This is a genomic window from Candidatus Liberibacter americanus str. Sao Paulo (genome assembly GCF_000496595.1).
GTDB classification, from domain to species: domain Bacteria; phylum Pseudomonadota; class Alphaproteobacteria; order Rhizobiales; family Rhizobiaceae; genus Liberibacter; species Liberibacter americanus.
Window position 1 is genome coordinate 288,358 of sequence record NC_022793.1, and the last position, 115,343, is coordinate 403,700.

Genomic DNA, 115,343 nt, shown 5'->3' on the forward strand with positions numbered 1-115,343 from the left:
CGGAGTTACAGGTATTATTATGTCAAAGCTTGATGGGACTGCGAGAGGTGGTGTTTTGGTTTCTATGGCTATAAAACACCAGATACCTGTTTATTTTATAGGTGTTGGAGAAGGAGTGGATGATCTTGAGCCTTTTATATCAAAAGATTTTGCCGAGGCTATTGTAGGGATTTAATTTTATAATAAGGATAAGGAATGACTGATTCTAATCGAAATAAGTTGGTTAATTTTTTACTAGAATTTGGCCCTTTAATAGTATTTTGGATATTTAACTCATATGGAAAAAAAATAATAACATATTTTCCGTTTCTAGAGCGGTTCGGCGATGGAATTTTTCTTGCTACTGTTTTTTTTATAATATCAACAGGAATATCAATGGCATTTTCTTGGTTTTGGTTTGGTGAACTTAAAAGTATTTCGTTAATATCAGGATTATTTGTGATTATTTTAGGTGGATTAACTGTTTGGTTACGCGATGATACATTTATAAAAATAAAACCAACAATTATTTATTCTCTTCTTTCTGCTATCTTGTTTTTTGGTTATGCATTGGGGAAGAATTTTCTTCGTTCATTTTTATCTCAAGTTATACGTTTAGATGATATTGGCTGGAATAAGTTAAATGTTAGATGGGCGTTTTTTTCCTTTTTTTGGCTATTTGTAATGAACTGGTCTGGCGTAATTTTTCTACGGAAACATGGATTATTTTTAAATTAATTGGTTTTTTCCCTATGATCTTATTATTTGGTATAGCCCAAGCAAGCCTTATTAATAAGCATGCTGTTCTTTCTAAAGATGATCGTGGTTAGGAATATTTTATGTGAAATTTGGACTTTTTGATGATTGGTGCCACTTACGTGAATCGAACACGTGACCCCATCATTACGAATGATGTGCTCTACCAACTGAGCTAAAGTGGCATCTGTTATCGCCCATACCTTTAAAAATTAGCAAATTCAAGTGTATTATAGAGTATATTAAATAAATTGTGTCAGATAATATAAAAATAATCGTTTATTGCAGTTATTTTTTGTTTTTTAAACTATCTTTGTATAAATTAATTATTAATAAGTAAGCATTGTATTTTAAAAATTAATTTTTGGATTTTTATAACTAATTATGAAAATCTATGTTTAGTATTATATAAAGTATATAATGATATTAGAAGAATTATTCTCTTAGATCCTTTACTGTTTGTATTAACTTGAAGTATGAAAATGGTTTGTTGTTGTTTTTGAATTGGCTTTTGGCATAGGATTGCTATGAGGTTTTATTACTTTATTATCATCTATATTGTTTTTTTTATGTCGCCTTTTGGTTTGGAAATTTTTGCGCGTGATCGTATTAGGATTGCTGGATCTTCAACAGTATTTCCTTATTCAAAGATTATAGCTGAAAATTTTAGTGAATATTTTCCTTCCTTTAAAACTCCTTTAGTAGAAGCTGGTGGTTCTGGTTCTGGAATAAAAGAGTTTTGTAAAGGTATCGGCGAGGATACTATAGATGTTGTTAATGTTTCACGAAGAATAACTAAATATGAGTTGAATGAATGTAAAAAAAATGGTGTTTTTGATATTCAAGAAATTAAGATTGGTTATGATGGTATAGCTTTAGTAAGCGATACAAATATGCAAAGCATATCTTTAACTATTGAAGATCTTTATAAGGCTTTAGCTGCTAGTTTAGTTGTAAATGGGAAGCTAGTATCAAATCCTTTCCATAAATGGTCTGATATTAGATTTGATTTGCCAGAAGTTCGTATTTTTATTTATATTCCAAGTGAAAAACATGGAACTCGGGAAGTTTTAGAGCAAAAAGTTTTGTATGAGGGTTGCCTCAGGTCCGGTAATTTTATAAAAATGCGAGATGACTTAAAATACAATGGTTTGCAATTAAATATTGCATGTAATTCAGTTCGTAAGGATGGCTTATTAGTTGAGGTTGATGGAGATTATGCAGAAACTTTGGCTCGTATAGAGGCAAATAAGAATGTTTTTGGATTTTTAGGACTATCCTTTTATAAAAATAATTCTGATATTTTGAAAATTACTGCTATTGATGGGATTATTCCTTCCATGCATACAGTATCTGCGGGATTGTATCCGATTATACGACCTCTTTTGTTTTATGTAAAGAAAAATCATCTTAGGAACGTTATTGGCCTTAGGGAGTATATTTACTTTAGTGTATCAGATGAGATGATGAATACTAGTTCTCAACTGATTAGGTATGGTTTGATCCCTATTTCTGAGGGTGAGAGAAAGGCAGTTCGAGATTCTATTGCAATTAATAAAAATGATTAATAAAATTAGACTTTTAAAAGTTGACTTAATAATTATCCGTATTTTTGTGCCAAAAAAGGAAAATTACCCTTGTTGTTTGGTTTTTATATAATATCTTTGGGTCTTTTATCCTATTTTATCGGATGTATGCGTGCTAGGTTTATATCCGCAAATATTGTTAGCCTTCATACTAAGGAGAGTTATTATGGTATTTATGTTTCTCTTTATACCATTATTCCTTGTTTATTGTTTTTTTTTACATGGATTATTGTTTCTCCATATCTGATTAATCATAAGGTCGAACAAAGATTTTCTAATCACACGTTGAACATTACAGAATATGATCGGGATTTATATTATGGTATGGTGCAAAAAATATCAGATGTTTTGCCTAGTCTAGATAATTCTATTAGAGAAAAAATTCAAAAAAAAGATGTTAATATATCTGATTTACTAAATCTTAAAGGTGTTATTTTAGCAAGTAATCCTGAACCATGGATAGTTGAAGCTGCTCTTTATCACGAAAATTTATCGTTTAAAAGCCGTATTTTAATGAATATATTAGTGTTTTTAATAGCATTTATAGGGTTCTTTTATTCTATTAACAGTATTAGTAATCCAAAATTATGTGTTCGTACCAAGATTGAGAAATGCTTGATCTATTCTCTAATGATGTGTGCTTTTTTATCAATCTTGATATCATTCAGTATAATCCTTTCCTTGTTTTTTAACTCATTGAGTTTTTTCTATATAATTCCGGCAAAAGATTTTTTCTTAGGTACAGTTTGGGATCCTCGTTTTGCATCGATCACTTCTCCCGATCTAAAAGGTCAATTTGGGCTAATTCCTTTATTAATAGGAACTTTTTACATTGGATTTATCGCAATGTTATTTTCTGTGCCTATGGGATTATTAATAGCCGTTTACATGGCAGAATATGCATCTAAAAGACTTCGTTCTATTATCAAGCCTATTACTGAGATATTAGTTGGCATTCCAACAATTGTTTACGGTTTTATTGCATTATATTTTATAGGTCCATTTTTGCGAGATATTTCAATATACGTGAATGGATTGATGACAGGTAAATATAGTCACTTTATTGAGTCACAGAGTGTACTGACAGCGGGTTTAGTCATGGGTGTTATGCTAATTCCATATGTTTCATCTTTGTCGGAAGATGTTATTTCATCAGTCCCTCGCTCATTGAGAGATGGCTCTCTTGGGCTAGGAGCTACTCGTTCAGAAACAATGAGATATATTATACTTCCAGCATCATTCCCTGGTATCGCAAGTACTATTTTGATGACAGCATCACGTACTATTGGTGAAACGATGATTGTTATACTTGCTGCTGGCATTGCTTCTAATATTCATCTTAGTCCTTTCGAGCCAATGACAACTATTACTGTTAAAATTATGAATCAGCTTACGGGTGATATAGACTTTACTTCTCCACAGCAATTAGTGGCTTTTGCTCTTGGGTTGACTTTATTTGGTATTACCTTTGTTCTTAATATATGTGCTATGAAAATTATGAAAAAATATCAGAGAAAATACGAATGAAATCGTTTTCTTTTAATAAAAATAGATTGAGATACCGCTATTTTACTGAAAAATTATTTCGGTATTCTTGCATTTCTTCTGTCTTAATTGTTTTTGCTTTTTTAATCATTTTATCATACTCGGTTTTTTCACGAGGGATAGGATCTTTGTGGCAAACATATGTTATAATTCCAATAGAGTTTTCAGAGAAAATTATTGATCCGCAGGGTAAGCGTTTTGAAGATCCTTCTGTTTTGAGCAAGGCAGATTATGGCCTGATTGCCCGTAATGCTTTGGTAAGTAAATTAGGATTGCTTAAATCTAAACAAGAATTGCTTTTGCAGGTTGATGATATGATCTCCAGTGCAGTACGCTTTCGACTACGAAATATCGTTCTTGTTGATCCGTCTTTAGTAGGAAAGACAGTTAAGATGCCTTTGCTTGTTAGTTCTAAGATTGATTCTGCCTTCAAAGGATATATAGATTTTTCCACTCCTGAAACTAATCGAAGAATATCTGACTATCAATTGAAATGGTTTAAACAGCTTGTTCACGAGAATGCATTATCCTCTTATTTTAATTATGGCTTTTTTATTAACGGTAATTCTACTAGAGCTGAAGCTGCTGGTATTGGTGTAGCGATCGTTGGTTCTATATACATGATGTTAATAGTGGTGGGATTATCTTTACCATTGGGAATTGCTTCTGCAATATATTTAGAAGAGTTTGCTCCAAAGAATTTATTTTCTAATTTTATTCAAGTTAATATAAATAATCTAGCATCTGTTCCATCTGTTGTATATGGTTTACTTGGTTCGTCTATGCTTATTAATTTTTTTAAGATGCCTCGCTCAACTCCACTTGTTGGTGGTTTGATTTTGGCTTTGATGACGTTGCCTAATATTGTTATTTCAACTGGATTATCATTGAGAACTGTCCCGTCTTCTATTCGATCTGCTGCGCTTGGATTAGGATCTTCTAAAGTTCAAACCGTTTTCCATCATGTTTTGCCTTTGGCGATGCCAGTTATTTTGACTGGGTCTATAGTTAGCTTAGCACGTGCACTGGGTGAAACAGCTCCTCTTCTTTTTATAGGTATGGTAGCTTTTATTACGGATTATCCTGATAGTATTTTGGATACTGCAACGGCATTACCTGTACAGATTTATTTATGGGCAGATGATGCAGATAAGTCTTTTTTTGAAAGAACATTTGGCTCTATAATGATCCTTTTGCTGTTTTTAGTAATTATTAATATAGCAATGTTATTTCTACGCAATAGGTTTAGGAAACGTTTTTAAAAGGGAATTTGGATATAATATAATGAATAACTTTCATAAAATTATAAGTAAAAATGTATCTGTATGTTACGGTGAAAAGCGTGTACTATTTGATATAAATCTGAAAACTCCTAGTAATTCTGTTATGGCATTGATAGGCCCTTCAGGTTGTGGTAAGTCCACGTTTTTGCGTTGTCTTAATCGTATGAATGAAACTATTGATAATTGTTTTTTTAGTGGAGAGATTATTATTGATGGTGAGAATATTTATTCACCATCTGTTGATGTTGTGAGATTGCGTGCTAGAGTTGGAATGGTATTTCAAAGAGCTAATCCATTTCCAAAGTCAATATATGATAATGTTGCATATGGTCCTCGCATACATGGTTTGGGAAAGAGCAAATCAGATATAGATTGTATTGTAGAGATTAGCCTTAAAAAAGCTGGATTATTTAATGAAGTTAAAGACAGACTTTCCCAAAATGCTTTGCTTCTTTCTGGAGGACAGCAACAGCGTGTTTGTATTGCACGTGCCTTGGCAATTAACCCAGAAGTATTGCTAATGGATGAGCCATGTTCTGCTCTGGATCCTATTGCCACTGCTTCGGTAGAAGAATTGATTCATGAGCTTCGTGATAATCTGACAATTGTGATAGTAACGCATTCTATGCAGCAAGCTGCTCGTGTATCTCAACGTGCTGCTATGTTTCATATGGGATATTTGGTTGAAGAAGATGATACTGATAAGCTGTTTACGGCTCCGAATGATCAGAGAACTCAAGATTATATTATGGGTCGTTTTGGTTGAAGTGATTTTGTGGATTTTATGATTTTTTTGAATTGGATTATAGTTTGATGTCGTGCCATATAATTTCTGCTTATGATGAGGAATTGGAGTTTCTATTTCGGCATATTGTTGAAATGGGTGAACTTTCCAGTAAGATGGTCTCTTCTTCTATTAGTGCTTTTGTAAAAGGAGATTCTATCCTTGCTCAGAAGGTTATTGATAGCGATTCTATGTTGAATCGGTTAGAGAGATATATAGACGATAAAGCTATTTTAATAATAGCTAAGCGTCAACCAATGGCATCTGATTTGCGTGAGATAGTTGGTTCTATTAGAATAGCTACTGATTTGGAGCGTGTTGGTGACTTGGCCAAGAATACTGCTAAACGTGTATTGGCTTTACAAATGTTTGGTGTCCCTAAAAATTTAGTTTCAACTATTGAACCTTTAGCAATGCTATCATTGGAACAGCTTTCTGAAATTATGAATGTATATGTTAGTCGATCTACAGAAAAGGCACGATCTATTTGTGATCGTGATGGTGAATTGGATGCTATGCATACTTCATTATTTCGAGAGTTATTGACATATATGATGGAAGATCCTCGCAATATTACTTTTTGTACGCACCTTCTTTTTTGTTCTAAGAATATGGAACGTATAGGAGATCATGTTACCAATATTGCGGAAACAATACAATATATGGCTACTGGTATACAGCCTTGATGAGTTTTTTTAAGACAAGATACTTCTGAGAAATATTATTGAAATAATTAAAGATAAGCTTTTTTATACTTACAATCCTACCTATCGTTGAATTGCAATAATCAGAGCTGATATAGTCATATAACCTTAGATCAGCAGATCTATAATCTTTGCATTCTTAGAAGTATCTCGTTATATATATTTACTATTTTTATCCCTCTATATTATGAAAAAATAATGTCAAATCACTAATTGTTTCTTTCCATGAAAAAATATTGGATTTTGCAATCTATTCCTTTGTAGTAGTAGAAGAAGTATCTTCATCATCAATAGAATTTGAGCATTCTTTTGGATCATCCTGTTTTTGTGGATTATATGGATTGCCTTTAGAAATTCCTACTAGAGATGGTCTTAAAATACGCTCACCTATAAGATAGCCATCCTGAACTACTTTTATCACAGTGTTTGCAGGAATAGTTTCATTTTGTTCCTCAAACATTGCTTGATGATAGTTTGGATTGAATTTATTGCCTTCAGCTTCGATTTTTTTGATACCATATTTTTCTAAAGTAGACATCATTTCACGCTTAGTCATTTCTATGCCATCAATCAAAGATTTAAGTCCACTATTTGCAATCTTGTCTTTATCTTTAGGCGAAGATTCAAGTGCGCGAGAAAGGTTGTCAGAAACTGACAACATATCACGAGCGAATGCTGCATTTGAATAAGACTGAATATCTTGTATTTCCCTATCAGTCCTACGTCGAAGATTTTCCATTTCTGCGACTACTCGTAGATATTTATCGCGAAATTCTTCTGCTTTCATTTCCGCTTCTTCAAGAGGATTTACAACTTTTTGTTCTTCTACGGGGCTTTCATCTGTATCATAAGGGTTATTGCCTTTTTCAATTTTTTCATCATTCATGAAGATCTCCAGTATTTTATAAATCTATGACACAATTGATATGATGTTGATAATCTAAAAATCAAGTGCAAAACATCATTATAAATCAGCTTAACGTATTTTAAATTCGGAAATTTATCTCGAATTTTCACTATAAAAAGATATTTTTTAGTATCAACCCATTTTACTTTTTATTAAAGTGAATAGAAAAACTATACTAATAAATAGTTTTTCTATCAATGATTAAAATGATTATATATGAATTTGATTTTTTAATAAATATTAGTTTTAATCGTAAGATTTTTTGCTATTATTGAAAATTATAATAGTGTAATATATACTACTAACTGTTACTCTATATAATAAAATATTATAAGTATAACTTATTGTTTAATCATATTTATTTAATTAATTATAATAATTTTATTAGATATATTTGATATATTGTTTACTAATATTTAATAATTGAAATGAAAATTTAGTATGATAATGAATAATATCATTACATTAATATTATTTTAAATCTTCTGTTTTTATTATGGGATAACGCTTTAGAACTGAATATAACATAAACTCCTAAAATAAACACCCAAAAAAAATTTATGTCAAATAATAAAAAAATAGTAGATCCCTTGGATAGATTTCAAAGTAAGATTACGAATAATCGCGTAATTCCTATAGGAGATGACATTGGCATAAAAAACCTTTCTGATGATGATTTTGATCGAAAAATAATAGATCTACACGTTGGATCTATGTTGCGTATTTCTTCTATTTTACCACTATTTGTATTGTTCATAGCTAATGTGGGCACTTGGTTTACTCATAATCCTATGCTTCCTATGTGGGCTCTTTTTACTTTGGTTATTTATGCAGCTAATATGTTCTTAGGTAAAAAAGTGTTGTCTAAGAATATAAAGCCTGGGGAAACCCGTATATGGCGTATGCGACTTCTTGTTGGTCAGATTGCGATAGGCATATGCTGGATGTTACTTACTTTCGTAGAATGCGGAGATTGGACCCCGGAATATCTAACAATATATAAAAGTGCAACTCTTTTGATTGCATTATCAATTAGTGCTTTGTCCAATTTTATGCTTCCATATTCTGTTTTCTTATCATTTCTTCCAGTATTGGTAGCGCTCAGCAGTCAAGCTATTGCTAGTATGCATTTATTGGACATAAGCTTGGCTGCAGTGCTTGGTATTGCTTTATCTGCTTTCACCTATATCACGCATCATTTGTTCAAATCTAATATGCAAATTATTTCTTGCCAAGCCGAAAAAGATGATCTGATAGCTGAATTAGAAATAGCGAAAGCTTTGTCGGATGAGACTAGAAAAAGAGCAGAAGAAGCTAATCTTGCTAAGTCTCGTTTTCTTGCTTCAATGTCTCATGAATTGAGAACTCCTCTTAATGCTATTTTGGGCTTTTCAGAAGTTATGGTCTTGGAGACTATGGGCCCTTTAAATAATAATATTTATAAGGAGTATGTTGGAGATATACATAGTTCTGGACAACATCTTTTAAATCTAATCAATGAAATATTAGATCTTTCGCGTATTGAGGCGGGAAGGTATGAGCTTAGTGAAACTTCTGTATCTCTTATTAATATAGTGAATGAATGTATTGTCATGCTTCAGCTGAGAGCTCAATGTAAAAATATCCAGATATTACAACAGATAGATTCAACGCTTTCATATATATGGGCTGATGAAAAAGGTATGAGACAAGTAGTTCTTAATCTTCTTTCTAATGCGGTGAAATTTACTTATCCTGGAGGTAAAGTTTACGTAAAAGTTAGTTGGACGCCTGAAGGAGGGCAGTATATTTCGATAAGAGATAATGGTCCTGGTATTTCTGAAGGAGAAATTCCAATAGCTTTATCTGCTTTTGGACAAGGATCTATAGCAATTAAAAGCGCTGAACAGGGAGCAGGATTGGGACTTCCAATAGTAAAATCTATTTTGTCAAATCATGGAGGTAAATTTGTCATAAAATCTAAATTAAGTGAAGGAGTTGAGGTAATAGCAGTACTTCCAAAAAATAGAGTTTTGGATATGGTTCCTAGTTTTTCAAATAATAAGCATAATGATCCTCAAAATAAGATTTATGCCTAATTTAATTGAATGTATTTTTCTTGATGTTAATTATCATATTTTGACAAAACTATTTCTCCGTTAAATTAATCGGTAAACTATCATAAATATTGACTTTTATACTTTTATTAGTTCGAAAATATTATTCTTATTATTTTTAGATGTTTTTTAATCAAGCTATTATTTAGTCGTCGTTGATTTATAGTCATTTCTTTTTAGATAACTGCTTTAACAATCATCTCAATATATGTGTTTAGATGTATGTCTTTTTTATTTTTTTATACACTAAGCGTATTTAGTAATTGTATTTTATGTTATAAATAATGTTTTTTGTATGTGTTTTTAGATTATTTCTAATATCATAGTATTGCTTATATCATAATATTGCTTAGATTATTTATTTCATTTTTTGATTACTTTAGGAGCTGACTGTTTAGTATGCTAAAAATACAGAATTTACCAATCATTATTTTTTCGCTAGTTGCGGTGCTTATATTTTCTGTTTTTGGAGGAAGCATACGTTCTGTTGTTGAAGCTAGAGATGCGTCATATGTTGATATCTCTCCAGTCGTTGATCGTGTCGCTTCTTCTGTTGTAACCGTAGTTGTTAAAATAAAAAAGTCCAATAATATAGGAGTTATTGGATCGGCTCAATATCAAAATTTGCCTAGTTTAGTTTTATCTAAGTTTCCTCATATTTCTGATTATATTAGTGGAAAAGATGTAAAAGATGTAATTATTGGTTCTGGTTTTTTTATTAGCACCGATGGTTATGTTGTTACTAACAGCCATGTTGTTAAAAATGGTGCTGATATTGCTGGTATCGATGTAGTTCTTAAAGGAGGTGCAATTCTACCAGCATATTTAGTAGGATATGATCATATTACTGATTTAGCTGTATTGAAGGTAAAGAGTGATGGAAAGTTTAATTCTGTGAAATTTGGCGATACAGATAGTGTACGTATTGGAGAAAGGGTATTTGCTATCGGTAGTCCTTTAGGAATTAGTGAAACTGTAACTTCTGGAATTGTATCAGCTCGTGGTCGTTCTGATTTCCCGACAAATAAGTATGGTGCTAGTTATTTACAAATTGATGCTCCATTAACTATTGGTAATTCTGGTGGCCCTTGCTTTAATAGTAATGGTCTTTTAGTAGGTATTAATTATTATGGTTTTAATGTTTCGGGTATTGGATTTGCCATTTCTACTTCTGTTATCAAGGAGGTTATCCCTTCTTTAATTAAAAATGGTAGGTTTATTCGTGGTTGGTCTGGGATTTCTATTCAGAATTTAACTAAAGATTTAGCTGTTTCTTTTGGTATCCCTGATAAAACAGGCGTTGTTGTTTTTTCTGTTACAAAGGATTCTCCAGCAGATAAAATCGGATTGAAAATAGGTGATGTTATTTGTGAGCTTAATGGAAAGCCAATAAGTAATTTGATGAGTTTTATTAAAAATATAAATCTTTATTTGCCTAAAGATAAAATTGAAATTTCTTTATGTTCAGAAAAAGGAAAGCGTTCCGTTTCTTTGGTATTAGAAGCCTCTCCTAAAGATACATTAGTTTTGGAATCTAAAAGGATGACGGATATTAAAGAATTATTGGGAATAAAAATGAAGGATGTTATCTATGAAGATGGTAGAAAAGTTGTAAGGATTGTTGATGTGAATCTATCTTCAGATGCTTATTTTAAGGGTGCATTGCCTGGTATGTATATTAGTTATATAAATTCTAGCCCGGTATCTTCTACGGATGATGTTAAGCGGCTTATATACGAAGCTAAGTCTAAAAAAAATAAGTCTGTATCAATACTTTTGCAAACTAGTCCAGATAGAGATGATAAATTAAATAATAAGACTTGGATTGATAAAGATGGTTTTATTGATGTAGATATTGATTAATATGTTTGATCAGGTTTAGAAGAATATATATAGTACTGATTATGCTTCCTTTGACTTATTTTTTACGTAATAAAATATTATTTAGCACTATCATTACAACTCATATCTAAAGATTATTTACTTTTTCTTCTGTTTGTGTTCCCTATGTTTATTAGTATAGGAATCATATTTTTACGATATGCGACCTGAATTTTTAAATTAGTCCTTGGTTGTCCTATCCTATATGCGCGTGAATTATATGCTATCCAAGATTCTATGAATTCTCTTGTTATTGACTTTATATTTTGTTTGCGATTAGCTGCTATAGTTCTGATTGCTATTTCTTGCATTACTTGGACAAGTGGCTTTAATTTATTTTTATTCCTATTTATAGAATTCTCAAAAAAGTAAGTTTCACGTGTCATATATATTCTCGTATATTTAAAATTTTGAATAGCTTTCCACTATAAAATATACAGAGATTGTGAAAATAGAGTAAAAAACCTTTAAATATTACAATTATAATTTTTGATAAATTAAATTTGTTTTTTAAATTATTTTGATGATTGTAGTTGAGATCAATATTTTTTTATGTATTTTTTATTAAATTTTATAATTAAAATAATTATTTATATTTTTGGCAATTATTATTCAATATAGATTAAATTAACGTAATAAATGTAATTTTGTTATTTATAAGCAAAATGTAATGTTAGTGTAGGGATTTGCTATTTAATTTTCGTGCATAGGGAATACTATTTATTCTTTGAATTGGTGATAATTTTTCTTGTAAAACTAACTTATCTTTTTTTATTGCTGGGATTGTTGAAGTATATTTTTGAATAGGTGAGTTTTTAGTTTTTATAATTGTATGTTTTATTCTTTTTGATATAGGAGAATAGGATTTTTTGATATTTTTATTTCTTTGTATGTTTTTTTTGTTTTTAAATAAACAAATTAGTTCTAGTGCTTTTTTATCTCTTCCTTGATTAGTAGGCATTCCCATTACGACTGCAATTATTGATTCATCATCAGATTTTAATGAAGTAACTATGTTATATCCTGACTCTTGAGTGTATCCTGTTTTTATTCCATCTATACCATTTATTTTGTTTAACAAGTTATTATGATTTGTTATTATTCTATTTTTATAACGAAACTGTTTTTTTGAAAAATATTTGTAGTATTCAGGTAAATTTCTACGGAGACTTGCTCCTAGTATTGCTTGATCATATGCTGTAGTGACTTGCTCTTTATCATGAAGTCCACTAGAATTTTTATAAATTGTGTTATGCATTCCGAGGGATTTAGCTTTATTAGACATGAGAATTGCAAATTTTCTCTCTGATCCGCTGAAAAATTCTCCGAAAGCTGTAGATACATCATTTGCAGAGCGTGTGACAAGCGCTAGTATACCTTGTTCTACGGTGAAATATGTATTTTCTTTTAAATAAAGCTTTGAAGCTGGTTGCATGGCAGCGTTTTTAGAGACTGGGATTTTAGTACTTAGTTTAATTTTTTTTGATTGCAGATGTTCGAATACTATATATAAGGTCATCATTTTTGTAAGAGATGCAGGATGGTTCTTTTCATTTTGTTTGAAACCATAAACAGTTTTACCATTTTGTATATTAATAACTATACTGGCTTTCGTTGGTTTTGCGTGTAATTTTGTCGTTATTAAGATAATAAGAAATGATATTATAGAAAATATTTTCATTAGGTTTTGTATAAAGATTTTAGCATATAAAATAATATTTTCTAAAAAGTACTTTTTCTCCAATAAATTAACTTCTTTTTGCAACATATGCATTTTCTATTCTTTAATTGAATATAGATTAATGATTATTTTGAAATAGAATTGTTATTAATCTGCACTAAATTTATTTAAGATATGCGTTACAGGTCCTCTGACCTGTAATCAACTTATTTCAGTTATTGTATATTTTTTATATCTATTATAATATGTTGATATTTGCATTTTATATCATATCAGTTCCTATTATTATTAAATTGCGATTTTTAAATAATCTTTACTAATTTATTTAAATATACTTCATCACTTTTAATAGTATATATTATATATTTACTATTAATTATAGTGAAATTGTTACATAATAAAACAACTATTTTTATATATTTATTTTTACATTAATTATAGAAGATAAATAATATTTATTATTTTAAATAAATAATTCTTTCTGTGATAACCTCTTTTATTTTTTTTTTAACCAATTATTAAAAAATTTTCTACATAAAGTTTGTGCGTTCTATAGGGTATGTGGTTAATAAAGGGTAATTCTTTTTTGGATATCAATTATATGCATGATAGTTATTATGCATTAGGTTAATTTGATTTAGAAGGGATGAAATATGTCAAAAGATACGTCTGTGTTGACTGAATTTAAGAAATTTGTTGCTCGTGGTAACGTGATAGATTTATCTGTCGGTATTATAATTGGTAGTTCTTTTGGGCGTGTTGTTCAATCTATTGTAGAAGATATAGTAATGCCGTTAGTTAGTTTAATCATGGGAGGTGGAGCTGATTTTTCTAACTACTTTTTACCCTTGAGTTCGGATATTAAATCTTCTGTTATATCGGAGGCACGTAAGCAGGGTGCTGTATTTGCTTATGGTAATTTTATAACTGTTGTTGTTAATTTTTTCATTTTAGCGGCGGTTATTTTTATTATGATACAATTTGTTAATAAATTGACTAATAAAAAAGATGTTTCTAAAGAAACCGAACTGCAGGTTCTTTCTGATATCCGTAGTTTATTGAGAAAAAGTTGAATTTTTTAAAATCATTTAGCTGTTATATATATGATTTTATATATATCTGCCAATGATTTTGATCTAGATGAATATCTTGACATGTATTATAAGAAAATGGCTTGCTATAATTAGTTTTTTTCAAATAGGTGCATTTAGTCAAGTATCATCTAGGATATTCGTATGGGGTTTATAGAATATTTTATTAAAACAAACAAATTGTTTAATATTATTGATAATTTGTATTTCTAATATATTTATTGTTTAAATTTTATACTACTTTTTTTGTTGAGTTATTTCGTTATGAACCTAATATGATTGTATATGATTGCTATTAAATTTTTTGATATAATAATTTATAATGGATTTTTTTATTTATAAAATAATTTAAAAATCACGCTCTTATGAATTATATTTAGATGTCATCGCAACTAAATTGTAATTATTTTTTTATATCTGTCTTCATCCCTTTCAATTATCTTAACTTATATATGAAACATAGAATTTATGTATGTTCTTAGATAAATATTACTTTAATTTTGCTTTAACTTTCGCACAAGCTTCTACAAATACATATCAAATCTAGATAGGTGTATACCATTGTAATTTCAGTGGAAAAAAAGTGGCTATTATAGATAGATTATTAATTTTTTTAAGAGGTATTTCGTCTTTAGGGCGTACGCGATTAATTATTTTTATTACGACAATTGTTGCTTCTGTTGTTTTAATATTTATTGCTAGATTTTTTGTAGGTGCGCCTATATATGAAAGTATTTATGTGAAGCTAGAAGCGTCAGATGTTAATCGGATATCCATGGCTTTATCAGCGTCTAATATAGATTTTCGTATTTCTGATAATGGTTCTAGTGTTTTGGTTCCGTCTAATTTAGTAAGCAAAGCCCGTGTTCTCCTTGTTTCTCAAGGTTTACCTAGTAGTTCTAGTAATTCTGGTTATGAACTTTTTGATAAGGTTAATTCTTTTGGTTTAACTTCTTTTATGCAAGAAGTGACGCGTGTACGTGCACTTGAAGGAGAAATAGCTCGCACCATTCAAGCTATTTCTGGAATTGTGTCTGCGCGTGTGCATATTGTGATGCCTGATATGAGTGGTTTTAGGCGTATAGGATCCAAACCAACAGCTGCTGTAATGATTAGAGCTATTAATCATTCTGTATATAAATCAGCTGCAGCAATTCGTTCTCTTGTTGCTTCTGCGGTTCAAGGCCTTGATATTAATGATGTAATAGTTCTTGATTCTACAGGTAAATTATTGGTTGCAGATAATGATATAGATAAAAACTCATTTGGTAAGTCATTAGGAATAGTAAAAGCCGTTCAAAATGAAATTGAGATGAATATTAATAAAGCTCTGGGGCCTTTCCTTGGCATAGATAATTTTCGATCTGCAGTGATTGTCGAATTGAATACAGATACGCAGCAAATAAAAGAGACAGTTTATGATCCTGATTCTAGAGTTGAGCGTTCTGTTCGCCTATCTAAAGATATTAAAATATCTGAGAGTATTCAGCAAGATTCATCTGTTACTGTTGAACAAAATATGCCGAATTATGCTGATAAAAGCTCTCAATCGCCTCATTCTAAAGATAATTTTGATAAAAAAGAGGAGCAGAGCAATTATGAGATTAATACAAAGAGCGTTTCTACAACTCATAATAACTATAAATTAGAGCGTTTATCTATAGCGGTAGTGGTTAATAAAGCTCGTCTATTGAGTATGTTAGGAAAATCAGTTGATCAACAGAAAATTGATTCATATTTATCTGAAATAAATCGTATCGTTTCTGCTGCAACTGGAATTAATGCTGCACGTGGAGATACTATAAGAATCACATCCATGGATTTTTTAGAAAATCAACTTTTATATTCAACTACTGCGCCATTACATTTTATGGATATTTTGTCTAGCAATTTTTCGATTATTGTTAATGCGATATTTTTTCTAATAATAATGTTTTGTGTATTATTGTTTGGTATATACGTAGTTCGAATAATGAATAATAGCAATAATGCTATGGGTAAAATAGAACAGGAGAATAACTTAGGTTTTATTGCGCCATCTAACTCTAATTATACTTCTGAAGATTTATTATCAGATGATAGTGTTGAGTTAAATTCAAATGATAAGGAATTCTTATCATATGAGAATAATCTTAGCAAAAATTTAAACAATTACATTAATGAAAAGACTGATCGTCGTCTTTTACATATGGTTGAAATAAATGAAGAACGTTTTGCTAAGATTCTTAGGAAGTGGGCTAGATCTGAAATAGATAGCAGATATAGCAACCCTATTGGTTAACGTTAATTGGAGGATTGCTGCAATATAATAATATATATTATGTATAATTTTGATAAATAATTGTATCATTTTATGATAAAAAATTTTTTTAATACTTTAATAAGTATTTAAAAATATGTAATATAAATGTTTATGAGTTTTTTATTTGTTTTTTATTATATATTATGAATTATATTTTTATATAATTTGATTATTTATAATTTTAAATTGTTTTGTTTTGTTACAAGTGTAATAGATATTTTAATTTATTTAATGAGAAGTGTTATTTTTATTTAGATAAAATATTTGGCCCAAAAGTGTTCTTTTATTAATATTAAAAAACATGCCTTTGAAGGTAATTTGCATCATGAATTTTGATATGCAACAGGTTGATGTTGGGTTGATCAGAGAAGATGAACATAGAACATCTTTTTTACCTCATCTTCCTACACGTAGTGATTTATTAACACGTATGGTTCTTATGGATAGAACGGTTTCTTGGAAAATGAGAATGTATGCTCTTACCGAATATGTAGGAGCAAGTCATTTTTTATTGCTAAGATGGGATCTTTTCCAGGAGCAGAAATTAGATTCTATAGTTAGTTCTGATTGGCCATTTGATTTGGTAAGGTGTATGGCATTTAGTGATAGAGATAAATCTCATAATATTTTGCAGCGTCCAGCAGAATTATTTTGCCCTGTTTTCCATAAGATCCCAGATAATGTAGATTTTCCATCCGACATGGATAACCGTTATTGCTCTCTTACATTTGATGTAGGTCGTATACGTATTGGTTTGATGCTTTTGTTTCCAAAGGGTCGAATTATTTTACAAGATCGATTATGGGAAATTGGTTTGCTAGCAGCTTATCAAGCTAATGTGTTTATGAGCTATTATGTTAGTTTAGGTAAAGATTTTGAATTAACTGGACGTGAAATTGAGTGTTTAACTTGGATTTCAGAAGGAAAAACTAGCGATGAAATAGCAGTTATACTAGGCATATCACGTAATACAGTTAATAACTATATCGCTAGTATTATGCGTAAAACGGCTACAAAAACTAGATCTGGAGCAATAGCTTATGCTGTTCGTAACAATATAGTTTAATTTATTTTATAGGTATTCAATAATCGAATAATTTTGAGGTAATAAATTTGTCCGAAAACACGCTAACAGAAAAAAAAACTTTTAGTTTGCTAGAGCTTTCTGCAAGATTAGATGCAATACGGAACAAAATAAACGCAAAGAATTTTGTTTTATATACTATTAGTTGCGCTCCAGATTTTCCGAGGCGTCAGCAACTGATATGTGAATTGAATGATTATGATTCAGAGAATAGCAATATTCCAAATATTTTAATTGAATCAATTGGCGATGAATTATTATTTCACTTTAATTCAGGATTATTGCCTATAATTTGGAACGGTACACATGAAAAAACTTTCGTCGAACCATCAAAGCAATTTGTTATCAAATTGGAGAAAATTATTTTGCCATTTTCTGGTATTGCTTTTCCTGTTCGTCTTGGGTTCCATAAAAATGGATGTATTGTATTTACATCTGAACATTTAATTCTTGCTAATGAAATTATTATTGAAACACATGGTGCCTGTTATCAAGCTATCATGGATTCTTTAGCTTTATTTAAAAAACGTTCTGCTGCTACTAGAAATTTGACAGAACGTGAAACTTCATGCTTACAATTAGCAGGAGATGGTAATACTAGTGAAGAAATTGCTGAAAGATTAGGATTGTCAATTCATACTGTAAATGCCTACCTTGGCTCTGCAACGGTTAAGCTTGATGCTGTGAATCGTATACAGGCAATAGCTAAGGCGATTCGTCTCGGATATATTTGTTAATGTAATTTGTAACACGGATTGTTCTGATTTTATTAGCGGTTTTTAGTATATATTTTATGTATGAGTTGTGCAACGGCATTATAAAAAACTGGAGGGATAGTGCTATTGATAGGAACCTGTCTGAATAGAGATCGTGCTAAAACGGGATCTTCAAATATTGGAATATTTTCTTTTTGAGCAATTTCTTTGATTTTAGCAGCTATTATATTTTGTCCTTTTGCCAACATTATTGGAGCGTCATTTTCTTTTTGTGCATATCTTAGTGCTAATGCATAATGTGTTGGATTTGTTATTACAAGTGTTGCTCGTGATGTAGCTTCTATCATTTGATGTCTTAGTCGGGAACGTGCTATAGATCTTTGTCTACTTTTAACTAAAGGATTGCCATATGTCTGTTTCATTTCATCTTTTACTTCGTTTTTAGACATCTTTAATTTTGAGTACCATTGATAGTAAGTCCATCCTAAATCTGCTATTGTTATTAAGGTTGTTAATAAGATGATTATGATTAGTATTTTACGTATTGTAAGAAAAATTTGATTTAATATTATTTGAGGATGAGAAGTTAGTGAATCAACCATGTCAAAATAACTATTTTTGATAAAAATTGCAATTAACGTGCCAATAACAACTATTTTTGCGAATGATTTTATAAATGAAATTAAGTTGTTTTTACTGTATATCCTTTTAATACCTTCTAGTGGTGATATCTTTTTTATAGATGGCTTTATGTTATGAAGGTTGGGTTGGTAAACTCCTTGTACAAGATATGATCCAATCCCAAACATAATAAATAATAATAGTCCTGGTAGTACTAGTTTTATTGCAGGAATACTTATATTAACTATAATCAACAACATTTGAGAAGATGACTTAAGTTCAAATTGTATAGATTTTTCTAAAAAATCACGCATACTATGCGTTAATATCTCGATTTCTGGATGAATAAAAAATAACAAATAAATTAAGCAGGCTATTATTGAAGCAAGTAAAGATACCTCCTTTGAGATAGGTAAGTTTCCTTTTTTGCGAGCATCCTCGATTTTTTTTGTAGAAGGGGCTTCTTTTTTATTATCAGTATTATCGTTTTCTGACACGTCAATCTTCTATAGTAGGGGACGGATTAATTGACTTTTCTTCTTTATTAACATCTATAGAAGGCGCAATTTGTATCTTATTTGTTTTTAAAAGTGAGATTGCTTCTTGTACTATTATTCTTCGAGCAAAAGCAATTTCTCGTGGATATATAGGAGATCCTTTAGAAAAATTATTTTCCTCAACTATTCTGCGTTGTCGTATACTAAGGCAGTCTAGTATAATTTTTTTAATTTCTTCTGAAGTCCCATTGATAGCTTTTGAAAGTGTTTCAAGTGAAATATTATTAAATAAAATAGATAAATTATTAGGGGATAATGTAATCAGGTCTTCAAATAAGAATACTTTAGGGCGAACTTTTTCGAATGCTTCTTTGCTAACTGATTCTAGAGAAGTAAGTAAAGTCTCAACCTGAGGCTTTTCAAGTTCATTAATTAGATTAGCTACTTTTTCTGAACCAGATGTATTTTTATTTGATTCTATTTGAGATAGTATTTTTTTTATGCATTTTTCAATCAATTTTTGCATATAAGGGCTGATTTTTTTCATATTTACAGTGCGATTCATAATATCTGCACGTTTTTTATCTGGAAATTCTAATAGAACATTTGCTCCAATTGATGGTGGTATCATGGATATTATATATGCAGTAGTTTGAGGATGTTCTTTGAGTAAAAAATTAGAAATAGCAGTATGATCTACTTCTTTAAAATTATCCCATATAGATTCTTCGTGATTTTGAAGATCAGTTGATCCATTTAATAATTGATCTAGCTCGTTTTTCCCTAAACCCTCTTCTATAATATGTTTAATATTCTTTGCGTTTTCTGTGAGGCCTATTCCTGCTATAAATTGATTTTCAAACTCATCTATTATATATTCTAACTCTTCTGGAGATATTTCGGGCAGCAATTTAGCTGAAGACACTACTTCTTTCAGTTCTAGATGTGTAAAGTATTTCAATAGTTTGCCAGAAACTTTTTTATCCATAGCTAAAAGTATTGCGGTAGCTTTGTCTTTCTGTTTTAGAGACATATTTGAAATTTCTTTATAAAAATTTCTGCAAGATGCTTTATCCTCTTTATCTATCAAGATAAGTACCTTCTCTTTAATTTTTTTGATATATAAATAATTTTTAAGTATTTATTTTAGAACATAACACTGCTAGCTAGAGTGTATAATTTCTACTATTTTAACTCCGAACCGAGTATCGTCATCCATAATAGTTATTTCTCCTTTTGCTATTTTTTGGTTGTTTATGTTAATTTCAACATGCTCACCAATTCTTCTATCAAGTTTTATTATGTCTCCTTTAGATAAATTAACTAGTTCAGCAATTTGCATAGAACAAGATCCTAGTATAACTTGAAAATTAATTGGAATATTCATAATTAGATCAATATTGTCATTAGATTGTTCTAAATTATTCACTTTATTAGTCGATGATTTTTCAAATATATTATTGTTATTATTTGTTGAATCATTTTTTAATATGTTGTTATCCATTGGTATTTTTTTTTCTTTATTAAAGCTATTATCCTCATTGTAAGTTGTATCTATATTCATTAATTATACTTTCTACTTTAAATTTTTAGCTTTCGTTCAAAATTTTGCTTAGATTTTTTTTATCGAAAATTATTCGTTCTTTGATACGTACCGTGTAATTGTTACCAATACGACCTAATTCGCAAGAATAGGTATCTTTCCCATTTATGTTTAGAGTGACATGGTTTTTCTCTCTATTTAATAAAAAGGGGATTATTTGTCCTACTTTTAATTGTAGGATATCTTTGATTTTGACTTGTTTTAATTTTGCACGAGTTTCAACATTTACGTATAAATCATATGCTTTGTTAATCAGCGGATCATTAGTATCTTGTGTTTTATTTATTTCTTCTTTTTTTGTATTAATGTTTTTTATATTAGTTTTTAAAAGTGTTTCTTGAGTTAGTATTAATGTTAATAATGATGTAATTGTTCCTAGTTTGATTTCTATATTTATTGCTGTAACAAATTCATTAGATAATGGGTGCGTATTTTTTTTTAAAACATCAATATCATAAGGTCCACCGAGAGTTTGGTTTGTATTTTGGGATTTTGCTATTAATTGATTCAGAGTTGTGCATATTTTCGTTAAAATTAGTTTTGCTAATTTTTGTTCAATTATTGAAAGAGTACGATTTTGTAATGATTGTGTGATTTCTTGATCTGTATTAAGCAATCTTTCGAGTATTTTAATTATAAAATCATTGCTGCAAGCAACGAAAAAATTATCTGTCCATCCTTTTAGAGATGAATTATAGAATATAAAGTGTTCATTAAAGTAAGATATTATTTGAGAAAATTTGCCTGATTTACAGTCAAGATAAGATGCAGTTATATCTATGTCTATTTCTTCTTTAAAAATTATTGGTAAAAACTCGCTATAAGATTGACCAAAATTTGATGATATACGTTCTATAGTTTTTTTATCCCCTAATTTGCCAGTCAAACGTGCAAGCAATGTAGGAGGGAATGATGGTACTTCTTTGCTTTTAATTTTACCACTACTCATGTTTAAGACGCTTCCTGATCGTAATTATATTGAATAACTTCTTGTTCTATAATTTCTATGGAAGGTCTTTCATACATCGGTAATGACTTTCTTCCATATTCAATAGCTACTTGTGGGACCGCGCCATTTATATAAGCAATGATTGTCTTTTTAACTATGATATATGGTATATGTTGTTTTAATCTTGTTGATTTTATTTGTTCAATAAGAGGATGACATATTAAATAAGATAATATTATACCAAGCATTGTTCCAGTCAGTGATGATGCTATTGCCTCTCCTAAGATTTGAGGTGAATCTGATATATTTCCCATAGCTCTTACAATTCCAAGTATCGCTCCTACGATTCCAATAGCAGGGAATGCTTCACCCATGCTTGCAATTGCATGATATGGTTTTAATTTTTCAGATAGTATCGTATCAATTTCTTCATCCATTAATATTTCAATTTCATGGCTTTGGGCATTTCCGACAATGATTATTCGTATATAATCGCAAATGAAAGTCGTTAATTCATGATTTTCTAAAATTTTTGGTATTAGTGTGAATATAGGTGAGTTATGCGGATCATCTATTTGACGTTCTGTTTCTACTTTTGATTTATTTTTTAAATGATTCATTAATGAATAGAGTATTCTTAGTATATCAAAATAGAATTGTGGCTCATGGGATTTATATCCAAATATTTCTAATATAGCTCTTCCAGAATCCTTCAGGACTCTTACTTGATTTGACATTATAAATCCTCCAAATCCAGCGCCAGCTACAATTATAAATTCAAATGGTTGCATAAGAGCATACGTATTCCCTCCCATTGCTGAGAAGCCTCCTATAATACATCCTATTGTTATGATTAATCCTAAAATTTTATTCATATAGTAATAACTTAATTTATTTTGAAACACATCTATGATGCAGGGAATTATGTAATAATGCTTGTGTGAAGCTATTATCTTAAATTCTATTGACATGATAATGTAACAGTTTTGCACAAGTATTAGATTATAGTGGTTGCTATGAGTTTCATATCAATAAGGAGCAGTAATAAATGCAGTCATCTTTCAATATAGGACTGTCTGCACAAATAGCTTTGGAAAAAAGGCTTGCTACTGTTGCGGATAATATGTCCAATGCCAATACTACGGGATTTCGTACCATTAAAGTGAAATTTTCTGAAGTTATTAATTCTATTAAGAATGATCTTAATCAAAAAGTTTCTTTTGTTGCTAAAGGCAATGAATATCTTTCCAATAAAAACGGATCTATAGTTAATACTGGAGGTGATATGGATTTTGCTTTGGAAGGTGATGCTTGGTTTGCTTTGGAAACTCCTTCAGGAATGATTTTGACTCGAGATGGTCGTTTTAAAATAAGAGATGATGGCACACTCATATCATCAAGCGGGAAATATCCTGTGCTTGATAATTCTGGTTCATCAATTCAGATATCTAAGAAAGATGATTATTTTGATGTAGGAGAAGATGGAGAGGTATCCCAAAATGGGAAGATGGCTGGAGTCATAGGTTTTTACTCTGTAGATTTATCTAAAGGTTTTATACGTCGTGAAAATAGTGGAATATCTCCTAATATTCAGCCTCAGCCTATATTTGATAATGATAATATCACTCTTAAAAGAGGTTACTTAGAAGATTCGAATGCAAATTCCATGTATGAAATGAGTCAATTGATTCATTTAACACAGCAATTTAATTCTATTACCACGCTCATTGATGAAGGTGAAAATTCTTTGTTAGAAGCAATAAAAAATATGACTTAATAATCATAATATTTTATATTAACACCAAAAAAACGATGATATAGACATGTATAATAAGCTTGCGCGATTAGCACAATTGGCTGATGATTATTGTGATAATCTTGTTGTTCATGGTGGTTATGTAAATAGTATCAAGTTAGGATATTATACGGTAACTGGTTTATCAAAATACGTTTGTTTAGGTGATTTTGTAGTTCATCGAGGAAAAAATTTTAATAATTTGGGACAAGTAATACGTATCGATATTGATATCGTATTCGTCTGCCCTATATTGATGGGTTGTCTAATAAGTTTAGGAGATTTAGTTTTTCCTCAAGGCTCTTTTCGGATTTATCCGAGTATGTCTTGGTCTGGACGTATAGTTAATTCATTAGGTCATCCTATTGATGGTCGTTCAGATTTGCAAAAAGGTGATTATGCTATGGAAATCATATCACGAGCTCCATCTGCTATGAATCGCAAGAGGATTGATCAAGGATTTAAGACAGGAATACGTGTTATTGATTTATTCACGCCACTTTGTATGGGACAAAGAATTGGTATTTTTGCTGGTTCTGGTATTGGAAAATCGACATTATTGTCTATGTTTGCAAAATCTGCTTGTTTTAATAGGGTTGTTATATCTTTGGTTGGTGAGCGTGGTCGTGAAGTACGTGAATTTGTAGAAGATAATTTAGGGGATAATTTAGAAAAATCAGTTTTAGTTGTTGCTACTAGTGATGAGAGCCCGATTCTTCGTAAAATGGCTCCTTTAACAGCATTAACGATAGCAGAGTATTTTACTTCGCAAGGTGAAAACGTATTACTTATATTAGATAGTATTACAAGATTTGCGCATGCGGTTCGTGAGATTTCTATGAATGCTGGGGAATTGCCTGTCGCTAGAGGTTATCCTGTTTCAGTATTTGCTGAATTACCAAACCTTTTAGAACGTGCTGGATCTGCTGAAAAAGAAAAAGGAGATATTACGGCAATAGTTTCAATTCTAGTGGATGGAGACAATCATAATGATCCAATAGCTGATTGTATGCGTAGCATTCTTGATGGTCATATTGTTTTAAAACGTTCTTTAGCGGAAGAGGGACGTTATCCTCCTGTTGATCCTTTAGCATCAGTATCTAGACTCGCATCTAAAGCATGGAGTTCTGATGAGCAAAAATTAGTTTTTCATCTCAGGAATATGATTAACCTATTTGAAGAAACTAAAGATATTAGGCTTATGGGAGGATATCGTCCTGGTGTTGATCTTAATCTTGATTCTGCTGTGTGCCAAGTTCCAATTATCTATGATTTTTTAAAACAATTACCGGATGATTATTTATCTGAAGATGTTTTTTTAGAAATATCAAAAAAATTGCAGTTATAAAATTATAATTGAAATAAATATTTCATGTTATTGCTGAATATTATTATTTATTCTTGATTAAATTTATAACATTTGAATGATTTTTTCCGTAACTATTTAATAGTATTTACGTTTATTTTTTTTGTATATTAATACATAAAATTTATTATTTTATTTATGTTATATCTTTAATTTATATTTGATTCTTTTGACCTTTAACTGATACTTGCCTTTTAATATTGTCTTTTTATATGTATTAATGACTTTTGTAAGTAATCAAAATATTTTAAAAATTATTTTTTTAAGTTCCACACAAGATTATAATTATAGATTCTTTCCATATAATGAGGAAGAAAAATGGTTCAGACTATTACATTTTTTGAAGTTGCATCACAGCATGCTAAATGGTTATCAGAGCGTCAAAAAGTCGTTGCTGAGAATATTGCTAATGCTAATACTCCTGGATATCGCTCTAAAGATGTTGATTCCTTTGATCGAGTTTTAAACTCAAATACTGAGATGGCTCGTACTAATGCATTACATTTTAAAGAAGATAATTCTCGAAGTCTTTATAGTAAAACTAGAATTATTCAATCGCCTTTAGATCAATCGATAGGTATCCAGGTATCTGGTAATACAGTTGGATTGACGAATGAATTGTATAAATCTGGACAGATTAAATACTTATATAGTCTAAATAATATCTTAGTAGGAAAATTAAATTCGATGATGATGAGTGTATCAAAGGGATAAGATCATGGATTATTTAATAGCGTCTTCTAAAATTGCAAACTCAGGGTTAACTGCTCAATCAGCACGGATGCAGGTTATATCTGAAAACATTGCGAATTCTCGTTCTACTGGGAATTATAAAGGTGCCGATCCATATCGTCGTAAAACTATTTCTTTTACAGAAGTTATGCAAGATGCTGGTGGGGTTAAAATCAGTAAAATAGGAGTTGATCGATCTTCATTTATTGAAGAATTTGATCCTGGAAATCCTATTGCTGATTCTAGCGGCCTAGTAAAATATCCTAATGTTAACATGTTAGTTGAGACAGCGGATATGCGAGAAGCAAACCGAATGTATATGGCAAATCTACAAGTGATTAAACAAGCGCGTGACATGATTTCTATAACTTTGGATCTTTTAAAGGGTTAATTATGATTGAACGAATTCAAGAAGTTAATGCTCCAGAATATCTAGGAGCTAATTCTGAAATAAAAAATGATTTTATTGAAAATGAATATGTTGAAGAAGAGGTATCGACTATAAAATTTTCTTCTTTATTAGCAGATATGGCTAAAGAAGCGGTTGGAGATATAAAGAGGGCAGAGTCTGCTTCATTTGATGCATTGCAGGGAAAAACATCGATAAGAGAAGCTGCTGATTCCATTCTTCAGGCAGAGAGAACTTTACAAACATCAATAGCTATACGGGATAAAATTATCTCGGCATATTTGGAAATTTCTAAAATGCAAATATAATTTAAGGGGATTATGAAAATGAAGGCTTTTACAATAGCCGCTGCTGGCATGTCTGCACAGCAAACCAATCTTGAAATAATTGCAAATAATATCGCTAATATTAATACTACTGGTTATAAAAGAGCTCGTGCAGAATTTTCTGATTTCCTTTATCAGGCGGAAAAGGCTGAGGGGTCTAATAATAGCAGTTCTAGTCAATCTTTAGTCCCGGAAGGTGTTAATATTGGAAATGGTGTGCAAATTTCATCTGTACGTAATGTATATACTCAGGGAGAATTAACACATACTGGCAATAATTTGGATTTAGCATTAGTGGGGAAAGGTTGGTTTCAAGTTGAGGCTCCTGATAAAACTATTATGTATACCAGAGCAGGTTCTTTTACTACAGATTCAAAAGGACAGTTGATTAATTCTGAAGGAAATATTTTGTTCCCTTCTATTATCATACCTGATGATGCTAGGGATATAAAAATTTCTAGATCTGGTCAAATTACGGCTGTTATTGGGAAAAATGAGGATCCTCAACTTTTAGGGCAGTTGTTAATCTCAAATTTTGTTAATGAAGCAGGTCTACGTAATATTGGTGATAATCTTGTTGCTAAAACTGCACTATCAGGAGAAGCAATAATATCATCTCCTGACGATATTGGTTTTGCTTATATTAAGCAAGGTTATTTAGAATCATCTAACGTCGATGCGGTTAAGGAAATATCTGATATGATATCTGCTCAGCGTGCTTATGAAATGAATTCTAAGGTTATGCAGGCTGCTGATGAGATGTCTTCTTTGGTAAGTAAAGGGCGATAATTAAGTTGGAGATATCAAGTGATACGTTTTTTTATCGTATTATGGTTCAGTTTTTATTTTTTTACAATTTGTTCTACTGTTGTATTATCTGATGGTTTTGGTCGTGTTGTTGTTCCGTCTTCTGTCATCAATATAGGAGAAGTGTTACATGAATCAAAATTAAAGGAATTGGTTTTGAGCAATTCAAATCTTCGAGGGGATTACGCACGTTCCACTAAAGATGTTGTAGGATTTGTAACACGGCGTACTTTATTGCCAGATCGTGTTATTCCAATGTCTGCATTGCAACCTCTATATGTTATTACTCGTGGGTCTAAAGTCCGTATTGTTTTTAGTCAAAAAAACATGACAATATCCACATCTGGGATTGCTCTTTCTGATGCAAGTATAGGAAGTACATTATCTGTAAAAAACATTGATACTGGTGTTATAGTTTCCGGTCAGGTAATGAATGACAGCACGGTTAGTGTTACATTAAAATGATTTTTCGTATATTCTTTTTTATTTTTTATTTCATTATTTGGAGTGAAGCATCAGCAAATGTTGTTTCACGTATAAAGGATATTGTGTCTTTGCAATCAGGTAGAGACAATCAATTAATAGGATATGGTCTTGTTATAGGCCTTCAAGGAACTGGAGATATTTTACGTTCATCCCCTTTTACAGAACAAGCAATTCGTTCTGTATTACAGCACCTTGGCGTATCTACTCAAGGAGGTAAATTAGGGACGAAAAATATAGCTGCAGTTATGGTTACTGCTAATTTACCTCCTTTTGCGAGTGTTGGCAGTCGTATAGACGTATCTATCAATTCATTAGGAAATGCTTCTTCATTGCGAGGTGGAACTCTAGTAATGACGCCTCTTATGGGTGCTGATGGTAATACTTATGCAGTAGCACAAGGATCTGTAATTGTTTCTGGAATATTTGTTAAAGGTCAGTCTGCTTCATTTATTGAAGGAATATCTACGGGTGGTAAGATTTTGAATGGAGCCATTGTTGAAAGGGAAATACCTTTAAAATTTAGAGATTCTGCAAATCTTATTTTGCAATTACTTAATCCAGATTTTTCTACTTCAATTAGAATTGCTGATAAGATTAATTCTTATGCTTTAACTCGTTTTAATAAGTCTATCGCAGAAGCACGTGATTCAAGGAGTGTAAAAGTTTCTAAACCGACAGCTATTGATCTGGCTAGGTTAATGTCTGAGATTGAAATTCTTACTGTTGAAACGGATACTCCTGCTAGGATTATTATAAATGAACGTAGTGGTACTATCGTTATAGGTGAGAATGTCAAAATTTCTAAGGTTGTAGTTAGCTATGGTAATTTAACGGTACAGATAATAGAAGATAAACAAGTAATTCAGCCTAATCAATTATCTGGAGGGAACACTGCTACCCAGATAAATACTGATATTCAAGTGTCTAAAGGTGGAGGATATGCATCTATAATAGATGCACCTGATTTGAATAGTCTTGTATCAGGGATGAATAAACTAGGAATTAAACCCGATGGAATAATAGCAGTTCTACAAGGTATTAAAGCAGCAGGAGCCCTTCAGTCAGAGATTATAATTCAATGATACTTTTGCCATTTATATATTTTTATAAGATAAGAGATCTTTCTTTAATAACTTTTTTCTTAATATTTTTCTTTATGCAAGGTTTTATTTGCAAAATTTATGGAAGCGTCGATCTGCAAGATAAAGAAATTCAGAGATATTGCACTAATATTTCCGATTTAGTCAGAAAGCGCAATTATTTATCGCAGAAAAAAGTATTAGAAGAGCTTAAAAATAGTATAGAAACTCGTGTTTCAGTATTAGAAAGTACTAAAAATGGATATTACATGTGGTTTAGAAAATATGATGATTTTATTTCATCATACAACAAAAACATTTTGGATATTTACAAAAAAATGGATCCAGATTCCGCTGCCATTCAGTTAGAGAAAATAGATCCTGAAATATCTTCTCATATTCTTATGAGACTTAGTACACGTCAGTCAAGTTCAATTATGTCTAAAATGGATCCCAAGTCAGCAGCTATAATTACGAGTATAGTGGCTAATATGTTAAAATTTAAAAAATAGAAAAGATCGACATGATTATTATTTATTATTTTGCTATTTTAGTCAATTTTACTTTGCTATTCGGTTGTCAAGGAAATACTTTTTCTAAATTTTACGGAATTCCCAGTATGAGCCCCATAGGTTCAGATTTAAATAATTATAATCAAAAAATCTTGTCAAATATATATTTTAATAACTATAGACCTATAAAAAAAAGTTATTCTTTATGGAGAGATTCTCAATCTGCTCTTTTCAAGGATTCACGTGCTATTAATGTAGGTGATATTTTAACAGTTAATATAAGGATTGATAATAAGGCTACTTTTGACAATAAGACTGGGCGTAGTCGTAATAATTCTATAGGCAAAAAAATATCAGGAGGATTTTCCTTCTTGGGGGTCAAATCTCCTAGTATGGACGCTGATATAAATTATGATGCAAATAGTGCTTCTGCGGGGAAGGGATCTATTAGTAGAGCGGAAAGATTAGAACTTTTAATAGCTGCTATTGTTGTCAAAATACTAGATAACGGTAATCTTGTTATTAGTGGTTCGCAGGAAGTACGTGTAAATGATGAAATTCGTATTCTCAATGTTACTGGCTTAGTGCGTCCTCAAGATGTTAATGCGCAAAATAGCATTTCGTACGATAAGATTGCTGAAGCACGCATTTCTTATGGTGGGATAGGACGTTCAACAACATTGCAGCAAGCGCCACTTGGACAACGTATAATAGATGAATTTTCACCACTATAGTTTTCGTAATTACCATGTATGTCAGATTGTTATATAATTACTGATATGAATGAAAGTGGATATTATAATAGTTTTATGAAAAATTTCATAGTATTAACAGCAACCGGAATATTATATGGTTGGTTAGGTGGTAATGTAATTTTACTTTTCTCTTCAAATACTGATAAAGATGGTATTATAACATCATTTATTAGGAGAATTTATCGTAACGAGATTAGTGTTAATGATATAAATAAGTGTGATAATTCTTCTTATGGGCCTAATTACCGTATATTTCCCATCCAACCTATCATAACAAATTTAGTTGATGCGCCTAAACATTGGATCAGATTAGAAATTGCATTAATATGCAATGATATACTTGATAAGTCCTTATTAGAATTTATCCAACAGGATATCATAGCTTATATACGTACTGTTTCTATTAAACAAATATCAGGCCCTCAAGGTTTTCGTTATTTGAAAAATGATATTGAAGATCGAATAAGATTGCGATCAAAAAATTTAGTATCAACGGTTATATTAAGGACGTTTATCATTACATGATTAGATGTTTGATATTTATAATTTATTGTTTAGTGCCAGAATCAATTTTTGCACAATCGTCTTTACATGAAGTTTTATCAATTCCTTCTAATATATCGGTTTCCACTTGGATAGTGAGGAATTTCGGACTTTTTACTATTTTATCAATAGTACCAATTCTTATCATAATGGTTACTTGTTTCCCCAGGTTTGTAATTGTTTTCTCAATACTCAGAACAGGGATGGGTATGTCATCTATGCCTCCTAATCTTGTTATAATAAGTCTTTCATTGTTTATGACTTTTTATGTTATGTCTCCAACAATGGATCGTGCTATGGAAATGGGAGTAAAGCCTTTGATGAGTAATAAGATTACTGAAATTGAAGCGATTAAACATATTGCAGAACCATTTTGGATTTTTATGAAAAACAATACTAGGGAAAAAGATTTATCGCTTTTTATGAATATGGCCGCTGGAAATAAAAAAAATAAAGATATTATAAGCAATGATAAGGTTGAATATAGGGTATTAATTCCAGCGTTTATGATTTCCGAGCTCAGACGTAGTTTTGAAATAGGTTTTCTTATTATTTTGCCGTTTTTGATCATTGATATGATTGTTGCTACTATAGTTATGGCAATGGGAATGATGATGTTACCTCCAACTTCAATATCATTACCATTTAAGATTATTTTCTTTGTTTTAATAGACGGATGGAGCATTCTAGTTGAAAATTTAGTACGATCTTTTGTCTAATCTGCATTACGATTTTTAATTTATTTAATATCATTAATCAAAAATAATAGCATGAGATGACTTATAGCTATTATAAAGTTATTTTACTATTTAATCGTAGTTTTTATATTGTCGTTATTATTATTTATTATACGAAAAGATATATAGGACAGATTAATATTCCTAAATAATATCATTTTTGATATACTTTAAAATTGTTGTTTATTATGAAACATGCAAATTTTATGTTTAAATCTGATTTATATCACTTATGTTGAAAATATTTTAATATAATATAAATAAAGCAGATAAAACATCTATTTTAACCATTTTGGGATAGAATCAAGATTTATAAGTTCTTTAAAGCTTTTACGAGGGCGCACAATATGAAATTCATGGCCTTTTACCAAAACTTCTGGAATTAATAATCTGGAATTATAAGTTCCTGATTGCACAGCTCCATATGCTCCAGCTGTATTGATATATAGAAGATCTCTTGGCTTAGGTAGAGGGATAATGCGATCCAAGGCTAGGAAGTCACCGGTCTCGCATATTGGCCCTACTAAATCGGCTTTTACTTGTAAACAACTATCATCTGGCATCACAACAGATTTTATTTCATGATAAGCGCTATAAAGTGTAGGCCTAATTAAATCATTCATAGCTGTGTCTAATATAATAAAAGTTTTATTTTCAGCATTTTTTATAGATATTACCTGTGTTACTAATATACCGGCATTAGCTACTAAAAATCTCCCTGGTTCTAAAATAATTTTACATTTTAGATCATCGAAATATTTTCTAATAAGTTGTGAATAATCATAAGTGGAAGGAGGAGATGGCCTGCTATCGTAATAAGGAACCCCTAATCCTCCTCCAACATCTATATGTTTTATATTATGTCCATCAGAAATTAGTTGCTGTATTAGTTCTCGTAATAATTTAAATGCTTTATCAAAAGCTTCTATTTGATTGATCTGGCTTCCTATATGCATATCAATACCGGACAGCTTTATTCCTGCTAGAGTTTTGGCATAGCGGCAAAGAGAACGTATTTGTGTTAAGGGTATTCCGAACTTATCATCCTTTTTCCCAGTAGATATTTTTTGATGCGTATTAGCATTTACATCAGGATTAACTCGAAAAGAAATTGAAGCTGTTTCCCCTAAGGATACAGCACGTTGACTAATAGTAATTAGCTCTGATTCTGATTCAACATTAAAGCAATATATTCTTGATTTAATAGCTAAATCAATTTCATCAACTGTTTTGCCGACTCCTGAAAAAACAATTTTATCTCCTGGGACGTTTGCGGATAAAGCACGATATAATTCACCCTCAGACACAATATCTAATCCTGCGCCTAAACGTGTTATTGTTTTGATTACTGCCTGATTAGAATTCGCCTTTAAAGCATAGCAAATCATTACATCAATTCCAGCAAAAGCACGGGAGAAAGCATGATAATTATCTTCTATCGCAGCTGTAGAATAGCAGTAGAAAGGTGTTTTAACTGTTTGAGCAATTTTTTTAATAGAAACTCCTTCCGCATGCAGAGTCTCTTCACAATGTTCAAAATAACTCATGAATTAATACAGTTATTTTTTGATGTATTGTTTATTTCAAGATCACCCTTTCGTCCACAACTTTGTAATAAAGCGTTGCTTAATAATAATAGATAGATAAAAATACTCATTTGTGGCTTTATTTTCATTATTATGTTCCATAACGTTAATAACATGATTGAATATCATATGTTTTTACTTTTTCATATATACTGTTGATATGATTACGCCAATATAAAATTTGCTTATTTACTTCTTCAGGAGATGTTCCTCCAAAGCTGTTTCGACTTAACACAGAGTTTTCAACTTGAAGGATATTATAAATATCAGAAGTAAATACAGGACTTATTTCCTGTAGCATTTCTAGGGGAAGTTCTGCAAGTTCACATTTATTGTCTTCTGCTAAAGATACGGCAAGTCCCGTTATATGATGAGCATCTCGAAAAGGCATATCAGTGTTTTTTACTAGCCAATCTGCTAAATCTGTGGCAGTAGAATAGCTTGAAACAGCAGCATTTCGCATGCTATTTTTGTTTACATTTATATCGCCTATCATTGCAGTCATAGCTAAGGTAATTACTTCTAAGGTTTCTATAGAATCGAAAATCATCTCTTTGTCTTCTTGCATATCTTTAGAATACGCTAGTGGCAATCCTTTCATAACTGTTAAGATAGATATTAAAGCTCCGTTTATTCGACCTGTTTTGGCACGTACTAATTCTGCTCCATCAGGATTTCTTTTTTGTGGCATGATTGATGAGCCGGTCGTAAAAGCATCCGACAATCGAATGAAATCAAATTGTGGTGTAGACCAAATAATCATCTCTTCGGCTAATCTTGACATATGCATAGCACAAATGGATGAATTAGATAAACATTCTAATATAAAATCTCTATCTGAGACTGTATCGATAGAGTTTCTAGTTGGTTCTCTAAAACCTAATTCTTTTGCTGTCAAGTGACGATCTATGGGGAAACTAGTTCCAGACAATGCCGCAACTCCTAGAGGGCATTCATTAAGACGCTCAATGGAATCAAGAAATCGAGAAATATCGCGTCCGAACATTTCCACATATGCCATACAATGATGTCCAAAAGTAACAGGTTGTGCTGTTTGTAAATGGGTAAATCCTGGCATTATAGTGTCAAAATGTTCTTCTGCTCTGTCAATGAGAGCTAATAGTAGTTTTATTAAATTATCTGTTATTTTTATAGTTCGTTCTTTAACCCATAGGCGTAAATCTAAGGCTACTTGGTCATTGCGCGAACGTGCTGTATGAAGCTTTCCAGCTGCAGATCCAATTAAAGCACTAAGTCTTGCTTCAATATTCATATGAATATCTTCAAGCTCCCGTGAAAATTCAAATGAACCTTTGATTATTTCTTTATGAATTGTATTCAATCCATCTATTATCTTGATATAGTCTTCTTGGTATATAATCCCTTGTTTAGCCAGCATGGATGCGTGAACTTTAGATCCTAGTATATCTTGTTCAAAAAGTTTTTTGTCAAAATCAATTGAAACATTTATTTTATCCATTATCGAGCTTGGACTAGTAGAAAATCTGCCTCCCCACATTTTGTTAGATTTTTTTTTATTGTTCAATATTTCCTCTCCAGTTTAATATTAGGGGGGGTATAATGTTTATTATTGGTAATACATTAGAAATTACTAATGGTTTTTACTAAATTCCAAATTTTTATTCATAGTATATAGACCACAAATATTACAGCAATCAACAATCATTTTTATTTTAGTCAATAAATGCCTTTTTTTATTAGTATCATAATAAGCTTACGTGATATATATGATGATATATCAGTATTATGATATTACTATTTCATACTAATTGAATTTGACTAAATTATAATGATATTATTTTTATAAAGTTATTAACTATACATCTAAATATTTTTTATTTAGTCATTATTTATAATAGATCTATATTCACAAATTTTTTCAAAATATAGTATAGGAAAATGACTTTATTTTGAAGTGTTAATTGGCATATTATAGTTTATAGTATTGTGACGTCTTTATATTTATATTTTACACTTAAATCTATCTTAATTAAATTATATCGTTTTTAATATTAAATTATATTTAATCATATTTTTTGTACAAATCAAAAATAAATTATATATTTTTTTCAATTTCTGGCAAAATTTCAAAGATATCTCCAACTATGAAATAGTCGGAAATATTAAAGATAGGTGCAAGTTCGTCTTGATTGATTGACACGATAATTTTCGATTCTTTCATTCCTGATATATGCTGTATTGCACCTGATATTCCAGCTGCGATATAAAGTTCTGGAGATATTGTATTGCCTGTTTGTCCTATTTGCCAATCATTAGGAGCAAAACCTGCATCTACTGCATCTCTGGTAGCTCCGATAGCTGCTCCAAGTTTTTTTGCTAAGGGGAAAATAATTGATTGGAAATTTTCTTTTGATCCAAATGCTTTTCCTCCAGATATTACAACTTTTGCGGAAGCAAGATCTATTCCTTCATCTGTAGTTTTTTCTTCTTTAATAAAGCGTACATTTGTGATATTAATATCCATATTTTCTGTAGATATTTTTTTTATATGGGCTGGCAATTTCTTTTGAGGAGAAGGTGGAAAAGCTGTTGTTCTAACCGTTATAATTTGACAAGGATCTGTTGTTTGCACGGTTTGTATCACATTACCTGCGTGTATTAGTCTTTTAAAAATATTGTGAGATACGACCTCAATAATTTCAGATACTTGCATGCAATCTAACATTGCTGCAACTCTTGGCAATACATCTTTTCCTATCGCATTAGATGAAGTCATTATCGTTCTATAATCTTTTGCGATAGATACTATGAAATCACTTAAAATGCTGGCAATTTTATTTCTAAAAATAGCATTTTCTGCGATTAAAACCTTCGTAACTCCATTGATTTTAGATGCTTGTCGTGCAATTCCTTCGATATTTTCTCCAATTACTAGAACGTGTATATCTTGATCAATTTGCTTTGCAGCAGTTATGACTCTTGATGTATGTTCTGATAAATTATCTTGATTATAATCTGCTAGAATAAGTATGGGCATTTTATAGTAGGCCATGTTTATTTTTTAATATTTCAATTAGTTCTAATGCGGAATTCAACCTTATTCCCGATCTTTTGATTTTATTTTCTTCAAAATTGAGAGTTTTTAGATGAGGTTTCAAATCAATCAAAAAATCAGAATCTATTTTTTTTTCAATGATTTTTTTTCGAGATTTCATCATATTTGATAGCGATATATACCTAGGATCATTTAGATTTAGGTCAACTGTTATAACTGCAGGCAAAGTAACTTCTATTGTTTCTATTCCGTATCCCATCTCGCGGATAATAGTTGCGTTATATTTATCAATTTCTATACTAGAAGCGAATGTTGCTTGAGGCCATTTCATCAATGCCGCCAGCATTTGTCCTGTTTGATTTGATTCATAGTCAGTAGTTTTTTTTCCGGTTATAACTATTTTTGGTTTTTCTTGGTTTACTATTTCTCTTAAAAGTTTTGCTACTGATAAGGGTTCTAATATTTCTTTGCTTTCAATAAAAATAGCCCTATCTGCACCCATGGCTAGTGCATTTTTGAGAATTTCTTCTGTTTTGCAAGCTCCTATAGAAACAGCTATTACTTCATCTGCTATTACTTTTTCTTTTAGCCGCAATGCTTCTTCAATAGCAACTTCATCGAAAGGATTTGTCAATGTTTTTAAGTTATCTTTTTCAATTCCGGATCCGTCGACTTTTACGCGTATATTAGCGTTATAGTCTATTACCCCCTTAATGGGTACTAGTACTTTCATTATATGTAGTTTCCACTATGGATAATTGATATTTGCTTGCTAAGTATAAATTTGCTTCGTTTAATTTATAATATCATGTGTTTTTATGGATATTAATTACATATATAAATTGATAGTTAATGGCGATTAATTATATAGTATGTATTAATTTATCGTATTATTGTAGTTAAAATACAATATCAAGTAAAGCCATACTGATTCGATTTATATGATTGTAATAATTTATTATTCAATTTTTTACAGTAATGTATATTAGATTGATAGTTTAATTATGTATTGTGTTTTAATAAAATAATTATTCATTGTAGTTTTAATTATGTATTTATATTATTAAAGCTTGAATGATGATTATGATGTTTTTTATATCAATAAAATTATTATTAGTAATTTTATGCTGGTTAATGGGGTAGCATTATATGTTGAGATACTTTTGCATCATTTATGATATTGTTTTTGATGCTATAGAGCATTTTATGGAAGAAGATGGTTGGGCTATGGCTAGTCATATTTCTCTTTCCACTTTATTATCTATATTCCCATTTATATTTTTTGGTGCGAATTTAGCAGGGTTTCTAGGGGCGCATCAGTTTGTTGCTACTGTTATGGATGTTTTGTTTAGTACTTGGCCTGAAGTGATTGCAAAACCGATTACAGATGAGATTTTGCAAGTATTATCAATGCCCAAGAAAGGTTTATTTACAATTTCAGCATTGGTATCAGCTTACTTTTCTTCTAATGGCATAGAGGCATTGCGTGTCTCGCTTAATAGAGCATATCGTGTTGTTGAATTGAGATCTTGGTATGTGACACGATTGATCAGTCTTGGATATGTTCTGTTATCTGCTTTTATATTGACTATTGTAAGTTTCGTTTTTGTTAATATTCCGTTAGCTTTAGCGTATGTAAAAGAATTTTCTCCTTCATTTGGCAATTTTCTTTTAATAATTTGGAATGGAAGAGTATATGGAACGATTTTTGTTATATTTTTGGGGCTTATCTTTGTACATCTTTTTTTGCCTGCAGGAAATCGTATGATTTACAGTATACTTCCAGGGATAATTTTTACATGGATAAGTTGGCTGGTAGGAGCTTTTTTATTCGCGCATTATATTATTGCTTTTTCTAATTATTCTGCTATTTATGCAGGCCTTGCTTCTATAACTATATTTTTGGTTTTTCTTTATATTTTAGGTGTGATATTTATTTTTGGAGCTGAACTTAATGCTTCTATAATGATAAATTATTGGCGAAAAAATTATGATTATGATGATATTTGAACTGTCTTGTATCAATTTATAACTTGCGATTAAAATAATAGATAAGTTTTTTATTGTATAATACTATCAAGTATTGTTTTCTTATGATTTAGATTATTAACACTTCATTTATGGGGATAACTTTTCCTAAATGTTTTGATTGCAGCTACGTAAGATATAATGGAGAATATAACGCTATATATTATATTCCAAGTTGCAGGGGAAAGACCTAGGATGTTTAAATTTACCTTATTACATGGTACAATTGCTTGATTTTCTATACTTGATGATAGGTCTTCAGCACTTATTTCTTCATTCATGGGTTTTATAATACATGCATTTGCTGCTGATAAAATATTAAGTTCAATTTCGACATGAATAATTCCAAGAACTATATTATATATCATAATTATAGAAACTAGCCCCATTAGTATGCATGTAATCAAATATAGACGATTATTATATGCAGTAAAACTAGCTATTATAGCTATTAAAAGGCAATAAAAATGGAGTGATCTTTCTTGAAGGCAAAGTTTGCATGGTATATATCCCGCTATATGCTGTAACGCTAGTGAGCAAATTAATACAACTGTAAAACCTACTATCAAAATTCTTATGATATGCAAATTTGTTAATTTGGATATTGATGACATAAACATAAAATAGATTTCCCAAAGATATTTGCTTTATAAGTCAAAATTTGCATAGATATTAACATTGTGTCCCAATATGCAATACCTTTATTACTTTTTATAACAATGCTTTATTAGGATAATATTTATAAAAATATGAAAATTATACATATAAGCTTTAATTATGCTTATTATAATGTATTAGTAATTTTATTTTATATAATAAAGTGTTTCAAAATTTGATCATCTCTTTTTTGAACAATTTTTTTCAATGGATTTTCATTTTATGCTTTTAAAGTTGGGTTTATTTCCGACTTGTTTGCAGTGAAGGATTTGGTTGAAACGACCGAGTTGTAACTGGCGTCCTATTTTTTTCTCCAGTCAAGTGAGATATCATACTGGGATGTGCTTAGATTAAATAAATTTTTTCATATTTCTCCTATATCCAAATATGGCTTTTCACTTGTAAAATAAGGTAACATACATTTTGTCTTTCATTGGTTTCTTTATATTAACTTTTTGAAAGGAATCCATAACATTTTATATGTTCCTGATTTTTAAAGGAGTGCTGCAGCTTATTATAAGATGTTTTGATATTTATTTATAATATTTTATTGATTAATACATTACAATATTTATCTATCTACTAAGTTATTAAAGTCTTTAAATATAATATTTATATATTTTTGAATATATTGCAGCATCGTATACAATTTGCTGATTTTTATAATCAGACGATTTTTTAATTATTTTTATACGGCTATTTTATAAGAATTAATTTATTATCAATATTTTATTAGAGTAACTCTGTATTTTTTTATATTTGTGAATATTATTTAAAATATACTTATATATTGTATTAATATATGTGGCTAGTTATTCATAATATTAATGTTTTTTCTTAATTTATATAATATATCTTAGGAGATTTATCTATTTCCCCATCTTGATTGTTAGTATATTATGTAAAATTTATAATTGTAATTAGGGATTGGTATTTAAAAATAATGAACAATACTACTTCAAATTTTTACAGTGAGACTGTCATATCGGTTAAGCATTATACAGATAGATTATTCTATTTTTGTATAACTAGACCAAAGACGTTTCGATTTAGATCAGGTGAATTCGTAATGCTTGGTCTCATGGTTGATGGAAGATATATCAGTCGTGCCTATTCGATGACAAGTCCTTGTTGGGATGATAAATTAGAATTTTTTTCTATAAAAGTGGAAAATGGTCCTCTGACATCCTATCTACAGAATATTAAGTCTGGTGATATTATTTTGTTAAAAAAGAAATCTACAGGCACTCTAGTCTTAGATGCATTGATTCCAGGTAAAAGATTATATTTATTTTCTACAGGAACGGGAATTGCTCCTTTTATGAGTTTGATTCGCGATCCTGAAACGTATGAAAAATTTGATGAAGTTATTATAACTCATACTTGTCGGTATATTTCTGAATTACAATATGGATTAGATGTGGTGGGAGACATTTATAAAAATGAGATTTTAAATCAATTAGTTGGTAAAAAACTTAAACACTATACAACAGTTACTAAAGAAGATTATTTATATAAAGGTCGAATTACTAATCAGATTTTGTCAGGTGAATTCTATAGTAATATTGGTGTGTCTACTTTAGATCCTAACATTGATCGAGCAATGATTTGTGGATCTCCTTCTATGATTGCTGATATGAAGAAAATACTAATAAATCAAAAGTTTATAGAAGGATCTAATAGCAGGCCTGGAACATTTGTTATAGAACGTGCATTTGCAGGATAGATTTTAATGATAAATTCTATATTTTGAGATATGTTTTCTTATATTTTGCTGCTCTTAATATAAAATATGCGAATATTATTGAAGCAATAGATGCTGATATAATGCCTAATTTTGCTTTTTCCTGTAAATCATTATATTGCGGGAAAGAGCATAAGGTCAGGAATAAGCTCATTGTAAAGCCTATTCCACATAGAGCCGATCCTCCATATATTAGATGCCAATTGGAGTTTTTAGGCATTATTCCTACTCCAATTTTCACTGCGATAAATGAAAATAAAAAAATACCCGCCTGCTTCCCAATGAACAGCCCCATCATTATCCCTAATACTACGGGATCAAAAATACTTATATTGGATATTATAGATATAGAAAATCCCGCATTGATAAAAATAAAAGTTGGCAGTATCAGAAGATTCACGAAATATTTTAGTATGTCTTCTAAAAAGTAAAATGATAATTTGTTTTTATCATTACAATTATTAGTTTGATAAGGTAAAACAAGGGAAAATATAAACCCAAAAAATGTTGCATGAACCCCAGATTTAAACATAAAATGCCATAATATTGCTCCAAATAATACATATAATGTCAGGCTAAATATTCTCAATCTATTAAATACAATAAGTAAAAATATTATGGCTATTGCAATGCTAAGGCAAGATACATCAATATTTTTAGTATAAAAAACTGCAGTAATAATTACTGCGAAAAAATCATCTATAATTGCTAGTGCGGTAAAGAATAATTTGAGTGAAGGTGGAAAATTCGACCCAATTAGTGATAATATTCCGAGTGTGAATGCGATGTCTGTTGCTGTGGGGATAGCCCATCCTTTGATAGCAATTTCTGTGTTTCTATTAATAAATATATATATAAGAGCAGGCAAAATTATGCCTCCTATTGCTCCTAGTCCAGGTAAAGATCGTTTTTTCCAGCTTGATAATTCTCCTTCTACGAGTTCATGTTTTATTTCTAATCCAATCATTAAAAAATAAAATGTCATAAATATGTCGTTAATCCAATATTTAACTGTCAAATCATTAATTTTGAATTGTAAAAAATTAAAATAATACTGGGAAGAAAACGATATATTTGCTACCATCAGTGTTGTGATAGCTACAATGATCAATATGATTCCGGGGAGGGTATCTTTTTGCAGTATTTCTTTGGATTTTTTTAGTAGCAAATTTTTTTGATTATAGAGGTGACTCATTCACAATACTTAATATAGAAGTGATATTATTTAGAAAAATCAATCTATCAGCTTATAGGCTATAGAAAAGTTGACTGTTTTTCAATATGATTACAAATACTATTATAGCATGATTAGTTATATATTGTAATAAATATGTAATATAAATCTTATGTTTATTTTTAAATTGCACAATTCGATTGCTTAATATAAAATTGCTATTTTATGCATATTGCAAATTTAGCAATAATGATTTTTTTATGAGGTTGTTTGATCGTTTATATTGCTATTCATTTTGGTAGTGTATTAGATTAGATTGAAAATTGATTTGATAATATTTTGATGTATCTATAATGTTAGGTTTTTCAAAAATATCTTTAAATTGTGTAACGAATGTGGAGTATTTTACATGGCTGTACCTAAACGAAAAACTAGTCCTTCCAAACGAGGCATGCGTCGGTCTGCAGATGCTATAACCCGTCCTTCATATGTGGAGGATAAAAAATCAGGTGAGCTAAGGCGTCCTCATCATGTCGATATGAAGACAGGATATTATCGAGGACGTCAAGTATTTGTTATAAAAGAAGAATAATATATTATTTTATGTTTTAATATTAATGCTTTTATATTTAGTTCGCGTGTATTCCTAGGCTATAACAAAAAGGCGATGTCAATTAGTTTTGATCATACTATGAAATTTTCATTGCCTTATTTTGATTTTTTAAAATTATCGCCTGTCTAAATTTGCTGTGATTATTAAGCATTAAGGTAATAACAATTTTTTTGATGTAAAAATTATGCATAGAAGTTTTCTCTATATAAAGCTGTTTTCTAAGTATATATGATTTAGTAAATAGTTTTGCTAATCAGTGTGTTACTTTTATATGTTTGATCATTAAATAAATTAGTAATGACGATTTTATTTCTTTTTGTATTCTATGTGATGTTTTATTCTATTATTTTTTGTGGTGCTATATTTATAATTTATATTGTAATATAATTAGTGCAGAATATTGTCTTATTTAGCTTTTGTTTCTTTTTAGTTTTTATATAATTTATTATATTCTCACCAATGAGAAGTGGTGTTGATTTAGATATATGTTATTGTTCTGACACAGATACTTTTTATTCCCTATTATTTGATTATTATTATTGGATATTTTATATAATAGCTAGCTATTATTATTAATTGTTATTCTGACTATATCTTATTTAGGAGCTGGTAAGGGTGTTTTTTGATTGGAGGAGGTTTATATCTTTTATTAGCCTTCTTAAGCTACGTGTTATGTCTTTGGCAGTATATACTGCGCTTGTTGGTATTGTTTTGGCGCCAGGACATATTAGTTTATTAAATGGTATTATTAGTATTATAGCTATAGCAATAGGCGCTGGAGCATCTGGCGCTTTGAATATGTTTTACGACGCTGATATAGATCATGTTATGCAGCGTACATCATCTCGTCCTATTCCTATGGGTAAAGTTTTTAAGGGGGAAGCTCTGATATTTGGAGTTGCCTTAGCAATTTTTTCTGTCATGATTATGGGATTTGCAATTAATTGGGTTGCTGCAAAATTAATATTTCTATCTATCTTTGTTTATATTGTGATTTATACAATATATTTAAAGCGTCTTACTCCACAAAATATAGTAATAGGAGGTATAGCTGGAGCTATTCCACCGATGATAGGATGGTCTTCTGTAACTGGTAGTATATCTCTAGAACCCTTTATTATGTTTTTAATCATTTTTTTTTGGACGCCGCCACATTTTTGGTCATTAGCATTGCTATGTAAGGATGATTATGCTGCAGCGAATATTCCAATGTTGCCAAACGTAAAAACAGATAAGATGACTAAAATATATATTCTTATATATACGATTTTAACTGCTATTTTCGGATTATTTCCAACAGTTCTTGGTTTTGCAAGTATTATATACGGTATTATTGCATTTTTTTTAGGTAGTAATTTTATTTTATATGCATTACGTACAGCTTTTTTTTGCAAAGAAGATCAAAGTACAGGATTTATAAAAAAGCTATTCTTATTTTCAATAGTATACCTATTCTCGTTATTTTCTGTTTTGATGTTTGATTGTGTTATAGATGTAAAATCATTAGAAAAATACATTTTTTCATACTATTCTTTTGTATTATGATATCAAAGATAAATACTATGAGTTATCTTTTTTATCTTATATTTTTGCTATAACGTATTATTTTTTAATTATTATAGCAAACAAAAGTGCTGTATTTAACTAGATCCAAAGTTGAAGAATAAACATTATCAAATATTAAATATAATATAAATCATCAACTTTTATAAATTTTTGTTGTAATTTTAATATATTATTTTTATGGATATTAAAGAAAACTATGTGTGTTTTTTATACATAGTATAAATTTATAAATTATACTTCTTTTATTTTGCGCCAAGCAATAAGCTCTGCAATTGATATAATTTTTAATCCATATTTTTTTGCAAAGTTGATAACTTGTTCACCTTTTTTTATAGTGCCATTATCATTAACAAGTTCACAGATTGTCGCTACTGGAGGTAATCCTGCCATTCTACATAAGTCGACAGCTGCTTCTGTGTGTCCAGGACGATTTATTATTCCGCCACTTTGAGATATCAGTGGGAATATATGCCCTGGTCGTAAAAAATCGCAAGAAGAGCTTTGCGGATCAGCTATTTTTTTTATAGTATGTGTTCTATCGGCAGCAGATATGCCTGTTGTAATTCCGCTTTTTGAATCAACAGATACGGTAAATGCAGTTTTATGAACTGATTCATTTTCTGATACCATCGGATTGAAGCCAAGTTTAATTGCGTTTTGAGAAGGCATAGGAACACAAACAATGCCACAGGTATGGCGAATAATGAATGCCATTTTTTCAGGAGTGCAGTGTGTTGCAGCAAGTACTAAATCTGCTTCGTCTTCACGATCCTTTTCATCAGTTACTATGATAATATCGCCTTTTTGAAAACAATTTATTATATCTGAGATATATTGCTCATTAAGTATCATCTTTTATCCCATATCTTTTTTTTCCTGTTTGTCCTCTATCTCTCAGATAGTGATCTGCTAGAATGCATGCTATCATAGATTCTCCTATTGGTACAGCTCGTATACCTACACAGGGATCATGTCTACCTTTAGTTTTTATTGAGACGTTATTTCCATTTTCGTCAACGGAATTTTGTGTTATAGGAATTGAAGAAGTTGGTTTAACTACAAATCTTGCAATTATTGGCTGTCCTGTCGATATTCCTCCTAAAATTCCGCCAGAATGGTTTGATAGGAAAGATGGGTATTTTTTTTCATTGATTATCATACAATCAACATTTGATTCACCTTTCATATCTACAGATTGAAATCCTTCTCCTATTTCTACTCCTTTTACAGCATTAATAGACATTAATAATCCTGCTATATCTTGATCTAATTTACCGTAAATAGGAGCTCCTAATCCTGCTGGTACGTTTTCAGCAACTACTTCAATTATGGCTCCAGCTGATGATTTTTCTTTTCTTATTGAGCCTAGGTATTCTTCCCATATAGGAATAATCTTTTTGTCTGGAGAAAAGAAGAGGTTATTATCTACTTCATCCCAATTCCAATTATTACGATTAATTTTATGTGGTCCAATTTGTATTAATGCTGCACGTATAGAAATTCCAGGTATAATTTTACGTGCTATAGCGCCAGCTGCAACTCGTGCCACTGTTTCCCTTGCTGAAGATCTTCCTCCTCCTCTATGATCACGAATTCCATATTTGATTTTATAGCTATAATCTGCATGTCCTGGTCGGTATTTAGTTGATATGTCTTGATAGTCATTGGGACGATGATCAATGTTATTAACAATGATTGTAATTGGAGTTCCGGTAGTGACTAGAAGTTTTTGCTCATTTTTTTCAATTACTCCAGATAATATTTTTACGGTATCAGGTTCATTTCTTTGCGAAACAAATTGAGACGATCCAGGTTTTCGTTTATTTAAAAAATATTGTATATCATCAAGAAGAAAATTAATATTGGGAGGGCATCCATCTATAGTACATCCTATAGATTCACCGTGACTTTCTCCCCAAGTTGTAACTCGGAAAAGATGCCCAAATGTGTTATATGACAATATTTTCTCCTAGTGTTATTCTTAATATTATCTTAATTTTAAATTTATTTATATGCCTAATAATTTAATACAAACAACTAATTTGTTAATATATTAAATTATAATAAGACAATAATTTTTTGATAAGTTTTATAAAAATATTTTAGCGTTTTTCTTTAAAAAAATTTTGAATAATTTGTTTGCTACGAATCTCGTTTATTCCAGAATATACTTCTGGTTTATGATGGCATGTTGCCAGTTTATAAAATTGTGAACCATGTTCTACCCCTCCACCCTTAGGATTAGGCGATCCATAATAAAGTCTACGGATACGTGCAAAAGATATTGCAGCTGCACACATCGTACATGGTTCTAATGTTACGTATATGTCTACTCCTGGCAATATTTCTTTAGACAATAATTCGCAACTCATGCGAATTACTAATATTTCTGCATGTGCCGTGATATCTTTTAACTCTCGTATTCTATTTCCTGCACGGGCAATAATTTTATTGTTCAGAACGGCGACTGCTCCAACAGGTATTTCTTCTTTTGAAGCAGCATTTAGAGCTTCTTCAATAGCAATGGACATAAAGTTTATTTTTTGAGTCATAATTGCTTCAGATCAATAGCGATTAAGTAAAAAATGCATTATAATACATAATAATGTAAAAGTATGCTAATTCTATCTTAAAATTATTAGCAAGCATATATTTAAAATTATTCATAGGAGATTTAATACTTGAAAAATATTCAAGACGTACAAAAAAAGATTCCATCTGAAAGAGTTTCAAAAGTTATTGCACGTGCTGGTGTTGCTTCTAGGCGTGAAGTAGAACGAATGATTGACAAAAAAAGAGTAAAAGTAAATGGAGTTTATTTGGAAAGATCTGCAGTAAATGTTACGGCTAATGATTATATAGAAGTTGATGATAAGCCTCTGCGGGCAGCAGAGAGGACGCGTTTATGGCTTTACTATAAACCCATAGGATTGGTTACGACTCATTTTGATCCTGCAGGTCGTAATATTGTATTTGATAATTTGCCTTCTAATATGCCACGTGTTGTTTCTATTGGCCGCCTAGATATAAATACAGAAGGGCTTCTGCTTCTGACTAATGATGGCGGATTATCTCGTGTTCTTGAATTGCCTACTACACAATGGTTGCGTGTCTATCGTGTGCGTGCTTATGGGAAAATAGATCAATCTAAGTTTGATGAATTAAAAGAAGGAATAGTAATAAATGGAGTTTGCTATAGAGGCATAAACGTTACTATTGATTCTCAAAAGGGATCCAATATTTGGTGCACAGTTGGTTTACGTGAAGGTAAAAATAGGGAAATTAAAAATGTTTTTGAGTATTTGCATTTGAAAGTAAACCGTTTGATTCGTATTTCTTATGGTCCATTTCAGTTAGGAGAATTATCGGATGGAGATATAAGAGAAGTTTCTAGTAAAGTATTGATTGAACAACTAGGATCTAAGCTTGCAAACGAAGCTAGAGTAAATTTTGATGCGCCTATTTATAATTTTGAGCCCTTAATTATTAAAAATGATGATAAGCTTGTAGAGACTGTAGATAAAACTATCAATATTTCAAAAAAATTAAAAAATAATAATAAAAATGATCAATTTAATAAGAAAACTAAAGTTAATTCTTTAATTAAGCGTAGGAATCGTTCTTCAAATGTATGGATGTCTCCAGGTATTCATGCACCAATTCCATGCGATAGAAAGTTAGATGATAATGGTTTGTTTAAAGATTCTGTAAAATGCAAATCTAATCGTAGAACAAGTAGAAAAGCATTTCGTAATAAGAATAGATCATCTATTCTAGATAAATTTTCTACTGTAAAGAAAAATCGTTATCTTCCATCTGCAAATAAGCCTTTAAATAGTAAAAGTTATTAAAATGCAGATCGTTGGCGGAAAATTTCGAGGACGTTTGCTACATAGTCCTAATAATAGGTCTATTCGTCCTACCAATAGCCGGACAAAAAAAGCCATTTTTGATATTCTTATTCATGTTTATCCTGAAATATTAAATGATGGTCGTGTATTAGATATGTTCGCGGGTACAGGTTCAATTGGATTTGAAGCTTTATCTAGAGGATGTCGACATGTCTTATTTATTGATAATAATATTGATAGTATTAGGTTAATTCGTAGGAATGCTGAGTTATTGGGAGTAGAAAGTAATTGTGATATTTTTTGTATAAATATTTTAAATTTGGGCAAAATTGGAAATATAAAGCCTTTTAGATTTTTATATTTAGATCCTCCATATGGAAAAGGATTAGCTCAAAAAGCATTAAATATTGTATATAACGGTGGATGGTTAGAGTATAACGCTTTGGTTATTGTAGAAGATTATATAGGAAGTAATATATCCTTTAGAGATGATTTTAAACTTTTGCAAAATCGAAGATATGGCGACAGTCAAGTTTATTTTTTCTGTTATAATCCTACGTGATATATTAGAATTTTTTTAAAAATAATTAAATAAAAATATATTACTTATCTTTAGCTTTAACTAAATAGTTATGAAATAAGAAGTTAGCATATTTATATAACTAAATATTTTTTTGAAGTATATTATGTTGATGATATATCCATATTTAATGTTTCTGATAATATCAAATTTATAGTATTTTTTTATCACTTTATGCTATTTTATAGTTTTATTGATAATTTATTATTTATTTTAATTTATATTTTTCTTTGTGATAATAATTTGATTTAGTGATAATTAATTTGAATTTACAAGTGATTTAATATTATTTTTAAATGTAATTATCTCTTTTCCTGCTTATGTCATAAATCTGATTTTGTTATGCATTTTTTTGGTATATTCGTTACATAAATAGTATTTAATTTTTGATTTGAATTTAATTTTTTTTATGTATTATATCGGGTAAGTTATTCCCGTGCTATTCCATCCAATCTTTGACTTGTCGGGACTATTATAAACGTTAATGAAAAATGTTTTGTGGATATGGATTTATGTACAATTGGAATGATGATCTTGATATAGTGAGATTAGCTGTTAAGAATGCTGGTTCTATAGCAATGCGTTATTTCCTTCGATCTCCTAATATCTGTTGGAAGAATGGAGGATCTTCTCCAGTTAGTGATGCTGATATTGCAGTTAATGCTTATCTTGAGTCTTTCTTAAGGCCTTTGCGTCCGTCATATGGTTGGCTTTCTGAGGAAATGGATGATGACTTTGATCGATTGAATTTTAAAACAATTTTTATAGTCGATCCTATTGATGGGACTAGAGGATTTATTCAGGGTAAGAAAGAATGGTGTATAAGTGTTGCAATAGTACATAATGGTCGTCCTGTTATTGGTGTTATATACGCATCAGCTTTAGAAAAGGAATTCGTTGTTTCTATTGGCAATCAATCAACTTGCAATGAGGAAAAAATTTCTATTGCTTTGCCTGAAGAAAAAAAATGTTTAATGATTATGGCTAACGATGTTTTCCTGCAGGGATTGGATACAGTTAGTTTTAAAAAAATTCCTTTTATATCATCTTTGTGTTTAAGATTATGTATGGTGGCGAGTGGTATGATAGATATTTTAATTGTAAATCAAAACGCAAATGACTGGGATCTTGCCGCTGCTGATTTGTTGATTGAAGGTGCTGGTGGAATATTAGTTGGCATAGATGGTAAGTCATTGACTTATAATCGTTCTCAAGTAAGTCATGGGGTTTTATTTGCTTCTTCTAAATATAACTTTAAAAAATTTAAAAATTATTTATCAAGTATATAATAGTAATTATTCAGATATAATTTAATTAATTAAGATAAATATTATTGATGGAAAGGTATGGGTTATGAATAAATCTAATAATGAAAAACAAGTACTATATCTTGTTTTTGGAGGGGAATTAGAGGAAATTTCAAAAAAAGTAATTCGTAATCCTGATGATATAGATTTGGTTGGTATATTCTCCAGCCGTGATAAAGCTTATGATGCTTGGAAGGCTAAGTCTCAGCAGATGGTTGATAATGCGTTGATGCGATATTTCATAATAGATATTCCACTTTCATTTCAGGATTAGATTTAAAAGCTATGAGATATTTTTTATTTTATATCATCATATACAATTTGCAAAACATCATAAAAAATAATAGAACTATATCTTAAGTTATTTCATTTTAAATTATAATTATTTTGGTTGAGATATATTTCAAAAAAGACCTAATTTTGTTTTATGTAGATATAATTTATGCGTAATATTTTTTAGAAATAAAAGATGCTTTCTGCTTACTTAATATTATTTTCGCATTTTTTCTGCTTTTAAAGACATTTCTGCATTAGCATAGGCTTCTCTCCTATCTACACTCCAGTAATATAATCTATCTAAGGGTATACGTTCACCTGATATGGCGCATATAACATATGATCCAGGAAGTATTATTTCAAACTCTCCATCCTTATAATTGAGAACAGCTTTATCCATATTTTCATTAGTTTTATCGTGCATATTAATAAATTTCTTTCTAGTTTATAAATGTTATATGATTTTTATTTTAACGTCCGAATAGTTTTTCTATATCAGATAATTTAAGTTTAATAAAAGTTGGACGTCCATGATTACATTGACTGCTATTAGGATTTTTTTCCATTTGTCTTAATAGTTCATTCATTTCGTTAATTTGCATTTTTCTACCTGAACGAATAGATGTATAGCATGCTATAGTTGCAATTATTTTTTCTATTTTATCAGTTAAGCTATGGATTGTATTATTTGCTATGATTTCACTAAAAATATCTTGAAATAATTGTGATACATCTTTCTTGGGAATAATGAGGGGTATTTCTCTAATAGCAATGGCATTAGGACCAAAACGTTCAACAGCTATTCCTAATCTATTTAGAGTATCTGTATGTCCTATTATAAGGTCGCATTCTACCTCAGATAGGTCTATTATTTCTGGTATCAGCAGTATTTGTGAGGTGATTTTTTCATTATAAAAATCTTGGCGCATTTTTTCAAAAACTAATCTTTCATGTGCCGCGTGTTGATCTACAATGATTAATTCATCATTATTTTGACTAATAATATAGTTTTTTTTTATCTGAGCACATGCCATTCCAAGGTATTGATGTGATGTTTGGATTGGTTTGACATTATTTTCATCAGCAAAATTATTTATATTATTATCCAATAAATCTATAACTGAATTATTTTCATCACTAAATCTAAACTCTTGGTTTTCTGTTGTTATAATTTTAGGCTGAGATATGTAATTATTAAATTTTTCTGTATTTGATTTATGAAAAGATTTGATCATTTTATTAGATAGAACAGAAGAAGTAGCAATTCCATTATTGAAAATTGTTTCTTTGATGCTTTTAATAATAAAATTTCTTACCATGGATGGATTACGAAAACGTACATCAGATTTAGCAGGATGTACATTAACATCTACTTGTTGAGGATCAATTTCTATTAGTAAAACTATTACAGGATAACGTTTTTGTGGAATACTTTCCGCATAAGATGATCTTATAGCTGAAAAAATAAGTTTATCTTGGATAATTCTACCATTAACGAAAACATATATTTGATTAGGCTGACTTCTATTAAAAGTAGGAATTCCTGCATATCCTCGCAGGGCTATATCATGGGATATTTCATTTAATTCGATTGCGTTGTCAAGAAAATCTTTGCCTATAACTTGATATATACGTTCTTCAAAACTGCTAGCATCTATATTATAACGAGTATTTTTGTTAATTGAAAGTGTAAAGCGTATTGGAGAATGAGCAATTGCCATCCGTTTTATTAGGTCGGTTATTAAGTTGTTTTCTACCTGTTCACTTTTTAAAAAATTTAATCTTGCAGGTATTGTAAAAAAAAGATCACGTACTTCTACTATAGTGCCTTTGTTCATTGCTACTGGATTAATATTAGAAATTTTATCTCCATTTACAGTAATCTGTGAACCTATTGTATTTATAGAAGATCTACTCATTAAGGTGAGATGAGCTACAGAACCAATTGAAGGGAGTGCTTCTCCTCTAAAGCCAAATGTTCGAATATTTGAAAAATCATCAAATATTTTTGAAGTACAATGGCGTTGTACTGCCATTTTTAGCTCTTCTGGCGTCATGCCACAACCATTATCAGAAATTTGGAAGAATGATTTTCCTCCGCCATAAGCAGATGTTTCAATGCATGTTGATCCTGCATCGATGGAATTTTCAATTAATTCTTTGATAGCAATATATGGCCTCTCTATAACTTCACCAGCAGCGATTTGATTAACTATTTTTTCGCATAATTTTCTAATTTTCATAATACATTATTTGTGTAATATACATTTATTGATGTTTTAAATGTTATTTTAGTATTTTGTAGAATTTTTCCAAGGGTTAATCAATTAATTATAGTTTATCTCAATTTTTGTTTATATCGCTTATATAGAATTTATTTTTTCATAAAGTATAGGATTTATATAATAAAAACTACAACTTTTTATTATTTTTTTGTCTCAAGATCTATATTTTTTGAATAAATATTTGTGATTTGACAGAATTCTTCTACAGATAAATTTTCAGCTCTTAAAGTTGGTTCTATTCCCGCTTTTAGTAATAAATTTTCTCCTCCTAATACTTTTAAACTTTGTCTTAGTGTTTTTCTTCTTTTACTAAAGGCTTCTTGAGTTACTTTTTTCAGATATTCTAGGTTACAATGAATAGGGGTTTGATTAGGGATGAAGTGAACTAGGCTTGATGTAATTTTAGGTGCAGGGAAAAAAGCCTGAGGAGGGATATCAAACATTATTCTAGATTTTGTCCTCCAATTAGTTAAGACACTTAATCTTCCATAATTATGATCATTTTGTTTAGATATTATTCGTTTTCCTACTTCTTTTTGAAACATAAGGGTCATTGATTCCCAAAAAGGTGGCCATATATGAGAAGTAATCCAATTGAATAATAATCTAGTTCCAATATTATATGGTAGATTTGCAATTATTCGAATAGGCGCTTCCATATTTGCAAATTGTTGTAAATCTATTTGCAAGGCATTGCCGTGTATTATTTCTAATTTATTTTGATATTTTGAAGCAATTTGTTCTAAAGGCGGTAAAAATTGTCGATCTTTTTCTATAACGATGACTTTTTTAGCTCCTAGTTCGAGGATAATTTGAGTTAAATTTCCTGGTCCAGGTCCTATTTCTATGACATTAACTCCACATAACGTACCTGTAGATTCTGCAATTTTCTTTAGTATATTAAAATCAATAAGGAAATTTTGCCCCATCCTTCTATGAGGTATAATATTATGGCTAGCAATAGTATTTTTTAATGGTATTCTTTTATTTTTGATTATCATTATCATTATCAATATCCAGATGTCCAAATTTTGCAGCCATTTGAAGGGCGGAGACGAGACTATCTTCTCGAGCAATTAGGTCTTTTGCTATATCAAAAGCAGTCCCGTGATCTGGTGATGTACGTATAAAAGGCAGTCCGAATGTTATGTTAACCGTTTTATCAAAATCAAGTATCTTCACTGGGATAAGAGCTTGATCATGATACATGCATACAGCAACATCGTAATTTTTTATGGCAGATAAATTAAACATGCTATCAGCTGGTAATGGTCCTAATACCTGCATATTTTCATTCCGCAATTGCTCAATAGCTGGTGATATTATTTTCTGCTCTTCAGATCCAATAGTATCATTTTCTCCTGCATGAGGATTGATACCAGCTATAGCAATTCGAGGGGAATTGATTCTGAAATATTTTTTCAACGCATCATCTACTGTACGACATGTTTCTATGATAAGTTGTTTTGATAAAGATTTACAAACATGTGAAAGCGGTATGTGTATTGTAACTGGGACGGTTCTTAATCTAGGCCCGGCTAACATCATTACTGGTTTACAAGCTATGCCTGTTATTTTTTTTGATATTTCAGATAAAAATTCTGTATGTCCTGGAAATTCGAATTTTTCTTTATATAGAAGATACTTTGATATCGGATTTGTCACCATTGCTATCGCTTGTCTCGATATTGTAAGGTAAGCAGCTTTTTCAATATTGATAATAGTATTGGATCCTGTTTCAGGATTAGGTATTCCTGTTCTGACTTTTAATCCACATGAAGAAGCTATAATTGGGAAGTATTTATCGAAAACCGCAACGGCATTTGCGCAATCTGTTTCATATATTGGAATATCTATATTAAGTTGCTTTGCTCTAAACATTAATATATCTGGATCTCCAATATAAATGAATGGAGGTACAGATAATTTTTTGCGATTAAACCATGCTTTAATGGATATCTCAGGACCAATTCCTGCGGGATCTCCCTGAGTCAGGGCAACAGGCAATTTATTAAAAGATTCTTTCATACATTATATCCATCTATTTATAGAATCTTATATGTGCATTTTTACGTATATTTTTAATATATTCTTCTTCATATTTTTCAATTTTTTTAGATATTTCTTGATAATTAATTTTTTCATTTAAAGCAAATTCGCCGCCTATATCTAGTTCATTGCAAATAGCAATATATTCTACTCCTGATTGTGTCATGTAAACATCAGTTGTATTATTACTTGCTTTTTTTATAAGATCTTGAACCTTAGGATTTAGATTTGTTTCTAAAATACGTTTTCCTTCTCCAACAGATACGTCTACCATCTTAGATGCGAATTCTTCTGCTTTACTACAGTCTTTCGGGAATTTAGCGCGTGAAGCTTCTGCTTCTTTTATTTTTTGTTTGATATAATCAGTATTATCACTTTTTTTATTGGGTATTACAAATGTTACTTCCTTTAAAATATATTCTTTTATTTTTATATCATTATTTATTTTTAGATTATTTGGATTTGTTTGCTTTATAGCACTATTATTAAATCGAAAGTTTCTATTTATAAATTCATTCCAATATATTTGTACTGCAATGTATTCTTTAAAATGTTTTTCTCCAATTCCTTGAGTTTCTAACTTATTTATTAATTCGTTTATTGATAATCCGATATCTTTAGCTTTTTTCTCGAATAAATAATTGATAGCATTTTCATTAAATGCCAAACCATTTTTTTGCATTTCCTGTTTTTTTAAAGTTTCAATTATAAGTTCTTGTGTGGCTATCTTGTTAAGATCTCCGTTTACTTTCTCCATATTTAGAAAATTTATGCGTTTTGAAATATCACCATTGGTAATGGCATCTTCGTTAACTGTCATGTATATTTTTCTGGAAATAGCCCATGATTTATGTGTGACTGTAAATATTGTCGATGCAATTAATAATACAATTAATTTTGAAATTTTTTTATTTTTAATATTTATTTTATATATCATTTCAATGTCTTATCTCCAATTTTTATATATCATTTTTTCGAAACTAATTTAGTCTTATAAAAGTAATATTTTATAGATTAAAAACATATAATTGAATATGCATTTAATATTAAATGTTATTGATACCTCCTATAGTTCTCAATGATAAATCTGCTCTAATTCTATAATCTTGCATTGTTTTTGAATTGTTTTCATAGACAATATTAAATGTAGTACAGTCATTATGATAAGATAATCCGATAGAATGTCCAATTATCTTCCCTGAATCTTTCGTATTCCATCCTAATGATGCCTTTGTAGAAAAGTTGTCATTTATTTTTAATTTCATTTCTGATTTAATAATGCTGATAGGATCATTAATCGTCAAATTCGAGTTTTTTGGCATATATGAGTGGTTTATATTCCATTCTAATGCATCAGATATGTAATTAATATTTACGTCACTACGACGCAATGTGAAATCTTCTCTATTAATTAAAGCTTGGGTAGATAACATTAAATTAGAAGGTGTAGATAAACTTATTGCTCCAACATAGTCAGATTTATTATCTTCCAGTCCTGAGTTTATTGCCACTCCAATATCATCTTTAAACGCAAAAGAGTTTTTCCCCGCTAGGTGTATTGACTGTCCTATTAAAGCGTTAATTATTAAGGAATTATTCTTTAAGTTTCCCACGTATCTAATTCCTATGTTAGTGCGAGTTCCTCCTTCAATGCGGTCGAAACCGGAGAATTTATTTCTGCTGAATATAGATGCAGAATTTAACACCAGACTTTTTGAATCTTCATTAGGGATATCTTGCATATTTATTTCATCGTTACTTAAATATAATTGAGTTATTCCTTCAAAAATATGCCTTGACTTATCTGTGATAGCGACAACTGGATACCTTGCTTCTAATCCTGTTGTAAACATGCCACGTGCTATCAATTCATTATTTCTTGTCATGTTTTTATCCAATGAAAGATAATGTATATCTCCTCTTAAACTTATTAGAGGTATGAACATTGTTCCAAGTGGCCCTATAAGTTTTTGTTTCCATTCTGTTTCTAATGTTAATCTGTTGTTTAAATAGCTATAACTAGTAGGTGATGTTTTTTTATCTATAATATATTTATCTTTTTTAGATAATGCAGTAATATTACCAGTAAGAGATAGCTCTCCCCCAACTAAAGACTTCGGTTCTAAATATTTGTAATCTATTGAAGGCAGTATATAATATTTATGAATATATGGCGATTTTTCGTCATTATGTGATAAACTTATACCTATATTGTTTTTTCTCCCAATACCATTGATATAGATTTCGTTATCTTGTTTTGTCTTATTTAATATTTCTAAATTTTTGTCAAAATAGTTGATATTAGCTTGTAGATTACTATTCCATCCTAAAATCCATTGAGGCGTTAATTGGAATTCTGCTATTGATGATATGTTTGCTTCATCATATTTTTTATCCTGCATTTTAGGATAAAACCAATACATATAAGATGCATTCAATATATGTTTCCCGATCGCAAAGCGTTTTCTAAGCTCCAGTTCACTTAGAATTCCCATATTGCTCTGAGGACTAAGTGTAAAAGTAGCATCAGAACTTTTGGATATGACTATATGATAGGGGATTGAAACAATAAATATTTTATCTGATGGACTGTATGATAATCTTGGGATAAGAAATCCTGTTTTGCGTTTTACTGTTTCATCTGGAATCTCAATAAAAGGAAGATATGCGACTGGTATAGATAAAAATTCTAGGTATGCTTTTTCCATACGTATATTGTGTTCTTTTTTATTGAGTATAGTTTTCTTGGATTTTATTATCCAGAATGGATGGAAACTTGTTTTTGTATCACAACTAGAACATGCAGTATAAGTTCCTTGATTAAAAATTGTTATAATTCCATCTATTAATTTCGCACTTTTAGCAGAAATATAGGTTTTATCTGGAGTGTCGATTGTTATTTCTTTGATGATTCCATTTTTAAAATCATCAGTTATATCAAGGTTTTTTACATATATTTGATATTTATTAGAATCAATTAGTTTAATGTTTCCACTAGCTATAATTCTCTTAGTATTGTGATTAAATGTTACTTTATCAGCAGATATATGATATCTATCGTATTCTATTTTCACATTTCCTATGGCAATTGTAGTATTCATTGAAGGATTATGAATTATTTTTTCGGAAGATATTAATACATTAGAATAATTGTTATTTGATTTAATTTCTTTTTGTTTGGATATATCTTCTTTTTTTTTTGCGAATATTTCAACAAAAGATAGAAATACTATTATAACTGATAAACCTATATAATGGTATTTCATGTCAACCATCCTCTTTTCTAAGAAGCGTTAATATACTTAGAGATATTGTAGAAATTATAGGAATTGATGCCGATGCTGTAGGAATTAGAATTCCGTTTTTGCCGAATGATTTCATAATTATTAATGTAGTATAAAGCATAAAACCAGAAATTATCCCATATATCATGGTAATTGTAAGTTTACCTGAACGGTTAAACTCTAAAGAAACAGATGCTGCTATTAACGTCATTGCAATAAGCATAATAGGTGTTGTTATTAGAAAATAGAATTTTGTTTCTGATAGATTACTATTAAAAGTATTTGTTTTATCAGCATATATGATATTTTTTATATCATCATATAAGGAAACTGATTGTAATTTCCCATTAAATTGATCAAAAACGTCTATTTTGCTGAAGTAATTAATTATTACCGAATCCATATATAAAGGATTAGATCCATGCTTGTAATTATTGACATTTTTTAATGTAATCATTTTATGATCGATAGTAGCATATTCAGCATTCTGCCTAATTATTGAATAATCTTCCTTATTAATAGTAATGACTACAACATTTGATAAAATCTTTTCTTTTTCAGATATATTATCTGCGCTTATGAAGATTTCTTTTTGTTTATCTTTTATATGTGCCCAAGGAATAGTTACGTGTTTTTTTTCTTCTGCCCATTTTTTTACAATTGATCTTCCTACTTTTTCTCCATAAACTGCTAGTGGATTGATAATTAATACCATGCACATTCCTAATATAAAAGATCCTATTAAAAAAGGGCTAAGAAATTGCCATATAGAAATTCCCATAGCACGCGTAATAACAGTTTCATTTTTTCTATTGATATTAAAAAAAGTTATCATATTGATAATCAATATAATGAAAGGAATAGTTTGTTGTATGATCAATGGTATGCGTGTTAATACTAGCAATACACATTCATAGGAACTATATCCAGGAAGCCAATCCATTTGGCTCTTCATTTCATCCAGATCTATAACGAAAAGCAATATGATAATGCTTGATAGAAAATATACGGTAATTTTCATATAGTATTTGAAAAAATAACGCCATAAAATGCCTAATAGCATCATATTATCTCCATATTGAGATTTCTTTTACTATATTTTTGTATGTTTTTTTATCATCATACATAGTACTACTATGAATGTACAAGCGAAGAACGAATATAATATTGGAATATAAGAATAGTTATTTGCAATATTTGATGATATATATACGCTAGCCCAAAAAAATCCAAAAGATAGTAAAAATGATATAAATATAGGATGTAATCTTGATCTATTACGCAGAGATCCACTTCTTTCTGTAGCTAATATCGTAATCATTCCAAATATTATAGGATATAACCAATTTGTTAGCCTTTGATGTAGCTCTGATCTATACTCATTTTTATCATCAGCATTATGATCCCAAAGAAATGAAAGACTTTGTTCTTTTGCTTTAGGATTTACTATAGGGATGGTTTTTATTGTCTCCATATCTGTACTATAGTAATCAAATTTAGTTATTGATATATCTTTTGATTTTCGGTTCCTTTTATGTATCTCTCCTTTCTGTAATATTAGTGATTTATTTTCTAGATCTATTAGTCCTTTTTGAGCATAGTATATCTTATCTATCATACTATCGCGTGAATCAGCTATGAAAATTCCTTGCACTGTGTTGTCAGGGTAACGCTTGGCTATTTCTATGTAAAGATTACTATTAATATGATTTAATGTATTTTCTTCAATGCGAGAAAATATAAGGTTAAATTGCGCTTGTGCGAGTATATTATTTATAGCTAATCTGCATTTTGGTTCTATAGTATTGCTTGATATGAATAATAGTATGCTCAAAAAAGCAGCAATAAATAGCACAGGTCTAATTAATATAACACGTGAAGTTCCTGTATTATCAATGATTAATAGTTCCGAATTATTATTCATATCTGTAAGGATTTGAGTTGCTGCTGTTATAAAACAAAAAGGAACTACTATTGGTATAATAGTCGGTAAAATCATATATGATATTTTTAATAATATTATTATTGATTGTGTATTATTTGCAATAATATTGATATGATCCAATATTTGTACAGTCCATCCAATGAATATAATAAATAATGACGATATTATTAAATATCTAGATATGCGACGGTATATGTAAAATTCAAATAATTTCATAATATTATTGTAAGTATGTATTATTTTCTTTATTAGTTAATATGTGTATTAAAAAAAATAATGGTAAGTATTGTAGATGTTCTCATATAAAATTATAATCGGAAATAGTTTATATAATACTTAATTGTATATATAAGCCGATATATTTTAACTAAATTTTTTTTAAAATTTATATTTATTTGTTTAATTATCGCAATTATTTACAGATAGAAAAGGAAAGTTAAATATCATGGAAGTAAAATTGGCATTTACGGATATTCCCTCTACTGAAAGTGGAGGATTAGCGATTCTTTTAAAAACTAATTCATCCGATGCAGCAGGACTTTCATATTCTAATTTTAGAACTGTTGTTAAGCGTGCTGCAACTGTTAAGAATTTTACAGGAGAATACAGATCAAGTTTAAATATTCTTACTCCTGAGGATTGTTCGAGAGATCGATTGGTAGTTTTGGGGATAGGTGATCCAGATGGGGACAAGGACTTTTCTTGGTTAAAAGAAGGTGGCAATGCAGTATCTCTTTTAGAAGAAGAGAAAAATGTTGAAATATTTGTCGATTTACCCATGTATTCTATAACAGAAAAGCAAATCAGAGATTTTGCTCTAGGCTTCATGTTGAAAGCCTATTCTTTTGATAAGTATAAGACTACTAAAAAGAAGAGCGACTCTTCAGTTAAACGAACTGGCATAACTTCTGTCACCATTATAACAAAAATTGCTAATAGGACTAAGCATATTTTGCAAGATATTAACGCTATTGTTAATGGTGTTAATCTAACTCGAGATCTAGTTAACGAGCCGTCAAATGTTTTGGGGACGGATGAGTTTTGTGATAAAGCAAAACAACTTAGTTCTCTTGGGGTAGAAGTAGATATTCTTGATAAAAAAGCTATGGAAGCACTAGGGATGAATGCTCTTTTAGCTGTATCTCAAGGTTCTGTTCGTCCTCCATACTTGGTAATTATGAAATGGAATGGTGGCAAAGAATCTGACCTTCCTCTTGCTTTTGTTGGGAAAGGAGTTGTGTTTGATAGTGGTGGCATTTCTATCAAGCCATCTAATTCTATGCAAGAAATGAAGGGTGATATGGCAGGAGCTGCTGCTGTTACTGGTTTTTTTAGAGTTTTGGCAGAGAGAAAAGCAAAAGTTAATGCTATCGGTATTTTAGCACTTGTTGAGAATATGCCAGATGGTTCTGCTCAACGTCCTGGTGATATAGTTAAATCTATGTCTGGTCAAACTGTTGAAGTTGTTAATACTGATGCAGAAGGAAGGCTTATTATTGCAGATGCATTGTGGTATTGTAATGATCGTTATAAACCATGTGTTATGATTGATTTAGCAACTTTAACAGGGGCAATCGTTGTTTCCTTAGGCAATGTTTATGCAGGTTTATTTTCTAATGACGACGCATTATCTGAACAGTTGCTTTCAGCAGGTCTATCAACAGGAGAGATTTTATGGCGCATGCCTATGGGGAAATCTTATGATAAATTGATTGAAAGCAAGTTTGCTGATATGAAAAATGTTGGAGAACGTGGCGCTGGATCTATTACTGCCGCTCAGTTTTTAGCAAGATTTGTACAAGAAACTACTTGGGCTCATATAGATATTGCTGGAACAGCAACGAGGGACAAATCTGACGATATTAATCAATCTTGGGCATCTGGATTTGGAGTTCGTTTATTAGATGAGTTCGTGAGAAGTTTTTATGAGAAATGACGGAATTTATTTTTTATCGAATCCATGATGATTGGCGAATTCAATTTTATAAATTATTACATAAAATTTATAATAAGGATTATGTAATTTCTGTTCAATGTGGTTCTGAATCAGTGCGTGACTCGTTGAATGAGTATTTATGGAATTATAAAGCAGATAGTTTTCTGCCTCATGGTATTGATACAGGAGAAGAAAGTGAATTATCTACTTTTCAGCCTATTCTTTTGACTGTAAATGGAGATAATGCTAATTCATCTACTATACGTTTCTTTGTTGACAAGGCTTTGATGTGTAATGATGATATTGGTAATTATGAAAAGATAGTTTTTATTGTAGATTATAACGATAAAGAGAATCGTGAATGGGCTCTAAAGAATTTGCTTAGTTTGAAAAATAATGGATACGAACCTACTATTCATCATAATGCTAGTGGTACTTGGAAAAAATTATAATTACTATATCAATATATTTATATCTAATAATATATGCTGTATTCGTTATTTTAATTTAGTAAAAATATAAGTTTTAAATAAATAAAGAATATCTTATTTATATGATATATGGTTTTGTTAGTATATAAAGAAAGGATGTATACATATGGCTGTAGAAAGAACTTTTTCAATGATAAAACCTGATGCTGTAAAACGCCATTTAACTGGCAGTATGATACAGAAATTAGAGGATCATGGATTAAATATCATTGCATCTAAACTTGTTTGGATGACTAAAACTCAAGCAGAGGGTTTTTATCATGTTCATAAGAATCGTCCTTTTTTTGCAGAATTAGTACAAACAATGATTTCTGGTCCGGTTTTTTTACAGGTTCTTGAAGGAGAGGACGCTGTTCGTAAAAATCGTGAAATTATGGGAGATACTGATCCGCAAAAGGCTTCTGATGGAACAATTCGTAAAAAATATGGTATTTCGATAGGTGAGAATTCAATTCATGGCTCGGATTCTTTAAAAACCGCGGCAGAAGAGATATCTTATTGGTTTTCCGTAAGTGAAATTGTAGGTTGATCTTATTATACAGATCTTTTATACTATCAAAAAAATAAAAAGAGCGTAAAAAACTAACTAAAGTGCTGCAGCCGAATATATCCTCCATAATATTATTATCTACTTTATCCTATTATTTTTTGCATTTTCTGATAAATTAGTTTTATAAAGAAAAATATATAAATTAAATAATATGTTTATATAAGAGATAGTTTATATGAAGAAAAAAGAATTACATTTATCATTGCCGCTTCAACTAGCAAATAACTTCAACACTTCCAAAAAATAGAAAGATATTAATAGCTAGTCGCAATTTTTCTATTTGCGTAAAATTATTGTTTTTCATTGCCATTAATACCGATACTAAATAAACTTTGTAATAAGTCCAATATTTTATAAGTTAGATATTACCAAACAAAGATAATTAAACATACTATTTATTTTTTAAATCAATTTTATTGCTTTTATTATAAACGGAATCTAACATTTCCTGCTGTTCTTTATTATTCTTTCTTTTTGTTAAAAGATCAAAAAGTAGATGAAGAGAAATTCCTAAAACAATCATAAAAATTAATATACACGACAAGCTATTACAAGTAATATTCATAATTTCATTCCTTCCAAAATATTTGAGTATTTTATTTATTAACAAACAGTTTACAGTACTTTCCTATTTTATTCAACTTTGTAATATTTAATTGTCATATGAGCCCAATAATAGGATTTATTAATTGATGATTTTAATATTTTATAATATCGCTAATCGTTATAGTTTTATTTGAAATGAGAAAATTTACATCGTAATAGTTAATCCATGCTTGATGCTCTTTATCTATAATTGACTGTTTATATTGAATAACAAGATTGTAATATGATATAATAATTTTATGTAATTTCAAATGTTGTATAGCTAAATTGAATTTAAATTATTTTTTATAATTAAAGTATTTGCTGAACTTTTTCTTTCAAAAATGTAAATAACTGCTAAATAACTATTATGAAAAATAATATCTATATGTTTATTTATCATAAGTATAATTTGTGGAAAGATATAAATACCTTTTTCCCTTCCATTTATTATTAATCCAAAAAAGATTAAGTATCATTTTCATTCAGTTTAGATGAATGCAAGTGTTTTTAACTTGTATTTTCAGCAGGAGTTATCAAATGTGACGTTACATACCTTCGAATAAGTGATTTTCCTATGCTAATATTTATAATTTTATTCTAAACGTTTTTACTCGGCCTTATATTCAGCTTCAGATTCATCTTCTAGACGTTTTTGCTCAGCTTCAACGTCACGTTTAGCTCTTGTTTTTTATCTTTTTCTTCATTTAATTGTCTTTCTGGACTTTTACATATTGATAATCAATAACAATGACTTTTTATATCTTTTTATTATATAATTAATTTATTTTTTGTTGTTTCATCCTTAAAATATACATTATATATGCGTAATATCTATCTATCTATCTATCTATCTATCTATCTATCTATCTATATCATCAGTTTACAATTAAATATTGTTATTATTATTTGTTATATTTTTTATATGTCTGGCTGTTTTATTTAGCCGTGATTAATTAAGTTTTTTATATTCTTATTGATTAAGAGTATGATTTATATCTAACTAACTTATTCTATAAAATTGAATTGTTTTCTATTATAGCGTCTAGCTGATGATTGCAGATAAGTAATAAATCTTATTACGAGTTTATTAAATATTAAAATTTTATTAATATTTATTATAAAAAATATTTACGATAAATAAGTAACGTTCTTAAAGTTATGGCTACATTTCATTAAATTATAACACGAAGCAATGACATTCTCTAAGATTATATTTTGAAAAATAACTCCTAAATAATAAATATTTATTTTATGCCTATATGTTTATTTAATGTATCTTGATCTACTTTATTTTCCCATTTGCTTATGACCACTGTAACAACTGCATTACCAATAAAATTTGTTACAGATCTACATTCTGATAAAAATCTATCTACTCCCAAAATTAATGTCATCCCTCCAATAGGCAATGTTGGGAACATAGTTATAGTTGCTGCTAATGTTGTAAATGCAGCTCCTGTTACTCCTGCTGCTCCTTTTGATGAAATTATTGCAATTAAAAGCAGAGATATTTGTTCTTCTATACTTAGGGCAATATTAGTTGCTTGTGCTATGAATAATGCTGCTAGTGTTATGTAAATGTTGCTTCCATCTAGATTGAAAGAATAACCGGTAGGAACGGTAATACTTACAACTGATCTATGGCATCCAACTTCTTCCATTTTTTTCACTAATCCTGGCAATGCAGATTCTGATGAGGATGTGCTAAAAACCAAAAGTATCTCATCCTTCAAATAAAATATTAATTTCATTACAGAAAAATTGCATAATCTTGCTACAATTCCTAGAATAATTAAAATAAAGAATGCAGAAGTAGCATATAAGCAAACTATTAGATAAATAAGGTTGGAAATTGAAGATAAGCCATATTTCCCTATTGTAAATGCCATAGATCCAAAGGCACCTACAGGAGCGAATTTCATTAGTATCGATACCATTTTAAAAACAGGCAAATTCATTTCTTCCAAAGCATTCCTAACATTTTTTGACTTCTCTCCAACTAAAGATAGAGAAATTCCAAATAATAAAGCTACGAATAATGTTTGTAATATATTGCCAGATGTCAAAGCGCTTAGAAGAGTTTTAGGAATAATTCCTTTTATAAATCCTATAAAAGTTTCTTCATGTTTTGAGTAATTCCCAGAATTACTCATTTCCGTATCTAGCGATCTCAAGTCTACATTCATTCCTGCTCCTGGCTTTGCTATATTTGCTACAAACAATCCAATAATAAGTGCAGACATTGAACATATAAAAAATACTAGCATTGACTTCCAGAATATCCTGCTAACCCCTTGCATATTGGTCATACGAGAAATACCAGTTGCAACTGTAAGAAATATCACAGGCGTTATAAGCATTTTTGTTATACTAATGAATATTTCGCCTAAAGACTGCATTTGTATGCCTATCTGCGGATAAAAATAGCCCAGTGAAACTCCAGTGATAATTGCTATAACCACTTGCAGATAAAGATGTTTATATAAGGGAATAGAAGCCTTTTTGCTAATATTTATTGATTTTTCCATAATTAGCCTCCTATTATATAGGCATATAATAAACAATCTATGATGCCATACATTTTTGTATAATTCTTAAATTAAATACGATATAATCATAGCACATTGGCATATATTTTGAAAAAAATCTATAAAAAATTACTATGCTAGTTTTTATATCAATATAAATATATTATATTTTAGTTTTTCAATTATATTATAATTAAAAAACTGTAATTCATTATGTTTTTGTAATATTTAATATCAATATGGCAGTATATTGAGTTTATAAAATAAATATGAAACTTGGTATTTTTATTAGCAATTTTTTATATTCCATTGGTAAGATTATGCTAAATATTAGTTTTGATTATATGATACTAAAAATTATGATAGACTGATAGTTATAATATTTTGGCATTAAACTCTTTTAATTCCACATAGGGATATTATTTGAAAATTATTTTTTAAACTGTGTTTGTTTGCATATATCAGATATTATACACAATTGGCATTTTGGTTGGCGAGCCTTACAAGTATATCGTCCGTGTAGTACCAGCCAATAGTGAGCGTGATATATATGTTTTTTAGGAATAATTTTCATCAATGAGTTTTCTACTTTATCAGGGGTTTTGCCTGGTGCTAATCCTATTCTATTAGCAATACGAAATATATGAGTATCAACTCCAATTGTTGGCATTCCAAAAGCCATTGATAAAATTACATTAGCACTTTTCCTGCCTATTCCAGGAAGTATCATTAATTCTTCCATGTTTTGTGGTACTTTGCTGTTAAATTTATTTATGAGAATATTAGATAAAGAAATAATATTTTTTGCTTTGTTGCGATATATTCCGATAGTTTTTATGTAATTGCGAATTTTTTCTTCTCCGAGTGAAAGCATTTTTTCTGGTGTTTCAGCTATATCAAATAGTGATTTCGTTGCTTTATTGACGATAACATCTGTGGATTGAGCTGAAAGTAATACCGCTATTAATAATGTGAAGTGGTTTATATAATCCAATTCACCTTTTGGAGAGGGCCACTTTAAAGAAAAACGATATAATATTTGTTCTAATTCTGCTTCATTATACAGGCATCTTGGATTTTCTTCTTTTTTAATACTATTTGTTTTCCTTGATAAAATCATTATTTTCGTCAACTATATAAAGATTAACATAAATTGATTCATATGATATCTGGGATTAAAGTAAATTTTATTTTATGATGTTAAATCATATAAAATTTTTTAGATTTTTTTGATTTTTATTATAATTATGTGAGAAGTAATGCTCAATTTTTATTTGCCCTGTCTTGCATGAAATCAGGCATATTTTCTCCGAACCCTATACAATCAACTTCATTTTCTTGATTATTATTATTGCATCCTGTTTCTGAAAAATTTGTTTTTAAGTGGCTATTTGATGATTTATATATAGCTTGTTTTTTCCTTATGTGAGGAATAGATGAGGGTTTTCTTGTTGTTTTAGAACGTTTTTGTTTTGTTTTTTCTTTGTTTTCTGAAGTCGAGGATAAGCTTGATAGATCTCCATTTAGCCATCCAATTTTTTTTTCTATAAGATCCTCAATGTCAGTAACATACTTATCGTCTTCATTTGTTACAAGTGTAAAAGCTTTTCCTGTGCGTCCAGCGCGTCCTGTGCGTCCAATTCGGTGGATATAATTTTCAGCACGAGTTGGAACGTCAAAATTGAATACATGTCCAACATCGGGAATATCAAGTCCTCTTGCAGCCAAGTCAGAGGCAACCATTAGCTTAATATTTCCTTCTTTAAAGCTATTTAATATTCTCATGCGTGATCTTTGATCCATATTGCCGTGAATGGAGCACGCAGAAAAACCATCATTCTCAAGCGAGTGGAATAGGGATATCACATCTTTTTTTTGGTTGCAAAATATAATCGCATTTTTAATTTCATTTTGATCGCGAATTAATTGCTGCAATATTTGATATTTTTTGGAGTATTGATTATGTGTTGCAACAAAGCAGTGTTCTATGGTTTCAGCAGTAGAATATGGTGAATTAACTTCAATTAATTTGGGATTTTGAAGAAATTTACGAGATACTTTCTGAAGTTCTTCTGTCATTGTTGCTGAAAATAACAGGGTTTGGCGTGTAAAAGGTATTAAGTTATTAATATTTTCAATATCTGGAATGAAGCCCATATCAAGCATTCTATCTGCTTCATCAATCACCAGTATTTCAATATTGTTCATTAACAATTTTCCTCGATTGAAATGATCAAGTACCCTACCTGGAGTGCATATCAATACATCAGCGCCTCTATCTAATTTTTTATTTTGTTTTTCAAGAGGAAATCCACCTATTAGAAGAGCGATATTCAAGTTATAATTTTTGCCATACTTTTCAAAATTATCTGCAACTTGTGCGGCAAGTTCTCTTGTAGGCTCTAATATAATGGTTCTAGGCATACGAGCACGAGCTCTACCTTTTTCAAGCAGTGTAAGCATTGGTAATACAAAAGATGCCGTCTTACCTGTACCCGTTTGCGCTATTCCGCATACATCGTGTCCTTGAAGAACTAAAGGAATAGCTTTAGCTTGTATTGGGGTTGGATGAATGTATCCTGCATCTGATACAGCACAAACAACTTTCTGGCTTAGGCCAATATCAGAAAAATTCATAAAAAATCTCTATCAAAATAAAAAAAAGAATATGCAAGAAAAAACCATTTGTTCAGCATGATCTATTGTGTTAAATGACTGATATCATAGTATTAATCTTTTATCTTGTCTATCAATATATTTATAATACTTATAACTTAAAAATAGTAAACTCAAAAATACTTAATTTATAATATTGTAAAATTACAAGCAATATTATTTTTAATTTTACTTCAAGTTATGCTTGGGATCGAGATATTCTAGGGGATCTATTGCTACAATATCTTTTCTAAGTTCAAAATGCAATTTAGGTTTTTTTGTATTTTTACTATTTCCTGAAAGTGCAATCGTTTGTCCTCTGATAACCTTTTGTCCTTTTTTAACATATATAGCATTTAAATGACCATATACGGTTGACATGGAATTATTATGGCATATCACAACTGTATTTCCTAGCTCTCTAATATCACTTCCTGCATAAATTACAATACCATTTTTTGCTGACTTTATTTGTGTATCAGGTGGGGTGAATATATCTATTCCATTTTTATTTCTAGAAAAGGTAAATTTATTACTCATAATTGGCCAAATATATTTTGTAAATTGTTGATCTTTATCTGAAATATCATTGGGTGTTTTTTCTATTGAATAGCTATTTATCACATGATTTTTATCAGATATAATTTTAGGATTATTTTTATTGTCAAGATCATTAGTACTTTTAATTGTTCGAGCCCTTGGTATCATGAAATATGGATATATGTTATTTTTTAAAGTATGATTACTTTTCTTATTTCGTTTAGTATTTATCTTGGTAATAACTTTATTTTTTCTTTTTTCTTTAATATGATGTATTTTTTTTTTTGATCTTTTTGTTTTATATAATTTTTATAAAGATCAAATAAAAATTGTGGCTTTGGATGAGTTTTGTTTATTTGTGAATTATAATCTTTTACAGGTTCAGCGGATGCATTTTGATTATAAAATATAGATATAATTGCAACTATTATCTGTATGAAGCGATTAGTATGAGACGAATACAAACTATTTATGAATTTGCAAACTAAGTTCACTATTATTGCCTTCCCATCGCTGTATTTATCTTCAATATTAAAATTGCATTTAACATAAAGGGATAGTAATAGTCCACGCATCATTAAAACAAATATTATAATCATCTTTGATGTGTTTTAATGATAATTATAGTTAATATATTATATAAAATATTTCCATTTTTATAAATAATGTTTAATTATAAAAAATGAAATATTTTTTACTTTTATCTATATCTATAAAAAGATGCTTATAAACGTTTGAATATCTAAAATATAATTTTAGATTACATATTTATATTTTAATATTACTAAAACTATATTTAGGAATATTTTATGCTTTAAAGTTCTATTTTTGCTTTTATTATGCCGTTTATAAAAGATGATTTTATTGATGCAATTCCTTTTTGTGAGAATATTTAATGGCAAATACATTAGTGCTATAGTGTGCTTGTTACTGTTAGTAAGACTGGTGAAGCTTCAACTTTATCTCATGAGAAGTATATTTAAGACTTTTTAGTTATGCGTAAATGAATCTGCTGATCGTGTTACCATTATGACTGTAGATGGTTTTAACAATATTAGGATCATATTTATTTTGCTATACATTTATGATGGTTTTTTCATTTTATGTATTTTTTGCAGATGTATTTTACAATAAATAATATAATTTATATTTTTTGCCATAAAAATTTTGCACTTAATTATAACATCTAGTTAGAAATTGACTATTGCCTTGTTATAGTTGTTGTTGAACTTTACTATCAAATTACAGACGATAAATTCACAATAATATACATATCAAGGGTGTAAAAGTAGTTTTTAACATTCATGATTTATTATTTTTAGATTATATCTTAATTGGAATATCAATATTATTTTTGGAATCGTAATCGGTAATATTAGTTTTAATTGGTGTAATCGATATCATATTATTTTTTATTGCAAAAGCATCAGATTTGTTGCACAGGTTTTCTAGATGATCATTAAATTCTAATTTATAATGAGCTAAATCTGAATCTTTGGGAACTTTTTTTGCATCTATTGAAAAGCATGGATTTCCTTGCTCAGTCATTATCGCCTTGACAACTTTTTCCGGTTTGCAACTTGGAAAATTAATGTTGAATAGAGTTGTTTTTGGAACATTTAACTTAAGTAATTGATCTATAATATTAGGGGCAAATTTCTTTGATACTTCCCAAGGAATCATCTTTTCATCGACATAGGCTTGGCTAAGCGCTAATGAACTTATTCCTTGTAATGATCCTTCAAATGCAGCTGCTAATGTGCCCGAATATGCTATATGATTTGCAGTATTGGTTCCAATATTTACTCCAGATAATATTAAATCAGGCTTTTTGTCAGATAATTGATGAAGAGCTATTATAACACAATCTACAGGGGTTCCTCTTACTGCAAAACATCTATCTCTTACCATACGACAGGATAAACTTTTATACATTGTCAAAGAATTAGACAGACAACTCTGATCCATTTCTGGAGCGCATATCCAGATGTCATCTGATATGCTTCTAGCAATTTTTTCCAGCGCGACTAATCCTTCAGATCTGATTCCATCGTCATTAGTTAGTAATATTCTCATTAATTTACTCCAAGAGGTAATTGTTTTTCTATTACTTTTAAATTATTCATATATTTTTGTAAAACAGTTGGTACAGTCACAGATCCATCTTCATTAAGATAATTTTCTAAAATTGCAATTAAGCAACGTCCAACTGCAACTCCAGACCCGTTTAGTGTATGAGTGAACTTCAAAGACTTCTTTTGTATGTCACGATATTTAGAATTCATGCGCCTTGCTTGAAAATCTCCGCAATTAGAACAAGAAGAAATTTCACGATAAAGATTTTGACCAGGTAACCATACTTCTATGTCATATGTTTTTCGCGCACTAAATCCAAGATCACCTGAACATATAGAGACTACACGATAAGCTAGCTCTAATTTTTTCAAAATTTTCTCAGCACATGATGTCATTCGTTCGTGTTCTGTAATTGAACCTTCATCATTGGTTATAGAGACTAGTTCGCATTTCCAAAATTGGTGTTGTCTTAGCATGCCTCGCGTGTCTCTGCCAGCTGAGCCAGCTTCTGATCTGAAAGAAGGAGTCAAAGATACAAAACGTAATGGCAATCTATCAATATCAATTATCTCATCTGATACAAGATTAGTTAAGCTAACTTCAGCAGTTGGAATTAGCCAACGTCCATCATTTGTACAAAACATATCTTCTTTGAATTTTGGTAGCTGTCCTGTTCCATACATAGCTTTATCTCGCACCAACAATGGAACAGATACTTCGGTATATCCATGCTCCAATGTATGAACATCTAACATAAATTGACCTAATGCTCTTTCGAGTAGGGCAAGATGATTTGTCAATATAGAAAAACGTGCTCCTGATAATTTAGCGGCACGTTCAAAATCCATCAATCCCAGTTCTTCACCGATTTCAAAATGACTTTTTGCAAGATTAAACTTAAATTTTCTTTTCGCCTCTAAATGACGTAATATTACATTTTCTTCTTCGCTTTTGCCTATAGGAACATCTGCCATTGGGATGTTGGGGATATAAGAAAGTATTTTATTAAGTGATGAACTTATTTCATTTTCTTCTTTTTCCAATAATAGAATTTGCTCTTTTATATTTGATACTTCTGCTTTGAGTTTATTTATAATATTTGTATCACCTTCAGATATAGCTTGGCCAATTTTTTCAGAATTAGAGTTTCTATTGGCACGCATTTCTTCAATTTTTTTTATTAAAGAACGACGCTTTTTGTCTAAGTTTACAATGTGCTCAGCATGCTTTTCAATACCGCGCTTTTCTAAAGCTATATCAAGATCTTTTGGATTATTACGAATCCATTGTATGTCTAACATAGTAGATTCCTATTTATAATCTGATAATAAAACACTATATTGCCTGTTTAATTGATGATGAATACCATTTTCATAGGATACAAATATTTGCTGATCAAATTTATTGTTTATCATATAGAATAGGACACTAAATAAGGCAAGACTGATTTCAAAATAGTAATTTGTTAGATATTTTTTATATTAATTACATATTATTGTTTTTGATTATCTTCATCAATAGACAAGATTTTATCTGACTGTTTTTTGCTTTTTTGCTTTTTGCTGTCATTCATATCTCCTGTAAAAACACTTAAAAAGTTTCTCCCTATTTTTTCGCATAAAAATTTAGGATTGCGTAATAGGGTTAATAAACTTTTAAAATTAATACAAAATATTATGCATAAGGCAGCAATGATTGATATTTCAGTCCAAGATATACGAAACATTTGATATTTTTATCCTTACGATATTTTTATTGTTACTAATGATATTTGATATTATATCCTTGCTTTAGTATAATATACACTATGTTATCATAGTTTTGCTCACTATATGATATATTTAATATTAAAACTTGCTATATCATTTTATTTATTACCTATAATCCATAAATTATTATAAACTTTTTATAGTATATAATTAAAAAATGATATTATCGGGGAATTATTTATTCTGAATAATTTTTTAATTAATTAATAATAAACGCTTTTTTATTTAATCAAATCAATTATTTGATATGGCGTCCTTTAACCTTAATAATAAAAATACCTTTTAAGCAGTATTTATAGTCATTATTGTGCTCTATATCCTCTTATGAGAGGCATAATACTATAAGATAAAGTTTTAGAGCGTGGTTTATATTATGAAAATAGACATTTTATTAAAGGATACATTTGATTATCTTGAAGAAGAAATAATTAAAGCCCTTGTAACAAGTTTAATTGAAGATAGAAATATAATTTCCAAAGTTATATATAAGGAAAGAGCTAAAATTCGTAAAAGAAAATTAATATAGAATGTATAAACTTATCTATTATCAATATTATATAATTATCTGTATCTTATTTTATAATCTTGCTATATCTCTTTTATAAAATTTCCTGAGATTTTTTATTATAAGTATTATTTTCTATATGATAGGTGCATTATAGTATTATATATTGTTTGAGCTCTTTTCTCGAATGCTTTTGCAAAATAACGAAAAGATCTATCAAATATCTTCCTGAGCATCATATCAAATATCCGGTTTTTTAATTCGTATTTTATAGAGAAATGTACTATGCATCCACCATTAGGGCTGTCTTCAAAATACCAGTGATTTTCTAAAAAATTAAATAGGTTTTTTACGTGTTCAACGACTATTCTATTTTGATCTTTTTTGATTGTTACTTTCGTAACTAATATTTCTTGCATCCCCATGTATCTTATTTTCATGCTAGCTATTATAACTGTGTTTGTATCTATTTTTTCACGATAATCTATAATTAATTCTTTGCAAAGTGGCACAAACTCAGGATATTTTTCCACATCAGCTACTATGTTAAACATTTGTTTTGGACTGTATCCAACTATACGATCAGCTGTAAAATAATGCATTATATGAACTAGTTAATTTCTAATCTTTATTACTTATTAGGTAAAATTATATTTTTCCAATTATGCAAGAACTTTAATCAGACTATTATTTTTTTATAGCCACAAGTTGTTTTTCACGAGATTTTTTCAAACGTAAGAAATCATCTCCTGCATGATATGAAGAACGGGTGAGAGGGCTTGAAGAAACCATCAAAAAACCCTTTGAATATGCTATTGTTTCATAGGACTTAAAATCTTCTGGAGTTACGAATGCTTCTACTTTATGATGTTTGCGTGTTGGTTGTAAATATTGGCCCATAGTTATAAAGTCAACGTCTGCAGTACGCAGATCATCCATTAATTGTAATATTTCATTTCTTTTTTCCCCTAAGCCAAGCATTATCCCAGATTTGGTAAAAATATTTGGGTTTAATTCTTTTGCGCGTTGTAAAATGCGTAGGGAATGAAAATAACGAGCGCCAGGACGTACGGTAAGATAGTTAGAAGCAACTGTTTCAAGATTATGGTTAAATATATCTGGTTTAGCTTCAATTACTTTTTCTAATGAATTAGGTTTTCTTAAAAAATCAGGTGTTAGAACCTCAATTGTTGTGGATGGAGAAGATTTTTTAATAGAAGAGATTACTTCTGCAAAATGCTGAGCGCCGCCATCTTCAAGATCATCTCTGTCTACTGATGTAATAACAACATGAGAAAGATTCATAGATTTGACAGCGAATGATATATTATTAGCTTCATTTGGATCTATTGCTTTTGGTTTTCCTGTTGCAACATTGCAAAATGTACAAGCTCTTGTGCAAATTGCACCCATTATCATAAAAGTGGCATGACTTTTACTCCAGCATTCTCCTATGTTGGGACAGCCAGCTTCTTCACAAACAGTTGTTAACTTTCTAGATCGTACTATATCGTAAGTTTTTTTATATCCTATTGATACAGGGGCACGAACACGAATCCAATCGGGTTTATGCATAATCTCAGTATCAGCTTTATGCATCTTTTCAGGATGTCTAAACCTGTTTTCAGCATTTTTGACACCATCCATAGATTTTATTTTATTGCCGATTGTGTCGAAAACTGTAACCATAAATCCTCCAATATACGAAGTATTTTTTAATATAATAAACCAAGGATCTGTTTCTTGTAACAAAAAATCAACCTATAGCTTAGTTTTATCAATGAGAATAAAAATTCAAATCACATAATTATGATATACTTTATATCATTCATAAATTTATCTTTACTACTACAGATAGACATCAATTGGTATAAGATTAAAAAGTTAACTAATGTAATAGTTTATACATTATTAACAGCTAAATTTGCATTAAGAATGTATAACTCTATTATATGCATCAAGAACACTTTCTTTCATTGCTTCTGAGATCGTTGGATGTGGGAAAACAGTATGCATTAACTCTTTTTCAGTCGTTTCTAGGTTCATAGCTATAGCAAAACCATGAATTATTTCTGTCACTTCTGCTCCAACCATATGTACACCTAATAATTCACCTGTTTTTTTATTAAAAATAGTTTTTATCATTCCATAATCTTCTCCAAGACTAACAGCCTTGCCGTTTGCTGATAAATTATGTTTGCCAACTCTAATTTCAAAACCTTTGTCTCGTGCACTTTCTTCAGTAAGGCCAATAGATGCAACTTGCGGATTACAATAAATACATCCAGGAATTTTGCTTTTATCTAAAGGATGTACATCTTTTATTCCAGCAATTTTTTCAACACATATTATTCCTTCATGCTCAGCTTTATGAGCTAACATCGGAGTTCCAGCTACGTCTCCGATGGCGTAAATCCCATTAATATTAGTATGTCCATAATCATCTACAATAATACATCCATTTTTGGTTTTTATTCCTAATTTTTCCAGCCCAATATTCTCAATATTTCCCTGAACTCCAGCTGATAATAATATTCTATCTGCTGACATTGAAGAACATACGCCGTTTTTATCTTCTACTTGGATAGATACTGAATCATTCATCGTTTTTACATTAGAGACTTTTGATTCTGTCAATATTTTTATGCCTTTATCTTGGATAGATTTCTGAACAAAATTGGAAATTTCTGAATCTTCTGCTGGCAAAATACGTTCTTTTACTTCTATAATAGAAACATCAACATTTAAAGATCTATAAAAGGAAGCAAATTCAACTCCGATCGCTCCAGATCCTATAACGATCAGGGATTTTGGCGTTTTTGTTGTTTTAAGAGCGTCAAAATATGTCCATATTAAGTTGCCATCAGGGTTTATTCCTGGAATAGTTCGTGGACGAGCTCCTGTGGCAATAATGATATGATTTGCTGTATAAACGCCTTCTCCTAAAACTTTTTTGGGCATTGGATGTTGTGGATGAGCTGGTGGTTGAGAAGGTTTTGTTACTATAATTTCAGATTTATTTTGTAAAGTTGCTTTTCCCCAAATAATGTCTATCTTGTTTTTATTCATTAAAAACTCTACACCACTGTTTAATCTTTTTGAAATGTTGCGAGAGCGTTTTATAATATCTTGAATATTAGCCTCTATTTTGCTATCAACGTTCAAGCCATATTTTTTTGCATTTTTGATGTGATCAAGTATTTCGGCAGAACGCAATAGAGATTTGGTTGGGATACAACCCCAATTTAAGCAAATTCCTCCCAAGCTATCGCATTCCACAATAGCAACCTTAAAACCAAGTTGTGCTGCACGTATGGCGGAAACATATCCGCCAGGTCCTGCACCAATAACAATTAAATCATATGATTTTGACACCATTCCTCCACTTCCTATATTGAAGCAATATAATATAAATTCAAAGAATATGTAACAAATTCCTATTGCATCAACATCCAAACAGGATTTTCTATGTATTTTTTGAAGACAGATAACAATTTTGAAGCAATAGCACCGTCAATTGAACGGTGATCTGCTGATAGATTTACATTCATGATAGTTGCAATTTTTATTTTATCATCTTGAATTATAGGTTTCTTTGTGCCAGCACCTACAGCAAGTATAGTTGATTGAGGAGGATTTACTATTGCAGAAAAATTCTTTATACCAAACATTCCCATATTTGATACAGTAGTTGTTCCTCCTTGATATTCTTCTGGCTTAAGCTTCCTTTGCTTAGCGCGCTGGATTAGTTCTTTTGCCTCAGATGAAATTTCAAAAATACTCTTTTGTTCTACTTTGCGTATGATTGGAGTCACTATTCCTTCAGGAATGCTTATAGCAAAGCTTATGTCAACATTTTTATGATGTATCATGTAATTATTGGTCCAGGATACATTTGCTTCTGGCACTTGTATCATTGCTAATGATAATGCTTTTAAAATCATATCATTAACTGAGATTTTATTATAATTTTCCTCATTATCTACTTTATCTTTAGCATTCATTTGTTCTCGTAAACGGAGCAAGTCATCAATATTACAGTCAATAGAAACATAAAAGTGAGGTATGTTTTGTTTAGATTGCAGAAGTCGATTAGCTATGGTTTTGCGCATATTATTATGATAATTGATTTCATAAGAATCTTTCGCAAATAGATGATTAATATCATCAGAAGATATTTCGGCTTCTTTCACATCTGGATTCGTCATTCCTGATAAATATTTATTAGGAAAACTATTTTCAATAAAACGCTCAATATCCTTTTTTATTATTCTTCCGTTAGGACCAGATCCAGATATAGATGCAAGATCAATTTCATATTCGCTTGCAAGACGTCTAGCAAGTGGAGAAGAATTTATGTGATTTACGTGTTGCACAATCTTATCTTCTGCTTTTTTTATATTAGAAATGTTAGAGTTAGCAGTAGAGGTGAAAGATTCACTTTTTGATTCAATATGATCTACCTTAGGTGTAGTAAGGGAGGAGGATGTTATATCTCCATCGGAAATGAAGGTTAGTATCGGAGTGTTTACTTTAATATGTTCCGTTTTTTCTGGGACAAGTATCTCATGGACACATCCCTCATCTACAGCTTCGACATCCATTATCGCCTTATCTGTTTCAACCTCGCAAATAATATCTCCCGGTTTAAAGCAGTCACCTTTTTTTACCGACCATCTTTCTAATTTTCCTTCTTCCATAGTGGGAGATAAAGCAGGCATATTTATTGTATGTTTCATAGTACTTTATGTTCTCGCTTTTCGTTTATAGCATACTGATTCAATTGCTTCGATTATTTCATTTACATTAGGAAGAGCTAATTTTTCAAGATTTACAGCGTATGGCATCGGAACATCTTTGCCTGTTACTGTTATGATGGGAGCGTCAAGATAGTCAAAAATTTCTTTTTGCACTCTATTAGCAATTTCAGATCCAACTGATGACTGAGGATATCCTTCTTCAACAGTTACTAGTCTTCCGGTTTTTTTTACTGATTCAAATATTGTTTTCAAATCCATTGGCCGAATTGTTCGAAGATCTATTAATTCTACATCTATTCCTGAATTTTCCAGCTCAGATATTGCTTTTATTGCATATGTCATACCAATTCCAAATGAAACTAATGTTATATCATTCCCTGTACGGTGAATTCGTGCCTTCCCGATTGGAATAACTAAGTCTTCTACTACTGGAACTTCAAACTTTTTTCCATATAGAACTTCATTTTCAAGAAAAACAACAGGATTAGGATCGCGAATAGCGGCTTTCAAAAGTCCTTTTGCATCAGAAGCTGTATATGGCATAATAACTTTTAATCCTGGTATATGACTGTACCATGCCGCATAGCATTGTGAATGTTGTGCAGCAACACGTGATGCAGAGCCATTAGGTCCTCGGAATACTATAGAAGTTTTTATTTGTCCACCGGACATATATCTAGTTTTAGCAGCAGAATTAATAATCTGATCAATTGCCTGCATTGCAAAATTGAAAGTCATAAATTCTACAATTGGCTTTAATCCTGTAAAGCTTGCTCCTATTCCAACACCTGTGAATCCATGTTCAGTAATAGGTGTATCAATTACTCTATCAGCGCTAAATTCTTGTAGAAGCCCTTGGGTTACTTTATAAGCTCCCTGATATTCTGCAACCTCTTCTCCTATAATAAAAACATCTTTATCTCTATGCATTTCTTCTTTCATTGCATCTCTAAGTGCTTCTCTTACAGTAATTGATATTGTCGGCGCATTGATATCAAATTCATGCTCACTTAAATCTGACTTATTTAATGGATTTATAGTAGATTTTTTATGGTTATTAGAATTGATTTTTACATTATCCTCATTGGATAAAGTCTGGGTATTATCCTTTGAGCTTTCGATAGGCTTCATTGATTGTTCTAATTTAAAACTTTCGATATCGGCATCAGCATCTCCCTCTTGTCGAATGATGGCAATAGGGGTGTTTACTTTTATATCTTGTGTGCCGCTTGGAATAAGTATTTCTTCAAGTATTCCTTCTTCGACAGTTTCAACATCCATAACTGCTTTATCGGTTTCTACCTCGCAAATTATATCGCCTGGCTTTAAATTGTCTCCTTTATTCTTTTTCCATGCTGAAATATTTCCAGCTGTCATTGTTGGAGAAAGAGATGGCATTGTTATTAAAATTGGCATTTTTTACTCCTGCTTCATATCAGTATATCTGAGTGGAGCTCAGAAGTATCGGGTTCTTTATCTAATTTTGCGAATTCTACACTATCATTTATGATACGACGTACATCAACTTCTATCTTTTTTAGATCATCTTCACTTGCCCATTTTTCTTCCAGTATTTTTTTACGTACTTGCTCAATTGGATCATGGTTAGTGCGGATATCATCCACTTCATTGCGACTGCGGTAAGATGCAGGATCGGACATAGAATGACCTTTATATCGATATGTAAGCATTTCTATTATAATCGGACCATTGTTTGCACGGCAATATGCAACAGCTTTATCCATAGTTTCTTTTACAGATTTTACATCCATCCCATCAATTTGTATTCCAGGAATGTTAAAGGATATTCCTCTTTTTGAGAAGTTAGTTTGTGCAGATGATCTTGCAACAGAAGTTCCCATGGCATATTGATTGTTTTCGACCACGTAAATCACTCCGAGTTTCCACAGTGATGCCATGTTAAAGCTTTCATAAACTTGTCCTTGGTTTGCAGCTCCATCTCCAAAACAAACTACGCTTACTCTATCAGATTTTCTATACTTATTTGCAAAAGCAATTCCAGTTCCAAGGGAAACTTGAGCTCCTACAATTCCATGTCCTCCATAAAATCCTTTTTCAGTAGAGAACATATGCATAGATCCGCCTTTTCCTTTTGATATGCCTCCTTGTCGACCGGTCAATTCCGCCATAACTTTTGATGCTTCTACTCCACAAGCTAGAATATGACCATGATCTCTATAGGCTGTAATCATTTGATCTCCTTCTGAAATAGCCATCTTAATGCCAACAATGACTGCTTCTTGACCAATGCATAGATGGCAAAAACCTCCTATTAAACCCATGCCATATAACTGCCCAGCTTTTTCCTCAAAACGACGGATTATCAACATTTCTCTATACGCTGATAGAGTTTTTATACTATCAAATTTAGAAATTTTGATATGTTTAAAAAACGGTATATCTGCTATAGAATCTCTACATCCTTCAGGAAAAATCGATGTATTAATAGCCACTAATTTTGTACCTCCAACTTCACTCTTTACTATGCATATGCTGGTAGCCTTATAATATTATAGAAAACATCTTACGAATAAAATCAAAGAGTTTTTTATATAATGGACTAATGTTCGTACATTCTTTTTACAAGCAAGAAATTATACTTGCCACTAAGAATCTTCGTCGAATAAAATAATCTCATCATTACGAGATAAGTTAAGATTATATCTTGCCTTTTCATCCAAAACATCTTTTTCAAGGGAACCATCGCTCATTAGTTTCACCTTATGTTCTAATTTTTTGCGGGTTTTTTGCGCTTCTAGTAGAATTCTTTCTTGCCTTATAATAGAATTTTCTAGGTGTTTATTCGCTTTCAAGCCATAATCTCCCCTTATAGCATGATTGCTAAAATAAACTATCAAAGAAAATGCAAAAACACGAAATATCGTGGTGTATACTGTATTTTTTTTATAAAATTTATTCCGCATAATATATAAAAACTTTTTGCAAAATGTTCATTAAATATAATACATGCTAAAATACATATAAATAAATAATAATTAGAGTTAAGTTAATTTTTTATTCTTAATTCATATGGCTGCATTTAATAATATATTTGATTTTTTGTCTATAATAGAACGTCCGGCAAACTTTGCCTGTTCCCCAAGATTTTCTTCAATACGTATTAATTGATTGTATTTTGCAAGTCTATCAGATCTTGACAGAGATCCTGCTTTAATTTGCCCGCAATTGGTTGCAACTGCTAAATCTGATATCATATTATCTTCTGTTTCTCCTGAACGATGAGAAATAATGCTGCGATATCCCGCTCTATGTGCTTTTTCAACAGTGTTAAGAGTTTCAGAAACTGATCCTATTTGGTTTGGTTTAACTAGTATTGAATTGGCGATTCCTGAACTAGTCCCTTTGTATAAACGTTTTGGATTAGTGACAAAAAGGTCATCCCCCACTAATTGACAGCGTGATCCTATCTTATCGGTTAGAATTTTCCATCCATCCCAATCATCTTCATGCATTCCGTCTTCTATAGAATAGATAGGATAACGATTGATAAGATTTTCGAGATAATCGGACATTTCATCAGGCTTCATTTCTAGATTTTCACCTGCTAAAATATATTTGCCATCTTTAAAAAATGCAGATGCGGCACAATCAAGAGCTATAATAATATCTTCTCCAGCAGTATATCCTGCTTTTTCTATGGCATTCATTATTAAATCAAGTGCGGAAGTCGTGGTTTTTAGATCAGGAGAGAAACCGCCTTCATCTCCTACATCTGTGCGATATCCTTGTGATTTTAATTCTTGTTTTAAAGTATGAAATACTTCTGCGCCCATGCGTATAGCTTCACGTATATTTTCTGCGCTTACAGGAGCAATCATAAATTCTTGAAAATCAATTGAATTATCAGCATGAATACCGCCGTTAATAATATTCATCATGGGTACTGGAAGAATATTAGCATTACATCCTCCTAGGTATTGATATAATGGAAGATCAGAGGATTTTGCTGCAGCTTTAGATACTGCGAGCGATACTCCAAGTATAGAATTAGCTCCAATGCGAGCTTTATTAGGAGTTCCATCCAGATCGATCATTTTATTGTCAATAAGCAGCTGATTTCTGGCATCGCATCCAGATAATGTTTTCCGAATATCATTATTAATGATTTCTACTGCTTTAAGTACTCCTTTCCCAAAATATCGTTTTTCTTTATCACGTAATTCGCAGGCTTCATGGATTCCTGTAGATGCTCCAGAAGGGACCATGGAACGGCCTTTGCTGCCGTCTTTTAGGCATACATCTACTTCAACGGTTGGATTGCCGCGGCTATCAAGCACTTCTCGGGCGATAATGTCGTTAATGATCATTATATACTCTCCTAATTAGTTTTGTAGATTGTTCATAGATAGCCACTGATTTTTATTTATGCGTATTTTAATCAATCTCTACAGTAATTCGATTATATTGTCGATAGCTATCGTTTAATGCTGCTATTTGGATATATAATATAATTTATTTAATCCGATGGTTTATATTATATATACAACAATATAAACAGGGGAAAAATTATTTATTCTAAAAATATATTCAATATTTAGGTGAGTTTTTTATTGTTAAGATTATAGTATTATTTTATATGTTCGCAGAAATTAAATTCATTTTTCTATTTGCAATAAGTTTTTATGGATTGTTAATATTACTTTGGATATAACAGGAATAATTATATTTTAGAATTTAATATTAGTATAACAATTTTCATTGTTTCTATTTTAAATAAATTGTTTTTCAATCTTTTGATTTCTATGCTTATTCCATGGTAAAAATATATTTTCTATTGCGTTATTTACAATAAAGACTGGTCTATCTTGTTTGTTTTCTTTTGATAAAATTTTTATTTCTAAAGAGCCTTTCTTTTGTAGCATTTCTGGATCAATGAATAATGAAGCTTTACATAATTTAGGCTTCATGTCTTTTATTGTGGTTATTATTATATCAGATAGTTGGCATATTAGTTGCATATTTTCTTTTCTTTTAATTGTGCTTATAATTGAGCCTTTACTATGTCCAAGGCAAAATGATTTATTGAAACAAATAAATTTTTTCTCAGGCATTGATTCAATCATTTCTTCTATATCTTGTAGACCTATTTTTTTTGATTTTACTTTTTTTATTAGTGGGCCTTCATATATTGGTGCTTTAAGAGATGATTGCCATTGTGATAATATGAAATTATTCGGATTTAGTTGATTGGAAATCAAGGTGTTTTTATCTAGAAAGGCTACAAGTTTTCCATTTTTTGCAATGATAATATCAGGATTTTTATAAGATGGAAAAAACAATAAAATAGGAGTTGCAATCGTCAATATTGCTGTTCCTATGTGTCTTATATTTGTTTTTAGAAGTGTTAATATTAAGAAGCCAACTATTGTGACGATAAATAGTGTTGATGATATTTTCCCTGTGCAAAAATTATCCCCTATGTTTGCGATTTTATGTGCTACTATAATTATTAAATCTAGTCCCCATCCCATTACATATAAGGGGATTCCATCCAAAGAAAAAAATATTAATGGTACAGCAATAATCCCTGCTGGCATTACAATAAAGGATAAAATTGGGATAGTGATAATATTCGCAATTATTCCGTATATTGGCATGCAATGAAAATGCTTGATTAAAAATATTGATGCTGATGCGCTTCCTATCAAAGATGTAAGGAAAATAACTTTAAAAAAATTGACTATTGCAGTTATAATTATTCCTTTGTCTGGAAGAATTACAAGTAAGGGATGTGGTGTAGAGATTTTTTTTTGCCATATTGAACTGCTTGCTATTAATGCTGCAGTTGTAGCAAATGACATTTGAAAGCTGGCTCCCATTACTTCTGATGGGAAAAAGCATATAATTACAATTGCTGTTAATGCTATGCTACGCAATCCCATTAAATGTTTGTCAAATATATAAGAGATTAATGTGATTATTACCATGAAGTAGGCTCTTTGAGCTGATATGCTTGCGCCTGATATTAAAAAATATGCTGTTACCGTAATAAGCGCTCCCAAAGAAGCTATTTTTTTAATTGGAAATTTTTCTGCAAAAATTGGGAATGAGGAAAATATTGATCTCATAACTAGAAAAAAAAGACCTGCTGCTATAGTCATATTTATTCCAGAAATTGCTATTATATGTGCTATCCCTGATTTCTGTAGGTCGTTTATTGTTTCTTGAGATATTGCACGGCGTTCGTCAGTTACAAGTGCCGCGGCAAGCGCACCTGTATCTCCAGGAATCTTTTTACGAATATATATTCCTATGTTCGTTCGTATTTCGTTTAAAAAAGATTTTATTTTAAATAATGGCTGTTCCCAAATATTATTATCATTTTCTAAATATGATCTTGGTATAGAATAAAAGAAGCCGGTGGCGCTTATTCCTTTATAATAATTAAAAAAACTAGATTCAAAAAGTCCGGACAAGGCTGGTCCAGGTGGTGGTGATAGGCTTGCAATACCTTCGATTATTTCCCCAGGTATAAAGTGTTCATGTTTTTTGTTTACTGAAACTATAACATTTTGTCGAATAAGGTCTGATTTATCGCCTCTTATTTCAATTACTTGGACTAAATAGTGCCATTTATCTCCTTTTGATGGCTCTCTCCATTTTACTAATCCTTTTAAATTTGTTGTTATTGTTTCAGAAAGTATAACTGTTGTATTTCGTTCTGTTTCGATAGCTGCAAGCATCATTCCTATCAAAAAGTATGTTATTGCACTGAATATGAGGACTAAATTAGGATTTAAATGCCTGATATTTAATCATATGATAACCGTAATAATGCAACTTATTATGATTGTTGGCGTAGATATTTGATTTGCTTTCGTAAACCAAAATGCTGCTCCAAATGCAAGAAAGACAGGAATAAACAAAAACAGGTGTCCGTAATCTTTTTCTACTTGTATTAGGTTTTGGGATAATTTTATTATATTAGTGTGAATATATTTCAAAAACATTTTAGATATATGTTCATGCTTTATTTAAGATGTATCTTAATTATTTAATTATAAAATTTTAAAAAATATATGCTTATTATTAATTTAGGAATTAATAAACAAATTATATTGTTAAATTGATTATTTTTTATGGATAACAACGTATAAGATAAATATATTATAATGCATATTATTTATAATGCTACATTATGGCTATTTAATATGCTAATTGTTAGTCTCACTTTATTAAATATAGTGAAAGATTATTTTTGGGGAAACTTATTATGGATAGATACGCAAAATTGCATTTAGAAAATGATGTTATTGAACTTCCCGTTAAGAAAGGCAGTCTTGGTTCCACTGTTTTAGATATATCTTCTTTACATAAGAGTGGTATCTTTACATATGATCCAGGGTTTTATTCGACTGCTTCTTGTGAATCTAAAATAACTTTTGTTGATGGTAAGGATGGGATATTGCTTTATAGGGGGTATCCGATTGAGCAGTTATCATCGCATAGTGACTTTCTAGAAGTATGCTATTTACTACTGCATGGAGATCTTCCTAATGCTACCCAAAAGAAAGATTTTGATTATAAAATTGCCAGACATACTTTGTTGAATGAAAATATGTCTCGTTTTTTTACGGGCTTCCCGCATGATGCTCATCCTATGGCAATGTTGGTTGGCGCTGTTGGTGCTTTGTCAGCTTTTTATTATAGCCCTTCTGATATGAAAGATTTTGAACAGTGTATGACTGTTTCATTTCGAATGATTGCAAAAATATCAACTATAGTTGCAATGACTTATAAGTATTCTATAGGCCAGCCTTTTGTATATCCTAGAAATGATCTTGATTATGCTTCCAATTTTTTACACATGTGTTTTTCAATTCCTTGTGAGGAGTATCATGTGAATCCATTGTTGGCTCGTGCTATGGATCGTATATTGATCTTACATGCTGATCATGAACAAAATGCCTCTACATCTACAGTTCGTTTGGCAGGATCTTCCGGGTCTAATCCTTTTGCATGTATTGCCGCAGGTATAGCTTGTCTTGGTGGACGTGCACACGGTGGCGCTAATGAAGCAGCTCTTAATATGTTAATGGAGATCGGTTCGCCAGATCGTATCCCTGAGTATATAAATCGAGCTAAAGATAAAAATGATCCATTTCGTATTATGGGTTTTGGTCATCGTGTATATAAAAACTATGATCCTCGTTGTCGGATTATGCGCGATACTATGTATGAGGTATTGGAAGCCACTGGGAATAGCGATGATCCAATAGTAAAGGTTGCTATTGAACTGGAGAAAATTGCTCTTGAAGATGAATATTTTGTTGAGAAAAAATTATATCCAAACGTTGATTTTTACTCAGGAATTACTTTAAGATCCATGGGATTTCCAAAAAGTTTATTTACAGCTTTATTTGCGTTGTCTCGTGTTGCAGGTTGGATTGCTCAATGGAATGAAATGACTATGGACTTGTCTCGTAAGGTAGGTCGTCCTCGTCAGCTTTATACAGGGCCTAAATATCGTGATTATGTTACTTTAGATAAAAGAGTATAGTATAATTGAGTTATATATGTTGATTGGTTAATATGCTTTCATATGTGCTGTAAGGTTTCTATTTTTTGCTTTCATAGTTTGATCGGTAAAATTTTTTAATATGTCGCTAATCTTGTTTTTGTGACATAGATCAGTTTTTAGGCTTTTATTTGTTTAAAAAATAGTACTTTTCTAGAAAAGTATATTGGGAACTATGATCATTGATATTTAGAGAGATATTTTTGGTTTCTCTTTATTATTAGCATCGGAGGTTTTATGTTCATTTGAATATATTTTTAAAAGTTTGTGTTGATGCTGATTTAAAGATGGTAAATTATTGATTGTGTCTTATAGCAAATATTATTTCTGTAAAAGGTGATTTGTATGGGTGCTGATGATCTATCTAATGTTGATAATTTAATTGAAGAGAATTTAAAGTTGGTTTCTTTGCAAGATGCACTGGAAGAAAGGTATCTTGCATATGCGTTGTCGACTATTAAAAATCGTGCACTTCCTGATGTTAGAGATGGTTTTAAACCTGTGCATAGACGAATTATTTATGCAATGAGTGAGATGGGCTTAGATTTTAAATCAGCCTTTAAAAAGAGTGCACGTATTGTGGGGGAGGTGATAGGTAAGTTGCATCCCCACGGCGATCAATCTGTTTATGATGCATTGGTGCGTCTTGCTCAGGATTTTTCTCAAAGATATCCAATAATTGATGGACAAGGTAATTTCGGCAACATTGATGGTGATAGTGCTGCTGCTTATCGATATACAGAAGCACGTATGACTCAGGTAGCTAGTATGATAATACGTGGAGTAAGTGAAAATACCGTTGATTTTCGTAGCACATATAATGATGAAGATAATGAACCTATCGTTTTTCCAGGTGCATTCCCTAATCTTCTTGCTAATGGTTCTAGCGGTATTGCTGTTGGAATGGCAACTTCTATTCCTTCTCATAATGTTCATGAAATTTGCGATGCAGCTCTTTTATTAATTGAGAAACCAGATGCTTCAGTTGAAAATTTATTAGAATATGTTATTGGACCTGATTTTCCTACAGGTGGTATAATTATTGATAGTCGTGATAGTATTTTGGAAGCATACCGTTCAGGTCGAGGCGGATTTAGAGTTCGTGCCAGATGGCATATAGAAGATGTTGGTCGTGGTTCATGGTGTATAGTAGTAACTGAGATACCTTATCAAGTACAGAAATCTAGATTGATTGAAAAAATTGCTGATCTAATTATTACCAAGAAAATACCTTTATTAGAAGATGTTCGTGATGAATCTTCTGAAGATTTGCGTATAGTATTATTCCCCAAAAATCGTTCAGTAGATCCGAATATTTTGATGGAATCAATGTTTATGTTGAGTGATATGGAATCACGATTTCCATTAAACATGAATGTTTTATCAATGGGTCGTATTCCTAAAGTTATGCCTCTTAATGAAGTGTTAAAGGAGTGGCTTGCACATCGTCGAAATGTTCTTATTAGACGATCTCTTTTCCGTATGGATGCTATCAACAGCCGTGTTGAAGTATTAAAAGGTTTATTGATCGCTTATCTTAATATTGATGAAATAATTTATATTATACGAAATGAAGATAAACCAAAACCAGTTATGGTATCACGTTTTTCTCTGACAGATAATCAAGCAGACGCTGTGCTTAATTTGAGATTACGTTCTTTACGTAAATTAGAGGAATTTGAAATCAGGTCTGAATTTGAGAATTTGATGATAGAAAAGAAGAATGTTGATTCTTTATTAAATTCGGAAAAGATTCAATGGGATAGAATATCTCAAGAAATTCGTGAAGTAAGAGATGTTTTTTTAAAGTCAACTAATTTAGGCAAAAGAAGAACAACATTTTCTGAGATGTCGAAAGCTGATAAGTCTACAGTACAGAAGTCGCTGATAGAAAAGGAAGCTATAACAATTATTATTTCTGAAAGAGGATGGATACGATCTTTCAAAGGTCATTCTGTAGATTTGCCTTCTATTGTCTTCAAAGAAGGAGATTGTTTGAAAATATCATTTCACGCTTATACTACCGATAAAATATTGCTTTTATCGACTGATGGAAAGGCCTATACAATTCCTGCAGCAAGTTTATCCAACAAGCGTGGTCATGGAGAAGCAATACAGCTTTTAGTAGATATAAATCAAAATCAGGAAATTGTCACTGCATTTGTTCATGATAACTTATGTAAGTTATTAGTTGCTTCAAGCAAAGGAAATGCTTTTATAGTTAAAGAATCTCAAATCATTGCTAATACCCGTAAGGGAAAACAAGTGCTTAACGTTTCTTCTGGAGAGAAGATGAAATTGGCTGTAAAGGTAGTTGATAATCATGATCATGTTGCTGTAGTAGGTGAGAATCGTAGATTTTTGATATTTCCTATAGATCAGGTCCCTGAACTAAGTCGTGGAAAAGGTGTTAAGTTGCAATCCTATAAAGTTGGGGGTATTTCTGATGTTTTATGTTTTAATATGAGTGAAGGTGTTAATTGGACAGATGGTGCGGGGCGTGTTTTTAGCAGATCTAAAAATGATTTAATAGGATGGTTGGGTAAGCGTGGAGCGGTTGGCTCTCTTGTTCCTAAAGGTTTTCCTCGTTCAGGGAAATTTTAAAGTTATAATGACTTTAAATCTTGATCTTATATATTATGAATATAATTTTTAGACATTTCTAGTGTTATTATCCTGTGCTTATTTGTTTGATATTTGATTTGTTATATTCATAATATTATTTTATTGTTTATTATCTTATATGATAATTATGGTATGTTTTTTATTAGAATAATTGTACTTTTGTTTGTATAGAAGCAGTCATATACATATGTTTATATTATATTTTTTTACATATTGATTATTTCTTTATTTATTTTTGCCGATAATACTAGCTGCTTCTATAGCGAAGTATGTAAAAATACCATCGCATCCTGCTCTTTTGAATGATATTAAGCTTTCTAGCATTGCGCTTTTCCGATCTATCCATCCTTTAAGAGAGGCTGCCTGAATCATGGAGTATTCACCAGAAACTTGATAAGCAAATGTTGGCAATCCAAACTTTTCTTTTATTCTAAAGCATATATCAAGATATGGTAATCCAGGCTTTATTAAAATCATGTCAGCTCCTTCTTCAATATCAAGATTAGCTTCACGTATTGACTCTTGAGCGTTAGCAGGATCAACATAGTAGGTTTTCTTATCTCCTTCTAAAAGCCCTTTTGTAGAAATTGCGTCGCGATATGGCCCATAAAAAGATGAATTAAATTTAACAGAATAGGGCATAATTCCAACGTTTATATGCCCATTATCGTCAAGCATTTTTCTAATAGCACGTACACGACCATCCATCATTTCTGATGGAGCAATTATATCGGCTCCTGCATTTGCTTGTTCTACAGCTGCACGTGATATTATTTCCAAAGTTTCATCATTTATAATTTCTCCATTTCGCAATATTCCATCATGCCCATGGATGGTAAAAGGATCTAGCGCTACATCTGTAATAATTCCTATGTTAGGAACTTTTTTTTTAATTGAGTAAGTTCCTTCATTTATAAGATTATTTGGATTAAGAATATGTGATCCCATAGCATCTTTATAATCTTTGTTAATATTTGGAAATATTGCGATAGCAGTTATACCCAGATCAGCGGCTTGTTTAATTTTTTCTATTGCGACGTCAATGCTCATACGTAAGATTCCAGGCATAGAATCTATTTTATGTTTTATATTTTTCCCATCAGTTAGGAAAATAGGCAGGACTAGATCTTTTACAGACAGGCTATTTTCTCTTACAAGTTCTCTTATCCAGTCGGATTTGCGATTTCTTCTCATTCGTTTATCGTAATATATTCTGTTGTCTGTTTTATTTATATTATGCAAATGATTTCCTTTCCATCAATTTTCATAATGAATATCATATAAATGATAAATCATAAACATTATAAATAGTAAGAAATTAAATATAATTAGACTATATCTCTTGATAACTATATTGATAATTTATATAAGTTAGCTATAATTATATTAATATTATTTTATTTAAATTAATTATATTATTAATAATAATATTACATCATATGTAATATTATATATTTATATTGTTTTTCTATACTTTGAATAGAATAATTTTTAATTTTTATTAAGTAATTTTGATAGTTATATTTTTAATCCATATTTTATATATTATCGCTTCACTTTAATATATTGTATTATATTTAATTATATAACTTTATACTGTAATAATTAGATTATGTTAAAGCTTTTATTTTGATTGAGGTTATAAAATATTATTTTTGGTAATAAATAATTAATACTGAGTTTTAATTATAACTTGATTAGTATGAGTTAATATCTCCTCTGCAGTCTTATATCTGTAGTAATTATTAAGTTAGAGAGGCTTTTTATGAGTACTAATATACGGTCAAAAGTAGTTTTAGACACAAAAGATAAAGTTGATGATATATCTTTTCTATACATAGAGTGCTTGCGTCTTGTAGAGCGTTTGCACAGGAGTTTATTATGCGTTACAAGGGATGAATTCGAACGAAAAGGTCGTAACGATATTAATTCTGTACAGGCACTTCTTCTTTTTAATATTGGAGATTCTGAATTAACCGCAGGAGAACTTCGTTCTCGCGGATATTATTTAGGCTCTAATGTATCATATAATTTAAAGAAATTGATTGAACTTGGTTTTATTAAACATCAGAAATCACGAGTTGATAAGCGTTCTATTCGTATCAGCTTAACTCCATCTGGAAAAGAAATCGCTAAAACAATTTTTGATCTTTACAAGCGTCATGTAGAATCGATTAGTCAAGTAGGAGGATTATCGGCTGATGATTTCATATTTATTAATAAAACTTTACAACGTCTAGATCGTTTTTGGGGAGACCAGATTGCATATCGTTTATGAAAATAACTAATTGAATTATTAAAAAAAATTGAGGGATTTTAAGAATTATTATTAATAATTTTATATTTGATTTGAATTTATTTATTTGATAGATCTTGAGTTTAGTATTTTTCATTTTTACGAAAATGATTAATATTTATTTGTATTAATATAATAAATGCTATTTATATGTTTCTTGATATATATAATGATATATAATATTACTGGATTTATTTTGAAGTATATCAAGATCAGGACATTGAGAAAATTATGGTATTTTATCGTTTTATTCCTTTAATCTTATGCTTTTTATATTCGATTTTTTTTGTGTCTTTTTCTGTTTATGCAAATACATTAGATGAGGTTATTGAGAATTCGTACCATTCCAATGCAAATTCTAGTTTTGATGCTTCGATTTCCAGTATAAATTATAAGATGAATTCGGATGTTCCTTTAGTAAGTTCTATATCGGTAGCTAATATAGAAAGATCTATTGCTTTTTATCGGTCTATAGTTAATAGGGGCGGTTGGCAGGAATTGCCGGAATATGGTTCTATGCGATTAGGAGACAATGGTGTTTTAGTTCAAAGATTGCGGGAAAGATTAATAATATCAGGCGATTTAGATCCTTCATTAGGATTTTCTGCAGTATTCGATTCGTATGTTAAAGCTGCTGTTGAATTCTTTCAGATTAGGCATGGATTGTTGCCAAATGGGATTGTTGATAAATCTACTATCGCAGCTATGAACGTTCCAGCAGACTTTAGGTTAAGGCAGCTGCTTGTTAATTTATCTCGTATTAAAATTATGCTGAAAAAGAATATGGGTAGTCGTTATGTAGTTGCTAACATACCAGATGCAACGATAGAGGCTGTAGATGGAGGGAAGGTAGCTTTTCGTAGTATCGCAATAGTTGGTAGAGTAGATCGTCAGACCCCTATACTACATTCTAAAATACGTCGAATTGTATTCAATCCTTATTGGGTTATTCCTCGTTCTATTATTAAGAAAGATATTATAGATTTAATACGTGAATATCCTTCATATTTAAAAGATAATAATATTCGCATACTTAATTATAAAGGAATAGAGATAACTCCAGAAGATGTTGATTGGGAATTGCCCGATGCTTCAAATTTTATTTTTCGACAAGATCCAGGTAAAATTAATGCTATGGCTTCGACAAAAATTGAATTTTATAGTAATGCAAATGTTTATATGCATGATACACCTGAGCCTGCTTTATTTGGTAATATAGATAGGTTTGAAACTTCTGGGTGTATTCGAGTGAGTAATATCACAAATCTTAGCTTATGGCTTCTTAAAGAAACTCCAGGGTGGTCTAGAAGTCATATTGAAGAGATTATTAAAACTAGGAAGACAACTCCTGTTGTACTTAGTGCTGAGGTTCCTATTCATTTTATTTATATCTCTGCTTGGTCTGTGAAAGATTCGGTAGTACAGTTTCGTGATGATATTTATGGATTGGATAATATTAGTACACATGTTCCATCTCCAATAGTTCACTCAATAAAGTCTACCACTGCGGGTGATATAATTTAGAAATTATATTTATACTTAAATTATTATTTATGCTGTTTATGTTTTAATCAGACAAAATCTTCTTATGAAAGGAATTTTTGTAATATGAATCAATCGCATGTGAAATTTTTCAATCAACCCTTAATTGAAGCTGATCAAAGTGTATTTTCTTTGATAGGAAAAGAAAAAGTTAGACAAAATCAAGAGATACAGTTGATTGCTTCTGAAAATATGGTTTCTCGAGCTGTTTTAGAAGCTCAAGGATCGATTCTTACTAATAAATATGCTGAAGGATATCCTAGAAGTCGCTATTATGGTGGTTGCATTCATGTTGATGAGATTGAAGATTTGGCTATTGAAAGGGCAAAGAAATTATTTGATGTAAATTTCGTAAATGTTCAGCCTCATTCTGGATCACAGATGAATCAGGCGGTATTCTTAGCATTATTGAACCCTGGCGATTCTTTTATGGGCCTTAGTTTGAATTCGGGAGGACATTTAACTCACGGTTCAAAAGTTAATATGTCTGGCAAATGGTTTAAAGCTATTCCTTATGAGGTTAGAAAAGAGGATGGTATAATCGATATGGATGAAGTTGAAAATTTGGCTTTTAAGCACAAACCTAAATTGATTATAGCAGGAGGTACTGCATATTCTCGTTTTTGGGATTGGTCACGTTTTCGTGCTATTGCTGATTCTATAGGTGCCTATGTTATGGCTGATGTATCTCATATTTCTGGACTTATTGCAGGAGGGCAACATCCATCACCTATACCACATTGCCATGTTACTACCACAACAACTCATAAATCTTTAAGAGGGCCACGTGGTGGAATGATTATGACCAACTACATGGATTTATCTAAGATGATTAATAGCGCTATTTTCCCAGGATTACAGGGAGGTCCATTCATGCATACTATTGCTGCTAAGGCAGTTGCGTTTGGTGAGGCTTTAAGTCCTGAATTCAAAGATTATACGAAGCAAATTGTATTAAACTCTCGGTCTCTTGCAGATAAGCTTAAATTATTAGGATTTAATATAGTGTCTGGTGGAACAGATAATCACCTTATGCTAGTAGATTTGAGTTTGAAAAATATTACTGGGAAAGATGCAGAGAATGTCCTAGGTCGTGTTTGTATTGTTTGTAATAAGAATAGTATTCCTTTTGATCAGAAGAGCCCGTTTGTCACTTCTGGGATTCGTATTGGTACTCCATCTGCTACTACTAGGGGCTTTAAAGAGAAAGAATTTGAGTATGTAGGTGAGTTGATTGCAGAAGTTATTGATGGGGTTTCTAAAGGGAATAATTCTGTAGAATTAGCAGTCTTAAATAAAGTTAAAGAGCTTGTTAGTCGTTTTCCTTCTTATGATTTTACTAATTAATTATAAATTAGGTTTCTTTATATATGAACTGTTTATAGATACGTATTTTATAGATTTTTGTTATTTGGTATTTATCTGAAAAAATATATTTTTTAGAAGTAATATATGTTGAAAAATATTAATAATTATTAGTTGTATTTTTCACCATAGGGATTTAGTACAATGCCTATATCTTCTTTTGATGAAAGATTTATGTTAGCTGCATTGCGACTTTCTCGTTGGGGAATTGGTTTAACATCTACTAATCCTTCTGTCGCTTGTTTGATTGTTAATAATGGTATTATTGTTGGTAGAGGTGTCACCGCTTGTGGAGGACGCCCTCATGCTGAGACTAAGGCAATTGAAGAAGCGGGCGATAGATCTATGGGTGCTACTGCTTATGTTACTCTAGAGCCTTGTGCACATTATGGTAAATCCCCTCCTTGTGCAAAATCTATTATTAAATCTGGAATTATACGTGTTGTTTTTTGTGTCAGTGATCCTGATATTCGAGTTTCTGGACGTGGATTGTCTCTTTTATTACAACACGGAATAATTGTTGATAAGATTTTAGAAAAGGAAGGTGAAAAATCTCTTGTAACGTATCTAACTCGTCAAGTTAAGAAGCGTTCACATGTAACTCTTAAGCTTGCTTTATCACAAGATAATATGATGGGAGTTATTGGACAGGGCAATGTTGCTATTACAGGTTCTGTTTCAATAGCTCAGTCGCATTTGCTGAGAGCGCAGTCAGATGCTATTCTTGTTGGTATAGGAACTGTATTATCTGATAATCCGGAGTTAACCTGTAGGTTAAATGGACTAAATGATCGTTCTCCTACTCGTATTATTCTTGATCCACATCTTAAATTATCAATGGATTCTAAGATTGTTTGTACATCTTATTTTGCGCCTGTAATTGTTGTAGCGGATACAGATACTTCTCCTGCTGCTAACTCTTTAAAAAAAAGGAATGTAACTATTATTCGTTGTAATTGTTATGATATAGAACAATTATTATCTATATTAGCTGTTCTAAATATCACTTCTTTGTTAGTGGAAGGAGGGATGGCAGTTGCCTACTCTTTTATAAAATCTAAACTTGTTGATTCTATTATTATTTATCAATCAAATATAATTATAGGCAATAAAGGGCTTCCTTCTCCTATTGAATTTAGTGAAATTGAAGATAGTTATTTTTGTAATCGTCTTAACTATTTTGGTAATGATGTTTGTTTTGAATATTTAAGGAAAGATTAAGTGTTTACAGGAATCGTTACCGATATAGGAAAGATTATAGCAGTTAATCCTGTAAAAAAAGGAATTAGATTGCGTATTATGACTTCTTACGACATATCTACTATAGAAATTGGCTGTTCTATAGCGCATTCAGGAATTTGTCTTACTGTTGTTGAGTTATCAGATAAATTTTCTGATTGCAATTGGTATGAGGTTGAGCTTTGGTCAGAAAGCATTAGTTTAACGAATGCTAGTTCATGGGATGTAGGCACTTTAGTTAATTTAGAACGTTCTATGAAATTAGATGATGAATTAGGAGGACATTTCGTTTCTGGCCATATTGATGGTATGGTAGAAATTCTTTTTCTAGATTTTATAGGTGATTCTATGTATTGTCGTCTGAGCCTTCCGCATAATCTAGCGAGATTTGTGGCTGTTAAGGGATCTGTCTGTCTTAATGGAGTGTCTCTAACTGTTAATTCTTTAGATGAAATATCTTTTGATGTGTTGTTAATTCGACATACTATTGAAAATACAGATTGGTTCTTGCATAAAATTGGAGATTTTATAAATATAGAGGTGGATTATATTATGCGTTATGTTTCTCGATTGCTTGAATTTAGATCTATTTAAATTTAAAAATTAAATTTATGTAAATTATTAGATATTTTGTGAATTTTATTTGTTGTTTCCTGTTTTATATTATAGCGGAGTGTAAATATGAGGGGTATTGTTCCGCATATATTGGTTATAGAGGCTAGATTCTATGAGCATCTTTCATGTATGCTTCTTAAAGGATGTACTTCTGTTTTGAATTCTAGAGGTATATCTTGGAATTCAGTTATTACGCCGGGTGTTCTAGAGATACCGGCTGCTGTTAGTATGGCAATAGAAGCATTTAAAAATAAAGATAATAATATATATAATGGTATTGTTGTACTTGGTGTTGTGATGAGGGGAGAAACTTCTCATTGTGATATTATCGCACAAGAGGCAACTCGTGGTCTTATGGATATTGCAATTAAGCATTCTTTTCCAATTGGTAATGGCATTGTTGTTGTAGATAATGAAAAACAAGCTTTGGATCGTGCTAGTGCTTATAAATTAGATAGGGGTGGATTTGCAGCTAATTCTGTTTTAAAGATGATTGAATTGAAAGCGAGTTTATCTAAATAGTATTATGGATATACAGAACGATAAATTACCTTATACTTTTGCGCATAAAAGGCGAATAGCTCGTCTTTCTGCTGTGCAGGCTTTATACAAAATAGATATAGTTGGATGTAGTGCTGAATGTGTTATTAATGAGTATGAAATGCATCGTTTTAGCACTGATACAGATGATGCTGAAGATATTTATGATCAAGTTGATTTAGATTGGTTTAGGTTGATTGTTTGCGGTGTTAAGGATAATATTACACATATCGATAATTTGATATCTTCCTGTCTTACAGAAGGATGGAGTTTGTCCAGATTGGATTTAATTGTATGTTCTATCTTAAGGTCAGGTTTATTCGAATTAATTAGCTGTAGTTCTGTTCCAGTAGAAGTTGTTATTTCTGAATATATTAGTATATCATCTGCTTTTTTCTATAAGAATGAGACAAATTTTATCAATGCTGTTTTGGATAGTCTTTCCCGTATGCCAGAGGTAAATAGAAGAGGGAAGGAATTAAATAAAAATAGTTAGTTTATGTTAACTTTTTGGATTAATCCGAAAACAGAAAATTTAAAAAACTGTTTTTAGTTATCCTCTTCCACGGTAATTGGGTACATCTTGCGTTGGTAAGAATATTCCTTCAGGAGGATGGCCTGTTTGCCAAAATACATCAATTGGTATTCCTCCGCGAGGATACCAATATGTTCCGATGCGCATCCATTTTGGTTCAAGTAGTTTTATCAATCTATTAGCAATGTATATTGAACAGTCCTCATGGAATGAATGATGATTGCGAAAAGATGCCATAAATATTTTGAGAGATTTTGATTCTACCAGCCAATCTTTTGGTATATAATCTATTACGATATGTGCAAAATCTGGTTGAGAAGTAATTGGGCATAGTGAAGTAAATTCTGGCACCGTAAATCTGACCACATAGTTTAATTCTTTGTTTCTAGATGGAATTTTTTCTAATAGTGCGTCATCAGGATTATTAGGGATCTTTGCATTATTCCCAAGTATAGATAGTTCATCTAATTGTTTTTTAGGCATTAATATGTATATATTCCTATAATTTTATGTTAATTCCATGAGAAAATTCATTTTCAGGTTCTACATGTATAGTTACTAAAGAGTGAGGCATAGCCTCTTCTATAGATTTTTCTATACTGTTGCAAATTCTATGTGCTTTTAAAACTGTCATATTTGAATCTACTACTAAATGGAAATTAATAAAAAAGGTAGATCCAGATTGTCTCACTTTTAAGTCATGTATTTCTCTTGATCCATACGCATTCAATGAAATAATTTTCTTGATTTTTTCTAGATGTTCAGATTTAACTGCAGCATCCATAAGACCTTTTATTGCAGATGATATAACTTTTGCGCCTTGATAGAAAATATTTAGTGACATTACTGTTGCTATGATTACATCTATTGAATTGTAATTTGTTATTACTGATATTATTAATCCAGATAAAATCCCTAAGGACATCATTACATCTGATAAAATGTGTCTTCCATTTGCTTCAAGTGCGGCAGAATGATTTGTTTCACCATACTTTATCATAAATCTTCCCCAAAATAGATTTATTATATTTGCTAAAACACTAATAGAAAAACCTATTATTGAGATATTGTTATGTATTTTTACAGGTATTTGCCATGATTCATATAAAACTAAAAATGATATATTTACCATTAAGATTCCTTCTACAACTGCAGCTATGTATTCTGCTTTTTGATGTCCAAAAGGATGGTTTTTATCTGCAGGAAGTGATGCATATAGTATTGTGAAATATGAAATAATTGCTATTACAATGTTGATTATTGATTCTAATCCGTCGGATAATAGTGAAATAAAGCCAGTTAGATACCATGCTGAAATTTTAAATAAGGTTATTATAATTGATATGGGAATCGCCCATAGTGCTATTCGTAACATAGCTCGATTATTATTTAATTTCATAAAAAAAGACCTGTTATTGTTATGTATTTTTCCTGCAGTTAATTGATAGATTTTTTATAACATTCTTGATTATCTTTATACCTGAATCATTGCTAGAAGTCATTATTGATTCGGGGTGAAATTGAACAGCAGCTATAGGTTCTGTTATATGTTCTATTCCCATGATAATTTCATCTTCGCTTTTAGATGTAACGATAAATTCTTTTGGCAATGTAAGAGGATCAACATATATAGAATGATATCTGCCAACAGTTATTTTTGTTTCTAAATTTTCAAAAACTATATTTGGTTTTTTTATATGGATATATGAAGATTTCCCATGACACGGATTAGGAAGCTGAAGTAATTTTGCGCCATACGCTTCAGCTATTGCTTGCATTCCTAGGCAAACTCCAAATATAGGTAAATTGCGTTCACGTAAAGCTTGTATGGTTTGTTTGCAATTAAAGTCTTTGGGTAGACCTGGGCCAGGCGACAGTACCACCAAATCAGGATAAAACTTATCAAGTACTTTTAAAGCATCGGCATTTCCTTTTATAACAACCTTTGTTCCTAGTCTTATAAAATAATCAGCAAGTATGTGAACAAAACTATCTTCGTGATCTATAATTAATATTTTCAATTTTTATAATTTATTTTATTATTCAAAACAACTTTTTTTGACATATTAATTGCTTCTATTTACCTTATTGAATAAGTTTTGTTTAATATATTTTTGTTGCATTGAAAGTAGTTATCAAAAGTAGTATTTATTTTATTCTTAATATTTAATCTATTATCACGAACTTACTATATTGCAATAGAGTGATTATCAATAGTAAAAATTTAATTAATTAAATTTCTATAGTGTATTTTTATAAATAGCAATTCAATTATTTATTGCATAATGTTTTATTTATAGTCTTCGGTATCATAGATATTATATAAATTTCGATATTAATGAGTGTGTTATATTTTATTCTTACTTATGATTGTATTTTTACGCCTCAATTGATTTATAAATTAACTGCATTGTTATATAAATTAGAAACTATTGATTTTTTATTGTTAAGGTTTTTAAGTTATATTGTTTTAGTTAAAGTTAGTGAGTTGCTAAACTGTATTTATTAAATATAACTGTTATAGGTGTTTTATTATTGGATATAATGATTCTATTCTAGTGCTATTAATTGGATATTAGGTGAAGTTTTTTATTATACGTATGAATATAATATAACATGTTAAATGTATGAATGGGATTATTATATGATATATAGAATTATTTATTCTATTTGTTTTTACTTTATATTACACTCGGTGATTTGCTATGCAAAAGAGCCTGAATATTGTCATACTGTTCGTTTTTCTGATACTGGTTGGACAGATATATCTGCAACTACTGCTGTGACTTCTGTTATTTTAGAAGAAATATTGGGCTACAAAACTGATGTTAAATTACTTTCAATTCCTGTTACTTTTAGATCTTTAAAGAATAAAGATATAGATGTTTTTATGGGATATTGGTCTCCTTCAATGGAGAAAAGCTTTTCTTCATATATAAAAGATGGATCAGTACAATTAGTTACAAAAAATCTTCAAGGCGCAAAATATATGCTTGCTGTAAATGATGTTGGATACGAACTTGGAATAAGGAGTTATCAGGATATTGAAAAATATAAAGATAAGCTTGGATATAAGATTTATGGTATTGATCCTGGCAATAGTGGAAATCAGCGTATTTTAGACATGATTAATAATGATAAATTTTCGCTTAAAAATTTTAAACTGGTAGAAGCTTCTGAACAGGCAACTTTTTCTCAGGTTAGACGTAGTCAGAAAATAGGTGTGCCAATAGTTTTTTTATGTTGGGAACCGAATCCTATAAATCTTGATCTTAATATACATTATCTATCAGGAGGAGATGATATTCCTGGTTTCGGAGAGGCTGTTGTTTATACTGTGGCTAGCACATATTACTTGGATAAATGTTATAATGTTGCTACACTGCTTAAAAACATTAAATTTACCGTTGCAATTGAAAATGAAATGATGCAAAGAATTTTAAAAAATAAGAAAGATCCTAAATCTGTAGGAAGGGAATTAATACGTTCTAATATAAATCTTTTAAATGATTGGCTTGTAGGTGTAAAAGATTTTAATGGTCATGATCCTACTCATAAATTTGAACAATTTATAAGAAACTAATCATTTGGTTTTGTGTAAATAGTATATAGATAACTTAATTGAATGAATATAGGATTATAAATTGAATTGGATTAATCAGTTACGTATCCCTATGGGAGATTATTTAGAATCATTTTTTTTATATCTTACTACAAAATTGGGAGGTTTTTTTAGTCTTATATCGATTGTTTCGAGTAAAGTAATAAACGGTGTTTTGCTTGCTTTTCAGTATCCTCCTCCGGTAGTAGTTGTTGCCATAATATCTGTGTTGGCATTTTTTATTAGGCGTTCTATAATTATTTCGATAGTTACTTGTCTAGGATTATTATTGATTATTAATCAAGGCTATTGGGAAGAGACTATAGAAACTTTGGCTTTGGTTTTGGTTTCTACTTTAATTTCTATGGCGATAGGATTTCCCATTGGAGTATTTTCTGCTAGGCATAAAAGATTTTATTCTTTTATAAGGATAATTCTTGATACTATGCAAACTATTCCGACGTTTGTTTATCTTATTCCAGCTTTAGTTTTTTTTGGTCTTGGTACTGTTCCAGGAATGATAGCTACAGTTGTTTTTTCAATCCCGACGTCTGTCAGATTTACTAGGCTTGGTATTATTTCAACTCCTACAATATTAAAAGAAGCAGCGAAAGCATTTGGAGCTACTTCTTTTCAGATTTTTTGTAAAGTAGAACTACCATTTGCAATTCCACAGATTATGGCAGGTTTAACACAAACAATCATGTTATCTCTATCAATGGTTGTAGTTACTGCGCTTGTTGGCTCTAATGGCTTAGGAGTTCCTGTATTGCGTTCACTTAATAATGTAGATATAGGTAAAGGTTTTGAATCAGGTATTTGTATTGTTGTATTAGCAGTTATATTAGACCGTTTGTTTAGTATTTCAGATCCAAGAGATATTATATGAGTGATTATGCGGTAAAGTTTCGTGATGTTGATATCGTTTTTGGTGGATCTTCAAATAAATTACGGAATAAATCTGGATTTTATGCTAAGGGAAACAATAATTTTGTTTCAAATGATGTAGTATCAGCTGTTATTAATGCTAATCTTGAAGTAAAAAAAGGTGAAATTATTGTATTAATGGGCCTTTCAGGCGCAGGTAAATCTACCTTATTGCGCTGTATAAATGGTTTAGCGCCTTTATTAAGGGGTGAGGTATTAGTTAATACAGAACAAGGAATTGTTAATCCATATACAGCAGATTCTAATACTCTTCGTAAATTACGTATGTATACCGTTTCTATGGTTTTTCAGCAATTTGCTTTACTTCCGTGGAGGACTGTAGCTAGGAATGTTGAGTTAGGATTGGAATTTCTAAATATATCTGTTGATGATAGAAAGGCTAGGGTTGCTGAGCAGCTTGAACTAGTGAATTTGACAAAATGGGCTGATTGTAAGATCAATATGTTATCGGGTGGAATGAAACAAAGAGTGGGTTTTGCTCGAGCATTTGCTACTGGTGCTCCTATTTTATTGATGGATGAACCTTTCTCTTCATTAGATCCGTTGATTAGGATGCGTCTTCAGGATGAATTGTTGGAATTGCAGCGTAAATTAAAGAAGACAATTGTTTTTGTAAGTCATGATATCGATGAAGCTTTTCGTTTAGGAAATCGTATAGTTATTATGCAAGGAGGGCGTATTGTTCAATGTGGGACACCAAAAGACATACTTTTACGTCCTTCTAGTGCTTATGTTTCTGAATTTGTGCAGAAACTTAATCCAATTTCTATACTTGTTGCAGGTGATGTGATGCGTTGTTGTGCTCCTGATGAACTATCTAGTATAGTTAAAACAATTGCTAAGGATACTCCTATGATAGATATTATTGATATAGTTGCTGATCATTCTAAAAATATTGGTGTCGTTGAGAATGGTGAAATTATTGGTGTTATTAATTCTATAGATATTATTAAAGGGCTTTCTTGTTGTAGAAAACATCTTTAATATTCGTGCTCGAAGCGTTTAAATTATCATTTAAATATTGTTTATGTTGTATAAAATTTATTAGAAAATGATAAGAAGTATTGGCTACAATTTTACTTAATAATTATATATTATCGCTTTAAATTTTTGGTTGTAGGTATTATGGAACTAAGTATTATTATATTTTTATTAATGATATAGCAAATATTATATATGAAATGTATCACATATTATAAAAATATATTAATATATCTTTATTTATTCAGAATTAAAGCATTCTACAAAACTATTTTTCTGTACAGAAAATAGTTTTCCTGTTGTGATTTGTTTAAGATCGCATAAATATAATATCGATTTTGCAACTTCTTGTGGATGTTTAATGGTATTTGGATCTTCTGAAGGCATAGCCTGTGCTCTCATTGCAGTACGAGTTGGCCCAGGATCGACGTTTATGACCTTTAATGAAGTATTTGATGTTTCTTTCGCCCATGTACGTGATAATGCTTCTATTGCAGCTTTAGAAGTAGAATAACCTCCCCATAATGGACGGCATTTATGTGCCGCGCCAGATGAAAGTATTATAGCACGACTAGATTTAGATTTTTTAAGCAGTGGATCAAAAGTACGCATTAGATTCCAAGTAGTCATGATATTAACATTTAATATTTCTTCAAAAGATTTTTTTTTAATTCTCCAAATAGGGCTAATAGGGCCAAGAATACCAGCATTAGCTATTAAAATATCTAGTTTTCCCCAGCGCTGTTCAATATATGTTTTTGTTAAGTCAATAGATTTTGTATCCCTTAAATCAAATGCAATTAGATCTACAACTTTTTTTATTTTATTGATATCATTTTTTAGTTTATCTAGTTGTTTCACATCACGAGAACAGGCAATCACATGTGCTCCAGATTTTGCTAATTCCAAAGCTGTATAATAACCAATACCACGCGATGCTCCTGTTATTAATGCTATACGCTTTGTCGAATTAATTACATTATTAGATATAGATAAATTATCTTTGCCATTGATCATGAACTTACCATCATAGATAATTCTTGAGGATTATGCTTAGCTTGTCTATCTAAAAGAGGTGTTGGATAATCTCCTGTGAAACAATGATCAGCAAATGCCGGATTATTTGGATCACGTGGTGATCCACAGATAGATTTATATAATCCATCGATGGATAAAAATTCTAAGGAGTCTACACCAATAAAATTACACATCTCTTGTAGAGAACTACACTTGTTTGCGAGTAGTATATTTGGATTTGGAATATCTATGCCATAGAAATCAGGATATAATATCATTGGACTAGCTATTCGCATGTGAACTTCTATAGCGCCAGAATTACGTATCATTTCTACTATCTTGAGAGATGTAGTGCCGCGTACGATCGAGTCATCTATTAATACTACGCGTTTCCCTGCAATAACTATACCATTTGCGGAAAGTTTTAACTTAACGCCGAAAGCTCTAATTTGATGTGATGGCTCAATAAAAGTACGTCCTACATAATGATTCCTAATAATGCCTTGTTCGAAAGGAATACCGCTTTCTTTTGCATAACCTATAGCTGCTGGAATTCCTCCATCTGGGATTGGGACAACAATGTCAGCGTTAACAGGATGTTCTTTTGCTAAATTTTTGCCCATATTATGTCGAGCGACATAGACACTACGTCCGCTGATTATAGAATCTGGTCTAGCAAAATAAACATATTCAAACATACATATTCGTTCAGGAAGGGGATTGGGGTTCTTGTAACAATCTATTGAGACAGAACCATCTTTCTGTAGATTGCAAACAATAGTTTCTCCATTTTCTACATCACGAATGTATTTAGCGCCTGTGATGTCTAGAGCACATGTTTCAGAACAAAATATGGGTTTTCCATGTAACTCTCCCATAATTAATGGACGAATTCCTATAGGATCACGAGTTGCAATTAGTCTTGTTCTTGTTAGGGCTAGTATCGCATGTCCTCCCTGAACATGTTGTATTGCATCAATAAAACGATCACAGGAAGTCTTTTTTTTAGAACGAGCTATAAGATGTAAGACAACTTCTGTATCGGAAGTAGATTGGAATATAGATCCATCAGAAATTAATTCTTTTCGCAGTGAGAGACCATTTGTAAAATTTCCATTATGTGCTATGGCGATTCCTCCTTCTTGGAGATCAGCAAATAATGGCTGTATATTTCTTGTTATTTTTTCTCCTATTGTTGAATATCGAACATGTCCTATAGCCATATTACCAGGCAATAAAGATAGTGTTTCTGGATTAGTATAATGATCGCCAACTAATCCCAAATGTCTTTCAGAGTAGAATTTGTTTCCATCGAAAGAGGTTATTCCGGCAGATTCCTGGCCACGATGTTGAAGAGCATGTAATCCAACAGCTGTTAATACTGCTGCATCAGGATGACCAAGAATTCCAAAAATACCACATTTTTCATTTAGTTGATCGTAATCTCTTTTATGATGTATGGGTTTAAAAGGGATTTTTGTCATTTTTTATACCTATCTAGGAAGTTTATTCTTTAGAAATTAATTTAGTTCTTTCTTAATTGGAGAGAGATCAATAAATATATTTTTGCATATATAAATACAATATTTCTCCGCTAATTTATAACAAAAAAATTTTTTTTATATAAAATAAAGGTCATTATAAATATAATTATCATATTTTAAGTCTTATATATCTTTTGTTTTTTGTTGAGTGTATATCTAATATATTTTACTATCATTTATTGTATTATTTTTAGGCATATATTGCATAATAGACATTATTTTTACTCTCATATTGTTTAGAATTATTCCTGATCTAGAATTTTTAATAAAATCAGGAGTTTTACTATCACCTATAATAAGATTCCAAAAAGAAGTAGCTATTATTAATAGAAATAGTCCACGTATAATTCCAAATAAAAATCCTAATATTTTATCTAAAAATACAGAGCGAATATGTATAGGAGTGGTAATGATCTTTAATATTATTGATATAATAATCAGTAAGGTTAAAAATAATAATAATACTACTGATATTAGAGCTATTTGCTGATTCACAAAATACTTTGAAACAGCATTTAGAATAAATGGATATATGTTATAAGTTAACATGGCAGTGCCAATCCAATTTGACAAAGAGATTAATTCATTAAATATGCCACGTGCCATTGCAAATATAGCTGAAAGAGATATTACTGCAAGAAATACAAAATCAAAATATGTTATACCCATTTTTATTTTAAACTCCTGATTTTATACTAATTTTGATCTATCTTCTTGAAGATCGGTTATTTGTTGTACTAGATCGTTAAGATTGCTAATATATTTATTATTGATAGCTCCGACTTTACATTCCCCTCTGGGAGTTTCTGGAAAAACTCCTGATAAAAATCCTATTTTTTCTGCTTCTTTTAATCTTTGTTGGGTGTGTCCAACTGATCTTAGATCTCCGGATAGGCTTATTTCTCCAAAATATACACAATCATTTGGCAAAGATATGGAAAAAATTGATGAAATTAACGCTGCAGCTACAGCTAGATCAGCTGCCGGTTCTGATATACGATAACCTCCTGCTACGTTGAGATGTACGTCGTGTCCTCCAAACTTTATGTTACAACGAGCTTCTAAAACAGCTAAAATCATTGCTAGGCGAGCAGTGTCCCATCCAACAACAGTTCTACGAGGCATTCCAAGGGAAGTTGGCACAACTAAAGATTGTATCTCAACTAAAAGAGATCTGGTACCTTCTATTCCCGCAAAGACTGCTGCTCCTGGATATTTAGAATCTCGATTGGATAAAAATATTCTTGAAGGATTAGATATTTCTTGTAATCCCTTATCAGACATTTCAAAAACGCCTATTTCATCTGTTGGTCCGAATCTATTTTTCACACTTCGTAATATACGATAGTCATATTGTGTATTGCGCGCGCTACCCTCAAAATATAAAACTGCATCAACCATATGTTCGATTACTCTTGGTCCAGCAATTTGTCCTTCTTTAGTCACATGTCCAACCAACACCATGGAAACATTATTCATTTTTGCATATTGAATAATTAATTGTACACTGTTACGTACTTGCATTACCGTTCCTGGAGAAGATTCAGATGATTGGCTCCATAAAGTCTGTATAGAATCTATGATTACAAGATCTGTTTTTTCATTTGAGGAAAGCGTCTCTAGTATATCTTCCACGTTGGTTTCAATAGCTACTTTAAAATTACTATTGATTGTATTTAATCGCTGAGCACGCAATCTAATTTGTCCGATTGATTCTTCTCCTGAAACATAAGTGATTCTATGTTTTTTATTTGCTAAAGCTGCTGCGGTTTGCATTAATAGCGTTGATTTTCCTATTCCTGGATCGCCTCCTACTAAAATAACCGAACCACTTACGAATCCTCCTCCTGTAACACGGTCAAGTTCAGCAATATTAGTTTGAATTCTTTTTTCTTCTTTTAATGGCTCTTCTGAAAGGCAAACAAGTGGGATCGAACGTCCTTGCTTGCTATTATTATTAAATCTATGGCCCGATTCTCTTCTTGAAGGGCCTTCAATTATTGTATTCCATTCGTTGCATGAATCACATTTACCAGCCCATTTTGAATAAGTTTCACCACAGCTTTGACAAAAGTATTGAAATCTTATTTTCGCCATTAGAAATTTACTTTTCTATATTTATATAAAACAATGACTGTTTTATAATTGTTATATTTTCAACACTAGATATATTACTCATATATAATGTCTTGCATATTTGTTTCCAATTTGCACAAGCAATTCATAATTTGTAGTTCCAGATGCGTTAGCAACATCATCTAATTTTATGTTAGGCCCAAAAACTTGTATATAATCTCCTACTTCTATTCCAGGGCAATCTGTAATGTCAAACATTGTCATGTCCATTGTAATTTTTCCTAAAATAGGCACTTTGTAGCCTTTTATAAATCCTTGTCCCACATTGTTTATAGATATATTATCTTTATGATCTATTCCAGAGAGAGAGAGGGGATAACCGTCACAATATCCTATGGCTGCAACTGCTATTAAACTATTGCGTTTTAATTTTTTCTCTCCACCATAGCTTACAATTTCTCCTGCATTAGCTGTTCTTATTAAGATTATACGCGCCTCTGCGGTAACAACTGTTCGCATAGGATGAAGTTTGTTGATAGCGTATGTTCCTCCATATAAAGCTATTCCAGGGCGAGTTAATTGGAAGTGATATTCTTTTCCGAGGAATATTCCTGCTGATGCTGATAAGCTTGCTTCTATCCCTTGATATTTAGTAGCAATAGACATGAACTTATTTAATTGTGAAGCATTCATGGGGGAGTTTTGATTTTCAGCACAAGCGAGATGACTAATTATGAGAGATAATTTATTATTTATTTGATTTTTATTATCAAAATTTTCAGCAAAAGATAATGCTTCATCAATAGATAGTCCCAGCCTATTAAAACCTGTATCAATTTGTAAAGCGTAACAATGTGATTGATGATTTGATAATAGTTGTGAATATAATTTTAATTGATTAGATGAGTATAGAACAGGAATTAAGTTAGCTTCAATTAAAGATCTTTCTTGTCCTATATTGTCTTCACTTAAAACAAAAATATTGGCTTTTTTTACGTAATCTCGTAACTTTATTCCTTCTTCTATATTCTTTACAAAAAAATCTTTTGCTCCAGCTTTATAAAGCGATTTTGATATTTGTTCTAACCCTAAACCATATGCATTATCTTTAACTACTGCTGCTGTTCTTGCATTGCCAGACAGCTTATTCATAATATGCCAATTATTGCTGATAGCAGATAGATTGATTTTTAATTTTAGAGGTTCATCTTTATTTGATTGAAATCGATTTTGATAATTAGATTGACGGAACAATTTTCTCTCCCTCAATTAAAACCTATCATTTTGTTGATAAGATGAATCAGCAAGTGCAGAGAAACGAGTGAATTCTGCTTGGAATGCAAGAGTAACTGTTCCAGTTGGTCCATGACGTTGTTTAGCTATAATTATATCAGCAAGTCCTTTCACTCTTTCAAAATCTTCTTGCCATTTCGTGTAAGCTAGCAAATCATCTTTGTTACTAGGTTCTTTATTTTTAACGTAATATTCATCACGAACCACGAAAAGAGCAACATCAGCATCTTGTTCAATAGATCCTGATTCACGTAGATCTGACAGCTGTGGACGCTTATTATCACGATTTTCTACTTGTCTAGATAGCTGTGAAAGGGCTATAATTGGTACGTTCAATTCTTTAGCTAAAGCCTTAAGGCCCATTGTAATACTAGTAATTTCTAGAACACGATTTTCTTCTATTTTTTTGGATGTCGTCATAAGCTGTATATAATCTATAATAAGAAGATCAAGTCCCTTTTGACGTTTTAGCCTACGTGCTCTTACTGCTAATTGAGAAATTGAAATTCCACCAGTTTGATCAATGTAAAGTGGTAACTTTTGCATTACTTGAGAGCAACCAACAATTTTTTCATAATCAGGCTTTGATATTTCTCCTCTGCGTATTTTAGAAGAAGGAACTTCAGTTTGTTCTGAAATAATCCGAGTAGCTAATTGTTCAGATGACATCTCTAAAGAGTAAAATCCAACGATCCCACCATTTATAGTTCTATAAGATCCATCTTCTTGCATTTCAGATTTATATGCATCTGCTACATTATAAGCGATATTCGTTGCTAGTGATGTTTTACCCATCCCTGGACGACCTGCAATTATTATAAGATCGGATCTTTGAAGTCCTCCCATTTGTTTATCAAGAGGTTGAATACCTGTAGAAATTCCCGCAAGTTTTCCATCTCTACTAAAAGCTTGTCCAGCCATATCGATAGCTGTAGTCATCGCATCGGCAAATGGTTGAAATCCTCCATCGTATATGCCATTTTCTGCTAAATTAAATAATTTTCTCTCTGCTTCTTCTATTTGAAGTGAAGGTGATGTTTCAATTGACGCTTCATAAGCTATATTCACCATATCTTCTCCAATGGTGATTAGAGAACGGCGTAGGGCTAGTTCATAAATTGCTCTTCCATAATCTTCAGAATTTATTATTGAAACTGCCTCAGAAGCTAGACGTGCTAGATACTTGGAAATTGTCAATTCTCCTAAGATTTCTTTAGGAGGCAAGAAAGTTTTGACTGTAACTGGATTAGCAGTTTTACCCATGTATATCAATTTGCTAGATATTTCGAAAATTCTTTGATGAATATCTTCGAAAAAATGCAATGGTTTCAAAAAATCTGATACTCGATAAAAAGCATCATTATTAACGAGAATCGCTCCCAATAAAGCTTGTTCTGCTTCAACATTACTAGGGGCTTCTCTATACTGGACAGGATCTTTTTTAGGAATAGAAACAACACCTTTAACATCATCAGTCATTCGATAATTCCAACATAATTTAACTATTCTTTTGTCTAGACTAATAACAACCAAAAGAAGTCCCAAAACATAATAAATAAATTATATTTTTTACTATGTTACTATGGTCTATATTATCAACATAAGTATACAGGATACACTTATGTACTTTGATCAGAAATTTTATCTTGATTTTTTACAGATTTTTCTTGGATTTTTGCATCTTCATTTGAGCGTGCTATATTTAAATTGATTTTAGCTTCGACATCAGAATGGAGTGATATTGTTGCATTATACATACCAACTGATTTTATAGGAGATTTAAGACGTATCTGATCGCGATTAATCTTAAAACCTTCTTCGTTCAGCAAACTTGCTATGTCCCTAGTAGAAACAGATCCATACAGCTGCCCAGAATCACCTGCTGAACGTATTATGGTTAAACTTTTTCCTTCTAATACCTTAGATAATTCTTCAAATTTTGATTGTATTTCACGATTTTTTGCCTCAAGCACTGAACGTTGGGCTTCAAAAAATGATTTATTTTCTTTATTAGCTCTCAAAGCTTTTTTTAATGGTAGAAGATAATTGCGTCCATAACCATCTTTAACTTTAACTATTTTTCCCATTGGCCCAAGATTTGAGATGTTCTGCAGAAGAATAACTTCCATTCTTTTTCCTTTCTCAGGTATATATTAATTCTATCTTTTTATCTATCTTTTTATAGATTGCCTATAGCCTTATAAAAAATCGCTATTTGTTATCTACTATTAACTTTGATAACAATCTAATTATGTAATAACCATACGATATATATAATATAAAAATTCAAGCAAGAAGAATTGCTATTATTCCTTTATTAAAACAAAACATAGATAATATTTATATATATATTGTAAATTGATGTTAATAATCATATCCAAACTTTTAACCAAATCCTATGATATAAGCAAAGCTTAAATGTGTCTAAAAAACACCAAAAATTTAATAGTTTAAAATATATAAATACGATTCAAATATGTAAAATATAAACTTAATTATATTCTTCCTCATAAACGAGTTATATATACCCATTTATATATATATTTACTCAGCAATAGGTCATCGTTCAATTTTTCTTCATCTATATAATGTATAGCTGTGATTTAGTATTATATCTGATAATTTTTTTTCACATCATCATACATTAACATAAGGAATTAATCCAAGATAACGTGCTCTCTTAATCGCCTTTGCAAGTTCACGTTGTTTCTTATGACTAACGTAAGAAATGCGAGAGGGAATAATCTTGCCGCGTTGGGATAAAAAACGACTCAGAAGTCGAACGTCTTTATAGTCTATACGAGGCGCTCCTTTTCCAGATAATGGGCAAGACCTACGTCGATAACTAACATGTCTACGTAATAAAGGTTTGTGTGTGGTTTCAGCCATTATAATAACTCCTTATAACAAAGTTTTTTCTTCACTAAAATGGCTTTTACGCTCAAAGCTTTTATCATTTCTAGCATCTCGATCATGCTTTTGCATCACTAAAGATGGTGAATCATCATGAAATTTAACCGATACAGTAGAATGACGCAAAACGTCTTCATCAATGTTCATTCTTCTTTCTAACTCATGAATGGCTTTAGGAGGAGCTGCAATATTCATTAAGACATAGTATGATTTACGGTGCTTATTGATTCTATAAGCTATAGAACGCATTCCCCATTCTTCAACATGGCGTACTTCTCCACCATTTGCTTGAATTAATGTCCTAAATCTTTCAATTGCATCCTTGATTTGTTGAGTAGAGATATCCTGTCTTAAGAGGAAAACATGCTCATATAGCTTCATATATAATTGCCTTCTTTAGCGGTTTTATTCAAATATTTTTCCATTGATAATTATTGTACGATCCGCACATTCCAATATCAGTTAATATAATAAAAAATATCACTGAGAAATAAAATCGTACATATATTTATTTTAAAAATCAAGGGTCTTAGAAACTCTTTAATCTTGAGTATTGATAGGATATGCAAAAAATATATTACATATATATCCATGCTGCAATTTTTTTGTCAATGATTGTTGAGTAATATGACTGATTTTTAGCACTGATGCAACGATACTAGTCAATTTTATATATTTTACTTTATTTTTTATTTGCATGTGTTATCTTATTATCGTGTAGTTATTTAATTAGTATAATTTAGCAATCAAGATAACTTTATTTCAGTATAAATTTATCTATAACGTTTAAATAAAAAAAACCATTATATAATCCATACCTAGTATATAGATATTTTATAATCATTGATGAGTTGTGTATAGTTAGTATTATACTTTTTATTTAAGTTGCATTTATTACTAAGAGCATGATCCATGACAGTGTTTATATTTTTTCCCACTATTACAAGGGCATGGTGCATTGCGTTTTATATTTAAGGCATTTCCGGTATTCAATTTATTTTTTATTGTATTGTTGTCATATTTTTCCTTATCCCCTTCTGTAGAGGATAGATAATTATTATTATCTGCATTCAGATCAATTCGAGCAAATTGCGAAACAACATCTCGTTGTAGATTGGCAAGTAAGATTTTGAAAAATCCAAAGGCTTCGGATTTATATTCTTGTAAAGGATCTCTTTGTGCATAGCCGCGGAAGCCTATGACTGATCTTGAGTGATCCAATCTGGCTATATGTTCTCTCCAGAATAAGTCTAGTGTTTGAAGAAGTATATTTCGGCCAATAGTTTTCGTCGTTTCTATTCCTAATAATTTTTCTTTATTTTTGATTATTTTATTAGTTTCATAAATAATTTGATCTCGAATTTTATCGTGATCAATATCATCTTTATTGCACCAGTCTTTTATTGGAAAATCTATTCCAAAAATTTCACTAAGCTCTAATGAGAGCTTTTCAATGTCCCATTTTTCTTTATAGGAGTTTTTTGGTATAAAAACAGTAATTAAATCATCAACAACTTTATAGCTCATATCTGATAATATATCTAAGATATCAGATGCATCTATTATTTCAAGGCGTTGTTCAAAAATCAGTTTCCTTTGCTCATTTACCACATCGTCGTATTTTAGTAAATTTTTTCTGGTCTCAAAATTGTGAGCTTCAACCTTTTTTTGTGCATGTTCAATTGCTTTATTAATCCACGGATGAATAATAGCTTCACCCTTTTCTATCCCCATTTTTCTTAAAAAAAGTTCCATTCTAGATGATCCGAATATACGCATCAGATCGTCTTGAAGAGATAAATAGAATTTTGATCTTCCTGGATCTCCTTGGCGTCCTGATCGTCCACGTAGCTGATTATCTATACGTCTGCTCTCATGACGTTCCGTGGCTATGATATAAAGTCCTCCTGCAGCTATAGCTTTATCTTTTAGAGCTTTAATTTCTTCTTGTATCATATTTATGCGCTTAGATCTTTTTTCTTCATCTATAATATTAGATAGATCATGCTCGATGCGCATAGACACATTGCCGCCAAGTTGAATATCTGTTCCTCTCCCTGCCATATTGGTTGCAATTGTAACAGCTCCAGGTATTCCTGCTTGAGATATTATATAAGCTTCCTGTTCGTGGTAAAGTGCGTTTAGGATTTTAAATTTTGTAAACTTTTTCTTACGTAGTAAATTTGCTAAATATTCTGATTTTTCTATTGAAGATGTTCCTATAAGGATAGGCTGTTCTTTTTCATGAGCTGCCATTATTTCTGATATTATAGCTTCATATTTTTCTTCAGCGGTTTGATAAATTTCATCATTTTCGTCAATTCGAATAGTTGGAACATTAGTAGGAACTTCAATAACGTTTAATTTATATATATTGGCTAATTCTTCAGCTTCTGTAGTAGCTGTTCCAGTCATGCCTGATAATTTAGTATACATCCGAAAATAATTTTGAAATGTAATTGATGAAAGAGTTTGATTTTCAGGACATATTTTAACATTTTCCTTTGCTTCTAATGCTTGATGTTGGCCATCGGAATATCTTCTGCCTGGCATCATGCGTCCAGTAAATTCATCAATAATTACAACTTCGTTGTTTTTTACTATATAATCTTTATCGCGGATAAAAATCTTATGTGCTTTTAGGGAGTTATTGAGAAGGTGAATTGTAGAAACATTTTCAAAATCATATAGACTGCCTGATTCTAAAATATTTTCATTTCGTAAAATATCTTCTATTTTTTCTATCCCTTTTTCAGAGAAGTTAGAGGAGCGTTGTTTCTCATCAATTTCGTAATCAGAGGGATCTAAACGAGATACGATTGATTCGATAGACCTATATAAATCAGATTGATCTTCAATCGGGCCAGATATAACTAATGGCGTTCGTGCTTCATCTATTAATATAGAATCTACTTCATCGACTATTGCAAAATTGTGTCCGCGTTGTACCATATCCTCACGTTTGTATTGCATGTTATCACGTAAATAATCAAAACCAAGCTCATTATTAGTTACGTAAGTTATATCACATGCATAGGCTTTACGGCGTTCATCGTTAGAAGAAGAGTTTGTAACAATTCCTGTTGAAAGTCCAAGAAAATTGTAAACAGTAGACATCGTACCTGCGTCTCTGCTAGCTAAGTAGTCATTAACTGTAACAACGTGTACCCCTTTCCCAGATAATGCGTTCAGATAAACTGGAAGAACGGCAGCTAGAGTTTTCCCTTCTCCTGTTTTCATTTCTGCAACACAGCCTTCATGTAATATCATGCCACCAATAAGCTGTACATCAAATGGTCGCATATTAAGCATTCGACGAGAGGCTTCACGTGCAACTGCGAATGATGGGATAAGTAGATCGTTTAGCGTTTCTCCTTCATTTAATCGTTTCTTGAATTCTGATGTTTTGTTTGATAAGAGTTCATCAGACAGTTCAGAGATCTCTTCTTCAAGATTATTTATTTTGTTGACCATGTTGCGATAGTGTTGCAAACGTTTTTCACTGGATGATCTAAAAAAATTACTTATCAGACTTACCATATTAAGCATAGAGATGCTTTCCTCTTCAAAAAAATATCGCGTTGTTTAATAGATCGTTATCATTTTTAGATTATAGATCCCTTTAAATATCGCCTTATAGGTTGATATATTAGATAAAATC

General features: G+C 30.6%; 102 protein-coding genes, 1 tRNA gene and 2 pseudogenes (1 of these 105 running past the window's edge). 48 read left to right on the forward strand and 57 right to left on the reverse strand.

What is annotated here, in order from left to right; all coding sequences use genetic code 11:
- Positions 1–175 carry the end of a signal recognition particle-docking protein FtsY gene (gene ftsY / locus LAM_RS01195; protein ID WP_007556866.1) on the forward strand. 908 nt of this gene lie to the left of the window's left edge, so only the last 175 of its 1,083 coding nucleotides appear in the window; the start codon falls outside the window, past its left edge; its stop codon occupies positions 173–175.
- Positions 176–195: 20 nt separating this feature from the next.
- Positions 196–809: pseudogene (locus tag LAM_RS01200) on the forward strand (septation protein A).
- A gap of 35 nt (positions 810–844) precedes the next feature.
- Here the strand turns inward: LAM_RS01200 and LAM_RS01205 are convergent.
- Positions 845–920: transfer RNA gene (locus LAM_RS01205), tRNA-Thr, on the reverse strand.
- A 342-nt stretch (positions 921–1,262) separates the two neighbouring features.
- On the opposite strand from LAM_RS01205, the gene LAM_RS01210 reads away from it, so the two are divergent.
- The 5 genes from LAM_RS01210 to phoU all read left to right on the forward strand — a co-directional run bounded on the left by LAM_RS01210 (position 1,263) and on the right by phoU (position 6,619).
- Positions 1,263–2,303, forward strand: a complete 1,041-nt coding sequence (locus tag LAM_RS01210) for a PstS family phosphate ABC transporter substrate-binding protein (protein WP_007556868.1) — start codon at positions 1,263–1,265, stop codon at positions 2,301–2,303.
- Positions 2,304–2,375: 72 nt separating this feature from the next.
- The gene (gene pstC / locus LAM_RS01215) at positions 2,376–3,848 is read left to right on the forward strand and encodes a phosphate ABC transporter permease subunit PstC (RefSeq protein WP_007556869.1); all 1,473 of its coding nucleotides are present in this window, start codon (positions 2,376–2,378) and stop codon (positions 3,846–3,848) included.
- Entirely contained in the window at positions 3,845–5,128 is a 1,284-nt protein-coding gene (gene pstA / locus LAM_RS01220; protein WP_023466180.1) for a phosphate ABC transporter permease PstA, read from the forward strand. Before pstC ends, pstA begins: the two co-directional genes overlap by 4 nt.
- A 22-nt stretch (positions 5,129–5,150) precedes the next feature.
- Positions 5,151–5,915: a phosphate ABC transporter ATP-binding protein PstB gene (pstB, locus tag LAM_RS01225; RefSeq protein WP_007556871.1), complete on the forward strand. Its 765-nt coding sequence runs from the start codon at positions 5,151–5,153 to the stop codon at positions 5,913–5,915.
- 44 nt (positions 5,916–5,959) lie between these two features.
- The gene (gene phoU, locus LAM_RS01230) at positions 5,960–6,619 is read left to right on the forward strand and encodes a phosphate signaling complex protein PhoU (RefSeq protein ID WP_040055842.1); all 660 of its coding nucleotides are present in this window, start codon (positions 5,960–5,962) and stop codon (positions 6,617–6,619) included.
- Between the two features lie 268 nt (positions 6,620–6,887).
- Here phoU and grpE read toward each other — a convergent pair whose 3' ends face one another.
- Positions 6,888–7,523 carry a nucleotide exchange factor GrpE gene (grpE, locus tag LAM_RS01235; protein ID WP_007556873.1) on the reverse strand — a complete coding sequence of 212 codons (636 nt, stop codon included), beginning with the start codon at positions 7,521–7,523 and terminating at the stop codon, positions 6,888–6,890.
- Between the two features lie 581 nt (positions 7,524–8,104).
- Between grpE and LAM_RS01240 the strand changes: the two genes are divergently transcribed.
- Positions 8,105–9,622, forward strand: coding sequence for a sensor histidine kinase (locus LAM_RS01240; RefSeq protein WP_007556875.1), 1,518 nt, complete (start codon positions 8,105–8,107; stop codon positions 9,620–9,622).
- A gap of 417 nt (positions 9,623–10,039) precedes the next feature.
- Positions 10,040–11,503 (forward strand): trypsin-like peptidase domain-containing protein, encoded by a 1,464-nt coding sequence (locus LAM_RS01245; protein ID WP_007556876.1) that lies wholly within the window; start codon positions 10,040–10,042, stop codon positions 11,501–11,503.
- A gap of 113 nt (positions 11,504–11,616) precedes the next feature.
- Here the strand turns inward: LAM_RS01245 and LAM_RS01250 are convergent, their stop codons facing one another.
- Entirely contained in the window at positions 11,617–11,907 is a 291-nt protein-coding gene (locus LAM_RS01250; protein ID WP_007556877.1) for a hypothetical protein, read from the reverse strand.
- Between the two features lie 287 nt (positions 11,908–12,194).
- Entirely contained in the window at positions 12,195–13,295 is a 1,101-nt protein-coding gene (locus LAM_RS01255) for a D-alanyl-D-alanine carboxypeptidase family protein (protein ID WP_007556879.1), read from the reverse strand.
- Between the two features lie 578 nt (positions 13,296–13,873).
- Between LAM_RS01255 and mscL the strand changes: the two genes are divergently transcribed.
- The 4 genes from mscL (at position 13,874) to LAM_RS05460 (ending at position 18,416) form a co-directional block, all read left to right on the forward strand.
- On the forward strand, positions 13,874–14,275 hold the full coding sequence (mscL, locus tag LAM_RS01260; RefSeq protein ID WP_007556880.1) for a large conductance mechanosensitive channel protein MscL: 402 nt from the start codon (positions 13,874–13,876) through the stop codon (positions 14,273–14,275).
- Positions 14,276–14,876: 601 nt separating this feature from the next.
- Positions 14,877–16,574, forward strand: a complete 1,698-nt coding sequence (fliF, locus tag LAM_RS01265) for a flagellar basal-body MS-ring/collar protein FliF (protein ID WP_007556881.1) — start codon at positions 14,877–14,879, stop codon at positions 16,572–16,574.
- A gap of 346 nt (positions 16,575–16,920) precedes the next feature.
- Positions 16,921–17,661, forward strand: coding sequence for a transcriptional regulator VisN (gene visN, locus LAM_RS01270; RefSeq protein ID WP_007556882.1), 741 nt, complete (start codon positions 16,921–16,923; stop codon positions 17,659–17,661).
- 47 nt (positions 17,662–17,708) lie between these two features.
- Positions 17,709–18,416, forward strand: coding sequence for a response regulator transcription factor (locus LAM_RS05460; RefSeq protein WP_007556884.1), 708 nt, complete (start codon positions 17,709–17,711; stop codon positions 18,414–18,416).
- 32 nt (positions 18,417–18,448) lie between these two features.
- On the opposite strand, the gene flhB is transcribed toward LAM_RS05460, so the two are convergent.
- The 5 genes from flhB to motA all read right to left on the reverse strand — a co-directional run bounded on the left by flhB (position 18,449) and on the right by motA (position 22,940).
- On the reverse strand, positions 18,449–19,513 hold the full coding sequence (flhB, locus tag LAM_RS01280) for a flagellar type III secretion system protein FlhB (protein WP_007556886.1): 1,065 nt from the start codon (positions 19,511–19,513) through the stop codon (positions 18,449–18,451).
- Between the two features lies 1 nt (position 19,514).
- Positions 19,515–20,603, reverse strand: coding sequence for a flagellar motor switch protein FliG (locus tag LAM_RS01285; protein WP_007556887.1), 1,089 nt, complete (start codon positions 20,601–20,603; stop codon positions 19,515–19,517).
- Between the two features lie 72 nt (positions 20,604–20,675).
- On the reverse strand, positions 20,676–21,077 hold the full coding sequence (gene fliN / locus LAM_RS01290; RefSeq protein ID WP_007556888.1) for a flagellar motor switch protein FliN: 402 nt from the start codon (positions 21,075–21,077) through the stop codon (positions 20,676–20,678).
- Positions 21,078–21,102: 25 nt separating this feature from the next.
- The gene (locus tag LAM_RS01295; protein WP_007556889.1) at positions 21,103–22,065 is read right to left on the reverse strand and encodes a flagellar motor switch protein FliM; all 963 of its coding nucleotides are present in this window, start codon (positions 22,063–22,065) and stop codon (positions 21,103–21,105) included.
- Positions 22,066–22,067: 2 nt separating this feature from the next.
- A complete protein-coding gene (gene motA, locus LAM_RS01300; RefSeq protein ID WP_007556891.1) occupies positions 22,068–22,940 on the reverse strand; it encodes a flagellar motor stator protein MotA in 873 nt (290 codons plus the stop codon).
- A gap of 173 nt (positions 22,941–23,113) precedes the next feature.
- On the opposite strand from motA, the gene flgF reads away from it, so the two are divergent.
- The 12 genes from flgF to fliP all read left to right on the forward strand — a co-directional run bounded on the left by flgF (position 23,114) and on the right by fliP (position 31,594).
- Complete coding sequence (gene flgF / locus LAM_RS01305) at positions 23,114–23,842, forward strand: flagellar basal-body rod protein FlgF (protein ID WP_007556892.1); 729 nt, start codon at positions 23,114–23,116, stop codon at positions 23,840–23,842.
- Positions 23,843–23,888: 46 nt separating this feature from the next.
- Positions 23,889–25,208, forward strand: a complete 1,320-nt coding sequence (locus tag LAM_RS01310) for a FliI/YscN family ATPase (RefSeq protein ID WP_007556893.1) — start codon at positions 23,889–23,891, stop codon at positions 25,206–25,208.
- 336 nt (positions 25,209–25,544) lie between these two features.
- A complete protein-coding gene (gene flgB, locus LAM_RS01315) occupies positions 25,545–25,940 on the forward strand; it encodes a flagellar basal body rod protein FlgB (protein WP_007556894.1) in 396 nt (131 codons plus the stop codon).
- A gap of 4 nt (positions 25,941–25,944) precedes the next feature.
- The gene (flgC, locus tag LAM_RS01320; RefSeq protein ID WP_007556895.1) at positions 25,945–26,349 is read left to right on the forward strand and encodes a flagellar basal body rod protein FlgC; all 405 of its coding nucleotides are present in this window, start codon (positions 25,945–25,947) and stop codon (positions 26,347–26,349) included.
- Positions 26,350–26,351: 2 nt separating this feature from the next.
- Positions 26,352–26,675 (forward strand): flagellar hook-basal body complex protein FliE, encoded by a 324-nt coding sequence (gene fliE / locus LAM_RS01325; RefSeq protein ID WP_007556896.1) that lies wholly within the window; start codon positions 26,352–26,354, stop codon positions 26,673–26,675.
- An 18-nt stretch (positions 26,676–26,693) separates the two neighbouring features.
- Positions 26,694–27,482, forward strand: coding sequence for a flagellar basal-body rod protein FlgG (gene flgG, locus LAM_RS01330; protein WP_007556897.1), 789 nt, complete (start codon positions 26,694–26,696; stop codon positions 27,480–27,482).
- Between the two features lie 18 nt (positions 27,483–27,500).
- On the forward strand, positions 27,501–27,965 hold the full coding sequence (gene flgA, locus LAM_RS01335) for a flagellar basal body P-ring formation chaperone FlgA (protein ID WP_007556899.1): 465 nt from the start codon (positions 27,501–27,503) through the stop codon (positions 27,963–27,965).
- Positions 27,956–29,068 carry a flagellar basal body P-ring protein FlgI gene (locus LAM_RS01340; protein WP_420834414.1) on the forward strand — a complete coding sequence of 371 codons (1,113 nt, stop codon included), beginning with the start codon at positions 27,956–27,958 and terminating at the stop codon, positions 29,066–29,068. Before flgA ends, LAM_RS01340 begins: the two co-directional genes overlap by 10 nt.
- Positions 29,065–29,577, forward strand: a complete 513-nt coding sequence (locus LAM_RS01345; protein WP_007556901.1) for a MotE family protein — start codon at positions 29,065–29,067, stop codon at positions 29,575–29,577. Before LAM_RS01340 ends, LAM_RS01345 begins: the two co-directional genes overlap by 4 nt.
- Before the next feature lie 11 nt (positions 29,578–29,588).
- Entirely contained in the window at positions 29,589–30,311 is a 723-nt protein-coding gene (gene flgH / locus LAM_RS01350; RefSeq protein ID WP_007556902.1) for a flagellar basal body L-ring protein FlgH, read from the forward strand.
- 75 nt (positions 30,312–30,386) lie between these two features.
- Entirely contained in the window at positions 30,387–30,857 is a 471-nt protein-coding gene (locus LAM_RS01355; protein ID WP_240532028.1) for a flagellar basal body-associated FliL family protein, read from the forward strand.
- Complete coding sequence (gene fliP, locus LAM_RS01360; RefSeq protein ID WP_007556904.1) at positions 30,854–31,594, forward strand: flagellar type III secretion system pore protein FliP; 741 nt, start codon at positions 30,854–30,856, stop codon at positions 31,592–31,594. Before LAM_RS01355 ends, fliP begins: the two co-directional genes overlap by 4 nt.
- Before the next feature lie 296 nt (positions 31,595–31,890).
- Here the strand turns inward: fliP and lysA are convergent, their stop codons facing one another.
- The 4 genes from lysA to LAM_RS01380 form a co-directional block, all read right to left on the reverse strand.
- Positions 31,891–33,159 carry a diaminopimelate decarboxylase gene (gene lysA, locus LAM_RS01365; RefSeq protein WP_007556905.1) on the reverse strand — a complete coding sequence of 423 codons (1,269 nt, stop codon included), beginning with the start codon at positions 33,157–33,159 and terminating at the stop codon, positions 31,891–31,893.
- 145 nt (positions 33,160–33,304) lie between these two features.
- Positions 33,305–34,717, reverse strand: a complete 1,413-nt coding sequence (argH, locus tag LAM_RS01370; RefSeq protein ID WP_023466191.1) for an argininosuccinate lyase — start codon at positions 34,715–34,717, stop codon at positions 33,305–33,307.
- A gap of 558 nt (positions 34,718–35,275) precedes the next feature.
- Positions 35,276–36,217 (reverse strand): electron transfer flavoprotein subunit alpha/FixB family protein, encoded by a 942-nt coding sequence (locus tag LAM_RS01375; RefSeq protein ID WP_007556907.1) that lies wholly within the window; start codon positions 36,215–36,217, stop codon positions 35,276–35,278.
- A 1-nt stretch (position 36,218) separates the two neighbouring features.
- On the reverse strand, positions 36,219–36,968 hold the full coding sequence (locus tag LAM_RS01380) for an electron transfer flavoprotein subunit beta/FixA family protein (RefSeq protein WP_007556908.1): 750 nt from the start codon (positions 36,966–36,968) through the stop codon (positions 36,219–36,221).
- Positions 36,969–37,384: 416 nt separating this feature from the next.
- Between LAM_RS01380 and LAM_RS01385 the strand changes: the two genes are divergently transcribed.
- Positions 37,385–38,245 carry a YihY/virulence factor BrkB family protein gene (locus tag LAM_RS01385; RefSeq protein ID WP_007556909.1) on the forward strand — a complete coding sequence of 287 codons (861 nt, stop codon included), beginning with the start codon at positions 37,385–37,387 and terminating at the stop codon, positions 38,243–38,245.
- 104 nt (positions 38,246–38,349) lie between these two features.
- Here LAM_RS01385 and LAM_RS01390 read toward each other — a convergent pair whose 3' ends face one another.
- A complete protein-coding gene (locus LAM_RS01390) occupies positions 38,350–38,883 on the reverse strand; it encodes a disulfide bond formation protein B (protein WP_007556910.1) in 534 nt (177 codons plus the stop codon).
- A 980-nt stretch (positions 38,884–39,863) separates the two neighbouring features.
- Here LAM_RS01390 and LAM_RS01395 point away from each other — a divergent pair.
- Positions 39,864–40,646, forward strand: a complete 783-nt coding sequence (locus tag LAM_RS01395; RefSeq protein WP_023466194.1) for a ferredoxin--NADP reductase — start codon at positions 39,864–39,866, stop codon at positions 40,644–40,646.
- 16 nt (positions 40,647–40,662) lie between these two features.
- On the opposite strand, the gene nhaA is transcribed toward LAM_RS01395, so the two are convergent.
- Positions 40,663–41,859, reverse strand: a complete 1,197-nt coding sequence (gene nhaA, locus LAM_RS01400) for a Na+/H+ antiporter NhaA (protein ID WP_023466196.1) — start codon at positions 41,857–41,859, stop codon at positions 40,663–40,665.
- A 388-nt stretch (positions 41,860–42,247) separates the two neighbouring features.
- On the opposite strand from nhaA, the gene rpmF reads away from it, so the two are divergent.
- Positions 42,248–42,430 carry a 50S ribosomal protein L32 gene (gene rpmF / locus LAM_RS01405; RefSeq protein ID WP_007556913.1) on the forward strand — a complete coding sequence of 61 codons (183 nt, stop codon included), beginning with the start codon at positions 42,248–42,250 and terminating at the stop codon, positions 42,428–42,430.
- A gap of 636 nt (positions 42,431–43,066) precedes the next feature.
- Positions 43,067–43,996, forward strand: coding sequence for a heme o synthase (locus tag LAM_RS01410; protein ID WP_007556914.1), 930 nt, complete (start codon positions 43,067–43,069; stop codon positions 43,994–43,996).
- Positions 43,997–44,248: 252 nt separating this feature from the next.
- Here the strand turns inward: LAM_RS01410 and ribB are convergent, their stop codons facing one another.
- From ribB to LAM_RS01425, 3 genes are all read right to left on the reverse strand, one after another.
- Positions 44,249–44,869, reverse strand: coding sequence for a 3,4-dihydroxy-2-butanone-4-phosphate synthase (gene ribB / locus LAM_RS01415; RefSeq protein ID WP_007556915.1), 621 nt, complete (start codon positions 44,867–44,869; stop codon positions 44,249–44,251).
- Positions 44,859–45,977, reverse strand: a complete 1,119-nt coding sequence (gene aroC / locus LAM_RS01420; protein ID WP_007556916.1) for a chorismate synthase — start codon at positions 45,975–45,977, stop codon at positions 44,859–44,861. Before aroC ends, ribB begins: the two co-directional genes overlap by 11 nt.
- Positions 45,978–46,119: 142 nt before the next feature.
- On the reverse strand, positions 46,120–46,569 hold the full coding sequence (locus LAM_RS01425; protein WP_007556917.1) for a nucleoside deaminase: 450 nt from the start codon (positions 46,567–46,569) through the stop codon (positions 46,120–46,122).
- Positions 46,570–46,698: 129 nt separating this feature from the next.
- Here LAM_RS01425 and LAM_RS05615 point away from each other — a divergent pair, with 129 nt between their 5' ends.
- The 4 genes from LAM_RS05615 to LAM_RS01445 all read left to right on the forward strand — a co-directional run bounded on the left by LAM_RS05615 (position 46,699) and on the right by LAM_RS01445 (position 50,029).
- Positions 46,699–47,868: a pseudouridine synthase gene (locus LAM_RS05615; RefSeq protein WP_007556918.1), complete on the forward strand. Its 1,170-nt coding sequence runs from the start codon at positions 46,699–46,701 to the stop codon at positions 47,866–47,868.
- 1 nt (position 47,869) lies between these two features.
- On the forward strand, positions 47,870–48,430 hold the full coding sequence (rsmD, locus tag LAM_RS01435) for a 16S rRNA (guanine(966)-N(2))-methyltransferase RsmD (protein ID WP_007556919.1): 561 nt from the start codon (positions 47,870–47,872) through the stop codon (positions 48,428–48,430).
- Between the two features lie 530 nt (positions 48,431–48,960).
- Positions 48,961–49,737, forward strand: coding sequence for a 3'(2'),5'-bisphosphate nucleotidase CysQ (locus tag LAM_RS01440; RefSeq protein WP_007556920.1), 777 nt, complete (start codon positions 48,961–48,963; stop codon positions 49,735–49,737).
- Between the two features lie 64 nt (positions 49,738–49,801).
- Positions 49,802–50,029, forward strand: coding sequence for a DUF4170 domain-containing protein (locus tag LAM_RS01445; protein ID WP_007556921.1), 228 nt, complete (start codon positions 49,802–49,804; stop codon positions 50,027–50,029).
- Between the two features lie 216 nt (positions 50,030–50,245).
- Here LAM_RS01445 and LAM_RS01450 read toward each other — a convergent pair whose 3' ends face one another.
- The 8 genes from LAM_RS01450 to LAM_RS01485 all read right to left on the reverse strand — a co-directional run bounded on the left by LAM_RS01450 (position 50,246) and on the right by LAM_RS01485 (position 59,810).
- Complete coding sequence (locus LAM_RS01450; RefSeq protein WP_007556922.1) at positions 50,246–50,455, reverse strand: DUF2093 domain-containing protein; 210 nt, start codon at positions 50,453–50,455, stop codon at positions 50,246–50,248.
- A 46-nt stretch (positions 50,456–50,501) separates the two neighbouring features.
- Complete coding sequence (gene mutL / locus LAM_RS01455; protein ID WP_007556923.1) at positions 50,502–52,274, reverse strand: DNA mismatch repair endonuclease MutL; 1,773 nt, start codon at positions 52,272–52,274, stop codon at positions 50,502–50,504.
- A 182-nt stretch (positions 52,275–52,456) separates the two neighbouring features.
- Positions 52,457–53,317, reverse strand: a complete 861-nt coding sequence (gene rsmA / locus LAM_RS01460) for a 16S rRNA (adenine(1518)-N(6)/adenine(1519)-N(6))-dimethyltransferase RsmA (RefSeq protein ID WP_040055849.1) — start codon at positions 53,315–53,317, stop codon at positions 52,457–52,459.
- Positions 53,301–54,344 carry a 4-hydroxythreonine-4-phosphate dehydrogenase PdxA gene (gene pdxA, locus LAM_RS01465; protein ID WP_007556925.1) on the reverse strand — a complete coding sequence of 348 codons (1,044 nt, stop codon included), beginning with the start codon at positions 54,342–54,344 and terminating at the stop codon, positions 53,301–53,303. The genes rsmA and pdxA overlap by 17 nt, the downstream gene beginning before the upstream one ends.
- 13 nt (positions 54,345–54,357) lie before the next feature.
- Complete coding sequence (locus LAM_RS01470) at positions 54,358–55,302, reverse strand: hypothetical protein (protein ID WP_007556926.1); 945 nt, start codon at positions 55,300–55,302, stop codon at positions 54,358–54,360.
- A gap of 109 nt (positions 55,303–55,411) precedes the next feature.
- Entirely contained in the window at positions 55,412–57,631 is a 2,220-nt protein-coding gene (locus LAM_RS01475; RefSeq protein ID WP_007556927.1) for an LPS-assembly protein LptD, read from the reverse strand.
- A gap of 1 nt (position 57,632) precedes the next feature.
- Positions 57,633–58,715, reverse strand: a complete 1,083-nt coding sequence (locus tag LAM_RS01480; protein WP_240532029.1) for an LptF/LptG family permease — start codon at positions 58,713–58,715, stop codon at positions 57,633–57,635.
- 27 nt (positions 58,716–58,742) lie between these two features.
- Entirely contained in the window at positions 58,743–59,810 is a 1,068-nt protein-coding gene (locus tag LAM_RS01485) for an LptF/LptG family permease (protein WP_023466200.1), read from the reverse strand.
- Between the two features lie 229 nt (positions 59,811–60,039).
- Between LAM_RS01485 and LAM_RS01490 the strand changes: the two genes are divergently transcribed.
- From LAM_RS01490 to ndk, 3 genes are all read left to right on the forward strand, one after another.
- Positions 60,040–61,530 (forward strand): leucyl aminopeptidase, encoded by a 1,491-nt coding sequence (locus LAM_RS01490; protein ID WP_007556930.1) that lies wholly within the window; start codon positions 60,040–60,042, stop codon positions 61,528–61,530.
- Positions 61,527–61,982 (forward strand): DNA polymerase III subunit chi, encoded by a 456-nt coding sequence (locus LAM_RS01495; RefSeq protein WP_007556931.1) that lies wholly within the window; start codon positions 61,527–61,529, stop codon positions 61,980–61,982. Before LAM_RS01490 ends, LAM_RS01495 begins: the two co-directional genes overlap by 4 nt.
- Positions 61,983–62,127: 145 nt before the next feature.
- Positions 62,128–62,550 carry a nucleoside-diphosphate kinase gene (ndk, locus tag LAM_RS01500; protein WP_007556933.1) on the forward strand — a complete coding sequence of 141 codons (423 nt, stop codon included), beginning with the start codon at positions 62,128–62,130 and terminating at the stop codon, positions 62,548–62,550.
- A 412-nt stretch (positions 62,551–62,962) separates the two neighbouring features.
- On the opposite strand, the gene LAM_RS05340 is transcribed toward ndk, so the two are convergent.
- From LAM_RS05340 to LAM_RS05345, 17 genes and pseudogenes are all read right to left on the reverse strand, one after another.
- Complete coding sequence (locus LAM_RS05340; RefSeq protein ID WP_023466201.1) at positions 62,963–63,136, reverse strand: hypothetical protein; 174 nt, start codon at positions 63,134–63,136, stop codon at positions 62,963–62,965.
- 1,267 nt (positions 63,137–64,403) lie between these two features.
- On the reverse strand, positions 64,404–65,687 hold the full coding sequence (gene dctA / locus LAM_RS01505) for a C4-dicarboxylate transporter DctA (protein WP_007556934.1): 1,284 nt from the start codon (positions 65,685–65,687) through the stop codon (positions 64,404–64,406).
- Positions 65,688–66,117: 430 nt separating this feature from the next.
- On the reverse strand, positions 66,118–66,807 hold the full coding sequence (gene nth, locus LAM_RS01510; RefSeq protein WP_007556935.1) for an endonuclease III: 690 nt from the start codon (positions 66,805–66,807) through the stop codon (positions 66,118–66,120).
- Between the two features lie 143 nt (positions 66,808–66,950).
- Entirely contained in the window at positions 66,951–68,324 is a 1,374-nt protein-coding gene (locus LAM_RS01515; RefSeq protein ID WP_007556936.1) for a DEAD/DEAH box helicase, read from the reverse strand.
- 207 nt (positions 68,325–68,531) lie between these two features.
- A complete protein-coding gene (locus tag LAM_RS01520; RefSeq protein ID WP_041185273.1) occupies positions 68,532–69,050 on the reverse strand; it encodes a M23 family metallopeptidase in 519 nt (172 codons plus the stop codon).
- A 1,155-nt stretch (positions 69,051–70,205) separates the two neighbouring features.
- Positions 70,206–70,958, reverse strand: coding sequence for a 5'/3'-nucleotidase SurE (gene surE / locus LAM_RS01530; protein WP_007556938.1), 753 nt, complete (start codon positions 70,956–70,958; stop codon positions 70,206–70,208).
- Positions 70,958–72,259 (reverse strand): serine--tRNA ligase, encoded by a 1,302-nt coding sequence (gene serS, locus LAM_RS01535; RefSeq protein WP_007556939.1) that lies wholly within the window; start codon positions 72,257–72,259, stop codon positions 70,958–70,960. The genes surE and serS overlap by 1 nt, the downstream gene beginning before the upstream one ends.
- Positions 72,260–72,450: 191 nt before the next feature.
- Positions 72,451–72,684 (reverse strand): hypothetical protein, encoded by a 234-nt coding sequence (locus LAM_RS01540; protein WP_007556941.1) that lies wholly within the window; start codon positions 72,682–72,684, stop codon positions 72,451–72,453.
- A gap of 676 nt (positions 72,685–73,360) precedes the next feature.
- Positions 73,361–73,834, reverse strand: a complete 474-nt coding sequence (locus LAM_RS01545; RefSeq protein ID WP_007556942.1) for a type II toxin-antitoxin system RatA family toxin — start codon at positions 73,832–73,834, stop codon at positions 73,361–73,363.
- 85 nt (positions 73,835–73,919) lie between these two features.
- Positions 73,920–74,921 carry a lipoyl synthase gene (gene lipA, locus LAM_RS01550; protein WP_007556944.1) on the reverse strand — a complete coding sequence of 334 codons (1,002 nt, stop codon included), beginning with the start codon at positions 74,919–74,921 and terminating at the stop codon, positions 73,920–73,922.
- A 240-nt stretch (positions 74,922–75,161) separates the two neighbouring features.
- Positions 75,162–76,607, reverse strand: a complete 1,446-nt coding sequence (gene lpdA / locus LAM_RS01555; RefSeq protein WP_007556945.1) for a dihydrolipoyl dehydrogenase — start codon at positions 76,605–76,607, stop codon at positions 75,162–75,164.
- Positions 76,608–76,669: 62 nt separating this feature from the next.
- Positions 76,670–77,971, reverse strand: coding sequence for a pyruvate dehydrogenase complex dihydrolipoamide acetyltransferase (locus LAM_RS01560; protein ID WP_007556946.1), 1,302 nt, complete (start codon positions 77,969–77,971; stop codon positions 76,670–76,672).
- Between the two features lie 6 nt (positions 77,972–77,977).
- Positions 77,978–79,408: a pyruvate dehydrogenase complex E1 component subunit beta gene (locus tag LAM_RS01565; RefSeq protein WP_007556947.1), complete on the reverse strand. Its 1,431-nt coding sequence runs from the start codon at positions 79,406–79,408 to the stop codon at positions 77,978–77,980.
- Positions 79,409–79,422: 14 nt separating this feature from the next.
- Positions 79,423–80,379: pseudogene (gene pdhA, locus LAM_RS01570) on the reverse strand (pyruvate dehydrogenase (acetyl-transferring) E1 component subunit alpha); the annotation flags it as partial.
- A gap of 240 nt (positions 80,380–80,619) precedes the next feature.
- A complete protein-coding gene (locus tag LAM_RS01575) occupies positions 80,620–80,937 on the reverse strand; it encodes an FtsB family cell division protein (RefSeq protein ID WP_007556949.1) in 318 nt (105 codons plus the stop codon).
- Between the two features lie 102 nt (positions 80,938–81,039).
- Positions 81,040–82,341: a phosphopyruvate hydratase gene (eno, locus tag LAM_RS01580; RefSeq protein WP_007556950.1), complete on the reverse strand. Its 1,302-nt coding sequence runs from the start codon at positions 82,339–82,341 to the stop codon at positions 81,040–81,042.
- A gap of 402 nt (positions 82,342–82,743) precedes the next feature.
- On the reverse strand, positions 82,744–84,720 hold the full coding sequence (locus tag LAM_RS05345; RefSeq protein WP_023466206.1) for a ComEC/Rec2 family competence protein: 1,977 nt from the start codon (positions 84,718–84,720) through the stop codon (positions 82,744–82,746).
- A 527-nt stretch (positions 84,721–85,247) separates the two neighbouring features.
- Here LAM_RS05345 and LAM_RS01590 point away from each other — a divergent pair.
- Together LAM_RS01590 and parC are read left to right on the forward strand one after the other, a co-directional pair.
- Positions 85,248–86,534, forward strand: coding sequence for a citrate synthase (locus LAM_RS01590; RefSeq protein WP_007556952.1), 1,287 nt, complete (start codon positions 85,248–85,250; stop codon positions 86,532–86,534).
- 363 nt (positions 86,535–86,897) lie between these two features.
- Positions 86,898–89,156, forward strand: coding sequence for a DNA topoisomerase IV subunit A (gene parC / locus LAM_RS01595; RefSeq protein WP_007556953.1), 2,259 nt, complete (start codon positions 86,898–86,900; stop codon positions 89,154–89,156).
- Between the two features lie 246 nt (positions 89,157–89,402).
- On the opposite strand, the gene hemB is transcribed toward parC, so the two are convergent.
- Positions 89,403–90,371 (reverse strand): porphobilinogen synthase, encoded by a 969-nt coding sequence (gene hemB / locus LAM_RS01600; protein ID WP_023466208.1) that lies wholly within the window; start codon positions 90,369–90,371, stop codon positions 89,403–89,405.
- A 571-nt stretch (positions 90,372–90,942) separates the two neighbouring features.
- On the opposite strand from hemB, the gene ldtR reads away from it, so the two are divergent.
- From ldtR to nusB, 7 genes are all read left to right on the forward strand, one after another.
- Entirely contained in the window at positions 90,943–91,455 is a 513-nt protein-coding gene (gene ldtR / locus LAM_RS01605; protein WP_007556955.1) for a transcriptional regulator LdtR, read from the forward strand.
- Positions 91,456–91,704: 249 nt separating this feature from the next.
- On the forward strand, positions 91,705–92,997 hold the full coding sequence (locus tag LAM_RS01610; protein ID WP_007556956.1) for a L,D-transpeptidase family protein: 1,293 nt from the start codon (positions 91,705–91,707) through the stop codon (positions 92,995–92,997).
- Between the two features lie 84 nt (positions 92,998–93,081).
- Positions 93,082–94,362, forward strand: coding sequence for a serine hydroxymethyltransferase (gene glyA, locus LAM_RS01615; protein ID WP_023466209.1), 1,281 nt, complete (start codon positions 93,082–93,084; stop codon positions 94,360–94,362).
- A 162-nt stretch (positions 94,363–94,524) separates the two neighbouring features.
- Positions 94,525–95,601, forward strand: coding sequence for a bifunctional diaminohydroxyphosphoribosylaminopyrimidine deaminase/5-amino-6-(5-phosphoribosylamino)uracil reductase RibD (ribD, locus tag LAM_RS01620; RefSeq protein WP_007556958.1), 1,077 nt, complete (start codon positions 94,525–94,527; stop codon positions 95,599–95,601).
- Positions 95,602–96,213 carry a riboflavin synthase gene (locus LAM_RS01625; RefSeq protein WP_007556960.1) on the forward strand — a complete coding sequence of 204 codons (612 nt, stop codon included), beginning with the start codon at positions 95,602–95,604 and terminating at the stop codon, positions 96,211–96,213.
- 87 nt (positions 96,214–96,300) lie between these two features.
- Entirely contained in the window at positions 96,301–96,756 is a 456-nt protein-coding gene (gene ribH, locus LAM_RS01630; protein ID WP_007556961.1) for a 6,7-dimethyl-8-ribityllumazine synthase, read from the forward strand.
- Between the two features lie 4 nt (positions 96,757–96,760).
- Positions 96,761–97,270 (forward strand): transcription antitermination factor NusB, encoded by a 510-nt coding sequence (gene nusB, locus LAM_RS01635; RefSeq protein ID WP_007556962.1) that lies wholly within the window; start codon positions 96,761–96,763, stop codon positions 97,268–97,270.
- A 57-nt stretch (positions 97,271–97,327) separates the two neighbouring features.
- Here the strand turns inward: nusB and queF are convergent, their stop codons facing one another.
- From queF to LAM_RS01650, 3 genes are read right to left on the reverse strand one after another with little or no spacing between them, the layout of a single operon-like run.
- Entirely contained in the window at positions 97,328–97,792 is a 465-nt protein-coding gene (gene queF, locus LAM_RS01640; RefSeq protein ID WP_007556963.1) for a preQ(1) synthase, read from the reverse strand.
- Positions 97,793–97,808: 16 nt separating this feature from the next.
- Positions 97,809–98,708 (reverse strand): cation diffusion facilitator family transporter, encoded by a 900-nt coding sequence (locus LAM_RS01645; RefSeq protein ID WP_007556964.1) that lies wholly within the window; start codon positions 98,706–98,708, stop codon positions 97,809–97,811.
- Between the two features lie 19 nt (positions 98,709–98,727).
- Positions 98,728–99,330 carry an anthranilate synthase component I gene (locus LAM_RS01650; RefSeq protein ID WP_007556965.1) on the reverse strand — a complete coding sequence of 201 codons (603 nt, stop codon included), beginning with the start codon at positions 99,328–99,330 and terminating at the stop codon, positions 98,728–98,730.
- 623 nt (positions 99,331–99,953) lie between these two features.
- Between LAM_RS01650 and LAM_RS01655 the strand changes: the two genes are divergently transcribed.
- From LAM_RS01655 to LAM_RS01665, 3 genes are all read left to right on the forward strand, one after another.
- Positions 99,954–100,892 carry a glycine betaine ABC transporter substrate-binding protein gene (locus tag LAM_RS01655; protein ID WP_007556966.1) on the forward strand — a complete coding sequence of 313 codons (939 nt, stop codon included), beginning with the start codon at positions 99,954–99,956 and terminating at the stop codon, positions 100,890–100,892.
- A 61-nt stretch (positions 100,893–100,953) separates the two neighbouring features.
- Positions 100,954–101,799 (forward strand): choline ABC transporter permease subunit, encoded by an 846-nt coding sequence (gene choW / locus LAM_RS01660; RefSeq protein ID WP_007556968.1) that lies wholly within the window; start codon positions 100,954–100,956, stop codon positions 101,797–101,799.
- Positions 101,796–102,842: an ATP-binding cassette domain-containing protein gene (locus LAM_RS01665; RefSeq protein ID WP_007556969.1), complete on the forward strand. Its 1,047-nt coding sequence runs from the start codon at positions 101,796–101,798 to the stop codon at positions 102,840–102,842. Before choW ends, LAM_RS01665 begins: the two co-directional genes overlap by 4 nt.
- Before the next feature lie 237 nt (positions 102,843–103,079).
- Here the strand turns inward: LAM_RS01665 and LAM_RS01670 are convergent, their stop codons facing one another.
- The 10 genes from LAM_RS01670 to secA form a co-directional block, all read right to left on the reverse strand.
- Positions 103,080–103,856, reverse strand: coding sequence for an SDR family NAD(P)-dependent oxidoreductase (locus tag LAM_RS01670; protein ID WP_007556970.1), 777 nt, complete (start codon positions 103,854–103,856; stop codon positions 103,080–103,082).
- Entirely contained in the window at positions 103,853–105,340 is a 1,488-nt protein-coding gene (purF, locus tag LAM_RS01675) for an amidophosphoribosyltransferase (RefSeq protein ID WP_007556971.1), read from the reverse strand. The genes LAM_RS01670 and purF overlap by 4 nt, the downstream gene beginning before the upstream one ends.
- Before the next feature lie 216 nt (positions 105,341–105,556).
- A complete protein-coding gene (locus LAM_RS01680; protein WP_007556973.1) occupies positions 105,557–106,069 on the reverse strand; it encodes a CvpA family protein in 513 nt (170 codons plus the stop codon).
- A gap of 21 nt (positions 106,070–106,090) precedes the next feature.
- Complete coding sequence (gene radA, locus LAM_RS01685) at positions 106,091–107,497, reverse strand: DNA repair protein RadA (RefSeq protein ID WP_007556974.1); 1,407 nt, start codon at positions 107,495–107,497, stop codon at positions 106,091–106,093.
- A gap of 78 nt (positions 107,498–107,575) precedes the next feature.
- The gene (alr, locus tag LAM_RS01690) at positions 107,576–108,730 is read right to left on the reverse strand and encodes an alanine racemase (RefSeq protein ID WP_007556975.1); all 1,155 of its coding nucleotides are present in this window, start codon (positions 108,728–108,730) and stop codon (positions 107,576–107,578) included.
- A gap of 15 nt (positions 108,731–108,745) precedes the next feature.
- Complete coding sequence (locus LAM_RS01695; RefSeq protein WP_007556976.1) at positions 108,746–110,248, reverse strand: replicative DNA helicase; 1,503 nt, start codon at positions 110,246–110,248, stop codon at positions 108,746–108,748.
- A 140-nt stretch (positions 110,249–110,388) separates the two neighbouring features.
- The gene (gene rplI / locus LAM_RS01700; RefSeq protein ID WP_007556977.1) at positions 110,389–110,898 is read right to left on the reverse strand and encodes a 50S ribosomal protein L9; all 510 of its coding nucleotides are present in this window, start codon (positions 110,896–110,898) and stop codon (positions 110,389–110,391) included.
- A 508-nt stretch (positions 110,899–111,406) separates the two neighbouring features.
- On the reverse strand, positions 111,407–111,658 hold the full coding sequence (rpsR, locus tag LAM_RS01705; protein ID WP_007556978.1) for a 30S ribosomal protein S18: 252 nt from the start codon (positions 111,656–111,658) through the stop codon (positions 111,407–111,409).
- A gap of 12 nt (positions 111,659–111,670) precedes the next feature.
- Positions 111,671–112,063: a 30S ribosomal protein S6 gene (gene rpsF, locus LAM_RS01710; protein WP_007556980.1), complete on the reverse strand. Its 393-nt coding sequence runs from the start codon at positions 112,061–112,063 to the stop codon at positions 111,671–111,673.
- Between the two features lie 516 nt (positions 112,064–112,579).
- Positions 112,580–115,231, reverse strand: coding sequence for a preprotein translocase subunit SecA (gene secA / locus LAM_RS01715; protein ID WP_007556981.1), 2,652 nt, complete (start codon positions 115,229–115,231; stop codon positions 112,580–112,582).
- Positions 115,232–115,343 lie beyond the last annotated feature (112 nt).

Bases quoted from the DNA above. Each gene is read 5' to 3' on its own strand.
- LAM_RS01210 (WP_007556868.1), top strand. From the start codon at position 1,263: ATGAGGTTTTATTACTTTATTATCATCTATATTGTTTTTTTTATGTCG.
- pstA (WP_023466180.1), top strand. From the start codon at position 3,845: ATGAAATCGTTTTCTTTTAATAAAAATAGATTGAGATACCGCTATTTT.
- pstB (WP_007556871.1), top strand. From the start codon at position 5,151: ATGAATAACTTTCATAAAATTATAAGTAAAAATGTATCTGTATGTTAC.
- grpE (WP_007556873.1), bottom strand. From the start codon at position 7,523: ATGAATGATGAAAAAATTGAAAAAGGCAATAACCCTTATGATACAGAT.
- LAM_RS01240 (WP_007556875.1), top strand. From the start codon at position 8,105: ATGTCAAATAATAAAAAAATAGTAGATCCCTTGGATAGATTTCAAAGT.
- LAM_RS01245 (WP_007556876.1), top strand. From the start codon at position 10,040: ATGCTAAAAATACAGAATTTACCAATCATTATTTTTTCGCTAGTTGCG.
- LAM_RS01250 (WP_007556877.1), bottom strand. From the start codon at position 11,907: ATGACACGTGAAACTTACTTTTTTGAGAATTCTATAAATAGGAATAAA.
- LAM_RS01255 (WP_007556879.1), bottom strand. From the start codon at position 13,295: ATGCATATGTTGCAAAAAGAAGTTAATTTATTGGAGAAAAAGTACTTT.
- visN (WP_007556882.1), top strand. From the start codon at position 16,921: ATGAATTTTGATATGCAACAGGTTGATGTTGGGTTGATCAGAGAAGAT.
- fliN (WP_007556888.1), bottom strand. From the start codon at position 21,077: ATGAATATAGATACAACTTACAATGAGGATAATAGCTTTAATAAAGAA.
- LAM_RS01295 (WP_007556889.1), bottom strand. From the start codon at position 22,065: ATGAGTAGTGGTAAAATTAAAAGCAAAGAAGTACCATCATTCCCTCCT.
- motA (WP_007556891.1), bottom strand. From the start codon at position 22,940: ATGAATAAAATTTTAGGATTAATCATAACAATAGGATGTATTATAGGA.
- flgF (WP_007556892.1), top strand. From the start codon at position 23,114: ATGCAGTCATCTTTCAATATAGGACTGTCTGCACAAATAGCTTTGGAA.
- LAM_RS01310 (WP_007556893.1), top strand. From the start codon at position 23,889: ATGTATAATAAGCTTGCGCGATTAGCACAATTGGCTGATGATTATTGT.
- flgB (WP_007556894.1), top strand. From the start codon at position 25,545: ATGGTTCAGACTATTACATTTTTTGAAGTTGCATCACAGCATGCTAAA.
- flgC (WP_007556895.1), top strand. From the start codon at position 25,945: ATGGATTATTTAATAGCGTCTTCTAAAATTGCAAACTCAGGGTTAACT.
- fliE (WP_007556896.1), top strand. From the start codon at position 26,352: ATGATTGAACGAATTCAAGAAGTTAATGCTCCAGAATATCTAGGAGCT.
- flgG (WP_007556897.1), top strand. From the start codon at position 26,694: ATGAAGGCTTTTACAATAGCCGCTGCTGGCATGTCTGCACAGCAAACC.
- LAM_RS01345 (WP_007556901.1), top strand. From the start codon at position 29,065: ATGATACTTTTGCCATTTATATATTTTTATAAGATAAGAGATCTTTCT.
- flgH (WP_007556902.1), top strand. From the start codon at position 29,589: ATGATTATTATTTATTATTTTGCTATTTTAGTCAATTTTACTTTGCTA.
- LAM_RS01355 (WP_240532028.1), top strand. From the start codon at position 30,387: ATGAAAAATTTCATAGTATTAACAGCAACCGGAATATTATATGGTTGG.
- fliP (WP_007556904.1), top strand. From the start codon at position 30,854: ATGATTAGATGTTTGATATTTATAATTTATTGTTTAGTGCCAGAATCA.
- lysA (WP_007556905.1), bottom strand. From the start codon at position 33,159: ATGAGTTATTTTGAACATTGTGAAGAGACTCTGCATGCGGAAGGAGTT.
- argH (WP_023466191.1), bottom strand. From the start codon at position 34,717: ATGTGGGGAGGCAGATTTTCTACTAGTCCAAGCTCGATAATGGATAAA.
- LAM_RS01375 (WP_007556907.1), bottom strand. From the start codon at position 36,217: ATGCCCATACTTATTCTAGCAGATTATAATCAAGATAATTTATCAGAA.
- LAM_RS01380 (WP_007556908.1), bottom strand. From the start codon at position 36,968: ATGAAAGTACTAGTACCCATTAAGGGGGTAATAGACTATAACGCTAAT.
- LAM_RS01385 (WP_007556909.1), top strand. From the start codon at position 37,385: ATGTTGAGATACTTTTGCATCATTTATGATATTGTTTTTGATGCTATA.
- LAM_RS01390 (WP_007556910.1), bottom strand. From the start codon at position 38,883: ATGTTTATGTCATCAATATCCAAATTAACAAATTTGCATATCATAAGA.
- LAM_RS01395 (WP_023466194.1), top strand. From the start codon at position 39,864: ATGAACAATACTACTTCAAATTTTTACAGTGAGACTGTCATATCGGTT.
- nhaA (WP_023466196.1), bottom strand. From the start codon at position 41,859: ATGAGTCACCTCTATAATCAAAAAAATTTGCTACTAAAAAAATCCAAA.
- rpmF (WP_007556913.1), top strand. From the start codon at position 42,248: ATGGCTGTACCTAAACGAAAAACTAGTCCTTCCAAACGAGGCATGCGT.
- ribB (WP_007556915.1), bottom strand. From the start codon at position 44,869: ATGATACTTAATGAGCAATATATCTCAGATATAATAAATTGTTTTCAA.
- LAM_RS01425 (WP_007556917.1), bottom strand. From the start codon at position 46,569: ATGACTCAAAAAATAAACTTTATGTCCATTGCTATTGAAGAAGCTCTA.
- rsmD (WP_007556919.1), top strand. From the start codon at position 47,870: ATGCAGATCGTTGGCGGAAAATTTCGAGGACGTTTGCTACATAGTCCT.
- LAM_RS01440 (WP_007556920.1), top strand. From the start codon at position 48,961: ATGTACAATTGGAATGATGATCTTGATATAGTGAGATTAGCTGTTAAG.
- LAM_RS01445 (WP_007556921.1), top strand. From the start codon at position 49,802: ATGAATAAATCTAATAATGAAAAACAAGTACTATATCTTGTTTTTGGA.
- LAM_RS01450 (WP_007556922.1), bottom strand. From the start codon at position 50,455: ATGCACGATAAAACTAATGAAAATATGGATAAAGCTGTTCTCAATTAT.
- mutL (WP_007556923.1), bottom strand. From the start codon at position 52,274: ATGAAAATTAGAAAATTATGCGAAAAAATAGTTAATCAAATCGCTGCT.
- rsmA (WP_040055849.1), bottom strand. From the start codon at position 53,317: ATGATAATCAAAAATAAAAGAATACCATTAAAAAATACTATTGCTAGC.
- pdxA (WP_007556925.1), bottom strand. From the start codon at position 54,344: ATGAAAGAATCTTTTAATAAATTGCCTGTTGCCCTGACTCAGGGAGAT.
- LAM_RS01470 (WP_007556926.1), bottom strand. From the start codon at position 55,302: ATGATATATAAAATAAATATTAAAAATAAAAAAATTTCAAAATTAATT.
- LAM_RS01475 (WP_007556927.1), bottom strand. From the start codon at position 57,631: ATGAAATACCATTATATAGGTTTATCAGTTATAATAGTATTTCTATCT.
- LAM_RS01480 (WP_240532029.1), bottom strand. From the start codon at position 58,715: ATGATGCTATTAGGCATTTTATGGCGTTATTTTTTCAAATACTATATG.
- LAM_RS01485 (WP_023466200.1), bottom strand. From the start codon at position 59,810: ATGAAATTATTTGAATTTTACATATACCGTCGCATATCTAGATATTTA.
- LAM_RS01490 (WP_007556930.1), top strand. From the start codon at position 60,040: ATGGAAGTAAAATTGGCATTTACGGATATTCCCTCTACTGAAAGTGGA.
- LAM_RS01495 (WP_007556931.1), top strand. From the start codon at position 61,527: ATGACGGAATTTATTTTTTATCGAATCCATGATGATTGGCGAATTCAA.
- ndk (WP_007556933.1), top strand. From the start codon at position 62,128: ATGGCTGTAGAAAGAACTTTTTCAATGATAAAACCTGATGCTGTAAAA.
- LAM_RS05340 (WP_023466201.1), bottom strand. From the start codon at position 63,136: ATGAATATTACTTGTAATAGCTTGTCGTGTATATTAATTTTTATGATT.
- dctA (WP_007556934.1), bottom strand. From the start codon at position 65,687: ATGGAAAAATCAATAAATATTAGCAAAAAGGCTTCTATTCCCTTATAT.
- nth (WP_007556935.1), bottom strand. From the start codon at position 66,807: ATGATTTTATCAAGGAAAACAAATAGTATTAAAAAAGAAGAAAATCCA.
- LAM_RS01515 (WP_007556936.1), bottom strand. From the start codon at position 68,324: ATGAATTTTTCTGATATTGGCCTAAGCCAGAAAGTTGTTTGTGCTGTA.
- LAM_RS01520 (WP_041185273.1), bottom strand. From the start codon at position 69,050: ATGATACCAAGGGCTCGAACAATTAAAAGTACTAATGATCTTGACAAT.
- surE (WP_007556938.1), bottom strand. From the start codon at position 70,958: ATGAGAATATTACTAACTAATGACGATGGAATCAGATCTGAAGGATTA.
- serS (WP_007556939.1), bottom strand. From the start codon at position 72,259: ATGTTAGACATACAATGGATTCGTAATAATCCAAAAGATCTTGATATA.
- LAM_RS01540 (WP_007556941.1), bottom strand. From the start codon at position 72,684: ATGTTTCGTATATCTTGGACTGAAATATCAATCATTGCTGCCTTATGC.
- LAM_RS01545 (WP_007556942.1), bottom strand. From the start codon at position 73,834: ATGCATTATTTTACAGCTGATCGTATAGTTGGATACAGTCCAAAACAA.
- lipA (WP_007556944.1), bottom strand. From the start codon at position 74,921: ATGGTTACAGTTTTCGACACAATCGGCAATAAAATAAAATCTATGGAT.
- LAM_RS01560 (WP_007556946.1), bottom strand. From the start codon at position 77,971: ATGAAACATACAATAAATATGCCTGCTTTATCTCCCACTATGGAAGAA.
- LAM_RS01565 (WP_007556947.1), bottom strand. From the start codon at position 79,408: ATGCCAATTTTAATAACAATGCCATCTCTTTCTCCAACAATGACAGCT.
- LAM_RS01575 (WP_007556949.1), bottom strand. From the start codon at position 80,937: ATGCGGAATAAATTTTATAAAAAAAATACAGTATACACCACGATATTT.
- eno (WP_007556950.1), bottom strand. From the start codon at position 82,341: ATGATCATTAACGACATTATCGCCCGAGAAGTGCTTGATAGCCGCGGC.
- LAM_RS05345 (WP_023466206.1), bottom strand. From the start codon at position 84,720: ATGATGCTTGCAGCTATCGAAACAGAACGAAATACAACAGTTATACTT.
- LAM_RS01590 (WP_007556952.1), top strand. From the start codon at position 85,248: ATGGATAGATACGCAAAATTGCATTTAGAAAATGATGTTATTGAACTT.
- parC (WP_007556953.1), top strand. From the start codon at position 86,898: ATGGGTGCTGATGATCTATCTAATGTTGATAATTTAATTGAAGAGAAT.
- hemB (WP_023466208.1), bottom strand. From the start codon at position 90,371: ATGAGAAGAAATCGCAAATCCGACTGGATAAGAGAACTTGTAAGAGAA.
- ldtR (WP_007556955.1), top strand. From the start codon at position 90,943: ATGAGTACTAATATACGGTCAAAAGTAGTTTTAGACACAAAAGATAAA.
- LAM_RS01610 (WP_007556956.1), top strand. From the start codon at position 91,705: ATGGTATTTTATCGTTTTATTCCTTTAATCTTATGCTTTTTATATTCG.
- glyA (WP_023466209.1), top strand. From the start codon at position 93,082: ATGAATCAATCGCATGTGAAATTTTTCAATCAACCCTTAATTGAAGCT.
- ribD (WP_007556958.1), top strand. From the start codon at position 94,525: ATGCCTATATCTTCTTTTGATGAAAGATTTATGTTAGCTGCATTGCGA.
- ribH (WP_007556961.1), top strand. From the start codon at position 96,301: ATGAGGGGTATTGTTCCGCATATATTGGTTATAGAGGCTAGATTCTAT.
- nusB (WP_007556962.1), top strand. From the start codon at position 96,761: ATGGATATACAGAACGATAAATTACCTTATACTTTTGCGCATAAAAGG.
- queF (WP_007556963.1), bottom strand. From the start codon at position 97,792: ATGCCTAAAAAACAATTAGATGAACTATCTATACTTGGGAATAATGCA.
- LAM_RS01645 (WP_007556964.1), bottom strand. From the start codon at position 98,708: ATGAAATTAAATAATAATCGAGCTATGTTACGAATAGCACTATGGGCG.
- LAM_RS01655 (WP_007556966.1), top strand. From the start codon at position 99,954: ATGATATATAGAATTATTTATTCTATTTGTTTTTACTTTATATTACAC.
- LAM_RS01665 (WP_007556969.1), top strand. From the start codon at position 101,796: ATGAGTGATTATGCGGTAAAGTTTCGTGATGTTGATATCGTTTTTGGT.
- LAM_RS01670 (WP_007556970.1), bottom strand. From the start codon at position 103,856: ATGATCAATGGCAAAGATAATTTATCTATATCTAATAATGTAATTAAT.
- purF (WP_007556971.1), bottom strand. From the start codon at position 105,340: ATGACAAAAATCCCTTTTAAACCCATACATCATAAAAGAGATTACGAT.
- LAM_RS01680 (WP_007556973.1), bottom strand. From the start codon at position 106,069: ATGGGTATAACATATTTTGATTTTGTATTTCTTGCAGTAATATCTCTT.
- radA (WP_007556974.1), bottom strand. From the start codon at position 107,497: ATGGCGAAAATAAGATTTCAATACTTTTGTCAAAGCTGTGGTGAAACT.
- LAM_RS01695 (WP_007556976.1), bottom strand. From the start codon at position 110,248: ATGACTGATGATGTTAAAGGTGTTGTTTCTATTCCTAAAAAAGATCCT.
- rplI (WP_007556977.1), bottom strand. From the start codon at position 110,898: ATGGAAGTTATTCTTCTGCAGAACATCTCAAATCTTGGGCCAATGGGA.
- rpsR (WP_007556978.1), bottom strand. From the start codon at position 111,658: ATGGCTGAAACCACACACAAACCTTTATTACGTAGACATGTTAGTTAT.
- rpsF (WP_007556980.1), bottom strand. From the start codon at position 112,063: ATGAAGCTATATGAGCATGTTTTCCTCTTAAGACAGGATATCTCTACT.
- secA (WP_007556981.1), bottom strand. From the start codon at position 115,231: ATGCTTAATATGGTAAGTCTGATAAGTAATTTTTTTAGATCATCCAGT.